Raw genomic sequence first — 114,598 nt, 5'->3', positions numbered from 1 at the left:
CCGCCCCCTCGCTATCCAGACGCGGCACCGCATTAAGCAGGCCTATCGAATACGGATGGACGGGCTGATAAAAAACATCGCGCGCCTTACCGTATTCCATGGTACGCCCGGCATACATTACCAGGACCTTATCGCAAATACCCGCGACCACGCCCAGATCGTGGGTAATCATGATAATGGCGGTATTAAATTCGCGCTTTAGCTCATTAAGCAAGGTCATAATCTGCGCCTGCACGGTAACATCAAGCGCGGTGGTAGGCTCATCGGCAATAAGCAGTTTCGGCCTGCACAACAGCGCCATCGCAATCATCACACGTTGACGCATTCCGCCGGAAAATTCGTGCGGGTACATTTTCATCCGTTTGCGCGCTTCCGGCATTTTTACGGCATCCAGCATTCTGACGGACTCTTCAAAAGCTTCCGCTTTGCTCATTCCTTTATGCAGCATCAGGACTTCCATTAACTGCTCCCCAACGCGCATATAAGGATTTAGCGAGGTCATCGGGTCCTGAAAAATCATCGAAATCTGTTCTGCGCGCAGCGTATTCAGTTCGCGCTCAGGTAGATTAAGAATTTCACGTCCGTTGAAGGTCGCAGAACCGCCGATTCGACCATTCGTCGCCAGCAATCCCATTAATGCGAACGCCGTTTGCGATTTCCCCGATCCAGACTCGCCAACAATACCTAACGTTTCTCCAGCGCGAAGCGTAAAGTTCAGATCGTTGACCGCCGTCACATCGCCATCAGGCGTAGCGAACGTAACACGAAGATCGTTTACCTCCAGCAGTACATTCGCCGGTTGCGGCGCCTGAGTTGCGGTTTCTGATAAGCTCATGGCTGTACTCCTTAACGATCTTTCGGGTCGAGGGCATCACGCAGGCCATCGCCAATAAAGTTAAAACAGAATAACGTCACCACGAGAAAGCCAGCCGGAAACAGCAGCAGCCACGGTGAGACTTCCATTGAATTTGCGCCATCGCTCAACAACGCTCCCCAACTGCTTAACGGTTCCTGCGTCCCAAGCCCCAGGAAACTGAGGAAAGACTCAAACAGAATCATGCTGGGCACCAGCAACGATGCATACACTACCACTACGCCCAGGACGTTAGGCACAATATGGCGGATCACAATGCTGGCGGTCGACACACCTCCCACCTGCGCAGCTTCGATGAACTCTTTACGTTTAAGACTTAGGGTTTGGCCACGCACGATACGCGCCATATCAAGCCAGGAGACCATGCCGATAGCGACGAAAATCAACAGAATGTTCTGCCCAAAAAACGTCACCAGCAAAATCACAAAGAACATAAACGGGAACGAGTTGAGGATCTCCAACAAACGCATCATCACAGAATCAATTTTGCCGCCCAGATAGCCGGACAGCGAGCCATACAGCGTTCCGACAATGACCGCCACCAGCGCGGCGGCAATCCCGACCATTAATGAGATACGCCCGCCGATGGCAACGCGCACCAACAGATCGCGCCCAGAAGAGTCAGTGCCGAAATAGTGACCGGACGCCATATCCGGCGCGCTGGACATCATGCCCCAGTCGGTATCGAAATAGGTAAATTGCGACAGCATAGGCGCCACTGTCACGAACAGGGCTATCAGAAACAGGACAATAAGACTGGCCACCGCCGCACGGTTATGCATAAAGCGCCGACGGGCATCTTGCCAAAGGCTGCGACCTTCCACCTCCAGCTTTTCACTGAAATTTTCCAGCGTCTCGCTGTTTTTCTTACTTAACATCATCGCGAGCTCCAGTATCAATAGCGAATTTTCGGGTCGATAACGGCATAGAGCACATCGACAATGGCGTTAAATAATATGGTCAGCGCCCCGACCAGAATGGTCAAACTTAACACCAGCGAGTAATCGCGGTTGAGCGCGCCATTAACGAAAAGCTGCCCAATGCCCGGTAAGCCATAAATAGTTTCAATCACCATTGAGCCGGTAATAATGCCGACAAAGGCTGGCCCCATATAGGATAAAACCGGCAGCAGCGCAGGTTTTAACGCATGGCGGAAGATGATTCTGCGCATCGGTAATCCTTTTGCCCGCGCGGTACGAATAAAGTTCGAATGCAGAACTTCAATCATTGAGCCGCGCGTAATACGAGCGATGCTGGCAATATAGGCCAGTGAAAGCGCGACCATCGGCAGGATCATAAATTTTAACGCCCCGCCGTTCCAGCCGCCGCCAGGCAGCCATTGCAAGGTTATTGCAAAGACCATCACCAGTAGCGGCGCTACCACAAAACTGGGGATAACGACGCCGGTCATGGCAAATCCCATCACCGTATAATCCCATCGCGTATTTTGCTTTAGCGCGGCAATCACGCCAGCACTGACACCAATAATGACCGCCAGCAAAAAAGCGGCAGCGCCAAGTTTCGCCGAAACGGGGAAGCTGGCGGCAACCAGATCGTTGACCGTGTAATCTTTGTATTTAAACGATGGTCCAAAATCGCCATGCGCCAGCTGCTTCAGGTAGCTGAAGTACTGCGTCATGATGGGATCGTTCAGATGATATTTTGCTTCAATATTGGCCAGCACTTCCGGCGGCAATGCGCGCTCGCCAGTAAAAGGACTCCCCGGCGCGAGGCGCATCATAAAGAAAGAGATGGTAATAAGAATAAACAGCGTCGGAATCGCTTCCAGACAGCGGCGTAGAATAAATTTCAACATTGCCCGTACCTTCTGGCCTGTGCCTTTACTTCCCGGACGTGACAAACAGATCCGCCAGGGAAAGTTATAGTGCGATGAAAAAAGACACCATGGGACAACCGCAGTTGTCCCATGTCTTGCCATTAATGTTTGATAATATATAAGTTTTTCACATAAATATTATCCAGCGGGTCTTTACCGGTATACCCGCCCACCCAGGGTTTCACCAGGCGCGCGTTAACGTAGTAATACACCGGCACAATAGCCGAGTCTTTATCTAACTGCTGCTCCGCTTTAGCGTAGAGTTCGCTGCGCTGCGTATCGTCCGCCACTTTCAGCGTGTCGGCAATCAGCTTATCAAACGCCGGGCTCTTATAATGCGCGGTGTTATTTGAACTGTCGGACAACATGGTATTCAGGAACGAGGTCGGTTCATTATAATCTGCGCACCACCCGGCTCTGGCAACATCAAAGGTGCCCTGATGACGGGTATCCAGGAAGGTTTTCCATTCCTGATTCTCCAGATTCACATTGACGCCCAGATTTTTCTTCCAGATAGACGCCACGGCAATGGCCAGTTTTTTATGCAGATCGGAGGTGTTATACAGCAGGTCGAATGTTAAGGGCTTATCCGCCGTAAAGCCGGCTTCAGCCAACAATTTCTTCGCTTCTTCATTACGCTTTTGCTGGGACCATTTGAACCACTCAGGCTCTACCAGTTTTGCGCCATCGGTATACGGCGGCGTGTAGCTATAAGCGGGTAAATCGCCCTGATTTTTAACCTTATTAACAATAATGTCGCGATCTAACGCCAGTTTCAGCGCGGTACGCACGCGGACATCGTTAAACGGCGCTTTTTGATTATTAATTTCGTAATAATAGGTACACAAATAAGGGTCTACGCGGACTTCATTCGGGATCTCTTTTTTCAGTTTCTGGAATAATTCGATCGGCATATTGTTATAAGTCATATCGATCTCGCCGCTGCGGTAGCGGTTGACATCCGTCACCTCCGAAGAGATAGGCAAATAAGTTACCTGATTGATGACGGTTTTGTCGTTATCCCAGTATTGCGGGTTACGCTCCAGCACGATACGTTCGTTCACCACCCAGTTTTTTAACTTATAAGCGCCGTTAGTGACAATATTGGCCGGTTGTGTCCACTTATCGCCAAATTTTTCGACCGCTGATTTCGGTACAGGAGACACTGAAGGGTGGACCAACAATTTGTAGAAATAAGGCACCGGCTCACTTAAGGTCACTTCAAAGGTGTGATCATCAAGCGCTTTTACCCCCAGATCGGTGGCGGGTTTTTTACCGGCGATAATGTCATCGATATTAGCGATATGACCGTATTGCAGATAGCTGGCGTACGGCGATGCCGTATTAGGATCGGCCAGGCGTTGCCAGCTATAAACGAAATCATGGGCGGTGACGGGCGTACCATCTGACCATTTCGCATTTTCACGTAGATGGAATGTCCAGACTTTAAAATCTTTATTTTCCCATTTTTCCGCGACGCCCGGTGAAGGATGCCCCTCGACATCACTAATTAATAAGCCTTCGAAGAGGTCACGGCTGACGTTCGATTCCGGCACGCCTTCAATTTTATGCGGGTCGAGAGACTGCACTTCTGATCCGTTATTACGTACCAACGTTTGCTTGTCGGCTAACTGAACGCCGGCGGGCACGTCTGCCGCAGTCGCGGCGCTGGCGGCGATGAGCGCAGTGAGTATTCCCGCTGCAATCAAACTTTTTTTCGTGATGTTAGACATTGTGTTTGTACTCCACTCATTATAATTACTGGTTTTTACCAGCCTGTTTAATCCCGTCAGGGTTCCTGTGCAGCACTGGTGGTGTACTGCCAGGTCTGTCACTGCTTTTGCTATCACCGACTTTATTTATTCTGACGATTCGTTCGATCGCCTTTCGTCGATTCGGTATACGACGTACCTGCCCACGTCGCACGTTATTTCTGACAACCATCTAAATGAAAATAGTTATCAACAATGTGAAATCTTCTGCAAAATGTTTGGCCGAAAAGTATCAAATGCGTTTCTGAACCGCCAATTCATTTTACAATTTTGTTAACCAATTCTCTTTTATGGAAAATTTCCTGCCCAGAAAAACAGTTAAAAAATGTTAAAAAGCTTTAATTTATTCCTTACAATCAATAAGTTGAAAGAAAAATATCTCTCTGTCGCATCGTAGGTTATGCCTGCGCCAGAAAACACACACAAATTTAACAAATGCTCATTATTTAGCACATTCATCTACGATGGAGCTGAAACAACTAATAACATTTCAATAATCCTTCATCAAGCCCCAGAGTATGGTGTGAATAAAATAACAGACCTACCGCTTCTCACGGTCTCAGTAATGTTCATAATAGATTGATTAATAAAAATAAATAGCGTTAAATTATATTAGTATTTTTTATCATTTAAACGCTGAATGCTTATCAAAGTAAGAAGTGTTACGTGGGAATGTCACTGGGAATGTCACAAGGCGGCCCCCTTAGGGCGCCGCCTGTAAATCAACAGGTGGGAGTTTAGTTGAGCAAGCCGGGGAAAATGCCTTTTATTCCTGTGACAATAAATTCGATGCCGAGCGCCATTAACAACAACCCCATGATTCGGGTAATAACGTTGATACCGGTTTGCCCCAGCAAACGAACCAGCCACGGCGCCATACGGAACACGCCCCAGCAGCAAAGCGCAAAAAGCGCAATGGCAACTGAAAAGCCAAGCAAATGCGCGATGCTGTGATAACGCGTCCCCCAGACGATAGTGGAGCTAATCGCCCCTGGCCCCGCCATTAACGGCAGCGCTAACGGCACAACGCCAATGCTCTCGCGTATGGCCGTCTCTGACTTTTCTTGCTTGTTTTGTTTATCTTCCCCCAGCTTCCCGCTGATCATCGACATTGCAATGGTGACAACCAGGATACCGCCCGCAATTCTGAACGAATCAATAGAAATACCAAACAGCTGCAGGATGCCATCGCCGAGGAATAAGGAACTCCACAAGATAATCGCAACCGACAGATTCGCGGTGAGGTTAGTTTTATTACGCGCCGTGGCCGTCTGGTAGCTGGTCATGCTGATGAAAACAGGGATAATCCCCACCGGGTTAACCAGCGCAAAGAGCCCGATAAAGAACTTAAAGTAAACAGGAAAATCAAAAAGCGGTTGAATCACGGTTAGCTCCGAAGCGTTAGCCGGATGAAGTCAATGTTCGTTAATGATCAAAACGCGCAGAAGATACGCCTTTTATTCGCATAGTTCACCTCTTATCTACACCTAATTTCATCCATTCATCGCTGTTATTTATATGTACTCGTTATGCTAATCCACTCACTCTTCATGACAACGATTTCTTAACAATTTACATAAAAGGCTAAAATGGCCTGCTGAAAGGTGTCAGCTTTGCGTAATCTTGATTTAGATCACACAATCGCTACTCAGAAGTGAGTAATCTTGCTTACGCCACCTGGACGTAACGCGTTAGAGTTAAATGATACTAACGCAGAAGCTCTTTTAGTAAATCAGAGCGAAACGGACGTTAAGTAACCACCTGAATTTCAGGCATTTATACAAAGTATCGTCGATCTGTCTATACTCACGTATCGCGCAGATGATTTACTAAAAAAGTTTAACATTATCAGGAGAGCATTATGGCTGTTACTAATGTCGCTGAACTTAACGCACTCGTAGAGCGTGTAAAAAAAGCCCAGCGTGAATATGCCAGTTTCACTCAAGAACAGGTCGACAAAATCTTCCGCGCCGCCGCTCTGGCAGCCGCTGATGCCCGCATTCCGCTGGCCAAAATGGCCGTCGCCGAATCCGGTATGGGTATCGTGGAAGACAAAGTGATTAAAAACCACTTCGCTTCTGAATATATTTACAATGCCTATAAAGATGAAAAAACCTGCGGCGTGCTGTCTGAAGACGACACCTTCGGAACCATCACCATTGCTGAACCTATCGGCATTATTTGCGGTATCGTTCCAACCACTAACCCGACCTCTACCGCGATCTTCAAATCGCTGATTAGCCTGAAGACCCGTAACGCCATCATCTTTTCTCCGCATCCGCGCGCTAAAGAAGCAACCAACAAAGCGGCAGACATCGTTCTGCAAGCGGCTATCGCTGCCGGCGCGCCGAAAGATCTGATTGGCTGGATCGATCAACCTTCCGTAGAACTGTCTAATGCGCTGATGCACCACCCGGATATCAACCTGATCCTCGCCACTGGCGGTCCAGGCATGGTTAAAGCAGCATACAGCTCCGGTAAACCTGCTATCGGCGTAGGCGCAGGCAACACCCCGGTTGTCATTGATGAAACCGCGGATATCAAACGCGCTGTGGCGTCTGTTCTGATGTCTAAAACCTTCGATAACGGCGTAATCTGTGCTTCTGAACAGTCTGTTGTCGTTGTTGATTCCGTCTATGATGCCGTTCGCGAACGTTTCGCCAGCCACGGCGGCTACATGCTGCAGGGCCAGGAGCTGAAAGCGGTTCAAAACGTTATCCTGAAAAATGGCGCTCTGAACGCCGCTATCGTCGGCCAGCCAGCCTACAAAATCGCTGAACTGGCAGGCTTCTCCGTACCAGAAACCACCAAGATTCTGATCGGTGAAGTTACGGTCGTTGACGAAAGCGAACCGTTCGCACACGAAAAACTGTCTCCGACTCTGGCGATGTATCGTGCGAAAGATTTCGAAGAAGCGGTAGAAAAAGCAGAAAAACTGGTCGCTATGGGCGGTATCGGTCACACCTCCTGCCTGTACACTGACCAGGATAACCAGCCAGAACGCGTTGCTTACTTCGGTCAGATGATGAAAACCGCGCGTATCCTGATCAACACCCCGGCCTCTCAGGGTGGTATCGGTGACCTGTACAACTTCAAACTCGCACCTTCCCTGACGTTGGGTTGTGGTTCCTGGGGTGGTAACTCCATCTCTGAAAACGTTGGTCCGAAACACCTGATCAACAAGAAAACCGTTGCTAAGCGAGCTGAAAACATGTTGTGGCACAAACTTCCGAAATCTATCTACTTCCGCCGTGGCTCTCTGCCCATCGCGCTGGATGAAGTGATTACTGATGGTCACAAACGTGCGCTCATCGTGACTGACCGCTTCCTGTTCAACAACGGCTACGCAGACCAGATCACCTCTGTGCTGAAAGCGGCTGGCGTTGAAACCGAAGTCTTCTTCGAAGTTGAAGCCGACCCGACGCTTTCCGTTGTTCGCAAAGGCGCTGAGCTGGCTAACTCCTTCAAACCAGACGTGATCATCGCGCTGGGCGGTGGTTCCCCGATGGACGCCGCGAAAATCATGTGGGTCATGTACGAACATCCGGAAACTCACTTCGAAGAGCTGGCGCTGCGCTTTATGGACATCCGTAAACGTATCTACAAGTTCCCGAAAATGGGCGTGAAAGCGAAAATGATCGCCGTCACCACCACTTCCGGTACCGGTTCTGAAGTCACACCGTTTGCGGTTGTGACCGACGATGCAACCGGTCAGAAATATCCGCTGGCTGACTACGCCCTGACCCCGGATATGGCGATTGTCGACGCCAACCTGGTGATGGATATGCCGAAGTCCCTGTGTGCGTTCGGTGGTCTGGATGCGGTAACTCACGCCCTGGAAGCTTACGTTTCCGTACTGGCTTCTGAGTTCTCTGACGGTCAGGCTCTGCAGGCTCTGAAACTGCTGAAAGAAAACCTGCCGGCGTCTTACCACGAAGGGTCTAAAAACCCGGTTGCGCGTGAACGTGTTCACAGTGCAGCGACTATCGCCGGTATCGCGTTTGCCAACGCCTTCCTCGGTGTATGTCACTCCATGGCGCACAAACTGGGCTCTCAGTTCCACATTCCGCACGGTCTGGCGAACGCCCTGCTGATTTGTAACGTTATCCGCTACAACGCGAATGACAACCCGACCAAGCAGACCGCTTTCAGCCAGTACGATCGTCCGCAGGCACGCCGTCGTTACGCTGAAATTGCTGACCACCTGGGCCTGAGCGCGCCGGGCGACCGTACCGCCGCTAAGATTGAAAAACTGCTGGCATGGCTGGAAAGCATTAAAGCTGAGCTGGGTATTCCTAAGTCTATCCGTGAAGCAGGCGTACAGGAAGCTGACTTCCTGGCACACGTTGACAAACTGTCTGAAGATGCCTTCGATGACCAGTGCACCGGCGCTAACCCACGTTATCCACTGATCTCCGAACTGAAACAGATTCTGCTGGATACCTACTACGGTCGTGATTTCACCGAAGGTGAAGTTGCAGCGAAGAAAGACGTCGTTGCCGCACCGAAAGCAGAGAAAAAAGCGAAAAAATCCGCTTAATTCGTTATCTGTTTTAGCATGACAATAACGGCCTCAATTGAGGCCGTTTTTTTGTTTTACCTGTTTATCTGATGCCTGAAGGCGCTATGCTGATCATCTGGCCTACGTGCTCACGGCACGCCCTTCGTCAGGAGGCCTGAATAATGACCTCCAAAGCGCTACAGGGCGTTTTATAAGCCGATCTTTACCTCAGGTATCATATGTGCCGATGACGCTCCTGAATCGCCGTCAGTGAGCCCTCCTCCAGCGCGTCCTTATAATGCTTACGGCAAACTGAAACGTAGCGTTCATTCCCGCCAATAACCACCTGTTCGCCTTCGTTATAAGGCCTGCCGTCCTGATCAAGGCGCAGAACCATACTGGCTTTACGACCGCAGAAACAGATAGTTTTTAATTCCACCAGCTTATCTGACCATGCCAGCAAGTATTGGCTGCCGACAAAGAGCTCCCCACGAAAGTCTGTTCGTAGCCCATAGCAAAGTACTGGAATATCTAATTTGTCGACAACCTCGGATAATTGATAAACCTGCTGGCGAGTCAAAAACTGGCTTTCGTCGACTAACACGCAATGTATTGTCTGCCGCGCGCTCTCGGCACGAATCTCTTCAAACAAGGATGTATTTTGGTTAAACAATTTTGCCGGCGACGACAAACCGATACGAGAGCTGACTTTGCCTGCGCCGAAACGATCATCGATTTCCGCCGTATATACGACGGTACGCATCCCGCGTTCCTGATAATTGTATGAAGATTGCAGCAGTGCAGTCGACTTACCCGCATTCATTGCCGAATAGTAGAAATATAGCTGTGCCATTGGTCGCAGGACCTCACCTGAGTGAAATAAAGATTGGCGGGATTGTACCATAATTTACCGACGCGACGGCGCGGCTCGCGCTCCGGTGAGTATTAAGAATTGTACAAACATCGCTCACTATACCCAAAATAATTCGCGTTGCTTAAAGGCGGCAAGGGAGTGAGTCCCCAGGAGCATAGATAACTATGTGACTGGAGTGAGCGAGCGTAGCCAACGCATAAGCAACTTGAAGTATGAAGGGTATATACACATTCCTTCACAAATTATGCCGTTAAAATTCATCAACAATGCTTATCATCACCCGCCAATATGAAAACCTTGTACTTATTGTTACCGTTACTCATACCCGGTGCAAAGTAATAGGGTTTTCTTGTAAGGAAATCTAATACAAGAGATTGATATCTCAGCAATGAGATCGTATTTCATCATGATAAAATGTGACCTGACTCCTAAATTTTTAGCGACAGACGGTGAGTATCCCCCCTGCCAATAAGCTCTTTTTTGTGCGGCGCCTCAAGGAAAATTTAAGTTGAGATAATTAAAACGTGTGCTTAATAAAGCGTAATTTTGAATTCCTTACATTCCTGGCTATTGCACAACTGAATTTATCGCTCTATTATTAGCTCAACAAACCACCCCAATATAAGTTTGAGATTACTACAATGAGCGAAGCACTTAAAATTCTGAACAACATCCGTACTCTTCGTGCGCAGGCAAGAGAATGTACTCTGGAAACGCTTGAAGAAATGCTGGAAAAATTAGAAGTTGTCGTTAATGAGCGTCGTGAAGAAGAAAGCGCTGCTGCTGCTGAAGTGGAAGAACGCACTCGTAAACTGCAACAGTATCGTGAAATGTTAATTGCCGACGGCATTGACCCGAATGAACTGCTGAATAGCATGGCTGCCGCTAAATCCGGCACCAAAGCTAAACGCGCAGCTCGTCCGGCTAAATATAGCTACGTTGACGAAAACGGTGAAACTAAAACCTGGACTGGCCAGGGTCGTACACCGGCTGTAATCAAAAAAGCAATGGAAGAACAAGGTAAGCAACTGGAAGATTTCCTGATCAAGGAATAATTTACTTCCTGGATGCTTAAAATCCCGCCGCTGGCGGGATTTTTTTTGCCTGAGTTCTCCGCTGACGACCCCAGGCATAAAAAAAGCGCCGGATTTACCAGCGCTTCTGTTAAAAAATTTATAACGTATCGTTACTTCTTAATACCCATTTCTTCTTCAAGCCAGGCTTTAAATTCAGCACCCAGCGAATTATGACGGATGCCATATTCAACGAATGCCTGCATATATCCTAACTTATTACCACAGTCATGGCTTTTACCCTTCATGTGGTAGGCTTCAACCGTTTCTTTTTCGATCAGCATATCGATAGCATCGGTCAACTGAATTTCATCCCCGGCGCCCGGAGGGGTTTTCGCCAGCAACGCCCAGATATCCGCGCTCAACACATAACGCCCGACAATCGCAAGGTTAGACGGCGCGACATCCGCTTTTGGTTTTTCAACCACGCCAACCATCGGCACACTTTCGCCCGGCGCCAGCTCAACGCCTTTGCAATCTACCACGCCGTATGCAGTCACATCTTCTACCGGCTCAACCATAATCTGGCTATTGCCGGTTTCGTCGAAACGGCGGATCATTTCAGCCAGGTTATCCTGAGACAGGTCGGACTCATATTCGTCAAGAATAACGTCTGGCAGAATAACAGCGACAGGTTCGTTTCCGACAACGGGATGCGCGCACAATACGGCATGGCCCAGGCCTTTTGCCAGCCCTTGACGTACCTGCATAATAGTGACATGCGGAGGGCAAATAGACTGAACCTCCTCCAGAAGCTGACGCTTAACGCGTTTTTCCAGCATCGCTTCCAGCTCAAAACTGGTATCAAAGTGGTTTTCAATAGAGTTTTTAGACGAGTGCGTAACAAGCACGATTTCAGTAATGCCAGCAGCGATACATTCGTTCACGACGTACTGAATTAATGGCTTATCAACCAGCGGCAGCATCTCTTTCGGGATAGCTTTGGTCGCTGGCAGCATCCTGGTTCCCAATCCCGCGACCGGGATAACGGCTTTTTTGACTTTCGAATTAAGGGCAGCCATTTAAAATTCTCCTGGACTGTTCATGTATTGAACGTGTTCATTAATCTGTATCGTGTTCCAGTATATCAGTACCAGAACAAGCCTCAGGTCCAAAAAGGACTTATATTGGTATAATTAAGACAAATACTTATAAATCTGCCGCAGATAGTAACACTCGTCGGGAAAGGCCGGTAAAGCAATTTCCGCTCACTCTTCCGTTTGGTCATTCCGCAGACAACATCAATCGCAGACGCCCTCCTGCGCCCCATATTTGACACTGCCACGAGTCGCAACGCTGGCTTAATTGGTTAAGGTAGGCGTTACCCAATGTTCCTAGCGGCACGCCGCTGCTAATTTGAACCTGATGAGCGCCCGTATTTAAGGTGGCGTTCAATCCGGCGGAGACGAGAATCAAATTTTTGAGCTCACTGTGATAGTAGCCGACAAATAGTGGGAATTGCCCAGGTAAATTGGCTTGTCTGAGCAGATGATTTACCTGTTTTAATAGCGCGCCTAACTCCGGTAAACGGTGCTTTTGTTGGCCTAGCTGATCCTGCAATAAGCCGTTAAATAGCGCCCGCAGCAACAATGCGGCTAACACGCCGTTATCGCCCGCCCGGGTGACATCCAGGCAATAAAATGCCAGTTCGTTATCAGATAGCGGCGCAATATCCAGCACCAGTCCAGGCTGATCGGCGGAGACGAGCTGCCGGTAATTAATGCGGCAATGAGAAATCACCTGCTGTACCGGGGGCTGCAATTCCTGCAACAATTGCGCTGCGGCGGTCGGATTACTCACCATTGCATCCCAGTCACGAAACAGGCGTTCTTCTTCTTCAACCCGCGAGTTAAACATATTAGGGTATAAGCAAGCGAATACGGTTTCCCGCAAGCGGTTGAGATCTTTTACCGGCTTCAGCAAGACATCTTCAACCCCAAGGCGTAACGCTTTGGCGATATCCGCCATATTTTCTGTTGCGGAAATAACCAGAATAGGCGTCTGGTCTCCGCGATTACGTAAGTTTTCTACCAGTTTGAGACCGTTCATTCTCGGCATCGCGATATCACATATCATGAGATCAGGGGTAAAACGCCCCATCAACTCCAGGGCATCCACCCCGTCGCCTGCCAATGCCGTTGTCGCTCCCAAAGAGGAAAACCACGAATCCAGAAGCGAGCGAAATACAGGCTCGTCTTCAACAATAAGAATCTGTTTTCCGACCAATGGCTGCGTCATGTTCTCTCCCCTGACTGGCTTTAATCAATAGTGGCATGGTATTGCCGCTTGCGCCTGTCAGAATTTGCTTAAGTGATCGTAAAAGGTACATTAAACGTCGGTACGCACCAAGGGTATAAGTTCGTCCATCTTTTTCTCTACGGCTAACTGACCCGCCGCAATAGCGGCATGGGCGCGATGAAAATCCAGCGTAGAGATTTGCGGACAGAATGGTTGAATGAGAATATCAGGCGGATCGCCAGCCATACGGTTACGTTTAAGACGATTTTCCAACACCTGGATGGAGGTTGTCATGATTTCCATTGCCCCAGGCGAACTCACGCCACGGCGTGAAGTCAGGCTACTGAAACGTTCTTTTAAACGCTTATGCCAGGGCAGCGCATCATCGCTCTCTTCATTGATATTCCCGACATTTACAGAGAGCAAATCTTGCTGCATGAGGTGGGCATCATGTTGCAGGTCTACCGCAATAACGATATCAGCCCCCAGCGCCCTGGTTAACGAAACAGGTACCGGATTAACGACTGCGCCATCTACCAGCCAGTAACCGTTATGCTCAACCGGAGACATCAGCCCTGGCATACTGCACGACGCGCGTACGGCAAGGTGTAGATCGCCTTCAGTAAACCATAGCTCTCGTCCAGTGCTAAGATTCGTCGCGACTGCGCCAAAACGTCTTGAACAGTGGTCAAAATCCGTGACGGGCATAATATCCCGATAGTGATTAAATACGCGTTCGCCGCGAAGCAACCCTCCTCTGCCCCAGGATACATCCATCAGGCGTAAAACATCCCAGTAGCGGAATGAACATACCCACTGTTCAAGCGCCGATAATTTATTACAGGCATACGCGGCGCCGACCAGTGAACCTATTGAGCATCCTGCAACGATATCAATATCGATGCCTGCTTGCTTGAGGGCTTTGATGACCCCAATATGAGACCATCCTCTCGCTGCGCCAGATCCCAGCGCCAGCCCTATTTTCATTTTTCTCATCGTACTTAACGACTTCCCCTGGCTTCAAGACGTAGCAACATCGCCACTGCTCAGTTAACATAATGCCACCCTGGCGTTCAACGCCGTTTTTTATATTCAGGGAGATTATTGTGTCTCAGCCTTGTCCCTGTGGTAGCGCTGACGAGTATAGCCTATGTTGTGGTCGTATTGTGTCCGGAGAACGAGTAGCACCCGATCCGTCACATCTCATGCGCTCTCGTTACTGCGCTTTTGTGATGAAAGACGCAGATTACTTAATTAAGAGCTGGCATCCAACCTGCAATGCGGCCGCGTTTCGTGATGATATCATCGCCGGATTTGCCAATACCAGGTGGCTCGGCCTGACTATTTTTGAACATACCTGGTCAGAAGCAGAAAATACAGGGTATGTTAGTTTTATCGCGCGTTTTTCCGAACAAGGGAAAACCGGGGCGATTATCGAACGTTCTCGTTTTATCAAAGAAAACGGTCAGTGGTATTATATTGACGGTACCCGCCCGCAGTTGGGTCGAAATGATCCCTGCCCGTGCGGTTCAGGCAAAAAATTTAAAAAGTGCTGCGGCCAGTGACGCCTGACAGTATCGATACAGCAAACACTCTCAACAGGATTTTTCCGGCAATGCAATCACTACAACGTAAAGTTCTGCGTACTATTTGTCCCGATCAAAAAGGCCTTATCGCGCGGATTACCAACATTTGCTATAAGCATGAGCTTAATATTGTGCAAAACAATGAATTTGTTGACCATCGCACCGGACGCTTTTTTATGCGGACCGAGCTGGAAGGCATCTTCAATGATTCCACTCTTCTGGCCGATCTGGACAGCGCCTTACCGGAAGGCTCTGTTCGTGAACTCAATCCCGCCGGACGCCGTCGGGTAGTGATTCTGGTTACTAAAGAGGCGCATTGTCTGGGCGACCTGCTGATGAAAGCCAACTATGGCGGGCTGGATGTTGAAATCGCCGCGGTCATTGGCAACCATGAAACATTACGCTCGCTGGTTGAACGTTTTGAGATCCCTTTCGAACTGGTCAGCCATGAGGGATTAACGCGTGAAGAGCATGACACGAAGATGGCGGACGCCATTGATGCCCATCAACCGGACTATGTGGTGCTGGCCAAGTATATGCGTGTTTTGACGCCAGGTTTTGTGGCGCGCTTCCCGAACAAAATTATCAATATCCACCACTCATTCCTGCCGGCGTTTATCGGCGCGCGTCCTTATCATCAGGCCTATGAGCGCGGCGTGAAAATCATCGGCGCTACCGCGCACTATGTGAATGATAATCTGGATGAAGGTCCAATCATCATGCAGGACGTGATTCACGTCGATCACACCTACACCGCAGAAGATATGATGCGTGCCGGGCGCGACGTCGAGAAAAACGTATTAAGCCGCGCGCTGTATCAGGTTCTGGCGCAGCGGGTCTTTGTTTACGGCAATCGGACGATTATTCTTTAATCGTCAGTAATATGAATTGATTAGCTTTAATCCGTTACGGATGAAAAGTACGCAAACAGTTCATTTCAGGCAAAGGAATGCTTTACAGCGGCGTGTCATTTGATATGATGCGCCCCGCTTCCAGAAAGGAAGCGGGCCAGTATTAAGCATTACCCCGTGGTGGGGTTCCCGAGCGGCCAAAGGGAGCAGACTGTAAATCTGCCGTCATCGACTTCGAAGGTTCGAATCCTTCCCCCACCACCATTATTCACTACAGCGATGTAGTTAACTCGATGAGCAATGCAGAAGTTTGCACTTATCGGGGAAGGGTGAGAACCTTCGATTAAGGTTCGACTCGAGCGAAAGCGAGAGAACGTTGCCAACGGCAACGGCCCGTAGGGTGAGGAGCGAAGTGACAAATAATCCTTCCCCCACCACCATCTTCAAGCTTTACCTACAATTTGAATTACCCCTGGTGGGGTTCCCGAGCGGCCAAAGGGAGCAGACTGTAAATCTGCCGTCATCGACTTCGAAGGTTCGAATCCTTCCCCCACCACCATCACTTCCGTCGCGTATCTTATCCCCGCTAAGCACAGTGTCTCATATCTCTCCGTACGGGAAGGATGAGAAGCTTCGACCAAGGTTCGATTCGAGCGCAGCGAGAAAGCGTTGCCGCAGGCAACGACCCGAAGGGCGAAGCGCGCAGCGCTGAGTCATCCTTCCCCCACCACCATCACTTCCGTCGCGTATCTTATCCCCGCTAAGCACAGTGTCTCATATCTCTCCGTACGGGAAGGATGAGAAGCTTCGACTAAGGTTCGATTCGAGCGCAGCGAGAAAGCGTTGCCGCAGGCAACGACCCGAAGGGCGAAGCGCGCAGCGCTGAGTCATCCTTCCCCCACCACCATCACTTCCGTCGCGTATCTTATCCCCGTTAAGCACACTGTCTCATATCTCTCCGTACGGGGAAGGATGAGAAGCTTCGACTAAGGTTCGATTCGAGCGAAAGCGAGAAAGCGTTGCCGCAGGCAACGACCCGAAGGGCGAAACGCGCAGCGCTGAGTCATCCTTCCCCCACCACCATGACTTCATAAGGCACCAATTTCAAATCAATCAGCACTGCCCCGTATCCTTACCCCACAGGCAGACTTCACACCATGGCGCCATGGCTTATTGGTTATCTTATCAATACTTCTTCCTGGCAATCTTTTTCGCCTCCTTTGACTGGTTGATTTTTCGCCTGATGAGATCAAAGGCGGCATATGTCTCGCTAAGTTGATCTGGGGTAAGCGTTCCCTTGAGTCGGTTTCTTTCGGCAATGAGCGCTGAACAATCATCCTTAGATTTTTCCGTATATATACTTGCCATGTAATACCAAATATAGGCCTGCTTATTATCTTTAGGCACCCCCTGGCGCCCATGAGCATAAATTTCCCCAAGCGCTGATTGTGCCGGAGTAAACCCCTGCTCTGCCGCTTTAAGGTACCACTTCAGCGCATTCCGACTATTTTCAGGCACGCCTCTTCCCGTGCTATATGCTACGCCAAGCTGATATTGCGCTTTCGCAAAATCCTGTTTTGCTGCTTTTCGATACCATGCGATAGCCTGTCTGTCGCTTTGCGCGACGCCGCGACCAAATGCAGACATGATGCCCAGATGCGTTTGCGCAGCAGGCAGCCCCTGGCGAGCGGCTTTGCGATACCACGCCAGCGCCTGTTGGTAGTCCTGAGAAACGCCCTCACCCTGCATAAACATCACGCCGATCGCATCCTGCGCCTCGGCCAATCCTTGCGCTGCGGCTCTGCGATACCACTCCAGCGCCAGGTTGTGATCTTTCAATAAGTGATAACCGTTGTAATACCATACGCCAAAATTGTACTGTACCTTTGCCATCACGCGTTGCGCTGTTTTTCGATACCACGTCTGAGAGTGAACCCGGTCAGCGGGATGCGCTTTATCATAGAGCGCATTCAGCGGAATGTGGCCTGGCGTATAGCTGCCTGGTATACCTTCATTAAGCCAGTAAACTGCCTGACGATAATCCTGAGGCACGCCTTCACCATAAAAATAGGCAACGCCGAGATAAAGTTGCGCGGGGTAGTACATATTTTCCGCCGCTTTACGCATCAAGATCGCCGTTTGCTGATAATCCTGAGGAACGCCCTGACCGTGGGCGTACATTACTCCAAGCTTAAATTGTGCTGACGAAGCTGAACCCTGTCCGCGGACAACGCCCGCATCATTGGTTGGAGAGGCGGCTTTTCGATACCACTCCAGCGCTAGCTGGGTATTTTGGGGAAACCCATCGCCATACATATAGGCGTCACCGAGGATTTCTTGCGTACTACTATCCCCTAGCTCTGCCGCCTTGCGATACCACTCCAGCGCTTTTTGTCGACTAAGTGGAAAATTTTCACCATAGTTGTAATGATAGCCAAGGATGAAATAGGAAAAATCAGAACCTTGTTTACCCGCTTTCTCCAGCCATTTAATGGCTAGCTTATAATCAGGCTTAACATATCGCCCCTCCGCATACCAGCTTCCAAGCGAGAACTGCGCGCTTTCATCTCCTTGTTCCGCTTTTTGCTCTAATTCCTGAACGTACTGGCATTCTTCCGAGTCGGGGGGATAGCGCTCCTCGCAGACAGCAGCGTGAGCCATTTTTGAAATAAATATATTTAATATTAATATTTTGAAAATTGATGAAAAACGCATACAACTATCCTTATTGTCGTTTATGGCGTGATTATATGCTGCATCATCCTTTTTCTGCTTACAAAAAACTCGCACAGATGCTGAATAAACCCAGAAACAAAGAGTACGGATTCAGATGCCAGACATGGCAGATCCGCTGTAAACGAAACAAGGCGGCGGTCGATAAGGCATTGATGCCGCATTCCGGCTAACAGCCATAAAAAAAAACCCGCCGAAGCGGGGTTTAGGGCATTGAGAGAAAATCAGTGACGTGCACGAACAATCTGGTATTTGCGGGTCAGGTACTCGACCGGCACGCTCCAGATATGCACCAGGCGCGAGAATGGGAATAACAGGAACAGCGTCATCCCCAGTACCAGGTGCATACGGAAGATAAAGGCCACACCGTCCAGATGTGCGGATGCGCCACCGTGGAAGGTCACAACTGACTGCGCCCACCCGACCAGCTTCATCATTTCACTCCCGTCCATATGCTGGGCGGAAAACGGAATGGTCAGCAGGCCCAGCGCGCACTGAATCACCAGCAGCGAGAGAATCAAAATATCTGCGCCGGTAGTGGTGGCGCGGACACGTGGGCTAAACAGACGACGCTTGAGCAGTAAAATACCGCCAACCAGTGTCAGCACGCCGCAGGCGCCGCCGGCAATCATCGCCATCTTCTGCTTCACGTCGACCGGCAGAAAAGCTTCATACATCCAGTGCGGCGTTAACATGCCCAGGAAGTGACCGGCGAAAATACCCAGAATCCCAATGTGGAACAGGTTTGACGCCAGGTTCATTCCTTTGCGATCCAGCATCTGACTGGAAGCCGCCCGCCAGGTGTACTGGCCGTAGTCGTAACGTAACCAGCTACCGATCAGAAATACCGATCCGGCAATGTACGGGTAGATATCAAAGAAGAACATATTCAGGAAGTGCATTAGTGCTGTCCTCCGGTGGTGATATTCAGATATTGCGGCGCCACGGCCCCGGCAAAACGACGCTGGTGAGCGGAGATTTCCGACTCGCCACACCCTTGATCGGCGAAGAATTTCACCTGCTCTTCTTCCCAGACCGCATCCAACGCCTGCGGGGTATCATCACGTGCTTCATTCGCAATTTTTTCAGCCACTTTATCGCTGTCGATAACGGTATTCGCCAGTTTTAACAGCAGATCGAACAGCACCGCATAACGGCTGTCACGCTGTTGCAAACGTGCGCTGAGCAGCGCCAGAATCGGCGCGATATCCTGTAAACCCCCTAACGCTTCACTTTTCGGCAATTGCGCAAGGTATTCCAGATACAGCGGCAGATGATCGGGAAGTTCGCGGCTGTCGAGCTGCAAACCGTGCTGCTCATACTGTGCCATCAGGTCAACCATCGCCTGACCGCGATCGCGGGATTCCCCGTGTACATGTTCAAACAGCAGCAGCGATGTGGCGCGACCACGGTCAAACAGTTCACTGTAGGCGGCCTGTACATCCAGCATGTCCTGCGCGGTTAAATCGCGCAGGAAAACGCCCAGAGTCTGGGCATCCTCTTTATCCAGGTTCTCAGATGACGCGAGCGCATCGAACAACTCCTGCTGATGCTGCCACAGGGCAGCATCCGGGTACTCGAGCAGACGCGAAACAATGACGAGTTCAATCATGCGTGCGGCTCCGTTTTGCTGGTCACATCAACAGCGTCGATGCGGCGGCTGTTGAACAGATTGAATTTGGTATCAGACCCGTGGCAACCATCGCCGAAGGTAAAGCCACAACCGCTTTTCTCCGGGAATGCGTCACGCGCCAGTTCACGATGGCTGCTCGGCACCACAAAGCGATCTTCATAATTAGCAATTGCCAGGTAACGATACATTTCCTGCGCCTGGGCTTCGCTTAAACCCACCTCTTCCAGCGCGCGGGTATCCACTTTACCGTCTACGGTTTCCGCACGTTTGTAGTGACGCATCGCCAGCATCCGTTTCAACGCCAACAGTACCGGCTGGGTGTCGCCAGCGGTCAACAGGTTCGCCAGGTACTGCACCGGGATACGCAGACTGTCTACATCCGGCAGAATACCGTTGCTGCCCAGTTCACCCGCGTCGGCTGCAGACTGAATCGGTGACAAAGGCGGCACGTACCAGACCATCGGCAGCGTGCGGTATTCCGGATGCAGCGGCAGTGCCAGCTTCCAGTCCATCGCCATTTTGTATACTGGCGATTGCTGCGCCGCATCGATCACGCTCTGCGGCACGCCGTCCTTCAGCGCCTGCTCAATGACAGCCGGATCGTTTGGATCGAGGAACACGTCCAGTTGACGCTGGTACAGATCTTTTTCGTTTTCCGTACTGGCGGCGCTTTCAATGGCATCTGCGTCATACAGCAGTACGCCAAGATAACGGATACGGCCCACGCAGGTTTCCGAGCAAACGGTCGGCTGACCGGCTTCGATACGCGGGTAGCAGAAGATGCACTTCTCAGACTTGCCGCTCTTCCAGTTGAAGTAAATCTTCTTGTACGGGCAGCCGGTGATGCACATCCGCCAGCCGCGGCACTTGTCCTGGTCGATCAGCACGATGCCATCTTCTTCACGCTTGTAGATAGCACCGCTCGGGCAGGTCGCCACGCACGCCGGGTTGAGACAGTGCTCGCACAGGCGCGGCAGGTACATCATGAAGGTGTTTTCGAACTGGCCGTACATCGCCTTCTGCATGTTTTCGAAGTTCTGGTCTTTAGCGCGTTTTTCGAACTCGCCGCCCAGAATCTCTTCCCAGTTTGGCCCGCTGGTAATTTTGTCCATCCGCTGGCCGGTAATCAGCGAGCGCGGACGCGCGATCGGCTGATGTTTGCTGCCTTCCGGCGCGGTATGCAGGTTCTGGTAGTCGTAATCAAACGGCTCGTAGTAGTCGTCGATGCCCGGCAGATGCGGGTTAGCGAAGATTTTACCCAGCAGCAGCGCCCGGTTGCCCATGCGCGGCTGTAGTTTGCCGTTGATTTTGCGGATCCAGCCGCCTTTCCATTTTTCCTGATTTTCCCAGTCATTCGGAAAACCAACGCCAGGCTTACTTTCTACGTTGTTGAACCACGCGTATTCCATACCTTCGCGACTGGTCCAGACGTTTTTACAGGTGACTGAACAGGTATGACAGCCGATGCACTTATCGAGATTCAGCACCATGCCGACTTGTGAACGAATTTTCATTTTACGCTCTCCTGTACCTGGTCATTGCCTTCGCCATCCAACCAGTTAATGTTCTTCATCTTACGTACCACCACAAACTCATCGCGGTTGGAGCCGACGGTACCGTAGTAGTTAAAGCCGTAGGCTAACTGCGCATAGCCGCCGATCATATGGGTCGGTTTCGGCGTAATGCGCGTCACCGAGTTATGAATACCGCCGCGCTGCTGGGTAATTTCCGACCCCGGCAGGTTTACGATACGTTCCTGCGCGTGGTACATCATGGTCATGCCCGCCGGTACACGCTGGCTGACCACTGCGCGTGCGGTCAATGCGCCGTTGCTGTTGAAGACTTCGATCCAGTCGTTATCTTCAATGCCCAGATCTTTGGCGTCGGTTTCGCTCATCCATACAATCGGGCCGCCACGCGACAAGGTCAGCATCAACAGGTTATCGCTGTAGGTCGAGTGGATACCCCATTTCTGGTGCGGCGTCAGGAAGTTGAGCGCCTTCTCCGGATTACCGTTGGATTTACGCCCCATCACCGCTTTCACCGAGCGGGTGTCGATCGGTGGGCGATACACCAGCAAACTTTCGCCGAAGTCGCGCATCCACTGGTGATCCTGATACAACTGTTGGCGACCAGACAGCGTACGCCATGGGATCAGCTCGTGAACGTTGGTATAACCGGCGTTATAAGAAACGTGCTCATCTTCCAGACCAGACCAGGTCGGGCTGGAGATAATTTTGCGCGGCTGGGCCTGAATATCGCGGAAGCGGATTTTCTCTTCTTCTTTATTGGTCGCCAGATGCGTATGGTCGCGACCGGTAAACTCGCTCAGCGCCGCCCAGGCTTTCACCGCCACCTGACCGTTGGTTTCCGGCGCTAACGTCAGGATCATCTCTGCCGCGTCAATCGCCGTGTTGAGCATCGGCTGGCCTTTCGCCGGACCGTCCGCTTTGGTGTAATTAAGCTTACGCAGCAAGTCCATTTCGCTTTGCGTGTTCCAGGCAATCCCTTTCCCGCCGTTGCCGATTTTCTCCATCAGCGGGCCGATAGAGGTAAAGCGTTCGTAAGTCGCCGGGTAATCGCGCTCAACGGTCATGATGTGCGGCGCGGTTTTCCCTGGAATCAGATCGCATTCGCCTTTTTTCCAGTCTTTCACGTCCAGCGGCTGCGCCAGTTCAGCGGCAGAATCGTGCTGGATCGGCAACGTCACGACGTCAGTCTCTTTACCCAGGTGGCCTACACAGACTTCGGAGAATTTCTTCGCAATGCCTTTGTAGATTTCCCAGTCACTTTTCGATTCCCAGGCCGGATCTACGGCGGCAGACAGCGGATGAATAAACGGATGCATATCCGAGGTATTCATATCGTCTTTTTCATACCAGGTGGCGGTCGGCAGTACGATATCGGAGTACAGGCAGGTGCTCGACAGGCGGAAGTCCAGCGTCACCACCAGATCCAGTTTGCCGTCCAGGCCATTGTCACGCCATTCCACTTCTTCCGGCTTCACACCGCCCTGTTTACCCAGATCCAGCCCCTGAATACCATGCTCAGTACCCAGCAGATATTTCAGCATGTACTCATGGCCCTTACCGGAAGACCCAAGCAGGTTAGAACGCCAGATGAACAGGTTACGCGGGTGGTTTTTACCGTTTTCCGGCTGCTCGGCGGCAAAGCGAATCGAACCCTCTTTCAGGGATTTGACGGTATAATCTACCGATGTCATACCGGCTTTTTCCGCTTCACGCGCAATATACAGCGGGTTAGTGCCTAACTGCGGCGCCGACGGCAACCAGCCCATACGCTCGGCGCGCACATTGAAGTCAATCAGATGACCGCTATAGCGGGATTTGTCCGCCATCGGCGACAGTAATTCCTCGGCGGTCACCGTCTCGTAGCGCCACTGGCTGGAGTGGTTATAGAAGTAAGAGGTGCTATTCATGTGACGCGCCGGACGCTGCCAGTCAAGGGCAAACGCCAGCGGCTGCCAGCCGGTCTGCGGACGCAGTTTTTCCTGGCCGACGTAGTGCGCCCAGCCGCCGCCGCTCTGACCAACGCAACCACAGAACACCAACATATTGATCAGCCCGCGATAGTTCATATCGAGGTGATACCAGTGGTTCAGACCGGCGCCAACGATAATCATTGAACGCCCGTGCGTTTTGTCCGCGTTATCGGCGAATTCCCGGGCGATACGGATGATCTGCGCCCGCGGCACGCCGGTGATCTGCTCGGCCCATGCTGGCGTATATGCTTTGGTATCGTCATAACTGGCGGCACAATTTTCATCGTTCAGGCCGCGTTCCAGACCATAGTTAGCCATGGTCAGATCGTAAACGGTAGTGACTAACGCTGAAGAACCATCGGCCAGTTGCAGACGTTTTGCCGGCAGTTTATGCAGCAGGACGTTATCCAGCGCCACATGATTAAAGTACTCTGAACCTTCGCCGCCGAAATACGGGAAGCCCACGTCAGCAATCTCATCCTGGCTGCCCAGCAAGCTGAGCTGCAATTCAGTTTCTGCACCGGTAGTCCCGTCGCGCTGTTCGAGGTTCCATTTGCCTTTTTCACCCCAACGGAAACCAATTGAACCGTTTGGCGCCACCATTTCACCGTTGCTGTTGATAGCGACGGTTTTCCATTCCGGGTTATTTTCCTGCCCCAGCGAATCAACGAGATCGGCAGCGCGCAGCATACGACCTGCGGCATAATAACCATCACGCTCTTCAAGCATCACCAGCATTGGCATGTCGGTATAGCGGCGGACATAATCGGTGAAGTACTGGCGCGGGTTGTCGAGGTGGAATTCGCGCAGCATGACGTGGCCCATCGCCAGCGCCATCGCCGCATCGGTCCCCTGCTTCGGCGCCAGCCACAGATCGCACAGTTTGGCGATTTCAGCATAGTCCGGCGTCACCGCGACGGTTTTGGTGCCTTTGTAACGTACTTCGGTAAAGAAGTGGGCATCCGGCGTACGGGTTTGCGGCACGTTAGAGCCCCAGGCGATAATATAGCTGGAGTTGTACCAGTCAGCGGATTCCGGCACGTCGGTCTGCTCGCCCCAGGTTTGCGGGGAGGCTGGCGGCAGGTCGCAGTACCAGTCGTAGAAGCTCAGGCAGGTACCGCCAATCAGTGAAAGATAACGTGCGCCGGAAGCGTAGGAAACCATCGACATCGCCGGGATGGGTGAGAAGCCCGCGACGCGGTCAGGGCCATAGGTTTTCACGGTGTACACGTTGGAGGCGGCGATCAGCTCGTTCACTTCCTGCCATGAGGAGCGAACAAAGCCGCCACGACCACGCGCCTGTTTGAAGCTTTTGGCTTTATCGGCATCTTCAATGATGGAGGCCCATGCCTCTACCGGATCGCGATGCAGTTTTTTCGCCTCGCGCCACATCTTCATCAGACGTTTGCGCATCAGCGGATATTTCAGTCGGTTAGCGCTGTAGAGATACCAGGAGTAGCTTGCGCCGCGCGGGCAGCCGCGAGGTTCATGGTTTGGCATATCAGGACGGGTGCGCGGGTAATCGGTTTGCTGTGTTTCCCAGGTCACCAGACCATTTTTGACATAAATTTTCCAGCTACAAGAACCGGTGCAGTTCACCCCATGGGTTGAGCGCACAATTTTGTCATGCTGCCAACGTTGGCGGTATCCGTCCTCCCAGTCCCGGTTTGTTTCGAGAAGCTGGCCGTGCCCATCGGCAAAGGTTTCGCCCTTCTGCTTGAAGTAGCGAAACCGGTCCAGGAATTTACTCATCGGGTTTCTCCTGTGTGGAACCTTACGGCTCTCTGATAAATCGACATTGCTTAACTAAGGGCGAAGGTAACGCGCTGAATGGGCGTGAGAATTGATAACGATCAAGGCGGGCAGGGATGCAAATGGCGCGCAAACCTCCTGCATACTCCTTTTGGAGGAGGAGTTTTATTTATATATATTACTGATTTAATTACATAAAATTAAATTTACGCACGACATGAATGTTAAATTTTCAACAAGTGGGTATTAAGGGGTATCCCCCTGGATGACCGATAAAGATGTGCGTGGTTAGCCCTGCCGCGTCTCTCTTCTTGATTATAAGTATGTTGTAACTAAATACAGATAAAAAAAAGCGCGGTCTAACGCCGCGCAAAGGATAATCAAAAGTTACTTTTTATTTTTAGAATGACGTCCATATACCGCCCAAGTAATAACGACGCAGGCGATATAGAAAATAAGAAAGACTTTCATCGCGCCGACTGGAGAACCGGTTAATGCTAAAGATGAACCAAACGCTTTCGGAATAAAAAAGCCGCCAATCGCGCCAATCGCGGAAATAAAGCCCAGCGCCGCCGCCGTATCAGTTGCCGCTTCACGCATGGCTCTTTCTTCCGACCCGCCTTCCGCTTTTACCCGGTCCATTGTCAGTTTACGGAAGATAACGGAGATCATCTGGAAGGTAGAACCACTCCCCAACCCAGCCGTCAGGAACAGCGCCAGAAATACCCCGTAGAACGCGATAAAGCTACCGCCAACGCCGCCAGTAGGTAATGTCAGGAACAGCAGACCGCTGAAAATCGCCATCAGGACAAAGTTGATAAGCGTGACGCGAGTCCCCCCCAGACGGTCAGAAATTGCGCCGCCTGCCGAACGCGCCAGCGCGCCGATAAACGGACCGAAAAACGCATAATGCAGGATCTGCACATCCGGGAATTGTGTTTTAGACAGCATAGCGAACCCCGCGGAGAAACCGATAAACGATCCGAAGGTCGCCAGATACAGCAGACTCATGATCCACAGATGACCACGTTTGAGCACCGGCAGTTGCTCTTTTAGCGAGGCCTTAGACGTCGCCAATTCGTTCATGCCGAACCACGCTGCCAGCGTAAAAATGGCCAGGAAAGGCACCCAAATCCAGGCCGCGTTCGCCAGATAGAGCTGAGAACCGTCCGGCTGCTCTACACCGTGGCTACCAAAGGCGGCAAAGATAGAGAGCGAAACCACCAGCGGCGCAACCAGCTGCATCACGCTCACGCCCATATTGCCCAGACCGCCGTTCAAACCCAGCGCGCCGCCCTGCTTTTGTTTAGGAAAGAAAAAGCTGATGTTCGCCATACTGGAGGCAAAGTTCGCGCCGGCAAAACCACACAGCAAGGAAATAATAATGAAAGTGCTAAATGGCGTACTGGTATCCTGAACGGCAAAGCCTAACCATACGCAAGGCACGATGAGGATACCGGTACTGAACGCTGTCCAGCGACGTCCGCCAAATAGCGGCACCATAAAGGAGTAAGGCACCCGTAGCAGCGCGCCGGAAACAGATGGCAGCGCAGTCAACATAAAGAGCTGATCGGTCGTAAAATTAAATCCCACTTTCGGCAGGTTTACCGCCACTGCGCTAAATAGCATCCAGACGCAAAACGCCAGCAGTAAACACGGGACAGAAATCCACAAATTACGGCTGGCGACACGATGGCCGCGCTGCTGCCAGAACGCCGGATCTTCCGGACGCCATTCCGTGATAACAGCGCCAGTTGCCCTTTCCGGGGCGGATGAGTGACTCATAGACACCTCTGATTCTTGATTTGATGTCTGCCACATTAGGGTTTACTGCCGAAGGTAAGTTGATATAAATCAAAGGAAAAGTCGTCATCACCGGCGACTAAAAAGCGTTATTACCCTTAATGAGTAGGCTATTTTGGTAAAAAAGCTGTGGTTTTTCACCATGCTGTGTCTGTCTACTCCTTCCCGTCGCAGATACCTCTCTACGGCGGCAATTAAGGAGTAACTCGTTATAGGTATGGGTATACTCCGCTGTATCGTTGAGAATAGCGGCACAGCCGATTGACGCCCCTCTTTTTTGCTACGTTTTTTCGGCGACATTACCCCGAAGAAAGAAGGTAACATGTTTAAACGGTGTTTCTCTCCTCTTACGCTGGTTAACCAACTGGCGCTGATTGTCATGCTCTCTACCGCTATCGGCGTGGCGGGGATGGCGGTTTCCGGCTGGCTGGTTCAGGGCGTGCAGGGTAGCGCTCATGCGATTAATAAAGCGGGCTCATTGCGTATGCAAAGCTATCGACTACTGGCAGCTGTCCCGCTGGATGCTAAAGATCAAAAGCTGCTGGATGAGATGGAGCAAACGGCATTCAGCCCGGAACTGACCCGCGCCGCTGAGCGAGACGGGCAGCAAAAGCAGCTTAAAGCGTTGCAGGATTACTGGCATAACGAACTCTCGCCAGGGCTACAGCACGCGCAAAACGCGCACGCGGTCGCAGAAGATGTCACGCGCTTTGTGGCGGGCCTGGATCGCCTGGTGACGTCGTTCGACCATACGACTGAATTGCGTATCGAACGCGTGGTATTAGTTCACCGGGTAATGGCGATCTTTATGGCGCTATTGCTGGTATTTACGATTATCTGGCTACGTGTTCGCCTTTTGCAGCCCTGGAAACAGTTGTTATCAATGGCGCGCGCCGTCAGTCAGCGCGACTTTACCCAACGTGCCAATATCAGTGGACGCAATGAGATGGCCGCGTTGGGTTCTGCGCTCAATAATATGTCTGAAGAACTGGCCGAAAGTTATGCGGTACTGGAACAGCGCGTACAGGAAAAAACAGCCGGTCTGGAACATAAAAACCAGATTCTCTCGTTTTTGTGGCAAGCCAACCGCCGACTGCATTCACAGGCTCCGCTATGTGAACGTCTTTCACCGGTACTGAATGGCCTGCAAAATTTAACCCAGTTGCATGATATTGAGCTGCGAGTCTATGACCTGGAAGATGAAGATAATCATCAGGAATTTACCTGTCAGTCGGACATCAGTTGCGATGATAAAGGCTGCCACCTTTGCCCACGTAGCGCCCTGCCGATGATTAACGGCGGCACCACCTTAAAATGGCGGCTCACCGATTCTCACACCCAATACGGTATTTTGCTGGCGACGCTGCCCTATGGACGCCATCTCAGCCACGATCAGCAACAGTTGGTGGACACGCTGGTTGAACAGCTTACCGCGACTCTGGCGCTCGACAGGCATCAGGAGCGCCAGCAGCAGTTGATTGTCATGGAAGAGCGTGCCACCATTGCCCGCGAACTGCATGATTCTATTGCCCAGTCGCTCTCTTGTATGAAGATGCAGGTGAGCTGCCTGCAAATGCAGGGCGACGTGTTACCGGAAAGCAGCCGTGAGTTACTCAGCCAAATTCGCAATGAGCTAAACTGCTCTTGGGCGCAACTGCGCGAACTGTTAACCACTTTCCGGTTACAGTTGACGGAACCCGGGCTACGTCCGGCGCTGGAGGCAAGCTGCCAGGAGTTCAGCGCCCGGTTTGGCTTTACGGTAAAACTGGATTATCAGCTTCCCCCCCGCCTGGTGCCTTCACACCAGGCGATACACCTGTTGCAAATTGCCAGGGAAGCCCTCAGCAACGCCCTTAAACACTCTCATGCCGACGATGTGGTGGTGACAGTGACGCAATGTGGCAAACAGGTCAAACTAAAAGTGCAGGATAATGGCTGCGGCGTCCCGGAAAACGCCGAACGCAGTAATCACTACGGCATGATCATCATGCGCGATCGGGCGCAAAGTTTGCGCGGCGATTGCCAGGTACGCCGACGCGAGACTGGCGGAACAGAGGTCACTGTTACTTTTATTCCAGAAACAAACTTCACAGAAACCCAGGGAGATACCCATGAATAATCAGGAACCGGCAACCATCCTGTTAATCGACGACCATCCGATGCTACGCACGGGTGTAAAGCAGCTTGTGAGTATGGCGCCCGATATCAGCGTGGTCGGAGAAGCCAGCAACGGTGAGCAGGGTATTGACCTGGCGGAATCGCTCGATCCCGATCTGATCCTCCTTGATTTGAATATGCCGGGAATGAATGGTCTCGAAACGCTGGATAAATTACGCGAAAAAGCGCTGTCAGGACGTATTGTCGTTTTCAGCGTATCCAACCATGAAGAAGATGTCGTCACGGCGCTAAAGCGCGGCGCGGACGGTTATCTGTTGAAAGACATGGAGCCGGAGGACTTGCTCAAAGCGTTACAACAGGCCGCCGCCGGCGAAATGGTATTAAGTGAAGCGTTAACGCCGGTACTGGCGGCCAGCCTGCGGGCCAACCGCGCCACCACCGATCGCGATGTAACGCAACTCACCCCGCGTGAGCGCGATATTCTGAAGCTCATTGCGCAGGGATTGCCAAATAAGATGATTGCCCGACGTCTGGATATCACCGAAAGTACGGTCAAAGTGCACGTGAAACATATGCTCAAGAAAATGAAGCTGAAATCGCGCGTGGAGGCCGCCGTCTGGGTACATCAGGAACGTATCTTTTAATTATTGCTCCTGGAACGGTTGCCAATGCGGATTATCGTCCGGCATCGTGATAAACGGCTCAGTCAGCGCGAGCGTGATCTCATTGGAAGAGACACGCTGACCTTTTTCATCCTCAACCACCACCGATAAACGCCAGCGATTTGCCGCGCCTTCGCGGTGATCCCAGGCCGGCATAATGATTGTCCAGCCCTCGGTACTGCGGGTGTCCGTTCCTGCCGTCAAACTTAATGCCTGTGTATCGCCCTGCCAGCTCAAATGACGAATACCGTGCACGCTGCGCACCTGCAATTTTAACGCAACCGTCTCACCAGGCGTAAGATCCCAGGGCGGCGTCGCCAGAAAAACCGTTAACGTTTTACGCTGCCGATACTCCATTGTCGGCAGCGAGTTACGTTGCGGCGTATCATAGCGGCTACCGCGTAATGACTGGCTTTGCGCCACTTCACTGGCGGCAAGCTGCTTTTTGAGCGGCACGCCGAAGCGGTAGTTAAGCGTCAGCCCCAGGTTATTTTGACTGACCCCGCTCTCGCCCTGTTTGTGCTGGGCGGTCATGGTAAGCAAAGGTACTGGCGTATAGTTGAGACCCAGTTTTAACGCGACAGGATTGTGATACCCCGTTCCGGAGTCAAACAGATCCACGCTATCGCCAAAGTACTGCTCCAGACTAACGCTGGTATTGATATGCTGGTAAAACGGCAGGCGCATTTGCGCGTTGATATCATATCCGCGCGCCATTCGCTGTTCTAAGGTCGCCGTATGCGTCTGCCAGTCGGCAAAAGGCTGATAATAGTTGGCGGATAAACGCAAATATTCTCCCCACGCCTCCGCGCCAAAGCCGGCGCGCTGTAGATTTTCATCCAGCAGATTATCGTAAAAGGTATTATAGCCAAGAAGCCAGCCATCCTGCGCCCAGCGCTGTCCTACGCCAATGTTGCTTACCAGTCCGTCAGTCTGTTGCGTAAGACCAAGCTGGCTCCAGGTCAGATAGCGCTGTTTATCCTGTAAAGGGATAAACCAGCTTCCGCGACTGCCGTTAAAATGACCTTCGTTATCGACGTTAATATCCACGCTGGCGCTGCCCCAGGCTGATAGCCAGCTTTCAAGCTGCTGGTTAACCTGCTCGCTGACCACATCGCGTACCTGTCCGAAAGCGAATTGCCGCGCCTGTTCACCAGTATCCAGATCGTTATTTTTCATGCTGGCTTCGCCAAACGCTTTGGCCATCTCGGCAAAATGCTTTTCCCCTTCGTGGGATTCCGGCATCATGCCTAAATCCGGCAGACGGTTTTGCGTGAAAGGATCTTGCGCCTGCGCACGGATCGTACCGCTGGCAGCCAGCAAGAGAAGCGAGAGTGAGAATGAACGAAAAACAATACGGCTCAACGTGTCGGCAACTTCTACAACAAAAGATAAGAGGAATGGCATCAGAGTAAACCATAACGTGTCCGGACAGGTTTTGCAGCCTTTTCTCGTGCTTCCAGGAATATCCTTATTTTTTCCGCAGAGCGTCCCGGGATTTTATCCACGCATTTGGCGGTACCCGGTTCCCGAGGTAACATAACGCCATTGCCGACAAAATTTCTCAAGGAGAAGGGTTATCCATGCAAAATATCGTCATTATCGCTAACGGCGCCGCCTACGGCAGCGAATCATTATTTAATAGCCTGCGTCTGGCCATTGCGCTGCGCGAGCAGGAAAGCCATCTCGATTTACGCCTGTTTTTGATGTCAGATGCCGTAACCGCAGGGTTACGCGGTCAAAAACCAGCCGAAGGCTACAATATTCAGCAAATGCTGGAAATTCTAACCGCGCAAAACGTACCGGTAAAATTATGCAAAACCTGTGCGGACGGACGTGGTATCACTCCCCTGCCGCTGATTGACGGTGTGGAAATCGGAACGCTGGTCGAGCTGGCGCAATGGACGCTGGCGGCGGACAAAGTGCTGACATTTTAAATCTGTACGCGGGAAAAGCTCCCGCGTCAGGATAGACTTCCGGCAAGAAAATCAGGCTAACACGCGAGTAATACCGCGTTTATTTTTTCTTATGCCATTTATCATCCTCGCCTTTTTCATAATCGTTTTTAACCGCCGCCCAGGCGACTTTGTGTGCGGTTTCCTCGCGGCTGGCGTCATCACGACGATCGGCTTTATCTTTATATTGCTCCCAGGCGCTATTAAAGGCTTCTTTGTAAATGTCCTGGGCATGGGTTGGAAGAACATTCCGCACATTATCGGGTAAATCACTTTTGGCTTTATACGGCATCAGCGCCTCCGTCTTCAGGAAAAACATTAAGTGTGGTAAACAATGCGTTATTACGCCAGTCGAGGAGGATTTTTGCTTTTTACGGAAATTAACTTTTTGTTATTTAAACACTGTTAAAACAAGATCGTTGTTTTACTGACCTTGAAAGAAAAAAATCGTCTACGCCGTAAAACTACGTAAAAAACCACTAAAAAAATACAAATTTCTGCTATTTTTACCTTCTCTACTCTTTCCAAAATATTAACACCTGCACAAGGGAGACCCTCATGACGCATGCCTGTGAGGCGGTGAAAACCCGCCATAAGGAGACTTCGCTTATTTTCCCGGTTCTTGCGCTGGTAGTGCTGTTCCTTTGGGGAAGCAGCCAGTCACTACCAGTGGTTATTGGCATCAATATCCTTGCACTTATTGGTATTTTAAGCAGCGCATTTAGCGTGGTCCGTCATGCCGATGTATTAGCGCACCGACTCGGCGAACCCTACGGATCGCTTATTTTAAGCCTGTCCGTCGTTATTCTTGAGGTGAGTTTAATTTCAGCGCTGATGGCCACCGGCGATGCTGCGCCAACGCTTATGCGCGATACGCTCTACTCTATTATTATGATTGTCACCGGGGGACTGGTCGGTTTCTCGTTGTTGTTGGGCGGGCGTAAATTCGCAACGCAATATATGAATTTATTTGGGATTAAGCAGTATCTTATCGCGCTGTTTCCGCTGGCGATTATTGTGCTGGTTTTTCCAATGGCATTGCCGCAAGCCAATTTCTCTACCGGTCAGGCATTATTGGTCGCGTTAATTTCCGCCGCGATGTACGGCGTATTTTTGTTGATTCAAACCAAAACGCACCAGAGCTTATTTATCTATGAACATGAAGATGAAGGCGATGATGACAATCCACACCACGGTAAACCCTCCGCGCACAGTAGCGGCTGGCATACGGTCTGGTTACTCATTCATTTAATTGCGGTCATTGCCGTTACCAAAATGAATGCCAGCCCGCTGGAGGCGTTGCTGACCAGCATGAACGCCCCGGTCGCCTTTACCGGTTTCCTGGTCGCGCTGTTAATTCTCTCGCCGGAAGGACTGGGCGCGCTGAAGGCGGTACTGAATAATCAGGTTCAGCGGGCAATGAATCTGTTCTTCGGATCGGTGTTGGCGACGATTTCATTAACCGTGCCGGTCGTCACGCTCATCGCCTGGGCGACAGGTAATGATCTGGTATTTGGTTTAGGCGCGCCGGAAATGGTAGTGATGGTGGCCTCGTTAGTGCTGTGCCATATTTCGTTCTCTACCGGACGCACCAACGTGCTAAACGGCGCGGCGCATCTGGCTTTATTTGCCGCCTATCTGATGACGATTTTTGCCTGATATAAAAAAGCCGGATAGTATCTTATCCGGCCTACACAAGCTAAAAACCGCAATCAGTTCTCGGTATCCAGCTCGTCGAAGCTTTTCACCAAATCATCAATCGCTTTTATCTGGGTCAGGAACTGCTCCAGTTTCGCCAGCGGCAGCGCGGAAGGACCGTCGCACTTCGCGTTAGCCGGGTCCGGATGCGACTCCAGGAACAGGCCCGCCAGACCGACAGCCATACCGGCGCGCGCCAGCTCGGTCACCTGACCACGACGACCGCCAGAGGCGGCGCCAAATGGGTCGCGGCATTGCAGCGCGTGGGTGACGTCGAAAATCACTGGCGAGTTGCCGGAGACCTTTTTCATCACGCTAAAGCCCAGCATATCCACCACCAGGTTGTCATAGCCGAAGTTCGCGCCGCGGTCGCACAGAATCACCTTATCGTTACCGCCCTCATGGAACTTATCCACAATATTGCCCATCTGACCCGGGCTTACGAACTGCGGCTTTTTCACGTTAATCACAGCGCCGGTTTTCGCCATCGCTTCCACCAGGTCGGTCTGGCGCGCCAGAAACGCCGGGAGCTGAATCACGTCAACCACATCAGCAACAGGCTGCGCCTGGCTGGCTTCATGGACGTCAGTGATTACTTTTACGCCAAATGTCTGCTTGAGTTCCTGGAAGATTTTCATCCCTTCTTCCAGACCCGGCCCACGGTAAGAGTGAATAGAGGAACGGTTGGCTTTATCAAAAGAGGCCTTGAACACGTAAGGAATACCCAGCTTCTGGGTAACGGTTACGTAGTGCTCACAAATGCGCATTGCCAGATCGCGTGACTCCAGCACGTTCATACCGCCAAACAGCACAAACGGCAGGTCATTTGCCACCTTAATGTCGCCAATGTTAACCACTTTTTGTTTCATAGGATCGCCTTACACTTATAGGTAAAATGTCGGTTAATTAATGTAGAACAATTTGCTTGTGCGCAATGGTGTTGATCTGCGCACGAATCATTTCGCTGATCGGGTCTTCCGGACACTGTTCAACGAAGTAGCTTAAATCAGTCAGCGCAACGTGTTCACACTCAAGCTGCGCGTAGATCAACCCGCGGTCACGGATTTCGTAAGGATCTTCCGGGTTAAATTGCAACAATGCTTCGCTAACGCGTAGCGCCAGCTCCATTTGCCGTTCCTCCATCAGCGAGGATTTCAGCGTATCCAGTAGCTTACGAATCACTTCGGCGTTATCCGCCTCGTCCAAATCTTCGTTAAACAACTCGGCGACCGGACTAATATTGCCTTTTAACCAGACTTCGAGGGTATGTTCATCAAGCGTTTCACCGTTGAACGGGTTAATCAGCCACATTTCCCCTTCCAGCGATTCAATACGCAAAATCAGTTGCGTTGGGAAGATAACGGGCACCAACGGCAAATCAAGACGGTTTGCTATCCATAATAAAATAGCGCCCAACGATACCGCGCTCCCCTGGCGTTTTTTCAGGACTTTATCGAGCCATAAAGCATCAGAAAGACGGTAGACGCCGCGGGAATCCGTGAACCCCCACTCGCCGTAAAAAAGTGCCAGCAATTTTTCCAGTTGCTCATCCTGAGACAGGAGCTGGCTAATTTCTTCCTGCGCCAGACTGACCAGACGTTCCAGTTCGTCGTAGACAAACTGCGTGGGAAAATCCAGGCGAATCATCTCTGATGCCAGGATCATGCCATCACACAGCGGCGCATTGTTAAATTCGAAATCAGCTAACGACCTCATGACTTACCCCAGTAACGGTATTTTTGTGGTGGCGAGTTTAATGATGATGTACAGCACCACCAGCGCCAGCGGGAAAGCGATAAAACGCGCCTGCTGGCTGCGCGCCTGACGATAATCAAGCGCAATAAAACCCAAAACGATGTAGATGATAACGCCAAACAGTTTTTCAGTCAGCCATGAGCCCGACTCCGTGAATGGCAGGATGTGCGTTTTAACGATTAACCCAATACCGCTAAGCAGTAACAGGGTATCTATGACGGGAGGCACGATTCGTGTCCAGCGCGCGGCGGCCAACGCATGGCCGCAATAGCGCCACCAGTAACGAGCGACAAACAAACTGACGGAGAGCGCAACACAGATAAGATGAAGCGTGAGCAACATTGCAATTGTCATGGCGTAAAACGTCCGCAGGTCACGCGTTCATTACCGCCATAATCACGACACGTTTCTACATCCGAGTAACCAGACCGCCTGAAAACCGCTCTTACCGCTTCGCCTTGCCGCCAACCGTGCTCCAGCAGCAGGAAGCCGCCGGGCGTTAACATCTGGCGGGCATTATCGATAATATGCGTAAGATCCGCCATACCGTTTTCGTCCGCCACCAACGCTGAGCGCGGTTCAAAGCGTACATCGCCTTCGCTAAGGTGCGGGTCCTGCGCGTCAATGTAGGGCGGATTGCTGACAATCATGTCGAACTGCTGCCCCGATAGCGCGCTGAACCAACAACTTTGCAGTATACGCACATTCCGGATAGCCAAATGTTCCGCGTTGCGTATCGCCAGCGCAACCGCATCAGGCATACGATCGACCGCAGTCACCTCGCAATCCGGTCGCTCGCAGGCCAGCGCCAGCGCAATCGCGCCGGTTCCGGTGCCTAAATCCAGAATACGACAGGTTTTTACCGGCAATCGCGCCAACGCCTGTTCAACCAGACATTCGGTATCCGGGCGCGGGATTAGCGTGGCGGGAGAAACGAAGAGCGGCAGCGACCAGAATTCGCGTAAGCCCGTCAGGTACGCAATAGGTTCGCCCTGTTTACGCCGCTGCAGCAGGTCCGCGAGCTGTTGTTGCTGGACGTCGGTAAGCGGCGTTTCGCCAAAGGCCATGATATACGTCCGCCCCTTGCCCGTAACGTACTCTAGCAGGATCTCGGCGTCGCGCCGGGGGCTGTCGCTGTCCCGGAGCTGGTTTACCGCCTCATGCAGCCAGTGCTGAAAATCCATTATTCCTGCTCGGATAAGGCGGCTAACAGGTCAGCCTGGTGTTCCTGAACAATCGGCTCAATCAGCATATCCAGCTTACCTTCCATCGTTTCATCAAGGCGATATAACGTCAGATTAATACGATGATCGGTCACGCGCCCCTGCGGGAAATTATAGGTCCGGTTACGATCGCTGCGATCGCCGCTGCCAAGCAGATTGCGTCGCGTTGACGCCTCGGCCTGCTGGCGTTTTGCCGTTTCGGCGGCGTGAATGCGCGCCCCGAGCACCGAGAGCGCTTTCGCTTTGTTTTTATGCTGCGAACGCTCGTCCTGGCATTCCACCACGATGCCGGTCGGCAAGTGGGTAATTCGGATAGCGGAGTCGGTGGTGTTAACGTGCTGACCGCCCGCGCCGGAAGAACGAAACGTATCAATGCGCAGATCCGCCGGGTTAATATCCGGCAGCTCGGCTTCCGGCAGCTCCGGCATCACGGCGACGGTACAGGCGGAGGTATGGATACGCCCCTGCGACTCGGTCGCCGGAACACGCTGTACGCGGTGTCCGCCGGACTCAAATTTCAGTCGGCCATACACGCCGTCGCCGCTGATTTTGGCGATGATCTCTTTATAACCGCCATGCTCGCCTTCGCTCATGCTCATGATCTCCACGCGCCAGCGGCGCGCTTCGGCATAACGGCTGTACATGCGGAACAGATCGCCGGCAAACAGCGCGGCTTCGTCGCCGCCGGTGCCGGCGCGAACCTCAAGGAACGCGTTTCGTTCATCGTCCGGATCTTTCGGCAGCAGCAGTACCTGTAACTGTTGCTCCAGTTGTTCGCTTTTTTCTTTCGCTTCGCGCAGTTCTTCCTGCGCCATTTCTCGCATTTCAGGATCGTCGAGCATCATCTGAGCCGTCTCGATATCGTCCTGAACCTGTTGCCAGTCCGTAAAACAGCGAGAAACGTCGCTTAATTGCGCATATTCGCGCGACAATGCGCGAAAGCGGTCCTGGTCGGCGATAATTCCCGCATCGCCCAGCAACGCCTGAACTTCCTCATGGCGTTCGTGCAGGGCTTCCAGTTTGGCAACGATAGAAGGCTTCATAGGCGTAAATTCACCCTGTAAAAAAGTGTGGTGTGTGCTGCTACTCCAGCCCGAGGCTGTCGCGCAGAATATTCAGGCGTTCGTCATCCCCGTCACGGGCAGCCTGTTGAAGTGATTTCGTTGGCGCATGAATCAGGCGGTTGGTCAGTTTCCATGCCAGATCCTGCAAGATGGCTTGCGCATCACCGCCCTGTTGAAGGGCCGACAGCGCTTTGGTAGTCAGTTCGTCACGAATCTGCTCCGACTGACTACGGTATTCCCGAATGGTCTCGCTGGCCCCCTGGGCGCGTAGCCAGGCCATAAACTCGCTGGCTTCCTGCTCAACAATCGTTTCCGCTTCTACTGCCGCAGCCTGACGCTGCGCCAGATTATGCGAAATGATGCTCTGTAAATCATCGACGCTATAAAGATAAGCGTTCGCCAGTTTGCCGACTTCCGGTTCAACGTCGCGCGGTACGGCAATATCCACCAGCAGCATCGGCTGGTTGCGACGGCTTTTTAATGCGCGCTCCACCATGCCTTTACCGATAATCGGCAGCGGGCTGGCGGTCGAACTGATAATAATATCGGCATCCTGCAAACGGGCGTCGATATCGCTGAGCGAGATAACCTCAGCACCTACCTCATCCGCCAGGGCTTGCGCGCGCTCGCGGGTTCGGTTGGCGATAATCATCTTTTGTACTTTATGCTCGCGCAGGTGACGCGCCACCAGTTCAATGGTTTCGCCCGCGCCAACTAACAGTACGGTGACCGTCGACAGCGATTCAAAGATTTGGCGGGCGAGCGTACAGGCGGCAAACGCGACGGAGACGGCGCTGGCGCCGATATCGGTTTCAGTCCGCACTCGCTTAGCGACGGAAAAAGACTTCTGAAACATTCGCTCCAGCGCGCTGGCGTTAAGGTGGCCTTTTTGCGAATCCGCAAACGCTTTTTTCACCTGACCGAGGATTTGCGGTTCGCCCAGCACCAGTGAATCCAGACCGCTGGCGACGCGCATCAGGTGGCTGACGGCGTCATTATCCTGATGCCAGTACAGACTGTTGCGCAGATCGTCCTCGTTCAGGTTATGGTAATCGCATAACCAGCGGATCAGCGCTTCTTGCAGGTTATCCTGCTCTTCCACGCTCAGATACAGCTCTGTACGGTTACAGGTTGACAGCACGACCCCGCCCTGCACCATTGGCTGCGCAAGCAGGCTGTCCAGCGCCTGATCAAGCGTGTCCGGCGAAAACGTTACGCGTTCTCGCAGCGATACAGGTGCCGTTTTATGGTTAATACCGAGCGCTAAAAGGGTCATGTCTGCGGGAGTAGTACCAGCGTTGATATGGTTAGTCTGCTTGCATCATACAGGATGCGCGTGGTCAATAAAAGAGAGAGCCCCCTTTTGGAGTAATTGGCAGCGCTCGCTAATTTGATGATTTAAGACAACTTGAAAGTAGACGATGTCACCAGGCGGCGCTAGCATTAAAGGCTATAACTGTAACCGATAGCAAAAATTTGCCGAATCGCGGCGCGAACGTTTTTACAGCCTGCAGGTTCAGTTTTCAGGCCTGATAAGCGTAACGCCATCAGGCAATTATTGCACCGTATCACAAGGATTCGTCATCACTATGACCCTGCCCGATTTTCGCCTGATTCGTCTACTGCCGTTAGCAAGCCTGGTTCTCACCGCCTGTACGCTTCCTGGGCATAAAGGCCCGGGCAAGAGCCCGGATTCCCCTCAGTGGCGCCAGCATCAGCAAGAGGTGCGTCATCTGAATCAATACCAGACGCGCGGCGCCTTTGCTTACATCTCAGATGATCAGAAAGTCTATGCGCGCTTCTTCTGGCAACAGACCGGACAGGATCGCTACCGCCTGCTGCTTACCAACCCGCTGGGCAGCACCGAGCTGGAGCTTAACGCCCAGCCGGGCAACGTCCAGTTGGTGGATAACAAAGGCCAGCGTTATACCGCCGATGACGCCGAAGAGATGATCGGCAAACTCACCGGGATGCCGATTCCGTTAAACAGCCTGCGGCAGTGGATCCTCGGTCTGCCTGGCGATGCCACTGACTACAAACTGGACGACCAGTACCGCCTGAGCGAAGTGAACTATCGCCAGGATGGTAAAAACTGGAAAGTGGTTTACGGTGGCTATGACAGCAAAACGCAGCCTGCCATGCCTGCCAATATGGAGCTTTCCGACGGCAGTCAGCGCATTAAGCTGAAAATGGATAACTGGATTGTGAAATGATGACCCATTGGCCTTCTCCGGCAAAATTAAACCTGTTTTTATATATCACCGGACAGCGTGCAGACGGCTACCACACGCTGCAGACGCTGTTTCAGTTTCTGGATTATGGCGACACACTCCACATCGAACCGCGTCACGATGGCGAAATCCATTTATTAACGCCGGTTACCGGCGTTGAAAATGAAGACAATCTGATCGTCCGCGCCGCGCGGCTGTTGATGAAAGTCGCCTCGGAGAGTGGACGCCTGCCCGCCGGAAGCGGTGCGGATATCAGCATTGAGAAGCGCCTTCCCATGGGCGGCGGCCTCGGTGGCGGTTCGTCAAACGCGGCCACCGTGCTGGTCGCGCTGAATCATCTCTGGCAGTGTGGGCTCCCGGAAGATGAGCTGGCGACGCTCGGACTGACGCTGGGCGCCGACGTGCCGGTGTTTGTTCGCGGCCACGCGGCGTTTGCCGAAGGCGTTGGCGAAGTGCTCACGCCGGTCGACGTGGCGGAAAAATGGTACCTGGTGGCCCATCCGGGCGTCAGCATCCCGACGCCGATCATTTTTCGCGATCCGGAGCTGCCACGAAATACCCCGGTCAGGTCAATAGAAACGTTATTAAATTGTGAATTCGGCAATGATTGCGAGGTTATCGCAAGAAAACGTTTTCGCGAGGTTGATGATGTGCTTTCCTGGCTGTTAGAATACGCGCCGTCGCGCCTGACTGGAACAGGAGCCTGTGTCTTTGCTGAATTCGACACGGAACTCGCTGCCCGCCAGGTGCTTGAGCAAGCCCCGGAATGGTTGCAAGGCTTTGTGGCGAAAGGTGTCAATCTCTCACCATTGAAGCAAGCCCTGCTCTGAATCATTCGGTTTCCGTCAGTTCTGCTGACGAAAGAAGAATGGTGATGAGTAACCCTGCCGGGCAAACTGAGCTCCGGTGACAACGTCACCCTGTTCCAGACGTTGCATCGCGCTCTTTAATACACCGCCTGGATGAAATCGGCCTGGCCCGCACAGTTTTTGGCCCGATTCATCCACCACTGGACGCATGCCTGAGGTTCTTCTCGTGCCTGATATGAAGCTTTTTGCTGGTAACGCCACCCCGGAACTAGCACAACGTATTGCCAACCGCCTGTACACTTCTCTCGGCGACGCCGCTGTAGGTCGCTTTAGCGACGGCGAAGTCAGCGTACAAATCAACGAAAACGTACGCGGTGGTGATATTTTCATCATCCAGTCCACTTGTGCCCCTACTAACGACAACCTGATGGAATTGGTCGTTATGGTTGATGCCCTGCGCCGTGCTTCCGCAGGCCGTATCACCGCCGTTATCCCTTACTTCGGTTATGCTCGCCAGGACCGTCGCGTACGTTCCGCCCGTGTGCCGATTACCGCAAAAGTTGTCGCTGACTTCCTGTCCAGCGTCGGCGTTGACCGCGTTCTCACCGTAGATCTGCATGCTGAACAGATCCAGGGCTTCTTTGACGTTCCGGTTGATAACGTGTTCGGTAGCCCAATCCTGCTCGAAGATATGCTGCAACTGAATCTGGATAACCCGATCGTGGTTTCTCCGGATATTGGCGGCGTGGTTCGTGCCCGCGCTATCGCTAAGCTGCTGAACGATACCGATATGGCTATCATTGATAAACGTCGTCCGCGCGCGAACGTTTCTCAGGTGATGCACATCATCGGTGACGTCGCTGGCCGTGACTGCGTGCTGGTTGATGATATGATCGATACCGGCGGTACTCTGTGCAAAGCAGCAGAAGCATTGAAAGAACGTGGCGCTAAACGCGTGTTTGCCTACGCGACGCACCCGATCTTCTCAGGCAATGCGGCAAACAACCTGCGCAACTCCGTCATTGATGAAGTCGTTGTCTGCGACACCATTCCGCTGACCGACGAAATCAAAGCGCTGCCGAACGTGCGTACTTTGACCCTGTCAGGTATGCTGGCCGAAGCGATTCGCCGTATCAGCAACGAAGAATCGATTTCCGCCATGTTCGAGCATTGATCGAACCCGGATCTGAAACCCGCTGCGGCGGGTTTTTTTGTCTGTAACACCCTTTTGTATGACTTATGCCTCCTTCACCTGCCATTTAGTTGACAGATGATGCGCTCATGGATGAAACATTATTGTGAACAAATTATTTTCCTCACATGTGATGCCTTTCCGCGCTCTCATCGATGCTTGCTGGAAAGAAAAATATACCGCCTCCCGGTTCACCCGTGATGTGATAGCCGGGATCACCGTCGGGATTATTGCTATCCCGCTGGCGATGGCGCTGGCAATTGGCAGTGGCGTTGCGCCGCAGTATGGCCTCTATACCTCCGCTGTCGCCGGGATCGTGATCGCGCTAACCGGCGGCTCGCGCTTTAGCGTTTCCGGCCCTACCGCCGCGTTTGTGGTGATTTTGTATCCGGTATCGCAACAGTTTGGTCTGGCGGGCCTACTGGTCGCCACGCTGATGTCGGGCTTCTTCCTGATCCTTTTCGGCCTGGCGAGACTGGGGCGATTGATTGAATATATCCCGGTGTCGGTCACGTTGGGTTTTACCTCAGGGATTGGTATTACCATCGGTACCATGCAGATTAAAGATTTTCTTGGTCTGCAGATGGCCCATGTGCCAGAGCACTATTTGCAGAAAGTCGGCGCGCTGTTTATGGCGTTGCCCACCGTCAATATTGGCGATGCCGCCATTGGCGTGGTAACGCTGGGAACGTTGATTTTCTGGCCGCGTCTCGGTATTCGTCTGCCAGGACATCTTCCCGCGCTGCTGGCCGGTTGCGCCGTGATGGGGATCGTTAATCTGCTGGGCGGCAATGTGGCGACTATCGGCTCACAGTTCCATTACGTTCTGGCTGACGGCACTCAGGGCAACGGCATCCCGCAGCTCCTGCCGCAACTGATGCTGCCGTGGAGTCTTCCTGGCTCCGATTTCACGCTAAGCTGGGATTCACTGCGCGCGCTGCTGCCAGCGGCCTTCTCGATGGCAATGCTGGGGGCAATCGAATCATTGCTCTGCGCCGTCGTGCTGGACGGCATGACCGGCACCAAACATAAAGCTAACAGCGAACTTATCGGCCAGGGGCTGGGGAATATGGTCGCGCCGTTCTTTGGCGGCATCACCGCCACCGCCGCGATTGCCCGCTCTGCCGCCAACGTCCGCGCTGGCGCGACCTCTCCCGTCTCAGCGGTAATTCACGCTATCCTGGTTATTCTGGCGCTACTGGTCTTAGCCCCGCTACTCTCCTGGCTGCCGCTTTCCGCGATGGCGGCGCTACTGCTGATGGTGGCATGGAATATGAGTGAAGCCCATAAAGTGGTGGATCTGTTACGCCATGCGCCGAAAGACGACATTATCGTTATGCTGCTGTGCATGTCATTAACGGTTCTGTTTGATATGGTCATCGCCATCAGCGTGGGGATTGTCCTTGCTTCCCTGCTGTTTATGCGCCGTATTGCGCGAATGACTCGACTTGCGCCGGTCAATGTCGATGTGCCTGAAGATGTGCTGGTGCTGCGTGTGATCGGTCCGCTCTTTTTCGCCGCGGCGGAAGGGCTGTTTACTGACCTTGAGTCACGTATTAAGGGCAAACGTATCGTCGTTTTGAAATGGGACGCAGTACCAGTGCTGGATGCAGGCGGGCTTGATGCTTTTCAGCGTTTTGTGAAGCGTCTGCCGGAGGGTTGCGAATTGCGTATCAGTAACCTGGAGTTCCAACCGCTGCGCACAATGGCGCGTGCCGGTATCAAACCTATTCCTGGGCGTCTGACCTTCTTCCCGAACAGGACGGAGGCGTTAGCGGATTTACTCAGTTAATGGACAATGCCCGGTGGCGATAACGCTTACCGGGCCTGAACCGGTTAGCTATGACGACGATTGTCGTTACGGCGGCAACGTTTGTCATAGTGACGTACCCACCAATATTTGTCGCTCACCTGCTCATGCCCCCCTACACGAGCCCCCGCCAGCCAAAGAACTGCACCGACAAAAATGCTCAGTATTGCGCCATGCGCAAAAAATTGCGGCAAATTAAACTGCGGCAGTTGGTTTAAAATAGAGTAACCCACGCCGACAACCATCACGACCAGCCCCAACCCCATCAGCACGTTACCGAATAACGAAGCGTTTTTGCGTTTCATATGTCACCTCCGGAACTTTTGGGTTGTTTTTAGGAAATCCCCCTAAACTTTATGTGTAAAGTATAGACAACACTTTCGTTTGTAAGTGCGGGTGCGATCACAAATGTAAAGTTTCATTTAACAAAACTTTACAAATAACACACTGAACAGTTTACATTTTTAATAATCAATGCTGGCAATTATTTAATTTACTTCAGAGTGTCGCTGTGTTTTGTCAAGCGGGCAGACAGACAGTAAACTACGCGCCAGTTATGGATCTACTCAGGACAAAAAACGTGGCAATTAAATTGATTGTTGGTCTGGCGAATCCCGGTGCGGAATATGCCGCGACGCGACACAATGCAGGCGCATGGTACGTCGATTTACTGGCGGAGCGCCTGCGCGCGCCGTTGCGTGAAGAGCCTAAATTCTTTGGCTATACCTCACGCATCACGCTGGAAGGGGAAGATGTTCGCCTGCTGGTACCCACCACGTTCATGAACCTCAGTGGTAAAGCAGTTGGCGCAATGGCCAGTTTTTACCGTATTCAGCCGGACGAAATTTTGGTCGCTCACGACGAGCTGGATCTCCCTCCGGGCGTCGCGAAATTTAAACTTGGCGGCGGCCACGGCGGCCACAATGGTCTGAAAGACATCATCAGCAAGCTGGGCAATAATCCCAACTTTCACCGATTACGCGTTGGAATTGGTCATCCAGGCGATAAAAATAAAGTTGTTGGTTTCGTGCTGGGTAAACCCCCTGTTTCTGAACAAAAATTAATTGATGAGGCCATTGACGAAGCGGCACGCTGTACGGAATTGTGGTTCAAAGAGGGTCTGGCCAAAGCAACAAGCCGTTTGCATACCTTTAAGGCGCAATAACCAGTGATGTGCGGCATTTTTGCCGCACGCCGTGTATAATAGGCGAAGTTATTTCCATTTCTGCAATCTGTTTTCTATAACAGGTTGATTATTAAGATATTAAGGTGAGTTAAATCATGGGATTCAAATGCGGTATCGTCGGTCTGCCCAACGTCGGGAAATCCACCCTGTTCAACGCGCTGACAAAAGCCGGTATTGAAGCGGCAAACTTTCCGTTCTGCACTATCGAACCGAATACCGGTGTCGTGCCGATGCCCGATCCGCGTCTGGACCAGTTGGCTGAGATTGTTAAACCGCAACGCATTCTACCAACCACGATGGAGTTCGTGGATATCGCCGGTCTGGTAAAAGGCGCGTCCAAAGGCGAAGGGTTGGGTAACCAGTTCCTGACCAATATCCGTGAAACTGAAGCTATCGGTCACGTGGTTCGCTGCTTTGAGAACGACAATATCATCCATGTGGCGGGTAAAGTAAACCCGGCAGAAGATATTGATGTTATCAATACCGAACTGGCGCTGGCTGACCTCGATACCTGCGAGCGCGCTATCCATCGCGTACAGAAGAAAGCCAAAGGCGGCGATAAAGACGCCAAAGCGGAACTGGCCGCGCTGGAAAAATGCCTGCCGCACCTGGCCGAAGCGGGGATGCTGCGTTCGCTGGACCTGACGGACGAAGATAAAGCGGCTATCCGTTATTTAAGCTTCCTGACGCTGAAGCCGACAATGTATATCGCTAACGTCAATGAAGACGGTTTTGAAAATAACCCGTATCTGGACCAGGTTCGCGAAATCGCCGCCAAAGAAGGTTCGGTCGTGGTTCCGGTGTGTGCCGCCGTCGAAGCTGATATTGCTGAGCTGGATGATGACGAGCGCGACGAATTTATGGCTGAACTGGGTCTGGAAGAGCCGGGGCTGAACCGCGTTATTCGCGCTGGTTATCGCCTGCTGAACCTCCAGACCTACTTCACCGCCGGGGTGAAAGAGGTTCGCGCATGGACTATTCCGGTTGGCGCAACCGCGCCGCAGGCAGCAGGTAAAATCCATACCGACTTCGAAAAAGGCTTTATCCGCGCCCAAACTATCGCTTTTGACGACTTTATTACCTATAAAGGTGAACAAGGCGCGAAAGAAGCCGGTAAGATGCGAGCGGAAGGCAAAGATTATATCGTTAAAGATGGCGATATAATGAACTTCCTGTTCAACGTCTAAATAAAATTTGTTGTCTCGTGAGGTTTTGCTGAATCTCATAAGAGGCAAAGAAAGTCATAAAATCCACGCAGCCGCGTGGATTTTTTATTTCATAATATCTCAACTCATACTGACAGGCTCAATTAACGCAGAGCTAACAGGGTAAGTTCTTTTCTTAATTACCAGTCGACATTCACTGTATGGTTATAAAAAGGATGCTGATCCTTTAGCGGCGTCTCATAACTTGGGATCGCATCATAATCATCTTTTCCCCGAACGGAATACCTTCCCGCTTCGATATCAAAACGATGTTTGAGCCATCCCGCAACATGACTTGCGAAAGCCTCTTTTCTTCTTAATGGCCAATCGACAGAAGCCAAATTAACATCTAATAAGTACCGCCCTTCTTTATTAACCTTGATCATTCCAGCCTGCAGTAACGCCCGTACCACCTGGGATTGGTTATCATGAATCCAGACCCAGGCATTTCCAAATTCCATTGCATAACTATCATTTAAAAAATCTTTTTTTGAATATAATTCACTTACATAATCATTGATAGAGTCAGCATAATTTTTTACTTTAGATGCAGATAAATCAAAAAAAGATTCAAATTCGAAAGTATTGTCATTAATACAGGACAGTAACGCACCCGGTTCCGAGAGCTGGGTCCATGATTGTAAACTCTCTACAGCTATAATGAATTTGAAAGTATTTCTTCCAATGACACCCCGGTCAATTAAAGTTAAAATATCGTGAGCTACGGTAGGGATATCTTCTGCAAACGGGACGATTATCCCCGCACCACTTATTTCGCTTGATCTAAAATCAAATCCTGGGGTACTTTCAATGTTTTCCGGAATACCATACTCTTTAATATGATTAAGGAAATTATTAATATCGCCACGATATGGCCATCGCCATTCACGTTCATGTGTCCAGTCAATCTTACCTGGAACATAAGTAACATATCTATATTGTTCAATCAAAGGAAGAGCCGTTTCATCAAGAATACGTTCCCCGTTTCTGCCTTGCGAGCATCGAGCATTGTTATGCTGATCCAACCCATATATGACTGGCCTTGCCCCATAATTAAACATTTGCTCTTTAGGTAAAACGATTGCATATAAACCGATTTTTTCATTTCGTTCTAATCGGCGAACACCAGTCTCTAAATAAGCTGCAATCGGCATATCTGTAAAGCATACCACCGGGGAGTCACCATATACGGTTCGTTGCCCATTTCGGTATGACCAGGACGAGAAAATTTTATGACTGCGTAAAGATAATCGAAGTAAATATTTAGCATCAATGAAACATGCGTGGTGCTGATTATTAAAACCACAGTGCTCAGGCAAATAAATATGGCTACCGGTCTCTAAATTAACGTCCCGAAAAAAATGAATCAAATAATCGGATAAGTCAAATCTGATGTTATTTTTCATGGGACGCCCTCTTTCAAACAGTCTCTTTTTTGCATTCCTTTAAAACCAGCACCACTATTTTATATAAAAATCATCACGAAGTATGCTTCTTTTAACGATGACCTCAAACCCTCCCTCCCTTTGCATCAACTTACGTATCCCTGAAATAGCGAGACCAGGCTAAATCTACCCGAGGTGGCTCGCTAAAAACCTCATCCTGGAACAAGCTCAACCGCCCTTCCCCGCCACGGCCCTTTCGCCGAAAAACCGATAATGGGTATAAATATACCGCTATAAGCTATACCCACACACTTCACATTGTTTCTTATCGTTAATCCGATACGCTTTTTTCACATTATTTCTGGCGGTATACGCCGGTGCAAAGTGAATCGGGCTCGTTTCCGCGCTCGCGCGTAACACAATGATTTACCTTGCTGGCGGAACGTCAACGGACCCGCAAAAGCGCCTTATGCCCCTGGCGGAGCGTGGTGCAAAAAGGAGAAAAAATACGCGTTATGAATAACGAGGAGACCTTTTATCAAGCCATGCGTCGTAAGGGAGTGACCCGACGCAGCTTTCTCAAATTCTGTAGCCTTGCCGCCACATCGCTGGGACTGGGCGCCGGAATGACGCCAAAGATCGCCTGGGCGCTGGAGAATAAACCGCGGATTCCGGTGGTCTGGATTCATGGACTGGAATGCACCTGCTGTACCGAATCCTTTATCCGTTCCTCGCACCCGCTAGCCAAAGATGTGATCCTCTCGCTGATTTCCCTTGATTATGACGACACCCTGATGGCCGCCGCCGGCGCACAGGCCGAAGAAGTCTTTGACGATATTACCACTCGCTACGCCGGGAAATACATTCTGGCGGTGGAAGGCAATCCGCCGTTAGGAGAGCAAGGAATGTTCTGTATCAGCGGCGGCCGCCCGTTTATTGAAAAACTGAAGAAAGCCGCCGCAGGCGCCAGCGCTATTATCGCCTGGGGAAACTGCGCCTCCTGGGGTTGCGTCCAGGCCGCCCGCCCCAATCCAACCCAGGCAACGCCTATCGATAAAGTGATCACCGACAAGCCGATCGTGAAAGTCCCTGGATGTCCGCCAATCCCGGATGTCATGAGCGCCATTATCACCTATATGGTGACGTTTGATCGTCTGCCGGAACTCGATCGCATGGGCCGTCCACTGATGTTCTATGGTCAGCGTATCCACGATAAATGCTACCGCCGCGCCCATTTTGACGCCGGTGAATTTGTCGAGAGCTGGGATGATGATGCCGCCCGCAAGGGATACTGTCTGTACAAGATGGGCTGTAAAGGGCCAACCACCTATAACGCCTGCTCCTCCACTCGCTGGAATGACGGCGTCTCCTTTCCTATCCAGTCCGGTCACGGATGTCTGGGATGTTCAGAAAATGGTTTCTGGGATCGCGGCTCGTTTTATAGCCGCGTGGTGGATATTCCCCAGATGGGTACCCATTCAACCGCCGATACGGTGGGGCTGACCGCGCTGGGCGTGGTCGCGGCGGGCGTTGGCGGTCACGCTATCGCCAGCGCGCTCAACCAACGTAAACGCCACAAACAGCAGTTAGCGCAAGCCGAACCACAGCCGGACAATGAGGATAAACAGGCATGAGTAACCAGTATCAAACCCAGGGTTATACCGTTAACGACGCCGGCCGTCGTCTGATCGTGGACCCGATTACCCGCATCGAAGGGCATATGCGCTGCGAAGTGAACATTGATGAGCAAAACGTCATTACCAATGCCGTTTCCTGCGGCACAATGTTCCGCGGGCTGGAGATCATTCTGCAAGGCCGTGACCCGCGTGACGCCTGGGCGTTTGTTGAACGTATTTGTGGTGTCTGTACCGGGGTACATGCTCTGGCATCGGTGTACGCTATCGAAGATGCGATTGGTATCCAGGTGCCGGATAACGCCAATATTATACGTAACATCATGCTGGCTACGTTGTGGTGTCACGATCATCTGGTCCATTTTTATCAGTTAGCCGGTATGGACTGGATTGATGTTCTGAATGCGCTGAAAGCCGATCCGCGCGCCACCTCGCAGTTGGCGCAAAGCCTTTCCGCCTGGCCGATGTCATCGCCGGGCTACTTCTTTGACGTACAAAATCGATTAAAGAAATTTGTCGATGGCGGCCAGCTTGGGATATTCCGTAACGGCTATTGGGGACATCCACAGTACAAACTGTCGCCAGAGGCTAATCTGATGGGGTTTGCCCACTATCTTGAAGCCCTCGACTTCCAGCGCGAGATCGTCAAAATCCATACCATATTTGGCGGTAAGAACCCCCATCCTAACTGGATCGTCGGCGGAATGCCGTGCGCGATCAATCTCGATCAAAGCGGCGCGGTTGGGGCTATCAATATGGAGCGCCTCAACCTGGTGCAGTCGATCATCACCCGCACCGCCGACTTCATTAACAACGTGATGGTTCCGGACGCGCTGGCTATCGGCCAGTTCAATAAAGCATGGAGTCAAATTGGCACCGGTCTGTCGGATAAATGCGTGCTGAGCTACGGCGCATTTCCGGACATTGCCAACGACTTCAGCCAGCAAAGCCTGTTAATGCCGGGCGGCGCGGTGGTCAATGGCGACTTTAAAAATGTCATGCCGGTAGATTTGGCCGATCCGCAGCAGATACAGGAGTTTGTGGATCACGCCTGGTACCGCTATCCGGACGATCGGCTGGGGCGTCATCCTTTTGATGGCATTACCGATCCCTGGTACAACCCGGGTGATGTCAAAGGCAGCGATACGCATATCCAGCAGCTCAACGAGCAGGAACGTTACTCCTGGATTAAAGCGCCGCGCTGGCGGGGTCATGCCATGGAAGTCGGCCCGCTTGCCCGAACGCTTATCGCGTACCACAAAGGGGACGCCGCCACCATAGAGTCAGTAGATCGCATGATGTCCGCCCTTAAACTGCCGCTCTCCGGTATCCAGTCTACGCTTGGCCGTATTTTATGCCGCGCGCACGAAGCGCAATGGGCCGTCGGTAAGCTGCAGTATTTTTTCGACAGGCTTATGACCAACCTGAAAAACGGCGACCTGGCCACCGCCAATACCGAGAAATGGGAACCGGCCAGTTGGCCGCAGCACTGCCGCGGCATCGGTTTTACCGAAGCGCCTCGCGGAGCGTTGGGACACTGGGCGTCAATACGCGATCAGAAGATTGAACTCTATCAGTGCGTGGTTCCCACCACCTGGAACGCCAGCCCGCGCGATCCTAAAAAACAGATCGGCGCCTATGAAGCGGCATTGATGGGAACGCAAATGGCGATTCCCGACCAACCGTTAGAAATCCTGAGGACGCTGCACAGCTTCGACCCCTGCCTCGCCTGTTCAACCCACGTGCTCGGCGACGACGGCAGCGAACTGATTGCCGTCCAGGTACGCTAAGCGTTAAGGAAAAGAACGATGACTGGAAAGCTATCTCCACGCGTCGGGGAGGCGCGTGATACTGCCGTCAGCCACTATGTGTTTGAAGCGCCGGTACGCCTGTGGCACTGGCTAACGGTGGCCTGCATGTTGGTACTGATGGTAACAGGCTACTTCATTGGCCGGCCCTTGCCGTCTGTGAGTGGCGAGGCGACCTATCTGTTTTACATGGGCTATATCCGGCTGATCCACTTTGCCGCCGCGATGATCTTTACCGTGTTACTGCTGGGGCGGATTTATTGGGCCTGTGTCGGCAACCGCTATTCGCGAGAGCTGTTTATCGTCCCGGTCTGGCGTCGCAGTTGGTGGCAAGGCGCTTTTTCCGTGGTCCGCTGGTATCTGTTTCTGGAGAAAAAACCGGGGAGCGACATCGGACATAACCCTGTCGCGCAGGCCGCGATGTTCGGCTATTTCCTGTTATCGGTATTTATGATCCTCACCGGTTTCGCTCTGTTTGGCGAGCATAGCCAGTACGCTATCTTTGCGCCGTTCCGCTATGTGGTTGAATTTTTCTACTGGACCGGCGGCAACTCCATCGATATTCACAGTTGGCACCGACTGGGCATGTGGCTGATCGCCGCCTTCATCGTCGGGCACGTTTACCTCGCTATCCGGGAAGACATTATGTCCGACGATACGGTGATCTCCACCATGATCAATGGCTATCGCAGCCACAAATTCCCCAAACCGCACGACAAGGAGCCCTCATGAATGCGCAACGCGTAGTGGTGATGGGATTAGGAAACCTGTTGTGGGCCGATGAAGGATTCGGTATCCGGGTCGCGGAGCGTTTGTATGCCCGATATCACTGGCCTGAAGAGGTAGAAATTGTGGACGGCGGTACGCAAGGGCTAAACCTGTTAGGTTATGTTGAGCAAGCCAGCCATCTCCTGCTCCTTGACGCGATCGATTACGGCCTAGCGCCGGGCAGCCTGCGAACCTATGCCGGCGAGAAAATCCCCGCGTATCTCAGCGCCAAAAAAATGAGCCTGCATCAAAACAGTTTTTCCGAAGTTCTGGCGCTGGCCGACATCCGCGGGCATCTGCCCTGTCACATAGCGCTGGTCGGCCTGCAACCGGCGCTACTGGACGACTACGGCGGTAGCCTGAGCGAAATAGCTCGCGGCCAGCTACCGGCGGCGGAACTGGCCGCCCTGGCGCAACTGGCCGCCTGGGGGATCGTACCGCAGGCAAACGAGGTCGCACGCTGCCTGAACTATAAATGCCTGTCGATGGAAAATTATGAGGGAGTGCGCATACGTCAGTATCAGACACGTCTGGAGGGCAAAAGAAGTGGCGAATGACACCCCGTTCTCTGCGCTATGGCAACGCCTGTTAACCCGTGGATGGCAACCGGTAGAGGCTTCCACGGTAGACGACTGGATCAAACGGGTTGGAGATGGCGTCATCCTGTTAAGTAGCGATCCGCGGCGTACGCCGGAAGTCAGCGATAACCCGGTGATGATTGCCGAACTCCTGCGTGAGTTCCCGCAGTTTGACTGGCAGGTGGCGGTGGCCGACCTTGAACAAAGCGAAGCTATCGGCGATCGCTTTAATGTTCGTCGATTTCCGGCGACGTTGGTTTTTACAGACGGCGAGCTACGCGGCGCGCTCAGCGGCATTCATCCCTGGGCTGAACTGCTCACGCTGATGCGTTCGATGGTTGACACTCCCGCAGCGCAGGAGACAGTACAATGAGCAACGCCTTTTTTCATCTGCTGGGGCCAGGTACGCAGCCTGATGACGCTAGTTTCTCGATGAATCCCTTACCGCTCACCTGTCAGGTCAATGGCGACCCAAGTATGGCGGCGCTGGAGCGCTGCGCTCACAGCCCGGCGGTGATGGCATTGTTGACCGATCTGCGAGGTCAGCTTGCCCGGCGCATCCCGGAAGTCGGCGACGTGCTGGGATGGGAGTTATCTCCCCTGAATGCCGATGATCTCTCATTCCTCAATACGCTATTGGGCGAAGGCGAGGTCTCGGTACGCATTCAGCATCCGGACGGGAGTGAAAGCGAGATCCAGGAGACCATCTTCTGCGGCCTGTGGCGGGTACGCCATCTGCATAACCGACGTCTGCTGACGGATCGTCTGGAAGCAGGTAGCGCGCCCCTGACATTATGGCAAGCGGCTACCGCCGATACGCTGCCTGACGACTCTCTACTGCCTCCGCCTGTCGCTGGCCTGATGAATGGACTGCCGCTGGCCCATGAATTATTGGCGCACGTACGCGATCCGGCGTTGCAACCTCACAGCATCAATTTGACCCAACTGCCGCTCAGCGAGGCCGATCGTCTTTTTCTGGCACGTTTATGCGGACACGGGAACATCCAGATTCGCATCTCCGGGTATGGCGAAAGCCAAATCAACGCCACAGCATTGCGCCATCTCTGGCATGTGCGCTGTCTGGACGCCCTTAAAGGGCCGTTGCTCGATAGCTATGAGATTTGTCCTTTGCCGGAGCTGGTACTGGCGGCCCCGGAAGATCTGGCCGATTCGCGCCAGCGCCTGGATGAAGTCTGCCGATGGCTGGAGACGCGCTAGCGCTCTCAACAGGAACGTCACCGGTGTCCGGTACTGATTAGCTTTTTACTCTCTTTCTGCCTACAGGAGTTAGCATGTGGGATGTCATTGACTTATCGCGCTGGCAGTTTGCGCTGACCGCGCTGTATCACTTTTTATTTGTTCCTCTTACGCTTGGGCTGATTTTTTTGCTGGCCGTCATGGAGACGATCTATGTGGTGACGGGGAAAACCGTCTACCGCGATATGACGCGTTTCTGGGGCAAGCTCTTCGGGATCAATTTTGCTCTCGGTGTGGCTACCGGCCTGACTATGGAGTTTCAGTTCGGGACTAACTGGTCGCTCTATTCCAACTATGTGGGCGATATTTTCGGCGCGCCGCTGGCGATGGAAGCGTTACTGGCCTTCTTTCTCGAATCCACTTTTGTCGGCCTGTTCTTTTTCGGCTGGCAGCGGCTGAATAAATACCAACACCTGCTGGTCACCTGGCTGGTGGCCTTCGGCTCCAATATTTCAGCATTATGGATTCTGAATGCCAATGGCTGGATGCAGTATCCTACCGGCGCTCATTTCAACATCGATACGTTACGGATGGAAATGAGCAGCTTCAGCGATCTGGTCTTTAACCCGGTGAGCCAGGTGAAATTCGTCCATACCGTCATGTCCGGTTATGTCACCGGCGCCATGTTTATTATGTCTATCAGCGCCTGGTATCTGCTACGTGGCCGCGAGCGTGAGGTGGCCTTGCGCTCGTTTGCTATCGGCTCAGTATTCGGCACCCTGGCCATTCTGGGAACCCTGCAACTGGGCGACAGTTCGGCCTACGAGGTCGCCCAAATTCAGCCGGTGAAACTGGCGGCGATGGAAGGCGAATGGCAAACCGAACCCGCGCCCGCGCCGTTTCATCTGATTGCCTGGCCGCAGCAGGAACAGGAGCGTAATGCGTTTGCCGTGAAGATCCCTGCTCTGCTGGGTATTCTGGCCACCCATTCGCTGGATACGCCGGTTCCGGGGTTAAAAAACCTGATGGACGACGCTCTGCCGCGCCTGAAGCGTGGCCGGGAGGCCTGGCTACTCATGCAGGAGATAGCGCAAGGCAATCGCTCGCCGCAGGTACTGAATGCGTTTCACGCCGTTGAGGGCGATCTGGGGTACGGCATTCTGCTGGCGAAATATGCCCCGGATATGAACCATGTGACGCCGGAGCAGTATCGTGCGGCCCAGCGTGGCGCTATTCCTCAGGTGGCGCCGGTGTTCTGGAGTTTCCGTATTATGGTCGGCTGCGGTTCGCTGCTGTTAGTGGTGATGTTGATTGCGTTGATACAGACGCTGCGAATGCGTATCGACCAGCATCGCTGGGTATTGCGTATGACGCTCTGGAGCCTGCCGTTACCGTGGATTGCCATTGAAGCCGGTTGGTTTATGACGGAGTTTGGCCGTCAGCCCTGGGCGATTCAGGACATTCTGCCGACCTGGTACGCTCACTCCGCGCTGACGCCGGGCCAGTTGGCCTTCTCAATGGGGCTTATCCTCGGACTTTACACCCTGTTTTTAATCGCGGAAGTCTATCTGATGCAGAAGTACGCGCGTCTTGGGCCGAGCGCCATGCAACATCAACAACAAGCGCAACAACAGGGATAAAGGAGACAATCATGTTGGATTATGAAACGTTGCGGTTCATTTGGTGGCTGCTGATCGGCGTCATCCTGGTGGCATTTATGGTAACTGACGGGTTTGATATGGGGGTCGGTTGCCTGCTCCCGCTGATAGCGCGTAACGATGACGAACGCCGGGTGTTGATCAATAGCGTCGGCGCCCACTGGGAAGGAAACCAGGTATGGTTGATCCTCGCGGGCGGGGCATTATTCGCCGCCTGGCCACGGGTCTATGCCGCCGCGTTTTCCGGTTTTTATGTGGCGATGATCCTGGTGCTGTGTGCCCTCTTCTTTCGCCCGCTGGCCTTTGATTATCGGGGAAAAATCGCCAATGCCCGCTGGCGCGCGCTGTGGGATACCGGTCTGGTTATCGGCAGCCTGGTTCCCCCAGTCGTATTCGGCATCGCGTTCGGCAACCTGTTTTTAGGCGTGCCGTTTGCCTTCACGCCGCAGCTTCATGTTAACTATTTTGGCACCTTCTGGCAGTTACTCTCGCCCTTTGCCCTACTGTGTGGATTATTGAGTCTGTCGTTGGTGATTATGCAAGGAGGCGTCTGGTTACAGTTGAAAACGGAGGGCGTTATTCGTCAACGGGCTCTGTCGGCCACCCGCCACAGCGCGCTGCTGATCGTGATCTGCTTCCTGCTGGCCGGTTACTGGCTGTGGGCCGGCGTTGATGGCTTTGTCTTACTCACGCAGGATGCCAACGGCCCTTCCAATCCGCTCTTAAAAGGCGTGGCGATACTCCCTGGCGCATGGATGAACCACTTTATACGCTCGCCGCTACTGCTCATCATCCCGTTGCTCGGTATGATCCTGCCGATTCTGGCTTTCTATGCCTGCCTTCGCGGTCAGACTATTCGTGGATTTCTGTTCGCTTCCCTGACCCAGGCCTGCGTCATCTTTACCGCCGGAATAACGCTATTTCCTTTTGTGATGCCGTCGAATGTTAGTCCTCTCTCCAGCCTGACGGTGTGGGACAGCACCTCCAGCCAGATGACGCTCGAAATCATGCTGGTGATTGTGCTGATTTTTCTGCCGATCGTACTGCTCTATACGCTGTGGAGCTATTACAAAATGTTGGGGCGTATCAACCTGGAGACCCTCCGCCGCAACGATCATGAACTTTATTAGGGAGCGGGAGCGATGTGGTATTTACTGTGGTTTGTCGGCATTCTGCTGATGTGCTCACTATCGACGCTGGCGCTGGTGTGGCTTGAGTCGCGTCAACAATAAAGAGGTAAACCGGGGTCAGCGCCGTCTGACTCCGGTTATTTTTATCTTTTTACGCGCCTGGCGAAGACGTTTCCCCGCCGACAGGACGACATAACATTGATACATGTCGTTATCATAATCTTTACTTTTAGAGGTGCGTCATAATTATGACAAATAGCCGCCTTGCACATATCACGCATATTTAAGCAATTAATTGCATAATTAGCGATATATCACCTCTTATAGCGGATAGTTAACCACTTCTCATCCAAAATCATAACGAAAATCCAACTGCCTGCCATTTTTGATCTGAGTTAATTGTTTAAAAAAGTGTTAAATTTATCGCTACATGGTGTGATCTACTATGTACCACGGTCAATTAAAGAACATATTACTTTTATCACTAAGGTTTATCATGGATAAGTTATCTTACGCTTCAGATAGCAGCACATCTGCCTGGAATACCTACCTGCAACAAATCGAGCGTGTGGCCCCTTATCTGGGCGAGTTATCCCCCTGGGTGGATACTCTGCGCCACCCAAAACGCGCTCTGATCGTCGATATTCCGGTACAAATGGATGATGGCACTATTCGTCATTTCGAAGGATATCGCGTGCAGCACAACCTCTCCCGAGGTCCGGGTAAAGGCGGTGTTCGCTACCATCCTGACGTTGATCTCAATGAAGTGATGGCCCTGTCAGCATGGATGACCATCAAATGTGCCGCGCTGAATCTGCCGTACGGCGGCGCCAAAGGCGGCATCCGCGTCGATCCGTTCTCGCTGTCGGAAGGTGAACTGGAGCGTTTGACCCGCCGCTATACCAGCGAGATCGGCATTATCATCGGGCCGCAGAAAGATATTCCTGCGCCGGATGTCGGCACCAACGGTAAAGTGATGGCCTGGATGATGGATACGTATTCCATGAATCATGGCACGACGGTCACTGGCGTCGTCACCGGTAAGCCTATCCATCTTGGCGGTTCGCTGGGTCGTGAAAAGGCGACGGGGCGCGGCGTTTTCGTCAGCGGGCTGGAAGCCGCGCGTCGGGCGAATATCGCCGTTGAAGGCGCTCGCGTTGCGGTTCAGGGTTTTGGTAACGTCGGCAGCGAAGCCGCGCGTCTGTTTGCAGGCGCTGGCGCCCGTGTCGTGGCGATTCAGGATCATACCGCGACCCTGTTTAACGCCACCGGTATTGACATGAAGGCGCTCACGGCATGGCAGACAGAACACAAACAGATAGCCGGTTTCCCGGGCGCGGAAACTATCGCCAGCGATGCGTTCTGGCGTCTGGAGATGGATATTCTGATCCCGGCGGCGCTTGAAGGTCAGATAACTCGTCAGCGCGCGGAAGCCCTGACGTGTAAGCTGGTGCTGGAAGGGGCTAACGGCCCGACCTATCCGGATGCTGATGATGTTCTGGCCAGCCGTGGTATCCTTGTGGTGCCTGACGTGGTCTGTAACGCAGGCGGCGTAACCGTCAGCTACTTCGAATGGGTACAAGATATGGCCAGCTTCTTCTGGAGCGAAGAAGAGATCAACGCGCGCATGGACAAAATCATGACCGACGCGATTGTCCATGTCTGGGAGAAAGCGGCTGAGAAATCCTGTTCTCTGCGCACCGCAGCCTATATTGTCGCCTGTGAGCGCATTCTGTTGGCCCGTAAAGATCGCGGTATCTATCCGGGTTAAGGCTACAAGTTATTGCGCTAAAATCCACGTCCCGGCGTGGATTTTTTGTCTGTATCCCCCGTTTTCCACGCGCGCGCCGATAAATTCTGTCTCAATAAAATGTCTGTTTGTTCGCAAAATAGCGGTTCAATCACGCGTATCTGGTCATCGTAGACTAAGGTTTTGTCATGGTAAATGCCGTTGGCTTTGGCTCACCGCTAAGGAGATAACTTGATGATACCCCCAGAGATTCGCCGTTCTGTTCTACTGCAGAAAGCCATAAAACTGGCGCTGGCAGGGACACTGCTGACGTTTGCATCGTTTTCGGCGACTGCCGCAGACCCGTCTTCCGACACTGAAACTCCGCAGCCGCCGGATATTTTGCTTGGCCCGCTCTTTAATGATGTCCAGAATGCAAAACTCTTCCCCGATCAGAAAACCTTTGCTGACGCCATACCTAATAGCGATCCGCTCATGATTCTTGCGGATTATCGTATGCAGCGGAACCAGTCCGGCTTCGATTTACGTCATTTTGTTGATGTTAACTTCACCCTGCCGAAAGCGGGTGAAAAATATGTCCCGCCTGCCGGGCAGTCATTGCGTGAACATATTGATGGCCTGTGGCCGGTGCTGACACGTTCAACTAAAAACGTCGAAAAGTGGGACTCGCTCTTGCCGTTGCCTGAATCCTATGTCGTACCGGGTGGGCGATTCAGAGAGATTTACTACTGGGACAGCTATTTTACGATGCTGGGGCTGGCGGAAAGCGGGCACTGGGATAAGGTGGCGGATATGGTGGCGAACTTTGGTTACGAAATTGACGCCTGGGGGCATATTCCTAACGGCAACCGTACCTACTACCTGAGTCGTTCGCAGCCGCCTTTCTTTGCGTTTATGGTTGAGTTACTGGCGCAACATGAAGGTGACGATGCGCTGAAAGAATACCTGCCGCAACTGCAAAAAGAGTACGCCTATTGGATGGAGGGCGTTGAGACATTGCAGCCAGGGCAACAAAACCAACGCGTCGTCAAACTGGAGGACGGCAGCGTTCTCAACCGCTACTGGGACGATCGGGATACGCCCCGCCCTGAATCCTGGGTTGAAGATATCGCTACCGCCAAAAGCAACCCCAACCGCCCGGCAACGGAGATCTATCGGGACCTCCGCTCTGCCGCCGCCTCTGGCTGGGATTTCAGCTCCCGCTGGATGGATAATCCGCAGCAGCTCAGTACCATTCGCACCACCACTATTGTCCCTGTCGATCTTAACGCTCTGCTGTATCAGCTGGAGAAGACCCTCGCCCGCGCCAGCGCTGCGGCGGGCGATCGGGCCAAAGCCTCGCACTATGACGCGCTGGCCAACGCGCGGCAAAAAGCCATTGAAATGCATCTGTGGAATAACAAAGAGGGTTGGTATGCCGACTACGATCTGAAGAACAATAAAATCCGTGACCAACTCACCGCTGCCGCGCTGTTCCCGCTCTATGTAAACGCCGCCGCGAAAGATCGCGCTGCGAAAGTGGCGGCGGCGGCCCAGGCGCATCTGCTACAGCCTGGCGGGCTGGCTACCACCTCGGTTAAAAGCGGACAGCAATGGGATGCGCCAAACGGCTGGGCGCCGTTACAATGGGTCGCTGCCGAAGGATTGCAAAATTATGGGCAGGATGACGTGGCAATGGAAGTCACCTGGCGCTTTTTAACCAATGTGCAGCACACCTACGATCGCGAGAAAAAACTGGTCGAAAAATATGATGTCAGCAGCACCGGAACCGGCGGTGGCGGCGGCGAATATCCCCTTCAGGACGGCTTTGGCTGGACCAACGGCGTGACGCTGAAAATGCTCGATCTGATTTGTCCGCAGGAAAAACCGTGCGATAGCGTACCGTCTACTCGTCCGGCATCGTTAAGCGCAACGCCGACAAAAACGCCGTCTGCAGCGACGCAGTAACGCGTGTTTATAGTAGGTTGACCCGGTGCTGACCGGGTCAACGCTTACACGTTCTGCAGCGGTTAGCCGCGTCGCAGAAGGCGGAAAATCACCAGCACCACGATCGCGCCCACCACGGCGACCAGGAAACTGTGCAGATTAAAGCCGCTGATACTGCCGCCAATACCAAACATCGTCGCCAGCCATCCGCCAACGACCGCCCCGACGATACCGAGAATACAGGTCAGGATAAATCCCCCGCCATCGCGCCCCGGCATAAGCAATTTGGCGATAACGCCGGCAATCAAACCAAAAACAATCCAGGCGATAATTCCCATTTGCGAACCCTCTTTCCAGTAAAAACGTTTTAAGTATAGGCAAAGTCGAGCGTCGCATTTCTGAACACTGATTTATCTCGCGGACATAAAAATTTATTTATCGCTATTAAGTTCTTTCTACCGATGCCGATAACCCAACGATAGTCTGCGTATCAGGGGTTATTTCGTGTGAGTGGTTACAATGAGCAGTTCCTGAAAAAAAATCCATTAGCGATATTAGGCGTGCTACGGGATTTAAATAAAAATCAGGTTCCACTGCGTATTTCATGGGCGCATGGTCAATTCATCAGTAAAATTTTGGCGGTAGACCCGGAAAAACTCATCGTGGATTACGGCAGCCAGGAATACGAAAATAGCGCCGTATTACGTGCCGGGCAGGTAGCCATTATCGCAGAAACGCAGGGCGCAAAAGTCGAGTTCACGTTGCCGCAACTCGTTACAGGCGAATATCAGCGGCTGCCGGCCTTTATCACGCCCCTGCCGTCATCACTGTGGTTTGTCCAGCGCCGGGAGTATTTTCGCATTGGCGCGCCGCTGTATCCGCCTTATTACGGCGTCACCACGCTACCGGACACCCGTACGTTACGTTTTCGCCTGTTTGATCTTTCCCTGGGCGGCATGGGCGCGCTACTGGAATCCGCCATCCCCGACGGACTAATCGAAGGCGCACGCTTTTCGCAGGTTGAACTGAACATGGGGCCATGGGGGATTTTTCACGTTGACGCCCAGCTTATCGCCATCAGCGAGCGTAAGGTAATTGATGGGAAAAATGAAACGATCACCACTCCCCGCCTGAGCTTTCGTTTCCTTAACGTTAGCCCGGCGGTGGAGCGGGAGTTGCAGCGGATTATTTTTTCGCTTGAGCGCGAGGCCCGAGAAAGAGCGAATAAAGTGCGAGAATAATCTTCACGCTAAACTACATGGCGTCCAGCGCCTGCTGAAGCTTCCAGATATAGCGCGGCGCCTGCGGCGCGGGATGATTATCAACAACATGTTCAAAAAACTCGTCCGCATCCAGATCGTTAATTTTTTCTATCGCCTTCTTCCTGTCGGATGAAAAAGTACGCAATAACGCGCCTGCGCCGTTAGCATAAGAGACGACCAGCGCATATTGCATCACCTGCGGATCTTTGATGCCGGCCAGCGGCCCATTTTCCAGAATGCTCAGATACGCCGCGCCCATTGAGATGTTACGCTCAGGGTTTTTCAGCTCGCTGGTGGTCGGTTCGCCACGCCAGCCCATGCGACGGTAAACGTCGCGCCCGGAGGTCGACGCCTTTAGCTGCATCAGGCCAATCGCATTGGACTTACTGACCGCGTTAGGGTTGCCGCCGGATTCAATGGCGATAATCGCGGTGATTAAATGCGGATCAACTCCCCATGCCGCCCCGGCTTTTTCACTGATGGGCATCCACTGCATCGCACGCTTTACAGGCACTTCGGCATTCCACGGCGGATTCCTGTAATCCTGTTTTGAGCTACAGCCAGCCAGCATTACTACCAAAAAAGCAAACCATCTTAATTTCACGTCATCTATCCTTATAGCCGTAACTTATCTGTCGAAGAGGTCATACCGCCCCGGCCAGGCACTTAGGTTGCCTCCCTGGTGTGCATCCAGAAACGTCGCACAACGAGGGACATCGCCTAATATATGCGGCATGATATACATTTGCATTCTATTGTCAGCAAGGAATTACCATGTCTCTGTTTCATTTAATCGCCCCCTCGGGCTACTGTATTAACCAACAGGCCGCGTTACGCGGCGTTCAGCGCCTGACTGACGCGGGTCATCAGGTGGAGAATGACGAGGTGATTCGTCGCCGCTATCAGCGTTTTGCCGGTACGGACGCGGAACGGCTGGCCGATGTTAATTCGCTGGCCTCGCTAACTTCGCCGGATACGATTGTCATGCCGGTTCGCGGCGGCTATGGTGCCAGCCGCTTGTTGGATCGTATCGACTGGCAGGCGCTCGCCACCCGGCAACAGCGCGATCCCTTACTGATTTGCGGTCATAGCGATTTTACGGCGATTCAGGCTGGACTCCTGGCGCAGGTCAATATCATCACCTTTAGCGGTCCTATGCTGGCGGCAAATTTTGGCGCCGAAACGCTGAATACGTTCACCGAGCAACATTTCTGGCTGGCGCTACGCAAGGCGCAATTTACCGTAGAGTGGCAAGGCGACGGCCCTCAGTGCGACGTACAAGGCACCTTATGGGGCGGAAATCTGGCGATGTTGATTTCCCTTATCGGTACGCCCTGGATGCCGACTATCGATAAAGGAATTTTAGTGCTGGAAGATGTCAATGAGCACCCTTTCCGGGTGGAGCGTATGCTTTTGCAACTGGAGTACGCCGGAATTTTAAACCGCCAGAGCGCCATCGTTCTCGGCAGCTTTAGCGGCGCGGCGCCCAACGAGTATGACGCCGGTTATTCTCTGGAGAGCGTCTACGCGTTTTTACGTTCCCGTCTGTCCGTTCCGCTGATTACCGGTCTCGACTTCGGGCATGAACAGCGTACGGTGACGCTCCCTATCGGGGCAAACGCGACGCTTAAAAATACGCGCCAGGGGACTCAACTCACTTTATCTGGTCATCCTACGCTGCAATTGTAAAAAAAGTCCCCGACAGGCTAAGTAAAACGCTGCCCTGGCCGTTATTATGTTAATGTTAAATAATACGAAGTCGTGTGAGTCAGGAGATATAAAACGTTGGATGCTGCAACAATTATTAGTCTATTTATTTTAGGTTCCATCCTTGTAACCAGCAGTATCCTGTTAAGTTCATTCTCATCGCGACTGGGTATCCCGATTCTGGTCATTTTCCTCGCCATTGGGATGTTAGCGGGTGTGGATGGCATTGGCGGTATTCCTTTCGATAATTATCCTTTCGCTTATATGGTCAGTAACCTGGCGCTGGCGATTATTTTACTCGATGGCGGCATGCGCACCCAGGCCAGCTCTTTCCGGGTAGCGCTGGGCCCCGCGCTGTCGCTGGCAACGCTCGGCGTGCTGATCACGTCGGGGTTAACAGGTATGATGGCCGCCTGGCTGTTTCATCTGGATCTTATTGAAGGTCTGCTCATTGGCGCGATAGTCGGTTCCACTGACGCCGCAGCGGTCTTTTCTCTGCTTGGCGGCAAAGGGCTAAACGAACGTGTAGGCTCCACGCTGGAGATCGAATCGGGAAGTAACGACCCGATGGCCGTTTTTCTGACCATTACATTAATTGAGATGATCCAGAAACATGAAACCGGCCTGGACTGGATGTTTGCCGTCCATATTATCCAGCAGTTCGGTCTTGGTATTGTTTTTGGCCTGGGCGGCGGTTACCTGCTACAGCAGATGATCAACCGTATTTCTCTGCCCAGCGGCCTGTATCCGATGCTGGCGCTCAGCGGCGGTATTCTGATTTTTGCTTTGACGACCGCGCTTGAAGGCAGCGGCATTCTCGCGGTCTATTTGTGCGGATTCCTGTTAGGAAACCGCCCGATTCGCAACCGTTACGGCATCCTGCAAAACTTTGACGGACTAGCCTGGCTGGCGCAGATCGCGATGTTCCTGGTTCTGGGGCTGCTGGTGACGCCTTCCGATCTGTGGCCGATTGCCGTCCCTGCGCTTATTCTCTCCATCTGGATGATTTTCTTCGCCCGCCCACTGTCGGTGTTTACCGGCCTGCTGCCATTTCGCGGCTTCAATCTTCGGGAGCGCATTTTCATCAGTTGGGTCGGACTGCGCGGCGCGGTGCCGATTATTCTCGCCGTTTTCCCGATGATGGCCGGGCTTGAAAACGCTCGCCTGTTCTTTAATGTCGCTTTCTTTGTGGTACTGGTGTCGCTGCTTCTGCAGGGAACATCGCTGTCATGGGCGGCGAAAAGAGCCAAAGTGGTCGTGCCTCCGGTTGGCTGGCCAGTATCGCGCGTGGGGCTTGACATCCATCCTGATAATCCGTGGGAGCAATTCATCTATCAGTTGAGCGCCGACAAATGGTGCGTCGGCGCGGCGTTGCGCGACCTGCATATGCCGAACGAAACCCGCATTGCCGCGCTATTTCGCAATAATGAACTGTTTCACCCCACGGGTAGCACTCGCCTGCAGGAAGGCGACGTACTCTGCGTGATTGGCCGGGAGCGCGATCTGCCAGCGCTGGGCAAATTGTTTAGCCAGTCGCCGCCGGTTTCGTTAGATCAGCGTTTCTTTGGCGATTTTATCCTCGAAGCGAATGCGAAATTCGCCGACGTGGCGCTTATCTACGGGCTGGAAGAAGGAACGGAATACCGGGATAAACAACAAACCCTCGGTGAAATCATACAGCAACTGCTGGGCGCTGCGCCGGTCGTCGGCGATCAGGTGGAGTTTGGCGGCATGATTTGGACGGTAGCTGAAAAAGAAGATAACGTGGTACGCAAGATTGGGGTACGCGTCGCCGAAGACGAAGCAGAATAAGGTCGCCGGACAACGTCGACCCGCCCCCGGTGGACCGGTCGACGCCTTAGCCTGAGTTAGGTTACGTTGTCACAAACGGCACGCGCGGCGCTACGGCGCACAGTAGCTCATAGCCCAGCGTGCCTGCCGCAGAGGCGACATCATCGACCTTAATTTCTTTGCCCCATAATTCAACCGGCGTGCCGATTCCCGCCTGCGGACACGGCGTCAAATCTACCGCCAGCATATCCATTGAAACGGTGCCTACTGTTCTGGTACGGATACCGTCCACCAGCACAGGCGTCCCGGTCGGCGCATGGCGTGGATAGCCATCGGCATAACCCGCCGCGACGATGCCAATGCGTTGTTCCTGAGTCACAGAATACCCTCCGCCATAGCCTACCCTTTCACCCGCGCTCAGCGTCTGCACGCCAATAATTTCGCTACTCAGCGTCATCACGGGTTTTAGTCCGGTATCGGCAATATCCCGCCACTGTCCTGACGGCGACGCGCCGTACAAAATAATGCCCGGCCTGACCCAGTCATAATGCGCCTGGGGATGCCACAGCGTCGCTGCCGAATTTGATAACGAGTGCGCACACTGCAGGCCTTCCGTCGCCAGCGCAATACGCCTCATCGCCTCCCCGATACCTTCCGGATGATCGGCCTGAGCAAAATGTGACATCAGGGTCATTTCACCGACATTGCGCATTGCCCGCAATTGCTGCCAGACGGTCTGCGCCCGCTCAGGCTGAAAACCGAGTCGGTTCATGCCGCTGTTGACTTTGACATAGATATCCAGCGGCGCGTTAAGCCGCGCATTTTGCAGCGCTTTCAATTGCCAGTTACTGTGGATGCAGGTGGTCAGCCGATAAGTGTCATACGCCTCCAGGTCTTGCGCATGGAAAAACCCCTCCAGCATCAATATCGGCCCTTTCCACCCGCGCTCACGCAGGGTAATCGCCTCTTCGAGGTTGAGCATAGCGAAACCATCTGTGGCGCCCAGCGCGCTCCAGACGCGTTCAATACCGTGGCCGTAGGCGTTGGCTTTCACTACCGACCAGACGCGCGCCTCTGGGGCCGCCCGGCGCACAATAGCCAAATTTTGTTTCATTACCTGTAAATCAAGGCTGGCCTGTATAGGGCGGGTCATTTCACTTCCTTTATCAGTTATGCGCGCTATGCAAACGTTGCGGGCGGGTGGGCGTAAAATCGGAACGGTATCGCGCCACGCTCAGATCGTCGTAGGGTATCGCTGGCGTGCGACCCGACAAGATATCGCTTAACAACTGGCCTGAACCGCAGGCCATCGTCCAGCCTAACGTGCCGTGTCCAGTATTAAGCCACAGATTTTTATAACGGGTGCGTCCTACTACCGGCGTGCCGTCCGGCGTCATGGGGCGCAGGCCGGTCCAGAATGTGGCCTGCTCAATATGACCGCCGCGCGGAAAGAGATCGCGCACAACCATCTCCAGCGTCTCGCGGCGCGGTTGCAGTAAGTCGGTATTAAAGCCCACGATTTCCGCCATTCCCCCCACGCGAATACGCTTATCAAAACGCGTAATAGCGATTTTGTAGGTTTCATCAAGAATCGTCGATACCGGCGCGCCGTCTGGCTCGACGATTGGGATGGTTAATGAATAGCCTTTCAGCGGATACACCGGGATATCAACAATGCCTTTAAGCATCGCCGTCGAATACGATCCAAACGCCATAACATACGCATCGGCTTTAATGATCTCATCGGCGCATTTCACGCCGTAAATCTGATCATTTTCGTACAGTAATTTTTCCACGGGAGTATTAAAGCGAAAGGTTACGCCCGCCTGCTCCGCCATGCGCGCCAGACGCTGGGTAAAGAGCTGACAGTCCCCGGTTTCATCATTCGGTAAGCGCAGTCCGCCGGTTAATTTATGCGCAACCTCAGCCAGAGCGGGTTCAACTTCCGCCAGTCGGCTGGATTCCAGGAGCTGATACGGCACCCCGGCATCTTCCAGCACGGCGATATCACGGGTGGCGTTCTCATACTGTTGCGCGGTGCGGAAGAGTTGTAGCGTTCCCCCCTGGCGGCCTTCATATTCGATACCGGTCGCGGCGCGTAGCGTTTTCAGACAGTCGCGACTATATTCCGCCAGGCGCACCATGCGGCCTTTATTTTCCATATAATGCCGGGTATCGCAGTTACGCAGCATTTGCCACATCCACTTCAGTTGAAACGGAGTGCCATCCAGACGCACCGCCAGCGGCGCATGGCGCTGGAACATCCATTTTATCGCCTTCAGCGGTACGCCAGGGGCCGCCCAGGGCGCCGCATATCCCGGTGAAATTTGTCCGGCATTCGCCGCGCTGGTTTCTTGCGCCGGGCCGGATTCGCGATCGATGACGGTGACATCATGCCCCGCCTGACTTAAGTACCAGGCGCTGGTCACGCCAACTACGCCACTCCCCAGGATGACAACTCGCATAGCCACTCCGTTAATAGTAAAAGAACAATCTTCTGATTACATCTTGATAACCCAGATGAAAATATTATTCAACATATGACTTTTTTATGGTGACGTGCTTCACATATACCCTAAAGACAAGCGATCCCACTGGTTTGGGATCTCCTGCTACGCGGCATGGCTATACAGCATAAAATGATGCCAATACCCGATTTTTTGCCGTTCAATGTGGAGGAAACCGCAAAGAAAAGTTTTCACGATCAAGTCGTTTTTTAACATGGTGTTCTATGCTTGAAAGGAGGCGCTCCATACAGAGAGCGTCGCCAACAATGAGGGTGCGCGAATGGCAATGATTGATTCCATGAACAAGGACACCACACGTTTGAGCGATGGACCCGACTGGACATTTGATCTGCTGGATGTCTATCTGGCAGAGATAGACCGCGTGGCGAAGCTCTACCAACTGGATACTTACCCGCACCAAATTGAAGTCATCACTTCCGAACAGATGATGGACGCCTACTCCAGCGTCGGGATGCCGATCAACTATCCGCACTGGTCGTTTGGCAAAAAGTTCATTGAGACGGAACGTCTGTATAAGCATGGTCAACAAGGACTGGCTTATGAAATTGTGATCAACTCTAATCCCTGCATTGCCTACCTGATGGAAGAGAACACCATCACCATGCAAGCGCTGGTCATGGCGCACGCCTGTTACGGCCACAACTCCTTTTTTAAAAATAATTATCTCTTCCGGAGCTGGACGGATGCCAGCTCTATCGTCGACTACCTGATTTTCGCCCGAAATTACATTACCCGCTGTGAAGAACGCTACGGAGTGGATGAAGTAGAAAAACTGCTCGACTCCTGCCACGCGCTGATGAATTACGGCGTCGATCGCTATAAGCGCCCGCAGAAAATCTCGTTGCAGGAAGAGAAAGCGCGACAAAAAAGCCGGGAAGAGTATCTACAAAGCCAGGTGAATATGCTGTGGCGCACGCTGCCAAAACGCGAGGAAGAAAAAACGGTCGCCGAAGCACGCCGCTTTCCCGCTGAACCGCAGGAAAACCTGCTCTATTTTATGGAGAAAAACGCCCCGTTGCTCGAGCCGTGGCAGCGCGAAATTCTGCGCATCGTGCGTAAAGTCAGCCAGTATTTTTATCCGCAGAAACAGACGCAGGTCATGAACGAGGGCTGGGCGACCTTCTGGCACTACACCATCCTGAACCATCTGTATGATGAAGGCAAAGTGACGGAACGCTTTATGCTGGAGTTTTTACACAGCCATACCAATGTCGTATTTCAGCCGCCCTATAATAGCCCCTGGTATAGCGGAATTAACCCCTATGCGCTCGGCTTTGCCATGTTCCAGGATATCAAACGTATTTGTCAGTCCCCCACGGATGAAGATAAATACTGGTTTCCGGATATTGCCGGTTCCGACTGGCTGGAAACGCTGCACTTCGCCATGCGCGATTTTAAAGATGAAAGCTTTATCAGCCAGTTCCTGTCGCCAAAAGTGATGCGTGATTTCCGTTTCTTCACGGTACTTGATGATGACAGGCATAATTATCTGGAGATCTCCGCCATTCATAACGAAGAAGGTTATCGGGAGATTCGATCAAAACTGTCGTCACAGTATAACCTGAGCAATCTGGAGCCGAATATTCAGGTCTGGAATGTGGATTTACGCGGCGACAGATCGCTGACGTTGCGTTATATCCCGCATAACCGCGCACCGCTGGATAAAGGCCGCAAAGAGGTGCTGAAACATGTGCATCGGTTATGGGGCTTTGATGTGATGCTGGAGCAACAAAATGAGGATGGCAGCGTAGAACTGCTGGAGCGTTGTCCGCCGCGCATGAACATGCTGTAATCGAGATGCTGCCCGGTAGTGTTTGCGCTTACCGGGCATCGCGGGATTATCGTCCCTGAATCGCTAAATCGCCGGGCAGATTTTTCTGCATCCGATGCCAAATCTCGCCGCTGTCATGCCCGTAACGTCGCACCGTTTCATACACCTGGTCGTGCGCGCCCTGCTCGCATAACGACGATAATTTATGATAGAAACCCAGTGCCAGACTGCGCGCTTCCGGATTGGCGAAATAGTGGCGACCAATGCGGGTGTATAACCCTTTCATGCCGTTCAGGATCAAGCCGTAAATAGGATTGCCGGAGGCGAATGCCAGACCACGAAAGATGTTATAGTCCAGATCGGCGAATGCATCGGCATGGTCGGCCACTTCGTGGGCAGTGGCCAGCACTTCCTGCGCCTTATCCGGGTGTTGACGCAACGCGGTACGAATAAAGATAGTAGAAATATTGGTACGCACCGACAACAAATTGTCGATCAGTTGCGGAACGCTTTCATGATCAAGGCGGGCCAGCGTTTCAAGGATATTCAGCCCTGACGTTTCCCAAAAATTATTAACCTTTGTCGGTTTGCCATGCTGAATGGTCAGCCAGCCATCTCGCGCCAGCCGCTGTAACACCTCGCGTAATGTCGTGCGCGTCACGCCGATCAGTTCGGAGAGTTCTCGTTCTGCCGGTAAGATCGTGCCAGGAGGAAAGCGGTTATTCCAGATACTTTCAATAATATACTCTTCCGCGAAACCCGCCGGGCTCTGCGCCTTAATGACCATAGTGAGATTTCCATTACACAGCAAAACATAGTTGCACTCATCATACCAGACGGGCGTAACACCTGATAGCGGACGCAATGAAGAAAAAGGGGATCAAGGCACCATTTCTGATATCGCCTGCCAATATCGTTAAGGACTTGCTTGCATTCGTCGCGCTCGCTACTCTCTGTGTTTAAACATAAAAACGCTATTTCATTTTTCTAGGTAAGGAAAAATTTCATGGAGATCTCATGGGGTCGCGCCATGTGGCGCAACTTTTTAGGCCAGTCGCCCGACTGGTACAAACTGGCACTACTTGTCTTTTTAATTATTAACCCATTCATTTTCTTAGCTAATCCCTTTATTGCCGGTTGGCTGCTGGTGGCAGAGTTTATCTTCACCCTGGCGATGGCGTTAAAGTGTTACCCCCTGCTGCCCGGCGGGTTACTGGCCATTGAAGCCGTCATCATCGGCATGACCAGCGCCGCCCATGTACGTGAAGAGGTTGCCGCCAACCTGGAAGTCTTGCTGCTGCTGATGTTTATGGTGGCAGGCATCTACTTTATGAAGCAGTTATTGCTGTTTATTTTTACCCGTCTGTTACTCAGTATCCGCTCGAAGATGGTTCTGTCGCTGGCCTTTTGCGTCGCCGCCGCATTCTTGTCGGCTTTCCTTGACGCGCTTACCGTCGTTGCGGTGGTGATCAGCGTCGCCGCCGGTTTTTACGGGATTTACCATCGTGTGGCCTCATCGCGCGGCGAAGAGAACGATATGCTGGACGACAGCCATATCGATCCGCATTACAAAACGGTACTGGAGCAATTCCGCGGATTCTTACGTAGCCTGATGATGCATGCGGGCGTGGGGACGGCGCTGGGCGGCGTCATGACCATGGTCGGGGAGCCGCAAAACCTGATCATCGCTAAAGCGGCTGGCTGGCATTTCGGCGACTTCTTTTTGCGGATGTCGCCTGTCACCGTCCCGGTACTGGTATGTGGACTGTTAACCTGTATGCTGGTCGAGAAAATGCGCTGGTTTGGCTATGGCGAAACGTTGCCCGAAAAAGTCCGCGACGTTTTACAGCAATTCGACGATCAAAGCCGTAAGAAGCGCACCCGCCAGGATAAAATTAAACTAATAGTCCAGGCGATTATTGGCGTCTGGCTGGTTACCGCCCTCGCCCTCCATCTCGCGGAGGTGGGACTGATTGGTCTGTCGGTCATTATTCTGGCCACCGCGTTAACGGGTGTCACCGATGAACACGCCATCGGCAAAGCGTTTACCGAGTCGCTGCCGTTTACTGCGCTGTTAACCGTTTTCTTCTCCATTGTGGCGGTTATTATCGATCAACATCTTTTCGCGCCGATTATTCAGTTCGTCTTGCAAGCCTCTGAACACGCGCAGCTAACGCTGTTCTATCTCTTTAACGGCCTGTTGTCTTCCATCTCGGATAACGTCTTTGTCGGCACCATTTATATCAACGAAGCGAAGGCGGCAATGGAAAACGGCGCTATCAGCTTAAAACAGTTTGAGCTTTTAGCCGTGGCCATCAATACCGGTACTAACCTGCCATCGGTAGCGACGCCAAATGGTCAGGCGGCATTCTTATTCCTGCTGACCTCCGCGCTGGCGCCGTTAATCCGTCTCTCCTATGGCCGTATGGTCTGGATGGCGTTACCGTACACTATCGTACTGACCCTGATAGGGCTACTGTGCGTCGAATTCACTCTTGCGCCGGCCACCGAATGGATGACTCAGGCAGGATGGTTAGCAACGCTTTCGTAACGTTTGGCCGGGCAATACACCGCCCGGCTCCGATTTTTGCCTGATAATTATCCAATTACACATTATTTCATTTCCCGCTAGTGGCGCACGAATTGAATTGGTTTACACTGCGGTCTCTACGCATGTTGCAGGGAAATTATTATGTTGCGATTTTTAAACCAGTGCTCACGGGGTCGGGGCGCATGGTTACTGATGGCGTTTACCGCCCTGGCGCTGGAAATGGTGGCGCTGTGGTTCCAGCACGTCATGTTACTTAAACCTTGCGTGCTATGTATTTATGAACGTTGCGCCCTGTTTGGCGTGATGGGCGCGGGTCTGGTCGGCGCAATAGCGCCGAAAACGCCGCTGCGATACGTGGCAATGGTTATCTGGATTTACAGCGCCTGGCGGGGTCTACAACTGGCGTATGAACATACGATGATTCAGTTGCATCCCTCGCCGTTCATGACCTGTGACTTTATGGCGCGCTTTCCAGACTGGTTGCCGTTGGGTAAATGGCTGCCACAGGTGTTTGTGGCATCCGGTGATTGCGCCGAACGCCAGTGGTCGTTTTTAACGCTGGAGATGCCGCAATGGCTGTTGGGGATCTTTGCCGCTTACCTTGTGGTGGCGATAGCCGTCGTCATAGCCCAGGCATTTAAGCCTAAAAAACGCGACCTGTTCGGTCGTTGATACACACGCTCCTTCGGGAGCGTTTTTTTTGCCCGAAGCGTTGTTTGCCTGTGATTAAAAGGTGTATATTAAATACATCTTTTAATCACCACATCAGGGAGATGTCTTATGTCCCACTTACGCATCCCGGCAAACTGGAAAGTTAAACGCTCTACCCCCTTTTTCACCAAAGAGAATGTTCCGGCGGCACTGCTCTCTCATCACAACACAGCGGCAGGCGTTTTCGGACAACTCTGCGTGATGGAAGGCACCGTGACCTACTATGGCTTTGCGAATGAAACCGCGACAGAACCCGAAGTGAAAGTGGTGATTAATGCCGGGCAATTCGCCACCAGTCCGCCGCAATACTGGCATCGGGTAGAGCTGAGCGATGATGCGCGGTTCAACATTCATTTTTGGGTAGAGGAAGACCATCAGGGCGAGGAAATGTATCAACAGAAAAAAGCCTGACATCGGTAAACCAGTCACCACTGGGCGGCGTCCCGCCCAGTAGCCAGGTGATTAATGGCGCTAATTAAACGCTAGAGTAGTTTAATTTTAACGTGGTATCCCTCAAGCCCTTTCATCGTTTCTCGCGGCGCGAACTCTATTTCGGAAACCTCTTGCCCGGTTTTCTTCCGTAGTTCGGCGACCTTTTTGCTAATGAGTGCCGCGATTTCCTCTTCTGCTTTATGTGTCAACTCTTCGCTGTTCATTGATTTCCTCCTTTGAACTCGCAAACGGCTAAGCGCAATAAGACAGTGTCGTCATGGACGCGCTACTATTTTAACGTACAAAAAATTATAGGCTATCTTTCTGAGGATTATCAGGATGTTTCACTTTGAAAGATGTAAAAAACCGCCTGGCACAGACGGTGCATCAGGCGGTTGGTTAATAGCACAAGACGCTATCTACGAGGATCTTCAACCTCATTCTGGGTATCCGGGTCGAGAGGATCGTCTCCCTCTGGCGTATCCGGAATATTTTCACCAGGAAGCGGCTCATCCTCTGGTAATGGATCGACTAAATCAGGACGTTCAGACATAAAGCCTCCAACGAACCATAGTTATTAAAGATACCCTACAGCACTACTTTTGGTTTTTCTTTGGATTTTTTCCTTCGTCTTCGGGTGTCTTATCAGGCTTCCTGGGCTGATCCTTTGAAACGCGCAACGGTTGGTTATTCATGGGGTAACTCCTCAGGATAGGCAGCGATATACTGCTTTGAAAGTATAGAGTCGCCACCATACGTGCGCGAGCGCAGCGACAAGGCGCGTCAGGGAGGAGTAGAAGGCAGTGATAACGCCAGGTGACGGAATTTGCACGCAATTCCTGATTTCAGGGGTCGCCCGGCGTAAATTAAAGAATTGTAAACAATCAGCCGTTTTGCCGAAGACTTATTCTGCCCACGACGGTTTATTTAAAATATGATCCTGCCAGTCCCGTACTTCAGATTCTTTAACCGCGATATGACGGACAGAAATTCGCTCGCCATGCATAGCGGCTTTCGATCCAGTCAGCAGCGGATGCCACGTCGGCAAGGGCTTACCTTCCGCTAACAAACGGTAGGCGCAGGTCATCGGCAACCATTCAAAGTCTGGCAAGTTTTCGCGAGTGAGTTTGATACAGTCGGGTTCAAATTCAAAACGGCGTTCATAATGACGGCACTGGCACGTTTTGATATTTAATTGCCTGCACGCCACGTTGGTGAAGTAGATTTCATCTGTATCTTCATCCATCAGCTTATGCAAGCAGCATTGACCGCAGCCATCGCACAGCGACTCCCACTCGGCATCGGTCATTTCATCCAGGGTTTTACGTTGCCAGAAAGGTGTATCGCTCATTAAAGTATCCGCCATTGCACTAAAGCTGCACCTTATAACCAGTCTGGCCTGCAGATGCAAGTTTTACCACCGCTGAAGGCGGCAAGCAGATTTTACAGAACGCGGGTAGACAACGTTTCGCCATTAAAACGAATGTCCAGCTCATCGCCGCTTAATAATGGCCCCACGCCTGCCGGCGTGCCGGTTAGCACCACGTCCCCGGCTTTGAGCGTAAAATAGCGGCTCATATAGGCGATAAGGGGCACAATAGGATGAATCATATCCGCGGTCGACCCTTGCTGGCGAACCTCGCCATTAACGTTAAGTCCGATAACCGTATTTTGCGGATCGCCGCAGAAGGCCGCAACAGGGATGAAGCCTGAAATCGGACATGCGTTATCAAAACCTTTGGCTTTTTCCCAGGGCTGTCCGGCCTTTTTCATTTTCCCTTGAATATCGCGCAGGGTTAAATCAAGCGCCACGCCATAACCGGCTATCGCTTTACATACATGATCTTCGGTCGCCTGGCGGAGCGTTGCGCCAATCAGCACGGCAAGCTCAACTTCATGATGAACAGCGCCCATATCCGCCGGAATCGCCAGCGGCTGGCGAATATCACACAATGCGGTTTCCGGCTTGATAAAAAGCACGGGTTCTTCCGGCGTCGCGCTGCCCATCTCCTTGATGTGATTTGCGTAATTACTGCCCACGCAGACCACTTTACTTACCGGGTAATCAAGCAAGGCACCTTGCCAGTTACGATGTTGATACATATTTTCCCCTAAGATCATGATGGAATTCAGGCGCGGCGCCGAATACCGTTTAACGGTCAGCGTGCGACGTATTTTGTCCCACCGAAGAAAGATGTTGTTTCAGCAAATCTTCCGGCGGCGGCGGCAATTGTAAATAATAGCCCTGCTCGCTTAACGCCTGTTTTACTTTTTCGAGCTCGGCATTGACTAATTTTTTACGTCCATCAAGCGGCAGCATCATCGCTAACTGCGGCTGACCGAATCCTTTCATCAACGCTTCAGGCACCCGTGAAAAATCGTCTTTTTTTTCGACATACAAATAGGTTTGATCGCGCTTGCTACTTCTATAGATCACACAAAACATACTTTTACTCTGAATTAACGGGATGGTGACTTGCCTCAATATAATACTGACTATAACATGCCTTCTGGACTTCGGAATATCACTCCGTATCGGAGATGATAAATAGCAAATTGAGTAAGGCCAGGATGTCAAACACGCCAATCGAGCTTAAAGGCAGTAGCTTCACCTTATCAGTGGTTCATTTGCATGAAGCGGAACCAGAGGTTATTCGTCAGGCGTTAGAAGACAAAATAGCGCAGGCTCCTGCGTTTTTAAAACACGCCCCTGTCGTTATTAACGTTAGCGGTCTTGAAAGCCCGGTAAACTGGCCGGAACTGCATAAGATCGTGACCTCAACCGGCTTACGCATTATCGGCGTGAGCGGCTGTAAAGACGCCAGCCTGAAAGTAGAAATCGATCGGATGGGTCTTCCTTTACTGACTGAAGGTAAAGAGAAAGCGGTTCGGCCTGCGCCCGTTGAGCCGGCAACGCCCAGCGAACCGCCGCAAAACGCTAATCCCATCACAAAAACGCGATTAATTGATGTTCCGGTTCGTTCCGGTCAGCGCATTTATGCTCCACAATGTGATCTGATTGTTACAAGTCACGTCAGCGCTGGCGCAGAGCTTATCGCTGACGGCAATATCCATGTCTATGGCATGATGAGAGGTCGCGCGCTGGCAGGAGCGAGCGGCGATCGGGAAGCGCAAATTTTTTGTACCCATCTGACGGCAGAACTGGTCTCTATCGCAGGTGTTTACTGGCTGAGTGATAAAATCCCGGCAGAATTTTATGGCAAAGCGGCGCGCCTGCGTTTAGCAGACAACGCTTTGACAGTTCAACCGTTGAATTGATCCCTTTTTAACAAGGAATTTTTATGGCACGCATTATTGTTGTTACTTCGGGTAAAGGGGGCGTTGGCAAGACCACCTCCAGCGCGGCCATCGCTACAGGTTTGGCCCAGAAGGGAAAGAAAACTGTCGTCATTGATTTTGATATCGGACTGCGTAACCTCGATCTGATTATGGGTTGCGAACGTCGTGTCGTTTACGATTTTGTAAACGTCATTCAGGGCGATGCGACACTGAATCAGGCGCTGATCAAAGATAAGCGTACTGAAAATCTCTTCATTCTTCCGGCGTCGCAGACCCGGGATAAAGACGCGCTGACGCGTGAAGGCGTCGCTAAGGTACTGGACTCACTGAAAGCGATGGACTTTGAGTTCATTGTTTGCGACTCGCCGGCGGGTATCGAAACCGGGGCGCTGATGGCGCTCTATTTTGCCGATGAAGCGATCATCACGACTAACCCTGAAGTCTCTTCTGTCCGTGACTCGGACCGTATTCTGGGTATTCTGGCATCGAAATCTCGTCGCGCAGAAAATGGCGAAGAACCGATTAAAGAACATCTCCTGTTGACGCGCTACAATCCAGGCCGCGTCAATAAAGGCGACATGCTCAGCATGGAAGATGTACTGGAGATTCTGCGTATTAAACTCGTCGGTGTGATCCCGGAAGATCAATCCGTACTGCGCGCATCGAACCAGGGCGAACCGGTGATTCTTGACGCCACTGCGGATGCGGGTAAAGCCTATGCAGATACCGTAGATCGTCTGTTGGGAGAAGAACGTCCTTTCCGCTTCATTGAAGAAGAGAAGAAAGGTTTCCTCAAACGCCTGTTCGGAGGATAAATTATGGCATTACTGGATTTTTTTCTCTCGCGGAAAAAGAGTACCGCTAATATTGCAAAAGAGCGGTTGCAAATCATTGTCGCGGAACGTCGCCGTAGCGATGCCGAACCGCATTATTTACCGCAGTTACGTAAAGATATTCTTGAGGTCATTTGTAAATACGTACAAATCGATCCGGAAATGGTTACCGTCCAGCTTGAGCAAAAAGATGGTGATATCTCCATCCTTGAACTTAACGTAACGCTGCCGGAAGCCGAAGAGTCAAAATAAGCTCTTTTATGGGAAAATTCCTGGATTAAAAAAGGCAGAAGAATCTGCCTTTTTTATTTTTTTACATTATTCCGAATACGGACATTTATTTCACTGGCCGTTTTCCCGGCAATTACCGTCGTTAACGCGGATACTCCTGCAACAGAAGAGTTAACTTCTCCGCCATCAGTTCGGCGCGCCAGCCGGAAATCAATTCCGGTTGCCCATTTTGCGGTTTTAATTTCCAGTGCCAGTTAAGCAACTGATTAATCTGCCGACGCGATGCCAGTAGCTCGCCGCTGACGTGATGCGACGCGCTCACCTCCGCCACCAGCGCTTTGATGGCCTTAAACGCTTTGCGATAGCCCGGCATGTCCATCAGATTCAACAGGGGTTCCGGCAATGCCTCTTCCGGTAGCGCCTGTGCTTTCGCCACCAGCGATATCAACGTCTTGCCGTGAAAACGAATCTCGCTGCCGGAAAGCCCCAGGCTATCCAGCTCACCGAGACTGCCCGGCATATAACGCGCGACCGCCCACAGGTTTTCTTCACGCACAACAAAGTTCACCGCCATATCGCGCTCACGCGCCTTACGTAGCCGCCAGTCAGCTAAAAGTTGCAGACAGGCTAACTGGCGAGTACGCAGTTGCCAGGCATTGGTGATATCCCGCCATGCTTCTTCCGGCGCCTGAATCTCCTGACGACGCTGCTGCATCAATCGGCATTCATCAAGCGCGGCAGGCAGCCATCCTGCGGCTTCAGTTTCAATCATCAGCTTTTTGGCGATCGGTAACAGATACCAGACATCCGCCGCCGCGTATTCACACTGACGTTCGCTTAAAGGCCGGGCTAACCAGTCGGTACGAGACTCGCTTTTGTCCAGCGCCACGCCCGTATACTCTTCTACCATCGACGCAAAACCCCACGACAGCGGACGCCCGCAAAACGCCGCCAGAATTTGCGTATCAATCAGAGGTTCCGGCAGTTCGCCAAACGCATTCAGAAATACTTCCAGATCTTCGCTACCCGCGTGCAGAAATTTGGTGATTCCCGTATCGCGCAACACCGCTTTTAACGGCGACCAGTCGCTGATGCCGAGCGGATCGATCAGGGCGACATTTGCCCCGTCAAATAACTGGATCAATCCTAACTGCGGGTAATAGGTGCGGGTACGGACAAATTCCGTATCTAAAGCAATAGCCGGACATGCGCGGACAGCCTCACACAGGCTCGCCAGCGCATCGTCCGTTTCAATCATTTGGTAATTCAAATCGTGTTCTCTTTGGTTCGCGCCAAAAAAAACGCCGGCTTAACCGGCGTCTCTCGTTAGCTGACTTAACGCTCAGGCTTTATTGTCTACTTTGCCACGGGCTTCGTCACGCAGTTCTCGTCGTAAAATTTTCCCAACGTTAGATTTTGGTAATTCCTCGCGAAACTCGACCTGTTTGGGCACCTTATATCCGGTCAGATGGCGACGGCAGAAGGTGATCAACGCATCGTCAGTCAATGCCGGATCTTTCTTAACCACAAAAAGCTTCACCGCTTCGCCGCTACTACCGGAAGGCACGCCAACCGCCGCGACTTCCTGCACGCCAGAATGCTGCATCACCACATCTTCAATTTCGTTTGGATAAACGTTGAAACCAGAAACCAGAATCATATCTTTCTTACGATCGACAATCCGCAGAAAGCCGTCTTCATCCATAACCGCAATATCGCCCGTATGCAGCCAACCATCTTTAATGATTTCATCCGTCGCGTCAGGACGCTGCCAGTATCCCAGCATAACCTGAGGGCCTTTCACGCAAAGCTCTCCGGCCTCACCCGGCGCGACTTCGTTATCATCGTCATCCACCAGTTTGGCTTCTGTTGACGGTACAGGCAGGCCGATACTGCCGCTGTGATAATCAATATCATGCGGGTTGACGCTCACCAGCGGGGCGCACTCGGTCAGCCCGTAGCCTTCCAGCAGGTATTGCCCGGTCAGCTTTACCCAACGTTCCGCAACGACGTTTTGCACCGGCATCCCGCCGCCGGCTGACAGATGCAGCGAAGAAAAATCCAGCTGTTGAAACTCTTTATTATTGAGCAGGGCGTTGAATAGCGTATTAACGCCAGTCATCGCCGTAAATGGATATTTCGCCAGCTCCTTGACCAGGCCGGGGATATCACGCGGATTGGTAATCAGCAGGTTTTGCCCACCCAGCTCGATAAAAAGCAGACAGTTCATGGTTAAGGCAAAAATGTGATACAGCGGCAGCGCGGTCACTACCAGCTCTTTCCCCGGGTGCAGCAGCGGCCCATAGGTCGCTTTCACCTGCTCCAGATTCGCCAGCATATTGCGGTGGGTCAACATCGCGCCTTTCGCCACGCCCGTCGTACCGCCAGTATATTGCAGGAAAGCCAGATCTTCAGCGACAACCTCGGGTTTGACATACTGCATACGGTAGCCATGCTGTAGCGCGCTGCGAAACGAGATCGCATCTGGCAAGTGGTATTTTGGCACCAGACGCTTGATGTATTTCACGACAAAGTTAACAACCGTACCTTTGGCGGTAGAAAGCTGGTCGCCCATGCGCGTCAGAATAACGTGCTGTACCGACGTTTTCTCGACTACTTTTTCCAGCGTATGGGCAAAGTTAGAAACAATAATGATTGCCGCCGCGCCGCTATCGTTAAGCTGATGCTCAAGTTCGCGCGGCGTGTAAAGCGGGTTAACGTTCACCACAATCATGCCGGCGCGTAAAATACCAAATAGCGCGACGGGATACTGCAACAGGTTTGGCATCATCAGCGCCACACGGTCGCCTTTTTTGAGTCCCAGCCCTTGTTGTAAATAAGCCGCAAATGCCCGACTACGTTCTTCTAATTTACGGAAGGTCATTACCTCCCCCATATTAACGAACGCAGGCTGATCGGCATAGCGCGTCGCCGCATGTTCAAACAGTTCAACCAGGGATTGATAACGGTCAGGGTTGATCTCCGCCGGAACATCAGCAGGATAACGGTTAAGCCAAACCTTCTTCAATGCATCACCTCTAAAATGAGTGTTCGTCGTCATCACAACCCCAGTTAATAAACAAGTCGTTAACATTATATTAACTCAGTGTACCAGTTTATTAATTACGCAACTGAAAGGTTGCGAAGCGCGTCACTATTTATTTTTATTATGTCTCTATGAATGCAGAAACAGCGGACCAGCCGCTGTTTCTTTTATTGATAAAACAAAGAGTTACTCTGTTACTATCGTCTGAACCTCTGCGGGTCCAGGGTTATACCACCCCCAACCGCCATAGCCATAAGGCCAGGCGCGTCCGCCGTAAAACCACGGATCGATCGGCTGTGGAGGCATGACGACCTGCTGAACAAGATGCCAGCGTTTATAGCCGGTAGCCTGCATCAGCATAAATTTATACGGCGTATTGCCGATTTTACCATCAACCGTGCCGGTTATCGGGCCGACAACGGTAACTAACTGGCCACGGAAGTCCACCGGGTCCAGAAAACCGTTCACATCGGCAAAAATTCTGCCGCGCGAGGCTTCGCCCAGAACAGGACGCGCGCCGCTGTCGAGCGGTACGGTCGCGATTTCAAGCCGGGTTTTTCCCTGCTGATTTTGTACCGCCACAACTTTGCCGCCAAAACGCGCCTCTTGCCCGATATAGAGCTGCGGCGCATTCATCACCCGCACCAAATCCTGCTGCGGCGTCGGACTCGAACCTTTAATGGCATCCGGGATAGTCACGCAACCGCTCAGCATAAGCGCAAAAGCGCACGCCAGCGCCCCTTTTATTAACCGTTTTTGAACCGCCATGATGCGACTCCTTTTTCTCGACCTCTATTCCACCCCACAGCATAAAGTATGGGGGGTAATAGTAGTGAGAGTCATTCTTTGCCGGGAAGTTTCTTCCACGCCACTTCGTTACGCAAATAAACCGGCTCGGCATGTTCCACGGCAACGGTCTCTCCTGCCGCCAGCTTTTGACTGGCGATGGGCAGCATATCTTCCGCTGCCGGGAGCGACACCTCCCCATCATGAAGCGTCAGGCCGCACTCCTTCGCCAGATCGGGCCACGCGGACCAACCCGTTCCTACCGTCGCCCACTCGCCGGAAAGCTGTTTCAACCGCTCGCCGACTCGTTCCGGTTTCAGCACCGCTTCCGTCTCTTCGCCCTGCCAGACGCCCTGCGCATCACGCTGGTATTCCGCCCAGTACACTTCGCCCATCCGCGCATCAATCGCGGCGAGTACGCGGGTCGCGCCAGTTTTACGCCATGCGCCCTGCGCCATCGTGGCAAGCGTCGAAACACCGATCATCGGCAGATTTGCCCCTAACGCCAGCCCTTGCGCAATACCAATGCCGATACGCACGCCGGTAAAGCTGCCCGGACCGCGCCCAAACGCCAGCGCATCTATCTCATTGAGCGAGACGCCGCTGGCGGCCAGAATCTCCTGCACCATGGGCAGGATACGTTGAGTGTGTTCTCGTGGACAAAGCTCAAAGTGAGCATTGATAGTACCGTTGTTCCACAGGGCGACAGAACAGGCCTCTGTGGCGGTATCGATAGCCAGAATTCGCATGAGGTTTCGTGCTTAGATCAATAAAATAGCGCGCATCTTACCATACTCCGTAACAAATTACTCGGCGGATGGAATCGCAAGAAAGCGAACGGCACGGGCGATATCACGCGTGCGCGGCGCAGGAGGCAGGCTGGCGAGAAACGTGGCGCCATAGGGCCGCATCACCAGCCGGTTATCACAAATCACTAACACCCCGCGATCGTCCGCATCGCGAATTAGCCGCCCCACCCCCTGCTTCAGCGTAATCACCGCATCGGGCAGTTGAACCTCATCAAACGGATCGCCACCGCGCAAACGACAGTCTTCCATTCGCGCTTTTAACAACGGGTCGTCCGGGGAGGTAAACGGCAATTTGTCGATAATCACCAACGATAACGTATCGCCGCGCACGTCCACCCCTTCCCAGAAGCTGCTGGTGGCGACGAGCAGCGCGTTGCCGGCGCTAACAAATTGCTGTAACAGTTGGCCTTTACTGGTTTCCCCTTGCAATAACACTGGCAGCGTCATGGTGGCGCGAAACTGCTCCGCCAGATCGCGCATCATGGCGTGCGAGGTGCACAGCATAAAACATCGCCCGTTATTGGCTTCGATAATCGGCCTGAGCATAGCCGCCAACTGTCGCGCCGCGCCGGGCTGGTTGGTTTGCGGTAGGTTACGCGGTACGCAGAGTAACGCCTGGCGCGTATAGTCGAATGGGCTGGGCAGCAGCATGGATTCTGCCTGTTCAATTCCCAGACGGGCGGTAAAGTGGTGAAGATCATCATTTACCGATAACGTGGCCGAGGTAAAAATCCAGCTACCGGGTTTCTGTTCCATCACCTCTTTGAATTTGTCCGCCACGGTGAGCGGCGTCAGCGCCAGGGTGAAATGGCGCGAAGTGCACTCATACCAGTAGCTGTATCCCGGCTGATTGATCTCTTTTAAGCGTTTCAGCCGTGAACGGTATAGCGTGGCGCGTTCAAAAGCCGCATCCAGCAGCGCCGAACGGCCCAGCAACAGCTTCGCCACGTCGTAACAAAGCTCCAGCGTATCATCCAGCAGTAAAAATGCCCGTTGGATACGTGGGTCGGCTAACAGTTCACGCAAATTTCCCCGGTAGCCGGGCTCCCCCAGTTGCAGACGAAAATCCTGGGCGCTCTGGGCAAGGCGATCGGCGCATTTTTGCAACTGTTGAGTGTCTTTCAGTTCCGTCCGGTAGGCGATGGTGATGTCTTTTGCTAAATCCAGTAACTGACGGCTGGAGAGCGATTGTCCGAAATACTGGCTGGCGATGTCAGGCAGTTGGTGGGCTTCATCGAAGATCATTACTTCAGCCTGAGGGATAAGTTCGCCAAACCCGCTCTCTTTAACCACCATATCCGCAAGAAAAAGGTGGTGGTTTACAATCACCACATCCGCGTCCATCGCCTTTTTACGCGCTTTCACCACAAAGCACTCTTTGTAGAGCGGGCAATCGCTGCCAAGGCAGTTGTCGTTGGTACTGGTGACCAGCGGCCAGGCCTGGGAATCTTCCGCCACGCTGACGCAGGTGCTGATATCGCCATCCCGCGTCTGATTTGACCAAGAGCGCAGCAATATCACGTCGCTTAACGTTTGTACCGGTAAATCGCCGCCCGCCAGCGCTTGTTGTTCCAGACGCTCCAGGCAGAGGTAGTTTGAACGTCCTTTCAACAGGGCCGTCTTACCGGTAAACGCCAACGCTTTTGCTACCGTCGGCAGATCGCGGCTGTAGAGTTGATCCTGCAACGCTTTCGACCCGGTCGAAATAATGACTTTTTTCCCGGCGCGCAACGCCGGAGCGAGGTAAGCATAGGTCTTCCCGGTTCCGGTGCCGGCTTCAACAACCAGAGGCTGCGCATTTTCAATCGCTTGTGTTACGGCAACCGCCATTTGTCGCTGTGGTTCGCGCGGTTTAAAGCCAGTTATCGCTTTGGCCAGTTGGCCATCTGCTGCAAAATCGTCCGTCACACTGCCCCCTGTTAATTTGCACAGGGGATTATGTCAGGGTAGAAAGGCTTACGCCAGTTACAGAGGTGACGGCGGCGCCACATTGTGGCAGTCTTGAGCCATTCAAATGGAAAGCAAATGAGGAATAAGTGATGTCTATCGTGCGTATTGATGCCGAAGATCGTTGGTCAGACGTGGTGATCTACAATAATACGCTGTGGTATACCGGCGTGCCGGAAAACCTCGACGCCGACGCTTTTGAGCAAACGGCGAATACTCTGGCGCAAATTGATGCGGTGCTGGAAAAACAGGGCTCCAGTAAGTCACGTATTCTGGATGCCACTATTTTCCTGAGCGATAAAGCGGATTTTGCCGCCATGAATAAGGCGTGGGATGCGTGGGTCGTCGCAGGCCATGCGCCGGTACGCTGTACCGTACAGGCCGGGTTGATGAACCCGAAATATAAAGTTGAGATTAAGATTGTCGCGGCGGTATAAGCCGCTTATTCGTCTTCATCCTCAAAACGCGCCACTATCCGTTCGCCGGTATGGTTGGCGCGAAGTTCGCCCGCTACCTGGGCAATCGCTTCTCCGCTGCTCATACCTTGCGACATCAATTCCTGGATACGTTCTACGGCTTTTTGCTGTTGTTCATGACTGAGTGAAGGTAAACCTGCAAACATGATTAACTCCTGCTAAATTGTTAGCGCTAATTATTTCACGCTACCCGGCGGTAAGCCAGTAGTGTTGTAACGAGTCAGGAATGATGAAGACGTTATCTCCCACTGTTATCACCTTACCCTGGCGTCCGGACGCCGCTGAACACTATTTTGCGCCCGTAAACCATTTGCCCTGGGCGATGCTGCTGCATTCAGGTGATGCTATTCATCCCTATAACCGCTTTGATATTCTGGTCGCCGATCCTGTCACCACGCTGACCACGCGCGCGCAGGAAACCACGGTATGTACTGCGCGCACGACTACCGTCACTCTCGACGATCCGTTACACGTTTTGCAGACTCAACTGGAGGCGCTGCCTTTTCATCCTCAGCCTGACCCTGACTTACCCTTTCAGGGCGGCGCGCTGGGTCTGTTTGGTTATGATTTAGGGCGGCGTTTCGAAATTCTGCCCGATACTGCCGCGCGCGATATCGCTTTACCCGATATGGCGATTGGCCTTTACGACTGGGCGCTGATTGTCGATCACCATAAACAGGTAGTGTCGCTGATAAGCTATCACGATGCAGACGCCCGATATCGCTGGCTCACCAGCCAGCGCGCGCCAACCCGAACGCCCTTCAGGCTTACCTCGGCCTGGCAATCCAATATGACGCGTTGCGAGTATGGCGAGAAGTTTCGTCAGGTGCAGGCCTGGCTGCACAGCGGGGACTGCTATCAGGTCAATCTTTCCCAGCGTTTTCAGGCGAGCTACGAGGGTGATGAGTGGCAGGCTTTCGAACGCCTTAACCGCGCAAATCGCGCCCCGTTCAGCGCCTTTCTTCGTTTACATGACGGCGCCATATTGAGCCTTTCTCCCGAGCGTTTTATCCAACTGGAGAACGGTCATATTCAGACGCGCCCGATCAAAGGTACGCTTCCACGGCTTAACGATCCGCAGGCGGATCGTCAGCAGGCGCAGAAACTGGCTAATTCAATGAAAGATCGCGCTGAAAATTTGATGATTGTCGATTTGATGCGTAACGATATTGGCCGGGTCGCCGTGCCGGGTTCGGTGAAAGTGCCGGAACTGTTCGTCGTCGAACCATTTCCTGCCGTTCACCATCTGGTTAGCACCATTACCGCCCGTTTACCGGACTCGCTTCATGCTACCGACCTGCTGCGCGCGGCTTTCCCCGGCGGCTCCATTACCGGCGCGCCTAAAGTGCGGGCAATGGAAATTATCGACGAACTGGAGCCGCAGCGACGCAACGCCTGGTGCGGTAGCATCGGTTATCTGAGTTTCTGCGGCAAGATGGATACCAGTATTACTATCCGCACCGTCACGGCAACGCAGGGCCAACTCTATTGCTCAGCCGGCGGCGGTATCGTGGCCGATAGCAACGAAGATGCGGAATATCAGGAAACTTTTGATAAAGTTAATCGTATCCTGCACCCACTGGAGAACTAATACGTGGATACCAGCCGTCTGACGCTCGATCATTTCTTATCGCGCTTTCAGCTTTTGCGCCCGCAGATGACTCATGAAACGTTAAATCAACGTCAGGCCGCCGTACTGATCCCTGTGGTTCGCCGCCCCCAGCCGGGGCTGCTGTTGACCCAGCGGGCTATTCATTTGCGCAAACACGCCGGACAGGTCGCCTTTCCCGGCGGGGCCGTGGACAGTACCGATGCTTCGCTTATCGCCGCAGCGCTTCGCGAAGCGCAGGAGGAAGTCGCCATCCCGCCGCAAGCCGTGGAAGTGATTGGCGTTTTACCGCCGGTAGACAGCGTGACCGGTTTTCAGGTCACCCCGGTGGTCGGCATTATTCCGCCAAATCTCCCCTGGCGCGCCAGTGAAGATGAAGTGTCTGCGGTGTTTGAAATGCCGCTGGCGCAAGCGTTGCAACTGGGGCGATATCATCCGCTTGATGTTTACCGTCGCGGCAATTCGCACCGCGTATGGCTCTCCTGGTATGAGCATTATTTCGTCTGGGGCATGACCGCAAACATTCTTCGTGAGCTGGCGCTGCAAATTGGCGTAAAGCCCTGACTGTACACAACGCCATTCACATTGCCTCAAGGCGGTAACAATCGCCTCCCCCAAAGAGGCAGCCTGAAGGGCAACGTGTATATACTTAACTTTACGCGCGCAAGACACGACTTGAGATTACTGTCGCAATATTAGTAAAAACGCGGTTATTCATTAGTTTAATTCATGTGAATAGTTAAGCTGATGCCAGCGTTCCCTCTTACACTATGCGCAGTTATAACATCGTAACCGGAAGCCCCGGTTGCCCTGTCAGGAGTATTATCGTGATTAGCCTATTCGACATGTTTAAGGTAGGGATTGGTCCCTCCTCTTCCCACACTGTTGGCCCGATGAAGGCCGGTAAACAGTTCGTCGATGACCTGGTCGAAAAAGGATTACTGGATAACGTTACCCGCGTCGCTGTCGATGTCTACGGCTCGCTGTCGCTGACGGGGAAAGGTCACCATACCGATATCGCCATTATTATGGGTCTGGCGAGTAATGAACCCGCTACCGTGGATATTGATAGTATCCCCGGTTTTATTCGCGACGTCGAAACGCGCGAGCGTCTGTTACTGGCCCAGGGACGTCACGAAGTCGACTTCCCGAAAGATGACGGAATGCGTTTTCACAACGGCAATTTGCCGCTGCATGAAAACGGGATGCAGATCCACGCCTGGCATGACGACACGGTCATTTATAGCAAGACGTACTATTCCATCGGCGGCGGCTTTATCGTTGATGAAGAGCATTTCGGCCAGGAAGCGACGAATGAGGTTACTGTACCTTATCCGTTTAAATCGGCGAAAGAAATGCTGGAGTATTGCAACAGTACCGGCCTTTCACTCTCCGGCATGGTGATGCAAAACGAACTGGCGCTGCATAGCAAGAAAGAGATTGAAGAGTATTTCGGTCACGTCTGGCAGACCATGCAGGCCTGTATTGATCGTGGTATGAATACCGAAGGCGTGCTGCCGGGGCCGCTGCGCGTACCGCGTCGCGCCTCTGCGCTGCGTCGTATGCTGGTTTCCAGCGATAAGCTTTCCAGCGATCCGATGAACGTCATTGACTGGGTGAACATGTTTGCTCTGGCGGTGAACGAAGAGAACGCCGCAGGTGGTCGCGTCGTGACGGCGCCAACCAACGGCGCGTGCGGCATCGTGCCTGCGGTACTGGCTTACTACGACCATTTTATTGAGTCTGTCAGCCCGGATATTTACACCCGCTACTTCCTGGCGGCAGGCGCTATTGGCGCGCTGTATAAGATGAACGCGTCTATTTCCGGCGCGGAAGTCGGCTGTCAGGGCGAAGTCGGGGTCGCCTGTTCGATGGCGGCGGCAGGCCTTGCTGAACTGCTGGGCGCCAGTCCGGAACAGGTTTGCGTTGCCGCTGAAATCGGCATGGAGCATAACCTGGGGCTGACCTGCGACCCGGTTGCCGGTCAGGTGCAGGTGCCGTGTATCGAACGTAACGCCATTGCTTCGGTTAAAGCGATCAACGCTGCGCGTATGGCCATGCGTCGAACCAGCGCGCCGCGCGTCTCGTTGGATAAAGTCATCGAAACGATGTACGAGACCGGAAAAGACATGAACGCAAAATACCGCGAAACGTCGCGCGGCGGGTTGGCTATTAAAGTCCAGTGTGATTAAACGCCGTTTCCCCTCCCTTCGCCCATCTGCTACGGATGGGCGAAATTTTTATCTCTTCCTCGTCGACTCCACGTTTCCCCACTACACTTGCTGTGTCGCGGTTGGCTTTTGTCGCCAACGCTTATTGGGCGGCCCGCATGCAAACAGCACAACGGATCATCAATCATTATCGCCGTAATCGTTTCATTGTTTGCACGATTTGTGCACTGGTCACGCTCATTCTTACGTTGAGCATCCGATTTATTTCGGAGCGGAACTTAAATCACCATCGCACGGTTGCATTCGCGAATCATGCCGTTGATGCGCTGGATAATGTGCTGCATCCTCTCCTGGTCGGACGAAACATACTGCTACCCTTACTTGAGCTTCCGTGCGCGACCGCGCATTTGCCGTTGCGTAAGCAAGCCGCCCGCCTGCAAACCATTCGTTCTATCGGGCTGGTAAAAGAGGGAATTCTCTACTGCTCAAGCATTTTTGGCGCCCGTAACACTCCCATACGCCAGCTTCAGCCCGATCTTCCCGCAGTTGGCGATCTGCTGCTACTTTCCACGGACCAATCGTTACTCAAGGGAAGCCCGATCCTCATTCAGTGGTATCCCGCCTCTGCCGATGGCCAGGATGGCGTGATGGAAATTGTGAATATTGACTTGCTGGCGACTATGCTACTTGAGCCTCAGCAGCCGCAAATTACCAGCGCCAGCCTGACGGTCGGCAAACGGCACCTGTTATATGGTCGGGGCGTGGTCGATACTCTTCCGGAATTAAAAAAAGATGAAGAGCGTTACCAGCTTTCATCGCGGCATTTCCCTTTTACTATCAGCGTCAGCGGGCCGTCGGCAGGCGTACTGGCGTTCAAACATCTCCCGACGCAGTTACCGCTGGCCGTATTGCTTAGCCTGTTGATCGGTTATATCGCCTGGCTGGCAACGGCCAGCAGAATGAGCTTTTCCTGGGAAATTAATCTGGCCCTTGCCGAACGGGAGTTTGAGCTATTTTGTCAGCCGTTGCTTAATGCCCGCACGCAGCAATGTACCGGCGTTGAGATCCTGTTACGCTGGAACAACCCGCGCCAGGGCTGGATCTCACCGGATGTTTTTATTCCTATCGCCGAGGAACATAACCTGATAGCGCCGCTGACCCGCTATGTGATTGCGGAAACCATTCGGCAGCGGCACTACTTCCCCATCAACCATCAGTTTCATATCGGCATCAATGTAGCGGCAAGCCATTTCCGACACGGCGTGCTTCTCAAAGATCTTAATCAGTACTGGTTTAGTGCGGAACCTGTTCAGCAACTGGTGCTGGAGCTCACGGAACGCGACGCGTTGCTTGACGTTGATTACCGCCTGATGCGCGAGCTGCATCGTAAAGGCGTGAAGTTAGCCATCGATGATTTTGGCACAGGAAACAGCTCGCTCTCCTGGCTGGAAAAACTGCGGCCGGATATTTTGAAAATCGATAAATCCTTCACCGCCGCCATCGGTACCGATGCGGTCAATTCAACGGTGACCGATATTATTATCGCGCTGGGGCAAAGACTGAATATTGAACTGGTGGCGGAAGGGGTCGAAAACCAGACGCAGGCACAGCATTTGCGCCAGCATGGCGTGCAAATGTTACAGGGCTATCTCTATGCGAAGCCGATGCCCATTAGCGAATTTCCACAGTGGCTGGCGGGCAGCGCGCCGCCGCCCGCCCGGCATAACGGACAGATTATGTCCGCGATGCCGCATCTATAGACTTGATTCCTGCGTGTGACGTTATTCCTCTTCGTCGTGGGCAGGCTGTTCTTTAACAATCCGAACCAGATCGACACGGTAGTCGTTGGCCTCGACAATGGTGATCCGCAGTGGCGGAACATCAATGACATCGCCTACACGAGGAATATGGCCATTAGCGGCGATCACTAACCCCGCGACCGTCGCAATATCGCCCTCTTCGTTCACCAGATGGTCAACTTCCAGCGCCTGCTGTAACGCATGAAGATCGGTGCCGCCCTTCACTATCCAGCCCTCGGCATCGGCAACGATTTCCGGCGTTTCATCGGCATCCGGGAACTCACCGGCAATCGCTTCCAGCACATCCAGCGGCGTAACCAGCCCCTGCACCACGCCGAACTCGTTAGTGACGATAACGAAACTGCCGCGCGCGCGACGCAAAACGCCTAACAGATTGATAGGATCAAGCGTTTCCGGCACCACTATCGCCGGAGAAGACGCGGCGATAGCCGCAACGTCCGCGCCCTCTTCCAGCGCCACCAGCAACTCTTTCGCCCGAACGATACCGATAATTTCATCCAGCTCGCCCCGACATACCGGGAACAGGCTATGCGGAGAAGAGAGTAACTGCTGACGGATTTCAGCTACGCTGAGATTCGCATCCACCCAACTAATTTCGCCTCGCGGCGTCATAATGCCGCGCAGGGAGCGCGACGCCAGAGTCAGTACGCCGTTAATCATGTAGCGTTCTTCTTCGGCGAAGGCGCCTTCCGACACCGATATCGCGGCCGGGCTATCCGTCTCATGTTGCGTACTTGCCTGACGTTTACCGCCCATCAGACGCAGGATAGCGTCCGCAGTACGCGCGCGCAGCGGCAACGTGGACTGATGACGAATAAAGTTGCGGCGCGCAATCTGGTTAAACACCTCGATAACGATCGAGAAACCAATTGCCGCGTACAGGTACCCTTTCGGAATATGGAAACCAAACCCTTCCGCCACCAGGCTCAAGCCGATCATCAGCAGGAAACTCAGACAGAGCACCACCACCGTCGGATGCTGGTTGACAAAACGGGTCAGCGGTTTTGACGCCAGTAGCATCACCGCCATCGCAATCACCACCGCCGCCATCATAACCGGCAGATGGTTTACCATACCTACCGCCGTAATCACGGCGTCCAGCGAGAAGACCGCATCCAGGATGACAATCTGCGTGACTACCACCCAGAAGCTCGCATAGCCTTTACCGTGTCCGGTGTCATGCTCGCGGTTTTCCAGACGTTCATGCAGCTCGGTGGTCGCTTTAAACAGCAGGAATATACCGCCCAGCAGCATAATTAAATCGCGGCCGGAGAAGGTAAAATCCCAGACGGTAAAGAGCGGCTTTGTTAAGGTCACCAGCCACGAAATAATGGACAGCAGCGCCAGACGCATAATCAGCGCCAGCGAGAGCCCGATAAGACGCGCTTTGTCACGCTGCTTTGGCGGCAATTTATCGGCGAGGATCGCGATAAAGACCAGGTTATCGATACCCAGGACAATTTCCAGGACGACGAGCGTGAGTAAACCCACCCAAATTGAGGGATCCATTAATAATTCCATGACAAGCTCCTGCTTAAGGAATGACTAAACGGCGCCCACAACATCTCAAAGGATGCAGGCGGTAACGCAATAAACAAAGTAAGGCTATGGCAAGATATGCCAGATTGACAGGCGCAAAACGGCCAAAGAGTGAAATGACGTCGGTGACGATCCATACAACGGGCTGCTGCCCTATACCCCATTCTAATTAAACGGAATCTAAACATAACAGAGACAACTGGTTTTTGGCAAAGATTTACCTTCCTTTGCAAAGAGATGTAACCGGGATATTTTACACTTCGAAATTTCTCATTATCGAAAACAAAATTACGGATCTCCATCACACAAAATATTTTTTTCGATATCTAAAATAATTCACGAAAATCATGCGTTTTTCGTTGTAACCCTCATCTGAATCGATTCGCTTGCGGACGGCGATTCAAAAAATACATCTGTCAAGTTGATGTGTTGACAATAATAAAGGAGGTAGCAAGTGACCATTGCTATTGTTATAGGCACACATGGTTGGGCTGCAGAGCAGTTACTTAAAACAGCCGAAATGCTGTTAGGCGAGCAGGAAAACGTCGGCTGGATCGATTTCGTTCCAGGCGAAAATGCCGAAACGCTGATCGAAAAGTACAACGCTCAGTTGGCTAAACTCGATACCAGTAAAGGCGTGCTATTTCTCGTTGATACATGGGGAGGCAGTCCGTTTAATGCTGCCAGCCGCATTGTCGTCGATAAAGAGCGCTATGAAGTTATTGCCGGCGTCAACATCCCGATGCTGGTCGAAACGTTTATGGCTCGTGACGACGATCCAAGCTTTGACGAGCTGGTCGCACTGGCGGTAGAAACCGGTCGTGAAGGCGTAAAAGCGCTGAAAGCGAAACCGGTAGAAAAAGCCGCGCCAGCGCCAGTCGCCGCCGCGCCAAAAGCGGCCACGCCGGCAAAACCGATGGGCCCGAATGATTATATGGTTATCGGGCTTGCCCGTATTGATGACCGCCTCATTCACGGTCAGGTCGCTACCCGCTGGACCAAAGAGACCAATGTCAGCCGTATTATTGTTGTGAGCGATGAAGTCGCGGCGGATACCGTACGTAAAACGCTGCTGACGCAAGTTGCGCCGCCGGGCGTTACGGCGCATGTGGTTGACGTCGCGAAGATGATTCGCGTCTACAATAACCCGAAATACGCCGGCGAACGCGTGATGCTTCTGTTTACCAATCCTACCGACGTCGAGCGCATCGTTGAGGGCGGCGTGAAAGTCACCTCCGTGAACATTGGCGGTATGGCCTACCGTCAAGGTAAAACGCAGGTGAACAACGCCGTTTCCGTCGATGAAAAGGATATCGAAGCCTTTAAAAAGCTCAACGAGCGCGGCATCGAGCTTGAGGTGCGTAAAGTTTCCACCGATCCGAAACTGAAAATGATGGATTTAATTGCCAAAGTGGCGAAATAACCGCCGGCATTTAATTAGCTTTCACACTTAAGATAGCAATAGGAGAAGTACAATGGAGATTACCACTCTTCAGATTGTGCTGGTGTTCATCGTCGCATGTATCGCAGGTATGGAGTCGGTACTTGATGAATTTCAGTTCCACCGTCCGCTGATCGCCTGTACCTTAATCGGCGCCGTTTTGGGGGACATGAAAACCGGTATTATCATCGGCGGTACTCTGGAAATGATCGCTCTGGGCTGGATGAACATCGGTGCTGCCGTTGCGCCTGATGCCGCACTGGCGTCCATCATCTCTACCGTTCTGGTCATCGCCGGGCATCAAAGCATTGGCGCCGGTATCGCGCTGGCGATTCCGCTGGCGGCGGCAGGCCAGGTACTGACCATTATCGTTCGTACCATCACCGTGGCATTCCAGCACGCGGCGGACAAGGCGGCTGAAAACGGCAACCTGACGGCGCTCTCCTGGCTGCACGTTTCTTCTCTGTTCCTGCAGGCAATGCGTATCGCTATCCCGGCGGTTATCGTTGCCATCTCCGTAGGCACCAGCGAAGTACAGGGGATGCTGAATGCGATTCCTGAAGTCGTCACGGGCGGTCTGAACATCGCCGGCGGCATGATCGTCGTGGTTGGTTATGCGATGGTTATCAACATGATGCGCGCAGGCTACCTGATGCCGTTCTTCTACCTCGGTTTCGTCACCGCGGCTTTCACAAACTTCAACCTGGTCGCACTGGGTGTCATCGGCGCAGTGATGGCTATTCTTTACATCCAGCTGAGCCCGAAATACAACCGTGTAGCGGGCGCGCCTGCAGCGGCGGCTGGCAATAACGATCTCGATAACGAACTGGACTAACAGGTGAGCGAAATGGTTGATATGACTAAAACTACCACCGAGAAAAAACTCACTCCGAGCGATATTCGCGGCGTATTTCTTCGTTCTAACCTGTTCCAGGGGTCATGGAACTTCGAACGTATGCAAGCGCTGGGCTTCTGCTTCTCTATGGTGCCGGCGATTCGTCGCCTGTATCCGGAGAATAATGACGCGCGTAAACAGGCGATTAAACGTCACCTGGAGTTCTTTAACACCCATCCTTACGTTGCGGCGCCGGTACTGGGCGTGACCCTGGCAATGGAAGAAAAGCGTGCGAACGGCGCAGAGATTGACGATGGTGCTATCAACGGCATCAAAGTCGGTCTGATGGGACCGCTGGCAGGCGTCGGCGACCCTATCTTCTGGGGTACCGTCCGTCCGGTATTCGCGGCGCTGGGCGCAGGTATTGCAATGAGCGGCAGCCTGCTTGGTCCGCTGCTGTTTTTCATCCTGTTTAACCTGGTGCGTCTGGCGACCCGCTATTATGGCGTAGCTTATGGCTACCGCAAAGGCGTCGATATCGTTAAAGATATGGGCGGCGGCTTCCTGCAAAAACTGACTGAGGGGGCGTCAATCCTCGGCCTGTTTGTCATGGGGGCATTGGTTAACAAGTGGACGCACGTGAATATCCCGCTGGTGGTCTCCACCATCACCGGTCAGGATGGTCAGACCCGCGTTACCACCGTGCAAACCATTCTCGACCAGCTGATGCCGGGTCTGGTTCCGCTACTGTTGACCTTTGCCTGTATGTGGCTGCTGCGTAAGAAAGTTAACCCGCTGTGGATTATCGTGGGCTTCTTCGTCATCGGTATCGCCGGCTACTCCGTAGGACTGCTGGGTCAGTAAGGCTGTTGTACACTACCGGGGCCAAACGGCCCCGTTTTTTTATTTCTCTGGAGGATAAATGACTATCACGGACCTGGTGCTGATTCTCTTTATTGCCGCATTATTGGCTTACGCTCTCTACGATCAGTTCATCATGCCCCGTCGCAATGGCCCCACTCTGCTTTCTATAGCCCTGCTCCGCCGCGGTCGCGTAGACAGCGTTATCTTCGTTGGGCTGGTCGCCATCCTTATTTATAACAACGTAACCGGCCACGGAGCGCAGATGACCACATGGTTATTAAGCGCGCTGGCGTTAATGGGGTTTTATATATTCTGGATCCGCACGCCACGGATCATCTTTAAACAACGTGGCTTTTTCTTCGCCAATGTCTGGATAGAATATAACCGTATTAAAGAGATGAATTTATCGGAAGACGGCGTACTGGTGATGCAATTAGAACAACGACGCTTGCTTATCCGTGTACGCAATATCGACGATCTGGAAAAAATATATAAACTTCTTATTGAAAATCAATAATCTAAGATATAGCCTCAACTATGTTTTTCGAATTTTATTTCGAATCATAATATAGCTAAGGCTATATTTTCTATTGACCAATTGTTATTTAATTTAACGTTTTATTGATGAATAAATCTAAATGAAAATCGTTTTCAATTAGAAGGCAAATAATATTTTATCGCTGTTGTTTTATATTCTAAAAATATGTTAATGTTGCGCCGTCAATTGGGGAGTAGCCGATTTCCAGACTCCGGAAATGTACGCGTCAACATACTCGTTGCAAAACGTGGCGCGTACGGACCAGCCGCCGCTGGTCAGGCGAGACCATAGGCGCATCAACTGCTGTGTATTTCGTCACAGAATGGCGACATGCATGTTTGCTGGGGGCAGTGATGTGTTTAATGGATACCCCGGTCAGGACGTTGTCATGCACTTTACTGCTACTGTTCTTCTCGCTTTCGGCATGTCGATGGATGCTTTCGCGGCATCAATTGGCAAAGGCGCCACCCTACATAAACCCAAATTCTCAGAAGCGTTGCGTACCGGCCTTATCTTTGGCGCGGTTGAAACGCTGACCCCGTTAATCGGCTGGGGGCTGGGGATATTGGCGAGTAAATTCGTTCTGGAATGGAACCACTGGATAGCCTTTGTTCTGCTGATCTTTCTGGGCGGACGCATGATCATCGAAGGTATCCGCGGCGGTAGTGATGAAGATGAAACACCGTTACGCCGCCACAGCTTTTGGCTATTAGTCACGACGGCTATCGCGACCAGCCTCGATGCGATGGCGGTTGGCGTCGGTCTGGCGTTTTTGCAGGTAAACATCATCGCTACCGCATTAGCTATCGGTTGCGCCACGCTTATCATGTCCACCCTCGGAATGATGATCGGTCGCTTTATCGGCCCAATGCTGGGTAAGCGTGCTGAAATTCTCGGCGGGGTCGTACTGATAGGAATTGGCGCCCAGATCCTCTGGACGCATTTTCACGGTTAACGGTTACGCTGCCAGAGATGAAGGTTGAAATCCGTCTGGCAGCTAAGTCCGGCGCTGGCAGCCAGTTGTTCCCACACTTCTGGTCTGGCGCGCCAGGCAAATGGCGTCATTTGCAACAGTGCTACAGCCGCTTCGGCGGTGAGCTGCATGTGATAAGCAAGGCGGGTACTCTGCTGCAATGTGAATCCGTCGAGCTGCTCGGTATACGGCGCATGTAAACGCACCTCATCATAAATGAGCCCTTTTAGTTCCATCAGATGATGCGGTCCAGGCGTGGCGGTAACGACCCAACCACCTGGTTTCACCACGCGCGCCAATTCCTGCGCCTTACACGGGGCGTAGATTCTGATCACCGCATCCATTGACGCATCGGCAAAGGGCAGTCGATGGCTTGACGCCACACAAAACTTCACCTGCGAATAGCGCTTCGCTGCCGCTTTGATCGCCGTTTTAGCAACGTCCAGTCCAAACGTGGTGACTCCCGGCAACGCCTCGGCAAAAGCATGAGTGTAATACCCCTCGCCGCAGCCGATATCCAGAATCGCCGTGGCCGACTGATCCAGCCGCTCGCGCAACAGGTTAATCACGGCATCGCGCAGCGGCTGATAATGGCCTGCATCAAGAAACGCTCTCCTTGCCTGCATCATTTCGGCGCTGTCGCCCGGATCGCGCGAACGTTTATGCTGTACCGGCAGCAGATTGATGTAGCCCTCTTTCGCCACATCAAACTGATGGCGCTGTGGACATATAACGCTGTTATTAATCTGCGTAAGCGGCTGATGGCAAAGCGGACAGGTAAACGACATGACAACTCCGGACTGGGGCGCTAAAGGGCGCAAGTGTAACGCGAATTGCGCCCCGGGAAAATCCTTTACGAGCCCGGAACCGCAACGTGGCTGCCATGCATCACCAGAAGGTGATCTGAATCGGCTGGCATACCGTCTGGCTCAACATTTTCCAGCCGCAGCACATCGCCCATGATCTGGCTGAATACGGGCGCAGATACCGCGCCGCCATAATAAGCCCCGTTTTGCGGATTATTAATCACCACCACCAGCGCAAATCTGGGGTTACTTGCCGGCGCGACGCCTGCGGTATATGCCACATACTTATCGACGTATTTACCATCATCGCCAATTTTTTTCGCCGTCCCGGTTTTGACCGCAATACGGTAGTCTCTTACTGCGGCTTTTGTTCCGCCGCCGCCAGGCAACGCGACGCTCTCCATCATATGTTCCACCTCGTGCACCAGTTCTTCCGGCATTACCCGCGTGCCGATCACGGGCGGATCAACTTTGGTGATCGATAACGGACGGTAGATACCAAAGCTGCCAATCGTGGCATAAACATGCGCCAGTTGCAGCGGCGTCACCATTAATCCATAGCCAAAAGCGAAGGTAGCGCGATCTAAATCACTCCAGTAACGGCGTTTCGGTAATAACCCGCTGCTCTCTCCGGTGAGACCCAGTCCGGTAGGCACGCCGAAACCAAAGCTTTTATAAGTATCCATTAATTTCTGCACCGGCATCGCCAGAGAAAGGTGAGAAACGCCGGTATCGCTGGATTTTTGCAAAATGCCGGTTAATGTCAGTTCCGGATAGTAACCGACGTCGCGGATACGGTGTCCATCGAGAGTAAAAGGATGGGTATCGATAACACTGTCCGGCTGCACGATGCCCTGCTGTAACGCAGTCATAATGACCAATGGCTTCACAGTAGAACCGGGTTCGAAAGTGTCGCTAATCGCGCGGTTACGAAAATCGTCCAACTGCGCGCCTTCACGGTTGTTCGGATTGAAATCCGGATAGCTCGCCATCGAGAGAATTTCACCCGTTGGGATGTTAATCAATACGGCAGCGCCGGATTCCGCTTTGTTCCAGATGACGGCGTTATCCAGCGCATCTTCGGTAACCGTTTGCAGACGTTCATCAATGCTAAGCTGAAGTTCATGAGCAGGAACCGGATTCACTTCCGTAATGTTCTCAATAACGTGACCAAATTTATCTTTACGCACCAGTCGGGAGCCCGGTTTTCCCGTCAGTTGCGCGTTAAAGCTTTTTTCAATACCTTCTATTCCCTGCCCGTCGATATTGGTAAAGCCGATCAAATTGGCCGCTACGTGTCCGGCAGGGTAAAAACGGCGCGACTCTTCCCGCAGGTTAATACCCGGTAGATTCAGTTTATCTATCCATTCGGCTTGCTGGGGTGAAACCTGGCGCGCAAGGTAGATAAAACGGCCTGCCGGGTTACTGTTTACCCGTTCCGCAAGCGTACTGAGAGACAGATGTAAGGCGCTGGCCAGCGCCTGCCAGCGCTCATTGTAGCCAACGCCGCCTTTGCTTATGATAGTCTTCGGATCGGCCCAGACAGCATTAACCGGAACGCTCACCGCTAAGGGCCGCCCTTCTCTGTCGGTGATCATGCCGCGTGGAGAGGCCGTGGTCACTTCACGAAGCGAGCGCATATCTTCTTGTTTCACCAGTTTCGACGGCGTAACAATTTGCAGCCATGCCACCCGCCCTAACAACAATGCCATACTGAGCAGAATGGCAGTGCAAAGTAGTGCAAAACGTATGGGCGTAAAATTACGGGTATCGCCGTCGCTTTTCTTTTTCACCTGATCTCCAGCCGAATCATTTTTCAGGTGATTGATTTAACGGGAAACGGCCGGAAAAACCAGAAAAAACAATGCTAATAACCTCGAGCCTTTGCAACAAATCGCTAACGAGAGCGCATCCAGACACATTTTGAAGGATATTGAATTAAAAAGCCCCGCTTTTAGCGAGGCTTTATATCTGAGGCTGACGCGACAAACGCATCAAATCAGTGGTGTCGATCAGATAGCTGTTACGTTAACAGCAGCCGGACCTTTCTGGCCGTCCTGAATTTCGAACTCAACGTTCTGGCCTTCAGCCAGAGTTTTGAAACCATTGCCCTGGATAGCGGAGAAGTGTACGAACACATCTTTGCTGCCGTCAGCCGGAGTAATGAAGCCAAAACCTTTGGATTCGTTGAACCACTTAACTTGACCTTTAATCTTTGCCATTTGCAAAATTCCTTAGAGTGTTTTCTTTGCCCGTAGGCATAACATAGATAAAACTGAGACATTACTGCTTGAGGCACTAATATAAGGTTCGGCAGAGAAGCGGTATTCAACGTCAACGTGTTTACTCAGGACTTCTTTACTGAAAATGCCACACATAAACAGAACTGTACCTCGTTTAACCCAAAGCCTGTTATCACATACAACGTTAATTATGGCAAGCCATTTTTAAACGTGTCTCGATCCGTCGCACAAATTACGAGAACCTTCACAAATTGACAGCACGTTTATGCAACAAAATTGCGAAAGATATATCCTTACGCGCTGACGGACTTCTGACAACGTCACTGCTGAAAAGCCATTTTTCTACCATAGCTCAATAACTTCGCTTCTTCCAGTGCATCAAATCACATTTAAAAGCTGTATTTTTCATATCACTTTTTATGCTGAGTTATGCATAAATTGTCACAATGATAAAAAACACCTTTTAATCAAAATAATAGAAAAGAAAAGCGATTCTCGACACCGCTTTTTGTGATGTTCTGCGTCTTTACAGAATGCCTTAAAATAATGAACAAACAATGACAATCCATAAAGAGATAGAAACGTTTCGCTTTTAAGAGAGAATGAGCAGTATCACAAAAATGCCATATGTCCATTTGTTATACATATAAAACTATGTTGCATATAAAGCCATATATTATGTAAGGTGTTGATGCTGTAGTATCAGTTGCAAACGGCAACGCGGAGAGATCCGACGGGGAAATGGGGCGTATGGCACTGGCGCCATTTGCGCCCCGGTAAGCATTATCGTTCTGCAACCAGACGAATGATGTCCTCATCCTCTTTTGGTTCGCTTGCCGCTGTTGCGGGTTCCGCTTCTTTTTCTGGTTCGTTTGCTTCGCAAAGGCGACGTAACAACGCGTTTTGCCGCTTCTGTTGATCCAATAACGCTTCGAGCAGTTCTATCTGCTCGTTGGCACGGGAACTTGCCCGGTTGACAAAGAACCAGAGCGCCAGCCCCACCACCAGAACCACCATTGATACTATTAAAGATGCAAGAGAAAACGCACCAGAGTTTAAAACGTCGTTCATTTCACCACCTCAATGTAGAGACGTCATTCTACCACTGCTACACGGGAAGGAAATCTCTGGTGTAAAACGTTTACCAGGGAATAAATTTATTGATGGCGCAAATACCGCTGAAAAATTGTACATCCTGATCGCACATGATATTAAACACCTGCGCCCACAGCAACAGGCATACTACCACCACGATGCCGAGAACGACCCATCGAAATTTTTTCACTCCACTCTCCGATCTTACATCTTATGTCGCTAAATTATCATGAGTTACTTAAACCAGGAGTAACTGTAGCGGCATTATATGTTTTTAGGAATGATTCACTTGTTTCAATCAATGTACACGCTACTCTTATTCTAACTAAAAAAGAAAAGAGGTAGTAATGCGTTTGATCATTCGCGCAATTGTATTGTTTGCCCTGGTGTGGATAGGCCTGCTGATGAGCGGCTATGGCATCCTGGTGGGAAGTAAAGTGAACGCTGCGGGGCTGGGTTTACAGTGCCATTACCTGACCGCACGCGGCACCAGCACGGCGCAATATCTCCATACCAACAGCGGCATTATTGGCTTTTCCGACTGTCCCATTTTCAGAAAAATCGCCACCGTGGTGGATAATGGCTAAGCGGTAATAAATAATTTCACAGTGAAACTACAACCAATAATTCCCCTATATTGGCTGTTGTTCATAAGTACTGTTAAATAATATTTTAATAACCGTTAAATAAGCCGACAGATATTATCTACTTTTACGATTTCATCCCACCCGATGTTATAAAAAAAGCAGCTACATTTTTCGTAGCTGCTTTTTTTTAACGTCATGCTAATAACGTTGCTTAGAAGGGATAATCGTTGTAACCCATTTGTTCAGAAATTTTACGCGCGGCGGCGTGTAACATAGCCACATATTCCTGTAGGCGTTCTTCTGAAAAACGCAGCGTCGGGAACGAAATGCTTAACCCTGCGATGACTACGCCAAAACGGTCAAATACCGGTACGCCGATACAACGTAACCCTTCTTCCTGTTCTTCGTTATCTTCACCGTATCCTTGCGCACGCACTTCATCCAACAGCGGCAGCAACGCTTCAGTGCTGGTAATCGTGCGTCCCGTGCTTTGCTTATACTCTACGCCGTCGAGAATCTGCTTAACCTCATCACGGTCGCGCCAGGCCAGAAGCACTTTACCGATGGCCGTACTGTACAGCGGATTACGACGCCCAATACGTGAGTACATCCGCAGATTGTACATAGAGTCAATTTTATGGATATAGACAATGCTGTCTTCATCCAGCGCGCCAAGATGGATAGTTTCTTTTGTCAGACGAGACAGTTCGCGCATCTGAATGTCCGCACTGCGGATGAGATCAACATTTTGCAAAGCTCGCGCGCCCAGCTCAAACAGCTTTAGCGTCAGAGAGTATTTTTCAGACTCCCCCTCCTGAGCCACGTAGCCCAGCGTTTTCATGGTTTGCAAAAAGCGATAAACGGTGCTTTTCGACATCATGACGCGCTGCGATAGCTCGGTAATCCCTATTTCACGCTCTTCACCCAGCGCCTGCAGAATGCCGAAAACTTTCAGCACAGAAGATACAGAATCAGGCTGCTTATCCAGATCTGCGTTTGCCATTTATCACCTCATTACGAGCGTTTTATAAAATTCAGAACGAGTTTTTATTATAATTTCACGCCAGGTCGCCCGCAATCCATCTTTGCTTACTTCGTTACAAATCTGCGACATAACAACTCAGTATTAATGCTAACATTATTATTCAGCTCATAATTCCCCTTATTACAAAATACTTATGGAAAAAACACGGGCCGATGGCCTGCCCCTCCCGCAGAGATACGGCGCTATCCTGACGATTATTATCGGTATTTCGATGGCGGTTCTGGATGGCGCAATCGCTAATGTCGCGCTGCCAACCATTGCGACTGATTTACATGCCTCCCCTGCCAGCTCTATCTGGATTGTCAATGCATACCAAATCGCCATTGTCGTCTCACTGCTTTCCCTGTCTTTTTTAGGCGACATGTTTGGTTATCGCCGGATCTACAAATGTGGTTTAGTGGTATTTCTGCTTTCATCATTGTTTTGCGCGCTTTCAGACTCGCTGCAGATGCTGACGCTGGCGCGCATCGCGCAGGGATTTGGCGGCGCGGCGCTAATGAGCGTAAACACGGCGCTGATTCGTCTTATCTACCCCCAGCGTCATCTGGGACGAGGCATGGGAATTAACTCTTTTATCGTCGCAGTCTCTTCCGCCGCGGGTCCGACGATCGCCGCAGCGATTTTATCCATCTCATCATGGAAATGGCTGTTTCTGATTAATGTCCCGTTAGGTATCATCGCGTTAATTCTGGCCATCCGCTTTTTACCAGCAAACATCGCCCATGACACTAAGCCGCGCTTTGACTTACCGAGCGCGGTAATGAATGCGCTCACATTTGGCCTGCTGATTACCGCATTGAGCGGCTTTGCCCAGGGACAGTCGCTAACGTTGATTGGCGCAGAGCTGCTCGTTCTGGTCGTGGTCGGGTTTTTCTTCGTGCGCCGCCAGCTTTCTTTGCCCGTCCCTTTGTTACCCATCGACTTGTTACGCATTCCGCTTTTTTCACTCTCGATCGGCACGTCAATTTGCTCGTTCTGCGCGCAAATGTTAGCCATGGTCTCGCTACCTTTTTATCTGCAAACCGTGCTGGGCCGTAGCGAAGTAGAAACCGGCCTGTTATTGACGCCCTGGCCGCTGGCAACGATGGTAATGGCGCCGCTGGCGGGATACCTGATAGAACGTCTTCATGCCGGTTTGCTGGGGGCGCTGGGAATGGTGATAATGGCAGCCGGGTTGTTTGCGCTGGTCATGTTGCCAGCCTCCCCCTCCGATCTGAATATTATCTGGCCGATGATCCTTTGTGGCGCAGGGTTTGGCCTGTTCCAGTCGCCGAATAATCACACCATTATCACTTCCGCGCCGCGTGAGCGCAGCGGTGGCGCCAGCGGGATGCTGGGCACGGCGCGACTGTTAGGCCAAAGTACTGGCGCCGCGCTGGTAGCGCTGATGTTGAACCAGTTTGGCGATAGCGGTACGCATCTTTCGCTGCTCGCGGCGGCGATCCTGGCGACTCTCGCGGCGGTGGTGAGCGGTTTACGTATTACGCAACCACGCGTTCAGGCGTAAAAAAAGCGCGTCATTCGACGCGCTTTTCATACTTGTCAGTGGGCTTATTATTTCAGGTACTCACCGCTACGCAGCGCTTCAATGCGTTTATCCAGCGGTGGGTGCGTCATAAACAGCTCGCTTAACGATTTCGATTTACCGTTAATACAAAACGCCATCATGCTGGTCGCTTCTTGCGGCTCGTAGCTGGTTTTCAGGCGCTGCAACGCGGCAATCATTTTTTCACGGCCAACCAGCTTCGCCGATCCCGCATCGGCATGAAACTCACGGTAACGGGAGAACCACATGGTGATGATGCTCGCCAGAATACCGAAGACCAGTTCCAGCACCGTCGCAACGGCGAAATAGATTAGCGGATTACCGTTACTTCCTTCGCCTTCATCGCGGTTGCCGCCCAGAAAACCAGCAGCAATTTGCGCGATAATGCGCGAAATAAAGATAACGAAGGTGTTAACCACCCCCTGAATCAACGTCATCGTCACCATATCGCCATTGGCAATATGGCTGATTTCATGCGCAATGACGGCTTCCGCTTCGTCAGGGCTCATGTTTTGCAACAAACCGGTGCTCACAGCGACCAATGAGGCGTCACGGCGTGCGCCCGTCGCAAACGCGTTAATGTCCGGCGCATGGTAGATAGCAACCTGCGGCATGGCGATACCGGCCTGGCGCGCTTGCGTTGCTACGGTGTTCATCAACCAGCGTTCTCTTTCATTGCGAGGCTGTTCAATAACTTCCCCTCCTACGGATTTTAACGCCATCCATTTGGACATCAGCAATGAAATAAAAGAACCGCCAAAACCAAACAGCAGCGCCATGATCAGCAAGCCTTGCACGCTGCTCGACTGTATCCCTGTCAGGCTCAGAACCAGCCCGAAAACGACCATCACGGCCAGGTTCGTCAGCAGGAAGAGCGCGATTCGCATCATAATTTTCTTTTAACCTCAATTTAACAAAGCGCACTATGCGATTACCCACATCGTATGGGTCTTATGGCTATTTTCAAGCATCACCAGGCGGTAAGTCACGAGAAAAACACAACTTTACATTTTGTAGCATTATCCTGACGACTTCTGCGCTTGTTAAAAAAAACAGGCACAATTTTTTGTGCCTGTTTAGCGTTACTTATTGGCTGCCGCCTGCTCCGCTGGTTTTTCTTTTTCAAGATGCGCCAGGTCCAGAGCAATCTTCACCGTTTCATCAAGGTACGGGTCCGGCTCCTGGTAATCCTTTGGCAGATCGTCCAGTTTCTTCAGCAACGGTTTACCCTCACGTTTAAACCGATCGTTAATACGCGCCAGACGCAGAGCGTCTTCTTCATTGTTCTCTTTCTCACGCTGCGCATAATTCAGAGAGACGATGTTGCGCTTATCCTTCATGGCATTGAAACGTGCAATATCCTTCATGATGTACTGAAACTCAGGATCTTTGGCGATACGCGCGTTGTGTTCTTTCAATAATTCCGGGCCAAACGGGGCCAAATCGTCCGATTTCACGTATTTCGCCGCATCAATGCTATCCCACGGCAAGGCGTTATCTTCAAATTTTTCTCCGGTTTCCGTCTCTTCATTGCCAGTCGGCATGATGATATCCGGCGTGACCCCTTTACGCTGCGTACTACCGCCGTTGACACGGTAAAACTTCTGAATGGTGTACTGCACCGAACCCAGCGCAGGCCATTCCGGGCGAAGCATCTGATCGTAAATTCGGTTTAGCGAACGATATTGCTGTACCGTCCCTTTACCGAAGGTCGGCTCACCGACAATCAGCGCGCGACCATAATCCTGCATCGCGGCAGCGAAGATTTCCGATGCCGAGGCACTGAAACGATCGACCAGCACCACCAGCGGGCCTTTGTAGTAGACCACGCCGTCGGTGTCGCTATCCTCACGCACTTTGCCGTTATTGTCGCGCACCTGAACTATCGGACCAGAAGGGATAAACAGACCGGAAAGCGAAACGGCTTCCGTCAGCGCCCCACCGCCGTTTGAACGCAGATCGATAACGATGCTGTTAACGTTCTGTTTTTCCAGCTTCTGAAGCTGAACTTTGACATCATCGGTCAAGCCAACATAGAAGCCTGGAATATCCAGTACGCCAACTTTTTCCTTGCCGACGGTTTTCACCGACATTTTAACCGCGCGATCTTCAAGACGAATCCGTTCACGCGTCAGCGTGATGATACGCGTTTTCGTCCCTTTACCAGCCGGCAGTATTTCCAGTCGGACCTTGCTGCCTTTTGGCCCTTTGATCAGCGCCACCACATCGTCAAGACGCCAGCCAATGACGTCGACCATCGGTTTTCCGGCCTGCCCTACGCCGACGATACGATCGCCGACGCTAATCGACTTGCTCTTCGCTGCTGGGCCGCCGGCGACCAATGAGTTAATGACAGTGTAATCGTCATCCATTTGCAGCACCGCGCCGATACCTTCCAGAGACAGGCTCATTTCGGTATTAAACTGCTCGGTATTGCGGGGAGAAAGATAATTCGTATGTGGGTCGATTTCACGCGCAAAAGCGGTCATCGCCAGCGAGAACACATCTTCACTGTTGGTCTGCGCCAGGCGACGAATAGCGAATTTGTAGCGACGCGTCAGCGTTTCGCGAATTTCTTTGTCGCTCTTGCCGGTGAGTTTCAGACTGAGCTCATCGAATTTCACTTTACCATCCCACAGCGCATTTAGCTCAGCCTCATCTTTCGGCCAGGGCGCTTTACTGCGGTCCAGGTTAAACGTATCGTTTCCGGTGAAATCCATTGGCCGTTCCAGCACTTTTAGCGCGTACTGGTAACGTTCAAACCGGCGCTTTTGCGCCAGGTTATAAAGATCGTAAAAAACATCCAGCTTACCCGTGCGCAGCTCATCGCCCAACACGGTTTTCTTTTTCGCAAACTGCTCGACATCGCTCGCCAACAAAACGTTGTGGCTATAGTCGAGAAGATTCAGATAGCGATCAAAAATCTTTGCCGAAAATGCCTCATCCAGATCGAACTGGCGATAGTGGGAGCGGGTAAAACGCGACGTTACGCGCTCGCTCACCGTCGCATGTTGCGTCTCTTCCTTTAGTACGGGAATTTGATCGGCACGCGTAATATCTTCCACGGCGAAGGACTGGCCTGCTAATGCAAGCAGGCCAGCTAACGCGGTAAGCCTAAAAAAAGTGTTCATGCCAGGCCTGGCCTCCGTTTCAGAACACCAGGTGTTCTGCGCGTACAATCAAAGACATACCCGAATTCAGCTGTACACGGACACCATCTTTGGTGATTTCTAATACGGTGGCATCCATCGCATTATTACCCGCTTTCACCTTGAGGGACTGCCCTACGGTCAATACTGAAATATCAGAAACCGGCGTGTGCTTCTCTTCGCGAGGCGCACGCGGCGCTTTCGTCGTCGGTTTATCAGCGCGAGGTTTACGTTCAGCGCCTTCTTTACGACGCGCTACCGGGCGAGGTTTACGCTCGCGTCGCGGCGCGTCTTCTTTTTCGCCAGCCGCCGCGGCAGCTTCGCGTTTTTTCGCTTGCTGCTCTGCGCGCTGCGCCTGAACACGGGCTTTGGCTTCTTCAAGCTGCTTACGCGCATGTTCGACATGCTGTTCTTCCAGCTCGCCGCACGGATTGCCATCAAGGTCGACGCGCGTTGCGCCCGGCTTAACGCCGTACAGGTAACGCCAGCTTGAAGTATAAAGACGTAAAGCGGAACGAAGTTGCGTTTTGCTGAGGTTCATTTCGCCCCCAACTCGCTCTACCAGATCCTGAAAAATACCAATTTTCAGCGGGCGAGCTTCGCCTTCCGCACTAAAACAGTGAGGAAAACGCTCGGCCAGAAACGCGATAACTTCTTTACTGCTATTCAACTTAGGTTGATTTTCCATGAAATTTCCTGATTACAACGGACGTAGCCAACAAGCAGCAGGCATGAACAGGCGTCATTATAATGACGCCATCAGTAATTGCTACGTTATCCGTTGATTATCCTGCGACGCTCGCAAAGAATTTTTTGTAATCCGTCGTTCCAAGCACGGTTTCAAGCTGTGCGACCAGCGTACGCAGGCCGTGTTCATCTTCTTCGGTAAAACGGCCAAACGCCGTGCTATCTATATCCAGCACGCCGATAATCCGTTCGCCAACCGTGACAGGCAGCACAATTTCGGCGTTGCTGGCGGCATCACAGGCAATATGGCCGTCAAACGCATGAACATCATCAATACGTTGAACCTTATTCTGCGCTACCGCTGCGCCGCACACGCCGCGACCAACCGGAATCCGCACACAGGCGATTCGCCCCTGAAACGGCCCCAACACCAGCGTATCGCCTTCGAGGAGATAAAATCCCGCCCAGTTCACCTCGGTAAGACGTTCGAACAGTAGCGCGCTGGTATTCGCCAGCGTGGCCAGAAAGCTGGTTTCACCTGCCATTAACGACTGAAAATCGCGGTTTAACGCCGCGTATAGTTCTGTTTTGCTCATTATATAATCACTTCGTGGTCTTACTCCTAAACACAGGCTATTAAAATAAGCATTAAATGCGTTCTTGCTCAAGATTATTCCTGTCATGAGTTAAGATTACATTATTCTAACACTTTGATTCACGATACATGGCTCTGAACACCTCACACGTCACGCCAACAAAAAAGCTAACGATCAGGTCAATTAGCGAAGCGCTGCCGCGCAGCCACTACCAGCGCTGCCCTGAATGCGACATGCTGTTCAGCTTGCCGGAGATGAGCGCTCATCAAAGCGCTTATTGTCCTCGTTGCCAGGCCAAAATTCGCGATGGGCGCGACTGGTCGCTGACGCGGCTGACCGCGATGGCGGTAACCATGCTGCTATTGATGCCGTTTGCCTGGAGCGAACCGTTACTCCATATCTACCTGTTGGGCGTACGCATTGATGCCAATGTGATGCACGGCATCTGGCAAATGACGCAGCAGGGCGATCCGTTAACCGCCGCAATGGTGCTCTTTTGCGTGGTGGGCGCGCCGCTTATTCTGGTTTTTTCAATTGCTTACCTGTGGTTTGGCAGCCTCCTCGGCATGAATCTGCGTCCAGTCCTGCTGATGCTGGAAAAACTGAAAGAGTGGGTGATGCTGGACATCTATCTGGTCGGTATTGGCGTTGCCTCTATCAAAGTGCAGGACTATGCCTTTCTGCAGCCGGGCATCGGGCTTTTAGCGTTCGTCTCGTTGGTGGTTCTTAGCATTCTGACTATGATTCATCTGAATGTGGAGCAACTATGGGAACGATTTTATCCGCAGCGCCCTGCTCAACGTGCGGACGAAAGATTGCGCGTCTGTCTTGGCTGCCACTTTAGCGGCTATCCGGATGCGAAAGGACGCTGCCCGCGTTGTCATATTCCGCTACGGTTACGCAGAAAACAGAGCATACAGAAGTGTTGGGCGGCCTTGCTGGCGTCTATTGTCTTTTTGCTGCCGGCAAACCTGCTGCCTATCTCGGTAATCTACATTAATGGCGGGCGTCAGGAAGATACTATCCTGTCGGGCATTATGTCGCTTGCCAGCAGCAATATCGCCGTCGCCGCCGTCGTTTTTATCGCCAGTATTTTGGTGCCGTTTACCAAAGTCATCGTGATGTTTACGCTACTGTTGAGTATCCATTTTAAATGCCAACAGGGACTGCGGACGCGAATTCTGTTGCTGCGTCTGGTGACATGGATAGGCCGTTGGTCGATGCTGGATCTTTTCGTTATCTCGTTAACCATGTCTCTGATTAATCGCGATCAGATTCTGGCTTTTACTATGGGACCGGCTGCGTTTTATTTCGGCGCAGCGGTAATTTTGACTATTCTTGCAGTGGAATGGCTGGATAGCCGCTTACTTTGGGATGCACATGAGTCAGGAAACGCCCGCTTCGAAGACTGAAGCGCAAATTAAAACCAAACGCCGTATTTCACCTTTCTGGCTGCTACCGCTTATCGCGCTAATGATCGCGGGGTGGCTGGTATGGGATAGCTACCAGGATCGCGGCAATAGCGTGACTATCGATTTTATGTCGGCGGACGGTATCGTACCGGGCCGTACTCCCGTGCGTTATCAGGGAGTAGAAGTCGGCACCGTGGAAGATGTCAGTCTGAGCAAAGATCTGCGCAAAATTGAAGTTCGCGTCAGTATCAAATCAGATATGGAAGATGCGTTGCGCGAAGAGACGCAATTCTGGCTGGTGACGCCCAAAGCCTCGCTGGCGGGCGTTTCCGGCCTGGATGCGTTGGTCGGCGGGAATTACATCGGTATGATGCCAGGTAAAGGCAAGCCCAGAGATCATTTCGTCGCCCTGGATACACAGCCTAAATACCGGCTTAGCAACGGCGATCTGATGATTCATCTCCATGCGCCGGATCTCGGTTCGCTTAATAGCGGTTCACTGGTCTATTTCCGTAAAATCCCTGTCGGACGGGTGTATGACTATTCGATTAACCCTAACAAACAGGGCGTGACGATTGACGTTCTGATTGAGCGACGGTTTACCGATCTGGTGAAAAAAGGCAGCCGTTTCTGGAATGTCTCCGGCATTGACGCCGATCTAAGCCTGAGCGGCGCGAAGGTGAAACTGGAGAGCCTCGCAGCCCTGGTCAATGGCGCGATTGCGTTTGATTCGCCGGACAATTCCAAACCCGCCGCCCAGGATGACACGTTCGGCTTATATAAAGATTTAGCCCACAGCCAACGAGGGGTAATCGTTAAACTTGAGCTGCCCAGCGGAGACGGTCTGAAGGCGGAATCTACGCCGCTCATGTACCAGGGACTGGAGGTGGGTGAGCTTTCTAAACTGACGCTCAACCCTGGCGGTAAAGTCACCGGAGAGATGACCGTCGATCCCAGCGTTGTTCCGCTGATGCGGGAAAATACGCGTATTGAGTTACGCAATCCCAAACTGTCGCTGAGCGACGCGAATATCAGTTCGTTGTTAACCGGAAAAACCTTCGAGCTGGTGCCGGGCGACGGCGAACCGCGCAGTGAATTTGTGGTGGTGCCGGGTGAAAAGGCCCTGCTGCATGAGGCGAATGCCTTAACCCTGACGCTGACGGCCCCGGAAAGTTACGGTATCGAACCGGGCCAGCCGTTAATTTTACATGGCGTAAAAATTGGCCAGGTCATTGAGCGCAACTTATCCAGTAAAGGCGTGTCATTCATCGTCGCGATTGAACCGCAGCACCGGGATTTGGTACAGGGCGACAGTAAATTCGTGGTCAACAGCCGGGTGGATGTCAAAGTCGGCCTTGACGGCGTAGAGTTCCTCGGCGCCAGCGCCAGCGAGTGGATTGACGGCGGAATTCGTATTTTACCCGGTACGAGCGGGAAGATGAAATCCACCTACCCGCTCTATGCTAACCTGGAAAAAGCGCTGGAAAATAGCCTCAGTGACTTACCGACTACCACCTTAACGCTGACGGCCGAAACGTTGCCGGATGTCCAGGCAGGTTCCGTCGTGCTGTATCGAAAATTTGAAGTAGGCGAAGTCATCACCGTTCGCCCACGCGCCAATACCTTTGACATCGACCTGCATATTAAGCCGGAATATCGCCACCTGTTAACCAGCAATAGCGTGTTCTGGGCGGAAGGCGGCGCGAAGGTGCAACTTAACGGCAGCGGCCTAACGGTACAGGCCTCGCCACTCTCCCGCGCGCTGAAAGGGGCCATTAGTTTTGATAACCTGAGCGGCGCCAGCGCCAGTCGGCGCAAAGGCGATAAACGCATTCTTTATGCTTCAGAAACTTCCGCCCGCGCGGTAGGCGGACAAATTACGCTGCACGCGTTCGACGCTGGAAAATTGGCGGAAGGGATGCCCATTCGTTACCTCGGTATTGATATCGGCCAGATCCAGACGCTGGAATTGATCACCGCACGTAATGAAGTGCAGGCAAAAGCCGTACTTTATCCGGAGTATGTACAGACATTTGCCCGCGCCGGGACACGTTTTTCCGTTATCACGCCACAAATTTCCGCGGCGGGCGTCGAGCATCTGGATACGATTCTCCAGCCCTATATTAACGTTGAGCCAGGACGCGGCGCGGCACGGCGCGACTTTGAACTGCAGGAAGCCACGATTACCGACTCACGCTATCTGGATGGGTTAAGCATCGTCGTGGAGGCGCCAGAAGCAGGCTCGCTTAATATTGGTACCCCCGTCCTGTTTCGCGGTATCGAAGTGGGAACCGTCACCGGAATGTCCCTGGGGTCGCTCTCCGATCGCGTGATGATCACCTTGCGCATCAGTAAGCGTTACCAATATCTGGTGCGTAATAACTCCGTATTCTGGCTTGCCTCCGGCTATAGTCTCGACTTTGGTCTGACAGGCGGCGTGGTGAAAACGGGGACATTTAATCAGTTCATCCGTGGCGGTATCGCCTTCGCTACTCCACCAGGTACGCCGCTGGCGCCAAAAGCGCAAGCCGGTAAGCATTTCCTGTTACAAGAGAGCGAACCGAAAGAGTGGCGTGAATGGGGTACCGCTCTGCCACGTTAAACACCCGGCTCCGGCGTACTCGCGCCGGAGCGTTTTATGCTACACTGCGCGCCTGTTTTTTTGCCGGCGATACACCTGTGGCTCAACACGCTGTCTATTTTCCTGACGCTTTTCTGACGCAAATGCGTGAAGCAATGCCTTCCACGCTCTCTTTTGATGAATTTATTTCGGCCTGCCAACGCCCGTTGCGCCGCAGTATACGCATCAATACGCTTAAAATCTCCGTGGCTGATTTCCTTGCCCTAATCGCGCCCTACGGCTGGTCGCTCACGCCAATTCCGTGGTGTCATGAAGGATTCTGGATCGAGCGCGATGATGAAGAGGCATTGCCGCTTGGCAGTACCGCTGAGCATTTAAGCGGCCTATTTTACATTCAGGAGGCCAGTTCGATGCTGCCGGTCGCGGCCCTGTTCGCCGATGATAATCATCCGCAGCGGGTCATGGATATGGCAGCGGCGCCTGGCTCCAAAACCACGCAGATCGCTGCCCGCATGGGGAACCGCGGCGCCATTCTGGCCAACGAATTTTCGGCCAGCCGCGTCAAAGTTCTGCACGCTAATATCAGCCGATGTGGAATCGCCAATACCGCACTGACGCATTTCGATGGCCGCGTATTTGGCGCTGCGTTACCGGAGATGTTTGACGCTATCCTGCTGGATGCGCCCTGCTCTGGCGAAGGCGTAGTACGTAAAGATCCTGATGCGCTAAAAAACTGGTCGCCAGAAAGCAATCTGGATATCGCGGCGACACAGCGGGAACTGCTCGACAGCGCTTTTCATGCTTTACGACCCGGCGGCACGCTGGTCTACTCCACCTGCACGTTAAATCGCCAGGAAAACGAAGCGGTCTGCCTCTGGCTGAAAGAGACCTACGCCGACGCCGTTGAATTTTTGCCGCTGGGTGATCTGTTTCCTGACGCTGACCGCGCCCTCACCCCGGAAGGCTTCCTGCACGTCTTCCCGCAAATTTACGACTGCGAAGGATTCTTCGTCGCACGTCTGCGTAAAATGTCATCCCTTCCAGCCATGCCCGCGCCGGGGTATAAAGTGGGGGCGTTTCCTTTTACCCCCCTCAAAGGCCGCGAAGCATTACACGTTACCCAGGCGGCCAACGCCGTCGGACTGTTATGGGATGAAAATCTCCATCTTTGGCAGCGTGAAAAAGAGGTCTGGCTGTTCCCGGCAGAAATTGAATCACTGATCGGAAAAGTCCGTTTTTCCCGGCTCGGCATTAAGCTGGCCGAAAGTCATAATAAAGGCTATCGCTGGCAACATGAGGCGACGATAGCCCTTGCCTGCCCGACTCATGCTCACGCGTTCGAACTTTCTGTGCAAGAGGCGGAGGAGTGGTATCGCGGTCGGGATATTTATCCGCAAACACCCCCTGCCGCTGATGATGTCCTGGTGACGTTCCAGCATCAGCCGCTTGGTCTGGCAAAACGTATCGGCTCAAGAATAAAGAACAGTTACCCGCGTGAACTGGTACGTGATGGCAAACTCTTTACTGGTAATAGTTAAAAGGCGCACAAAAAAACCGCACTTTTTGACTGGCGCTTTTGCGTACGTTGACTACGCTGAAAAATGGACGGCTAAACTGGTCGTACCACAATTAGCGTATTAACGGAGAGCACGATGATGAAAACCAGTGTGCGCATTGGCGCTTTTGAAATCGACGATGCCGAATTACATGGCGAATCGCCGGGGGAGCGAACGTTAACAATCCCCTGTAAATCCGATCCGGATTTATGTATGCAACTGGACGCCTGGGATGCCGAAACCAGCGTTCCCGCCATTCTCAACGGGGAACATTCCGTTTTGTTCCGTAATCATTACGATCCTAAATCTGATGCCTGGGTCATGCGTCTTGCCTGACTCAAAAAGAACCCGTCGCCAGGCGGGTTATTTATTCTTCCTTTTCTCATTTCCCCCCTGCGCTAACCTCTCCTACACTATCGTGTAAAGTAGTTAACATTGAGGATGTAATGTTCGCGCTGGTACTTTTTGTATGTTACCTGGATGGAGGATGCGAGGATATTGTCGTGGACATCTACGATACCGAGCAGCAGTGTCTTTATTCGATGGACGATCAACGGATTCGCCATGGCGGCTGTTTTCCGGTAGAGGATTTTATCGACGGCTTCTGGCGACCTGCGCAGCAATATAGCGATTTTTAACCCTGGTCGCTGATACCGCTATTGTATCCGCGCTAACGTCAATTGCCCGCCAAATACCGCGCCCGTATCAATATAGTGTACGTTGGCGAAATCCATGCGCCGGCGCAACGGCGTATGGCCAAACCAAAAATGATCGGCTCCGCTAATCCCACCGCGCTTATTTATGAGCCGTTCGCGGCTCCAGAGAACCTGATGTAAGTCGACCTTTTTTTGCCATTGATAGGTTGACGCTGGATAATCAGCATGAGCGATCACATGCGTGCTATGGCGGCAGCGAACTTCCAGTATCCAGGGCAGTCGCTGACAAAGGATAAAAAGCGCTTCAGCTTGCGCAGCGTGTTCAGCGGTCAGGCGGGTAAACCAGTCGCCACCATTCATCAACCACAGCGTCGACTGCGATGAGGCCCGCGCATCCAGCGCCATTTGTTCATGATTGCCGCGAACCGCCGTCATCCAGGACTCACGCAGTAAAGCCAGGCAACCCAGGCTGTCCGGGCCTCTATCAATGAGATCGCCCACAGAAACTAACAAGTCTTGTTGCGGATCAAATCGACACTCACGTAACCTTTTCATTAACATTGAAAAACAGCCGTGAATATCGCCAACCACCCAGACATGCCGCCAATTCTTTGCCTCTATTCGCTGATAAATCTCTTCAGGCCGCATCATGTTTTTCCTGTCGTTCATTATCCAGGACAGATATAAAAAGATAGCGTGTGCAGATTTTTTTGCTTAGTAAGCGTGCGCTGTTGTAAATAGCGAATTTCACCATTAGCGAGTAAATGCTTTGTTATCATCGCAATAAAATATAACTGGCTGCGCCAGGGGAGGGTTATCCCCTGGCGCAGCGAGCTACTCACTATCGCCTGTTCACCTTCAATACTCTTCCTCCTTAAAAACATATCGGAAACATAA

109 protein-coding genes, 2 tRNA genes, 4 other RNA genes and 1 riboswitch (2 of these 116 running past the window's edge) are annotated in these 114,598 nt (G+C 52.3%); of the genes, 58 read left to right on the top strand and 57 right to left on the bottom strand.

The annotated features are described in order from the left end of the window. From ACH0VJ_RS00900 to ACH0VJ_RS00880, 5 genes are all read right to left on the bottom strand, one after another. Positions 1-835 carry the 5' portion of an ABC transporter ATP-binding protein gene (locus tag ACH0VJ_RS00900; protein ID WP_000058857.1) on the bottom strand. The gene continues 173 nt to the left of window position 1, outside the view, so only the first 835 of its 1,008 coding nucleotides appear in the window; the start codon lies at positions 833-835; its stop codon lies off the left edge, out of view. A gap of 11 nt (positions 836-846) precedes the next feature. Beyond that, complete coding sequence (gene oppC / locus ACH0VJ_RS00895) at positions 847-1,755, bottom strand: oligopeptide ABC transporter permease OppC (protein ID WP_000979653.1); 909 nt, start codon at positions 1,753-1,755, stop codon at positions 847-849. Between the two features lie 14 nt (positions 1,756-1,769). Further along, a complete protein-coding gene (gene oppB, locus ACH0VJ_RS00890) occupies positions 1,770-2,690 on the bottom strand; it encodes an oligopeptide ABC transporter permease OppB (protein WP_000911097.1) in 921 nt (306 codons plus the stop codon). Between the two features lie 122 nt (positions 2,691-2,812). After that, complete coding sequence (oppA, locus tag ACH0VJ_RS00885) at positions 2,813-4,444, bottom strand: oligopeptide ABC transporter substrate-binding protein OppA (RefSeq protein ID WP_001527794.1); 1,632 nt, start codon at positions 4,442-4,444, stop codon at positions 2,813-2,815. A gap of 776 nt (positions 4,445-5,220) precedes the next feature. Further along, positions 5,221-5,868, bottom strand: coding sequence for a YchE family NAAT transporter (locus ACH0VJ_RS00880; protein ID WP_000615840.1), 648 nt, complete (start codon positions 5,866-5,868; stop codon positions 5,221-5,223). A gap of 476 nt (positions 5,869-6,344) precedes the next feature. On the opposite strand from ACH0VJ_RS00880, the gene adhE reads away from it, so the two are divergent. Further along, positions 6,345-9,023, top strand: coding sequence for a bifunctional acetaldehyde-CoA/alcohol dehydrogenase (gene adhE, locus ACH0VJ_RS00875; protein ID WP_000301678.1), 2,679 nt, complete (start codon positions 6,345-6,347; stop codon positions 9,021-9,023). A 196-nt stretch (positions 9,024-9,219) separates the two neighbouring features. Here the strand turns inward: adhE and tdk are convergent, their stop codons facing one another. Then, complete coding sequence (tdk, locus tag ACH0VJ_RS00870) at positions 9,220-9,837, bottom strand: thymidine kinase (RefSeq protein ID WP_000068097.1); 618 nt, start codon at positions 9,835-9,837, stop codon at positions 9,220-9,222. Between the two features lie 662 nt (positions 9,838-10,499). Between tdk and hns the strand changes: the two genes are divergently transcribed. Beyond that, positions 10,500-10,913 carry a histone-like nucleoid-structuring protein H-NS gene (gene hns, locus ACH0VJ_RS00865; RefSeq protein ID WP_001287383.1) on the top strand — a complete coding sequence of 138 codons (414 nt, stop codon included), beginning with the start codon at positions 10,500-10,502 and terminating at the stop codon, positions 10,911-10,913. Between the two features lie 131 nt (positions 10,914-11,044). Here hns and galU read toward each other — a convergent pair whose 3' ends face one another. From galU to rssA, 3 genes are all read right to left on the bottom strand, one after another. Beyond that, complete coding sequence (gene galU / locus ACH0VJ_RS00860; RefSeq protein ID WP_000729450.1) at positions 11,045-11,953, bottom strand: UTP--glucose-1-phosphate uridylyltransferase GalU; 909 nt, start codon at positions 11,951-11,953, stop codon at positions 11,045-11,047. Between the two features lie 202 nt (positions 11,954-12,155). Continuing rightward, positions 12,156-13,169 (bottom strand): two-component system response regulator RssB, encoded by a 1,014-nt coding sequence (gene rssB, locus ACH0VJ_RS00855; RefSeq protein WP_000193432.1) that lies wholly within the window; start codon positions 13,167-13,169, stop codon positions 12,156-12,158. Positions 13,170-13,259: 90 nt separating this feature from the next. Then, complete coding sequence (gene rssA / locus ACH0VJ_RS00850) at positions 13,260-14,165, bottom strand: patatin-like phospholipase RssA (RefSeq protein ID WP_001230572.1); 906 nt, start codon at positions 14,163-14,165, stop codon at positions 13,260-13,262. Positions 14,166-14,275: 110 nt separating this feature from the next. Between rssA and ACH0VJ_RS00845 the strand changes: the two genes are divergently transcribed. The 8 genes from ACH0VJ_RS00845 (at position 14,276) to ACH0VJ_RS00810 (ending at position 16,689) form a co-directional block, all read left to right on the top strand. Further along, positions 14,276-14,734, top strand: a complete 459-nt coding sequence (locus ACH0VJ_RS00845) for a YchJ family protein (protein WP_001540172.1) — start codon at positions 14,276-14,278, stop codon at positions 14,732-14,734. Between the two features lie 50 nt (positions 14,735-14,784). Continuing rightward, on the top strand, positions 14,785-15,627 hold the full coding sequence (gene purU / locus ACH0VJ_RS00840; RefSeq protein ID WP_001191156.1) for a formyltetrahydrofolate deformylase: 843 nt from the start codon (positions 14,785-14,787) through the stop codon (positions 15,625-15,627). Between the two features lie 158 nt (positions 15,628-15,785). Next, positions 15,786-15,870 (top strand) — tRNA-Tyr (locus tag ACH0VJ_RS00835). A 44-nt stretch (positions 15,871-15,914) separates the two neighbouring features. After that, positions 15,915-16,046, top strand: a non-coding RNA gene (locus tag ACH0VJ_RS00830) — RtT sRNA. A 34-nt stretch (positions 16,047-16,080) separates the two neighbouring features. Continuing rightward, a tRNA-Tyr gene (locus tag ACH0VJ_RS00825) sits at positions 16,081-16,165 on the top strand. A gap of 43 nt (positions 16,166-16,208) precedes the next feature. Next, positions 16,209-16,339, top strand: a non-coding RNA gene (locus tag ACH0VJ_RS00820) — RtT sRNA. Between the two features lie 43 nt (positions 16,340-16,382). Next, a non-coding RNA gene (locus ACH0VJ_RS00815) (RtT sRNA) lies at positions 16,383-16,513 on the top strand. 44 nt (positions 16,514-16,557) lie between these two features. Further along, positions 16,558-16,689: non-coding RNA, RtT sRNA (locus ACH0VJ_RS00810), on the top strand. Positions 16,690-16,791: 102 nt separating this feature from the next. On the opposite strand, the gene ACH0VJ_RS00805 is transcribed toward ACH0VJ_RS00810, so the two are convergent. From ACH0VJ_RS00805 to narK, 6 genes are all read right to left on the bottom strand, one after another. After that, positions 16,792-18,321 carry a tetratricopeptide repeat protein gene (locus ACH0VJ_RS00805; RefSeq protein ID WP_001212722.1) on the bottom strand — a complete coding sequence of 510 codons (1,530 nt, stop codon included), beginning with the start codon at positions 18,319-18,321 and terminating at the stop codon, positions 16,792-16,794. 242 nt (positions 18,322-18,563) lie between these two features. Then, positions 18,564-19,241, bottom strand: coding sequence for a respiratory nitrate reductase subunit gamma (gene narI, locus ACH0VJ_RS00800; RefSeq protein WP_000545594.1), 678 nt, complete (start codon positions 19,239-19,241; stop codon positions 18,564-18,566). Then, positions 19,241-19,951 carry a nitrate reductase molybdenum cofactor assembly chaperone gene (gene narJ / locus ACH0VJ_RS00795; RefSeq protein WP_000571668.1) on the bottom strand — a complete coding sequence of 237 codons (711 nt, stop codon included), beginning with the start codon at positions 19,949-19,951 and terminating at the stop codon, positions 19,241-19,243. Before narJ ends, narI begins: the two co-directional genes overlap by 1 nt. Continuing rightward, the gene (gene narH, locus ACH0VJ_RS00790; protein WP_000702615.1) at positions 19,948-21,486 is read right to left on the bottom strand and encodes a nitrate reductase subunit beta; all 1,539 of its coding nucleotides are present in this window, start codon (positions 21,484-21,486) and stop codon (positions 19,948-19,950) included. The genes narJ and narH overlap by 4 nt, the downstream gene beginning before the upstream one ends. Next, complete coding sequence (locus ACH0VJ_RS00785; RefSeq protein WP_079833553.1) at positions 21,483-25,226, bottom strand: nitrate reductase subunit alpha; 3,744 nt, start codon at positions 25,224-25,226, stop codon at positions 21,483-21,485. The genes narH and ACH0VJ_RS00785 overlap by 4 nt, the downstream gene beginning before the upstream one ends. A gap of 387 nt (positions 25,227-25,613) precedes the next feature. Then, a complete protein-coding gene (gene narK / locus ACH0VJ_RS00780) occupies positions 25,614-27,011 on the bottom strand; it encodes a nitrate transporter NarK (RefSeq protein ID WP_000019850.1) in 1,398 nt (465 codons plus the stop codon). 340 nt (positions 27,012-27,351) lie between these two features. On the opposite strand from narK, the gene narX reads away from it, so the two are divergent. Together narX and narL are read left to right on the top strand one after the other, a co-directional pair. Then, complete coding sequence (gene narX, locus ACH0VJ_RS00775; RefSeq protein ID WP_000476244.1) at positions 27,352-29,148, top strand: nitrate/nitrite two-component system sensor histidine kinase NarX; 1,797 nt, start codon at positions 27,352-27,354, stop codon at positions 29,146-29,148. Further along, positions 29,141-29,791 (top strand): two-component system response regulator NarL, encoded by a 651-nt coding sequence (gene narL / locus ACH0VJ_RS00770; RefSeq protein ID WP_001064598.1) that lies wholly within the window; start codon positions 29,141-29,143, stop codon positions 29,789-29,791. The genes narX and narL overlap by 8 nt, the downstream gene beginning before the upstream one ends. Here narL and ACH0VJ_RS00765 read toward each other — a convergent pair whose 3' ends face one another. Further along, complete coding sequence (locus ACH0VJ_RS00765; RefSeq protein WP_001116350.1) at positions 29,792-31,216, bottom strand: YchO/YchP family invasin; 1,425 nt, start codon at positions 31,214-31,216, stop codon at positions 29,792-29,794. It lies immediately after the preceding gene. A 176-nt stretch (positions 31,217-31,392) separates the two neighbouring features. Between ACH0VJ_RS00765 and ACH0VJ_RS00760 the strand changes: the two genes are divergently transcribed. Then, complete coding sequence (locus ACH0VJ_RS00760) at positions 31,393-31,746, top strand: DsrE/DsrF/TusD sulfur relay family protein (protein ID WP_001179794.1); 354 nt, start codon at positions 31,393-31,395, stop codon at positions 31,744-31,746. 79 nt (positions 31,747-31,825) lie between these two features. On the opposite strand, the gene chaB is transcribed toward ACH0VJ_RS00760, so the two are convergent. Beyond that, on the bottom strand, positions 31,826-32,056 hold the full coding sequence (gene chaB / locus ACH0VJ_RS00755; RefSeq protein WP_001519701.1) for a putative cation transport regulator ChaB: 231 nt from the start codon (positions 32,054-32,056) through the stop codon (positions 31,826-31,828). Positions 32,057-32,322: 266 nt separating this feature from the next. Between chaB and chaA the strand changes: the two genes are divergently transcribed. Further along, on the top strand, positions 32,323-33,423 hold the full coding sequence (chaA, locus tag ACH0VJ_RS00750; protein ID WP_000148418.1) for a sodium-potassium/proton antiporter ChaA: 1,101 nt from the start codon (positions 32,323-32,325) through the stop codon (positions 33,421-33,423). Positions 33,424-33,476: 53 nt separating this feature from the next. Here chaA and kdsA read toward each other — a convergent pair whose 3' ends face one another. Genes kdsA through hemA form a run of 6 tightly spaced genes read right to left on the bottom strand, consistent with a single transcriptional unit; the run spans position 33,477 to position 38,780 of the window. After that, the gene (kdsA, locus tag ACH0VJ_RS00745; RefSeq protein ID WP_000811046.1) at positions 33,477-34,331 is read right to left on the bottom strand and encodes a 3-deoxy-8-phosphooctulonate synthase; all 855 of its coding nucleotides are present in this window, start codon (positions 34,329-34,331) and stop codon (positions 33,477-33,479) included. 37 nt (positions 34,332-34,368) lie between these two features. Then, positions 34,369-35,178, bottom strand: coding sequence for an invasion regulator SirB1 (sirB1, locus tag ACH0VJ_RS00740; protein ID WP_001257065.1), 810 nt, complete (start codon positions 35,176-35,178; stop codon positions 34,369-34,371). Positions 35,179-35,181: 3 nt separating this feature from the next. Further along, positions 35,182-35,571: an invasion regulator SirB2 gene (gene sirB2, locus ACH0VJ_RS00735; RefSeq protein ID WP_000150667.1), complete on the bottom strand. Its 390-nt coding sequence runs from the start codon at positions 35,569-35,571 to the stop codon at positions 35,182-35,184. Next, positions 35,568-36,401 carry a peptide chain release factor N(5)-glutamine methyltransferase gene (gene prmC / locus ACH0VJ_RS00730; RefSeq protein WP_000347314.1) on the bottom strand — a complete coding sequence of 278 codons (834 nt, stop codon included), beginning with the start codon at positions 36,399-36,401 and terminating at the stop codon, positions 35,568-35,570. Before prmC ends, sirB2 begins: the two co-directional genes overlap by 4 nt. Continuing rightward, entirely contained in the window at positions 36,401-37,483 is a 1,083-nt protein-coding gene (gene prfA / locus ACH0VJ_RS00725) for a peptide chain release factor 1 (protein WP_000804703.1), read from the bottom strand. Before prfA ends, prmC begins: the two co-directional genes overlap by 1 nt. Positions 37,484-37,523: 40 nt before the next feature. Next, complete coding sequence (gene hemA / locus ACH0VJ_RS00720; protein WP_000173208.1) at positions 37,524-38,780, bottom strand: glutamyl-tRNA reductase; 1,257 nt, start codon at positions 38,778-38,780, stop codon at positions 37,524-37,526. Positions 38,781-39,093: 313 nt separating this feature from the next. On the opposite strand from hemA, the gene lolB reads away from it, so the two are divergent. The 4 genes from lolB to dauA all read left to right on the top strand — a co-directional run bounded on the left by lolB (position 39,094) and on the right by dauA (position 43,528). Further along, positions 39,094-39,717, top strand: a complete 624-nt coding sequence (lolB, locus tag ACH0VJ_RS00715; RefSeq protein ID WP_000174484.1) for a lipoprotein insertase outer membrane protein LolB — start codon at positions 39,094-39,096, stop codon at positions 39,715-39,717. Then, entirely contained in the window at positions 39,714-40,565 is an 852-nt protein-coding gene (gene ispE / locus ACH0VJ_RS00710; RefSeq protein ID WP_000988252.1) for a 4-(cytidine 5'-diphospho)-2-C-methyl-D-erythritol kinase, read from the top strand. The genes lolB and ispE overlap by 4 nt, the downstream gene beginning before the upstream one ends. Positions 40,566-40,770: 205 nt before the next feature. Further along, the gene (gene prs, locus ACH0VJ_RS00705; RefSeq protein ID WP_001518537.1) at positions 40,771-41,718 is read left to right on the top strand and encodes a ribose-phosphate diphosphokinase; all 948 of its coding nucleotides are present in this window, start codon (positions 40,771-40,773) and stop codon (positions 41,716-41,718) included. Positions 41,719-41,842: 124 nt separating this feature from the next. Then, complete coding sequence (gene dauA, locus ACH0VJ_RS00700; protein WP_001037188.1) at positions 41,843-43,528, top strand: C4-dicarboxylic acid transporter DauA; 1,686 nt, start codon at positions 41,843-41,845, stop codon at positions 43,526-43,528. Between the two features lie 44 nt (positions 43,529-43,572). Here dauA and ychH read toward each other — a convergent pair whose 3' ends face one another. Beyond that, a complete protein-coding gene (ychH, locus tag ACH0VJ_RS00695; RefSeq protein ID WP_000823878.1) occupies positions 43,573-43,851 on the bottom strand; it encodes a stress-induced protein YchH in 279 nt (92 codons plus the stop codon). Between the two features lie 275 nt (positions 43,852-44,126). On the opposite strand from ychH, the gene pth reads away from it, so the two are divergent. Beyond that, positions 44,127-44,711: an aminoacyl-tRNA hydrolase gene (gene pth / locus ACH0VJ_RS00690; RefSeq protein ID WP_000985595.1), complete on the top strand. Its 585-nt coding sequence runs from the start codon at positions 44,127-44,129 to the stop codon at positions 44,709-44,711. Positions 44,712-44,827: 116 nt separating this feature from the next. After that, entirely contained in the window at positions 44,828-45,919 is a 1,092-nt protein-coding gene (gene ychF, locus ACH0VJ_RS00685; RefSeq protein ID WP_000505850.1) for a redox-regulated ATPase YchF, read from the top strand. 158 nt (positions 45,920-46,077) lie between these two features. Here ychF and ACH0VJ_RS00680 read toward each other — a convergent pair whose 3' ends face one another. Continuing rightward, positions 46,078-47,343: a DUF4427 domain-containing protein gene (locus tag ACH0VJ_RS00680; protein ID WP_000794388.1), complete on the bottom strand. Its 1,266-nt coding sequence runs from the start codon at positions 47,341-47,343 to the stop codon at positions 46,078-46,080. Between the two features lie 494 nt (positions 47,344-47,837). On the opposite strand from ACH0VJ_RS00680, the gene hyaA reads away from it, so the two are divergent. From hyaA to ACH0VJ_RS00625, 11 genes are all read left to right on the top strand, one after another. After that, a complete protein-coding gene (gene hyaA / locus ACH0VJ_RS00675; protein WP_001058310.1) occupies positions 47,838-48,956 on the top strand; it encodes a hydrogenase 1 small subunit in 1,119 nt (372 codons plus the stop codon). Continuing rightward, complete coding sequence (gene hyaB, locus ACH0VJ_RS00670) at positions 48,953-50,746, top strand: Ni/Fe-hydrogenase large subunit (protein ID WP_000070982.1); 1,794 nt, start codon at positions 48,953-48,955, stop codon at positions 50,744-50,746. The genes hyaA and hyaB overlap by 4 nt, the downstream gene beginning before the upstream one ends. Before the next feature lie 18 nt (positions 50,747-50,764). Further along, a complete protein-coding gene (gene hyaC / locus ACH0VJ_RS00665; RefSeq protein WP_000147031.1) occupies positions 50,765-51,496 on the top strand; it encodes a Ni/Fe-hydrogenase b-type cytochrome subunit in 732 nt (243 codons plus the stop codon). Continuing rightward, positions 51,493-52,089 carry a hydrogenase 1 maturation protease gene (gene hyaD / locus ACH0VJ_RS00660; protein WP_000993800.1) on the top strand — a complete coding sequence of 199 codons (597 nt, stop codon included), beginning with the start codon at positions 51,493-51,495 and terminating at the stop codon, positions 52,087-52,089. Before hyaC ends, hyaD begins: the two co-directional genes overlap by 4 nt. Beyond that, complete coding sequence (gene hyaE, locus ACH0VJ_RS00655) at positions 52,079-52,483, top strand: hydrogenase-1 operon protein HyaE (RefSeq protein WP_001262580.1); 405 nt, start codon at positions 52,079-52,081, stop codon at positions 52,481-52,483. Before hyaD ends, hyaE begins: the two co-directional genes overlap by 11 nt. Further along, entirely contained in the window at positions 52,480-53,328 is an 849-nt protein-coding gene (locus ACH0VJ_RS00650) for a hydrogenase expression/formation protein (protein ID WP_000063377.1), read from the top strand. Before hyaE ends, ACH0VJ_RS00650 begins: the two co-directional genes overlap by 4 nt. A gap of 74 nt (positions 53,329-53,402) precedes the next feature. Next, entirely contained in the window at positions 53,403-54,947 is a 1,545-nt protein-coding gene (appC, locus tag ACH0VJ_RS00645) for a cytochrome bd-II oxidase subunit 1 (protein ID WP_000263613.1), read from the top strand. Between the two features lie 11 nt (positions 54,948-54,958). After that, positions 54,959-56,095, top strand: coding sequence for a cytochrome d ubiquinol oxidase subunit II (appB, locus tag ACH0VJ_RS00640; RefSeq protein WP_000888117.1), 1,137 nt, complete (start codon positions 54,959-54,961; stop codon positions 56,093-56,095). A 12-nt stretch (positions 56,096-56,107) separates the two neighbouring features. Beyond that, positions 56,108-56,197: a cytochrome bd-II oxidase subunit CbdX gene (gene cbdX / locus ACH0VJ_RS00635; RefSeq protein ID WP_000270301.1), complete on the top strand. Its 90-nt coding sequence runs from the start codon at positions 56,108-56,110 to the stop codon at positions 56,195-56,197. Positions 56,198-56,591: 394 nt separating this feature from the next. Further along, entirely contained in the window at positions 56,592-57,866 is a 1,275-nt protein-coding gene (locus ACH0VJ_RS00630) for a Glu/Leu/Phe/Val dehydrogenase (RefSeq protein WP_001526439.1), read from the top strand. 213 nt (positions 57,867-58,079) lie between these two features. Next, positions 58,080-59,792 carry an alpha,alpha-trehalase gene (locus ACH0VJ_RS00625; RefSeq protein ID WP_000612824.1) on the top strand — a complete coding sequence of 571 codons (1,713 nt, stop codon included), beginning with the start codon at positions 58,080-58,082 and terminating at the stop codon, positions 59,790-59,792. A gap of 62 nt (positions 59,793-59,854) precedes the next feature. Here the strand turns inward: ACH0VJ_RS00625 and ACH0VJ_RS00620 are convergent, their stop codons facing one another. Further along, a complete protein-coding gene (locus tag ACH0VJ_RS00620) occupies positions 59,855-60,109 on the bottom strand; it encodes a GlsB/YeaQ/YmgE family stress response membrane protein (protein WP_000511323.1) in 255 nt (84 codons plus the stop codon). A 168-nt stretch (positions 60,110-60,277) separates the two neighbouring features. Here ACH0VJ_RS00620 and ycgR point away from each other — a divergent pair, with 168 nt between their 5' ends. Then, positions 60,278-61,012, top strand: a complete 735-nt coding sequence (gene ycgR / locus ACH0VJ_RS00615) for a flagellar brake protein YcgR (protein ID WP_000017414.1) — start codon at positions 60,278-60,280, stop codon at positions 61,010-61,012. A gap of 13 nt (positions 61,013-61,025) precedes the next feature. On the opposite strand, the gene emtA is transcribed toward ycgR, so the two are convergent. Next, positions 61,026-61,637 carry a membrane-bound lytic murein transglycosylase EmtA gene (gene emtA / locus ACH0VJ_RS00610; RefSeq protein WP_000776975.1) on the bottom strand — a complete coding sequence of 204 codons (612 nt, stop codon included), beginning with the start codon at positions 61,635-61,637 and terminating at the stop codon, positions 61,026-61,028. A gap of 170 nt (positions 61,638-61,807) precedes the next feature. Here emtA and ldcA point away from each other — a divergent pair, with 170 nt between their 5' ends. Further along, positions 61,808-62,722, top strand: a complete 915-nt coding sequence (gene ldcA / locus ACH0VJ_RS00605) for a muramoyltetrapeptide carboxypeptidase (protein WP_000051615.1) — start codon at positions 61,808-61,810, stop codon at positions 62,720-62,722. Positions 62,723-62,818: 96 nt separating this feature from the next. Next, positions 62,819-64,552, top strand: coding sequence for a potassium/proton antiporter (locus ACH0VJ_RS00600; RefSeq protein WP_000338376.1), 1,734 nt, complete (start codon positions 62,819-62,821; stop codon positions 64,550-64,552). Positions 64,553-64,613: 61 nt separating this feature from the next. On the opposite strand, the gene dadX is transcribed toward ACH0VJ_RS00600, so the two are convergent. Continuing rightward, complete coding sequence (gene dadX, locus ACH0VJ_RS00595) at positions 64,614-65,684, bottom strand: catabolic alanine racemase DadX (RefSeq protein WP_000197902.1); 1,071 nt, start codon at positions 65,682-65,684, stop codon at positions 64,614-64,616. A 13-nt stretch (positions 65,685-65,697) separates the two neighbouring features. Continuing rightward, the gene (locus ACH0VJ_RS00590; RefSeq protein ID WP_001266938.1) at positions 65,698-66,996 is read right to left on the bottom strand and encodes a D-amino acid dehydrogenase; all 1,299 of its coding nucleotides are present in this window, start codon (positions 66,994-66,996) and stop codon (positions 65,698-65,700) included. Between the two features lie 322 nt (positions 66,997-67,318). Here ACH0VJ_RS00590 and ACH0VJ_RS00585 point away from each other — a divergent pair, with 322 nt between their 5' ends. Next, on the top strand, positions 67,319-68,851 hold the full coding sequence (locus ACH0VJ_RS00585; RefSeq protein WP_001240762.1) for a SpoVR family protein: 1,533 nt from the start codon (positions 67,319-67,321) through the stop codon (positions 68,849-68,851). Between the two features lie 46 nt (positions 68,852-68,897). Here the strand turns inward: ACH0VJ_RS00585 and fadR are convergent, their stop codons facing one another. After that, entirely contained in the window at positions 68,898-69,617 is a 720-nt protein-coding gene (fadR, locus tag ACH0VJ_RS00580; RefSeq protein WP_000234826.1) for a fatty acid metabolism transcriptional regulator FadR, read from the bottom strand. A gap of 219 nt (positions 69,618-69,836) precedes the next feature. On the opposite strand from fadR, the gene nhaB reads away from it, so the two are divergent. From nhaB to ACH0VJ_RS00565, 3 genes are all read left to right on the top strand, one after another. Then, positions 69,837-71,381, top strand: coding sequence for a Na(+)/H(+) antiporter NhaB (gene nhaB, locus ACH0VJ_RS00575; protein WP_000406423.1), 1,545 nt, complete (start codon positions 69,837-69,839; stop codon positions 71,379-71,381). A gap of 141 nt (positions 71,382-71,522) precedes the next feature. Then, positions 71,523-72,053, top strand: coding sequence for a disulfide bond formation protein DsbB (dsbB, locus tag ACH0VJ_RS00570; protein ID WP_000943475.1), 531 nt, complete (start codon positions 71,523-71,525; stop codon positions 72,051-72,053). A gap of 108 nt (positions 72,054-72,161) precedes the next feature. Further along, positions 72,162-72,503, top strand: coding sequence for a DUF1971 domain-containing protein (locus ACH0VJ_RS00565; RefSeq protein ID WP_000018967.1), 342 nt, complete (start codon positions 72,162-72,164; stop codon positions 72,501-72,503). Positions 72,504-72,574: 71 nt separating this feature from the next. Here the strand turns inward: ACH0VJ_RS00565 and ACH0VJ_RS00560 are convergent, their stop codons facing one another. The 5 genes from ACH0VJ_RS00560 to ACH0VJ_RS00540 form a co-directional block, all read right to left on the bottom strand. After that, the gene (locus tag ACH0VJ_RS00560) at positions 72,575-72,748 is read right to left on the bottom strand and encodes a GnsA/GnsB family addiction module toxin (protein ID WP_001083582.1); all 174 of its coding nucleotides are present in this window, start codon (positions 72,746-72,748) and stop codon (positions 72,575-72,577) included. A gap of 191 nt (positions 72,749-72,939) precedes the next feature. After that, complete coding sequence (locus ACH0VJ_RS00555; protein WP_001519337.1) at positions 72,940-73,077, bottom strand: hypothetical protein; 138 nt, start codon at positions 73,075-73,077, stop codon at positions 72,940-72,942. A 351-nt stretch (positions 73,078-73,428) separates the two neighbouring features. Next, on the bottom strand, positions 73,429-73,875 hold the full coding sequence (locus tag ACH0VJ_RS00550) for a YcgN family cysteine cluster protein (RefSeq protein WP_001285703.1): 447 nt from the start codon (positions 73,873-73,875) through the stop codon (positions 73,429-73,431). Positions 73,876-73,967: 92 nt separating this feature from the next. After that, positions 73,968-74,627, bottom strand: a complete 660-nt coding sequence (locus ACH0VJ_RS00545) for a fumarylacetoacetate hydrolase family protein (protein ID WP_001537367.1) — start codon at positions 74,625-74,627, stop codon at positions 73,968-73,970. Between the two features lie 49 nt (positions 74,628-74,676). Further along, positions 74,677-74,970, bottom strand: a complete 294-nt coding sequence (locus ACH0VJ_RS00540) for a YcgL domain-containing protein (protein WP_001537109.1) — start codon at positions 74,968-74,970, stop codon at positions 74,677-74,679. 125 nt (positions 74,971-75,095) lie between these two features. On the opposite strand from ACH0VJ_RS00540, the gene minC reads away from it, so the two are divergent. The 3 genes from minC to minE are packed head-to-tail and all read left to right on the top strand — an operon-like array spanning position 75,096 to position 76,909. After that, positions 75,096-75,803 (top strand): septum site-determining protein MinC, encoded by a 708-nt coding sequence (minC, locus tag ACH0VJ_RS00535; protein WP_000072527.1) that lies wholly within the window; start codon positions 75,096-75,098, stop codon positions 75,801-75,803. 23 nt (positions 75,804-75,826) lie between these two features. After that, a complete protein-coding gene (minD, locus tag ACH0VJ_RS00530; protein ID WP_000101047.1) occupies positions 75,827-76,639 on the top strand; it encodes a septum site-determining protein MinD in 813 nt (270 codons plus the stop codon). A gap of 3 nt (positions 76,640-76,642) precedes the next feature. Then, positions 76,643-76,909, top strand: a complete 267-nt coding sequence (minE, locus tag ACH0VJ_RS00525; protein WP_001185666.1) for a cell division topological specificity factor MinE — start codon at positions 76,643-76,645, stop codon at positions 76,907-76,909. Positions 76,910-77,030: 121 nt separating this feature from the next. Here minE and rnd read toward each other — a convergent pair whose 3' ends face one another. The 5 genes from rnd to ACH0VJ_RS00500 all read right to left on the bottom strand — a co-directional run bounded on the left by rnd (position 77,031) and on the right by ACH0VJ_RS00500 (position 83,437). Further along, positions 77,031-78,158, bottom strand: coding sequence for a ribonuclease D (gene rnd, locus ACH0VJ_RS00520; protein ID WP_001109128.1), 1,128 nt, complete (start codon positions 78,156-78,158; stop codon positions 77,031-77,033). A 72-nt stretch (positions 78,159-78,230) separates the two neighbouring features. Then, a complete protein-coding gene (gene fadD, locus ACH0VJ_RS00515) occupies positions 78,231-79,916 on the bottom strand; it encodes a long-chain-fatty-acid--CoA ligase FadD (RefSeq protein ID WP_000758418.1) in 1,686 nt (561 codons plus the stop codon). Positions 79,917-80,120: 204 nt separating this feature from the next. Continuing rightward, complete coding sequence (locus ACH0VJ_RS00510; RefSeq protein ID WP_000290594.1) at positions 80,121-80,702, bottom strand: Slp family lipoprotein; 582 nt, start codon at positions 80,700-80,702, stop codon at positions 80,121-80,123. Positions 80,703-80,773: 71 nt separating this feature from the next. Beyond that, complete coding sequence (gene tsaB / locus ACH0VJ_RS00505) at positions 80,774-81,469, bottom strand: tRNA (adenosine(37)-N6)-threonylcarbamoyltransferase complex dimerization subunit type 1 TsaB (protein WP_001221017.1); 696 nt, start codon at positions 81,467-81,469, stop codon at positions 80,774-80,776. A gap of 57 nt (positions 81,470-81,526) precedes the next feature. After that, positions 81,527-83,437, bottom strand: coding sequence for an ATP-dependent DNA helicase (locus ACH0VJ_RS00500; protein WP_000128800.1), 1,911 nt, complete (start codon positions 83,435-83,437; stop codon positions 81,527-81,529). Between the two features lie 131 nt (positions 83,438-83,568). Between ACH0VJ_RS00500 and ACH0VJ_RS00495 the strand changes: the two genes are divergently transcribed. After that, positions 83,569-83,913, top strand: a complete 345-nt coding sequence (locus ACH0VJ_RS00495; RefSeq protein WP_000029550.1) for a RidA family protein — start codon at positions 83,569-83,571, stop codon at positions 83,911-83,913. 5 nt (positions 83,914-83,918) lie between these two features. On the opposite strand, the gene ACH0VJ_RS00490 is transcribed toward ACH0VJ_RS00495, so the two are convergent. After that, positions 83,919-84,098, bottom strand: a complete 180-nt coding sequence (locus ACH0VJ_RS00490; RefSeq protein WP_000457328.1) for a YoaH family protein — start codon at positions 84,096-84,098, stop codon at positions 83,919-83,921. Between the two features lie 80 nt (positions 84,099-84,178). On the opposite strand from ACH0VJ_RS00490, the gene pabB reads away from it, so the two are divergent. The 4 genes from pabB (at position 84,179) to ACH0VJ_RS00470 (ending at position 89,492) form a co-directional block, all read left to right on the top strand. Next, positions 84,179-85,543: an aminodeoxychorismate synthase component 1 gene (gene pabB, locus ACH0VJ_RS00485; RefSeq protein ID WP_000978461.1), complete on the top strand. Its 1,365-nt coding sequence runs from the start codon at positions 84,179-84,181 to the stop codon at positions 85,541-85,543. 3 nt (positions 85,544-85,546) lie between these two features. Continuing rightward, positions 85,547-86,125: a CoA pyrophosphatase gene (locus ACH0VJ_RS00480; protein WP_000381544.1), complete on the top strand. Its 579-nt coding sequence runs from the start codon at positions 85,547-85,549 to the stop codon at positions 86,123-86,125. Positions 86,126-86,388: 263 nt separating this feature from the next. Beyond that, a complete protein-coding gene (sdaA, locus tag ACH0VJ_RS00475; RefSeq protein ID WP_079833554.1) occupies positions 86,389-87,753 on the top strand; it encodes an L-serine ammonia-lyase in 1,365 nt (454 codons plus the stop codon). A gap of 137 nt (positions 87,754-87,890) precedes the next feature. Next, a complete protein-coding gene (locus ACH0VJ_RS00470) occupies positions 87,891-89,492 on the top strand; it encodes an EAL domain-containing protein (protein ID WP_001192523.1) in 1,602 nt (533 codons plus the stop codon). A 21-nt stretch (positions 89,493-89,513) separates the two neighbouring features. On the opposite strand, the gene yoaE is transcribed toward ACH0VJ_RS00470, so the two are convergent. Then, positions 89,514-91,073: a CNNM family cation transport protein YoaE gene (gene yoaE, locus ACH0VJ_RS00465; RefSeq protein ID WP_000421815.1), complete on the bottom strand. Its 1,560-nt coding sequence runs from the start codon at positions 91,071-91,073 to the stop codon at positions 89,514-89,516. Then, positions 91,061-91,228: a protein YoaL gene (locus ACH0VJ_RS00460; protein WP_370739650.1), complete on the bottom strand. Its 168-nt coding sequence runs from the start codon at positions 91,226-91,228 to the stop codon at positions 91,061-91,063. Before ACH0VJ_RS00460 ends, yoaE begins: the two co-directional genes overlap by 13 nt. Before the next feature lie 317 nt (positions 91,229-91,545). On the opposite strand from ACH0VJ_RS00460, the gene manX reads away from it, so the two are divergent. The 5 genes from manX (at position 91,546) to mntP (ending at position 95,724) form a co-directional block, all read left to right on the top strand. Then, positions 91,546-92,514: a PTS mannose transporter subunit IIAB gene (gene manX, locus ACH0VJ_RS00455; RefSeq protein ID WP_000150523.1), complete on the top strand. Its 969-nt coding sequence runs from the start codon at positions 91,546-91,548 to the stop codon at positions 92,512-92,514. Positions 92,515-92,566: 52 nt separating this feature from the next. Continuing rightward, a complete protein-coding gene (gene manY, locus ACH0VJ_RS00450; RefSeq protein ID WP_000406918.1) occupies positions 92,567-93,367 on the top strand; it encodes a PTS mannose transporter subunit IIC in 801 nt (266 codons plus the stop codon). 12 nt (positions 93,368-93,379) lie between these two features. Then, entirely contained in the window at positions 93,380-94,231 is an 852-nt protein-coding gene (locus ACH0VJ_RS00445) for a PTS mannose transporter subunit IID (RefSeq protein WP_001518647.1), read from the top strand. A gap of 58 nt (positions 94,232-94,289) precedes the next feature. Further along, positions 94,290-94,748, top strand: a complete 459-nt coding sequence (locus ACH0VJ_RS00440) for a DUF986 family protein (protein ID WP_000156274.1) — start codon at positions 94,290-94,292, stop codon at positions 94,746-94,748. 196 nt (positions 94,749-94,944) lie between these two features. Continuing rightward, a riboswitch (yybP-ykoY riboswitch) is annotated at positions 94,945-95,046 on the top strand. A gap of 111 nt (positions 95,047-95,157) precedes the next feature. Next, a complete protein-coding gene (mntP, locus tag ACH0VJ_RS00435) occupies positions 95,158-95,724 on the top strand; it encodes a manganese efflux pump MntP (RefSeq protein WP_139386116.1) in 567 nt (188 codons plus the stop codon). Here the strand turns inward: mntP and rlmA are convergent. The 6 genes from rlmA to mgrB all read right to left on the bottom strand — a co-directional run bounded on the left by rlmA (position 95,721) and on the right by mgrB (position 100,076). After that, entirely contained in the window at positions 95,721-96,530 is an 810-nt protein-coding gene (gene rlmA / locus ACH0VJ_RS00430; RefSeq protein ID WP_000010924.1) for a 23S rRNA (guanine(745)-N(1))-methyltransferase, read from the bottom strand. The two genes, mntP and rlmA, sit on opposite strands and share 4 nt — an antisense overlap. A 65-nt stretch (positions 96,531-96,595) precedes the next feature. Beyond that, complete coding sequence (ftsI, locus tag ACH0VJ_RS00425) at positions 96,596-98,341, bottom strand: peptidoglycan glycosyltransferase FtsI (RefSeq protein WP_000730322.1); 1,746 nt, start codon at positions 98,339-98,341, stop codon at positions 96,596-96,598. Positions 98,342-98,560: 219 nt separating this feature from the next. Beyond that, on the bottom strand, positions 98,561-98,770 hold the full coding sequence (gene cspE, locus ACH0VJ_RS00420) for a transcription antiterminator/RNA stability regulator CspE (RefSeq protein WP_001062678.1): 210 nt from the start codon (positions 98,768-98,770) through the stop codon (positions 98,561-98,563). A 12-nt stretch (positions 98,771-98,782) separates the two neighbouring features. After that, positions 98,783-98,926 (bottom strand): DUF2627 domain-containing protein, encoded by a 144-nt coding sequence (locus ACH0VJ_RS00415; protein WP_001537930.1) that lies wholly within the window; start codon positions 98,924-98,926, stop codon positions 98,783-98,785. 648 nt (positions 98,927-99,574) lie between these two features. After that, positions 99,575-99,862, bottom strand: a complete 288-nt coding sequence (locus ACH0VJ_RS00410; protein WP_001000660.1) for a YebO family protein — start codon at positions 99,860-99,862, stop codon at positions 99,575-99,577. A 70-nt stretch (positions 99,863-99,932) separates the two neighbouring features. Next, positions 99,933-100,076 carry a PhoP/PhoQ regulator MgrB gene (gene mgrB / locus ACH0VJ_RS00405; protein ID WP_000714547.1) on the bottom strand — a complete coding sequence of 48 codons (144 nt, stop codon included), beginning with the start codon at positions 100,074-100,076 and terminating at the stop codon, positions 99,933-99,935. A gap of 157 nt (positions 100,077-100,233) precedes the next feature. Here mgrB and yobH point away from each other — a divergent pair, with 157 nt between their 5' ends. Continuing rightward, a complete protein-coding gene (yobH, locus tag ACH0VJ_RS00400; protein ID WP_001236777.1) occupies positions 100,234-100,473 on the top strand; it encodes an invasion protein YobH in 240 nt (79 codons plus the stop codon). Positions 100,474-100,684: 211 nt separating this feature from the next. Here the strand turns inward: yobH and kdgR are convergent, their stop codons facing one another. Next, positions 100,685-101,476 carry a DNA-binding transcriptional regulator KdgR gene (gene kdgR, locus ACH0VJ_RS00395; RefSeq protein ID WP_001262195.1) on the bottom strand — a complete coding sequence of 264 codons (792 nt, stop codon included), beginning with the start codon at positions 101,474-101,476 and terminating at the stop codon, positions 100,685-100,687. A 175-nt stretch (positions 101,477-101,651) separates the two neighbouring features. Here kdgR and ACH0VJ_RS00390 point away from each other — a divergent pair, with 175 nt between their 5' ends. Next, entirely contained in the window at positions 101,652-103,025 is a 1,374-nt protein-coding gene (locus ACH0VJ_RS00390; protein WP_000416139.1) for an MFS transporter, read from the top strand. A gap of 47 nt (positions 103,026-103,072) precedes the next feature. Here ACH0VJ_RS00390 and htpX read toward each other — a convergent pair whose 3' ends face one another. The 4 genes from htpX to ACH0VJ_RS00370 form a co-directional block, all read right to left on the bottom strand. Then, positions 103,073-103,954: a protease HtpX gene (gene htpX / locus ACH0VJ_RS00385; protein ID WP_000984498.1), complete on the bottom strand. Its 882-nt coding sequence runs from the start codon at positions 103,952-103,954 to the stop codon at positions 103,073-103,075. A 192-nt stretch (positions 103,955-104,146) separates the two neighbouring features. Continuing rightward, positions 104,147-106,195 (bottom strand): carboxy terminal-processing peptidase, encoded by a 2,049-nt coding sequence (gene prc, locus ACH0VJ_RS00380; protein WP_001091237.1) that lies wholly within the window; start codon positions 106,193-106,195, stop codon positions 104,147-104,149. Between the two features lie 19 nt (positions 106,196-106,214). Next, a complete protein-coding gene (gene proQ / locus ACH0VJ_RS00375) occupies positions 106,215-106,901 on the bottom strand; it encodes an RNA chaperone ProQ (protein WP_000431401.1) in 687 nt (228 codons plus the stop codon). Positions 106,902-106,998: 97 nt separating this feature from the next. Next, entirely contained in the window at positions 106,999-107,496 is a 498-nt protein-coding gene (locus ACH0VJ_RS00370; RefSeq protein WP_001537418.1) for a GAF domain-containing protein, read from the bottom strand. 128 nt (positions 107,497-107,624) lie between these two features. Here ACH0VJ_RS00370 and yebS point away from each other — a divergent pair, with 128 nt between their 5' ends. The 5 genes from yebS (at position 107,625) to ACH0VJ_RS00345 (ending at position 113,683) form a co-directional block, all read left to right on the top strand. Continuing rightward, positions 107,625-108,908, top strand: coding sequence for a membrane integrity lipid transport subunit YebS (gene yebS, locus ACH0VJ_RS00365; protein WP_001207294.1), 1,284 nt, complete (start codon positions 107,625-107,627; stop codon positions 108,906-108,908). Next, entirely contained in the window at positions 108,877-111,510 is a 2,634-nt protein-coding gene (locus ACH0VJ_RS00360; protein ID WP_001535256.1) for a PqiB family protein, read from the top strand. Before yebS ends, ACH0VJ_RS00360 begins: the two co-directional genes overlap by 32 nt. Before the next feature lie 77 nt (positions 111,511-111,587). After that, positions 111,588-113,027: a 16S rRNA (cytosine(1407)-C(5))-methyltransferase RsmF gene (rsmF, locus tag ACH0VJ_RS00355; RefSeq protein WP_001670762.1), complete on the top strand. Its 1,440-nt coding sequence runs from the start codon at positions 111,588-111,590 to the stop codon at positions 113,025-113,027. A gap of 117 nt (positions 113,028-113,144) precedes the next feature. Further along, entirely contained in the window at positions 113,145-113,381 is a 237-nt protein-coding gene (locus ACH0VJ_RS00350; protein WP_024131167.1) for a YebV family protein, read from the top strand. Between the two features lie 110 nt (positions 113,382-113,491). After that, positions 113,492-113,683: a YebW family protein gene (locus tag ACH0VJ_RS00345; protein WP_000457838.1), complete on the top strand. Its 192-nt coding sequence runs from the start codon at positions 113,492-113,494 to the stop codon at positions 113,681-113,683. 18 nt (positions 113,684-113,701) lie between these two features. Here the strand turns inward: ACH0VJ_RS00345 and pphA are convergent, their stop codons facing one another. The 3 genes in view from pphA to ACH0VJ_RS00330 are tightly spaced (at most 17 nt apart) and all read right to left on the bottom strand, a layout consistent with a single transcriptional unit that may run on beyond the window. Then, positions 113,702-114,352: a protein-serine/threonine phosphatase gene (gene pphA, locus ACH0VJ_RS00340; RefSeq protein WP_000986176.1), complete on the bottom strand. Its 651-nt coding sequence runs from the start codon at positions 114,350-114,352 to the stop codon at positions 113,702-113,704. Positions 114,353-114,369: 17 nt separating this feature from the next. Then, complete coding sequence (locus ACH0VJ_RS00335) at positions 114,370-114,585, bottom strand: hypothetical protein (RefSeq protein WP_001574231.1); 216 nt, start codon at positions 114,583-114,585, stop codon at positions 114,370-114,372. Then, positions 114,576-114,598: the 3' end of a membrane protein gene (locus ACH0VJ_RS00330; RefSeq protein WP_001134856.1), read on the bottom strand. The gene runs 142 nt beyond the window's last position; 23 of the gene's 165 nt are visible here — the last part of the coding sequence; its start codon lies off the right edge, out of view — the gene reads right to left on this strand; its stop codon occupies positions 114,576-114,578. Before ACH0VJ_RS00330 ends, ACH0VJ_RS00335 begins: the two co-directional genes overlap by 10 nt.

This window comes from Salmonella sp. 2020_1459, from assembly GCF_043847915.1.
Classification (GTDB): Bacteria; Pseudomonadota; Gammaproteobacteria; order Enterobacterales; family Enterobacteriaceae; genus Salmonella; species Salmonella enterica.
Note: the sequence above shows the minus strand (reverse complement) of the source record. Positions and strands in the feature narration are given on the sequence as shown.

Excerpts from the sequence above, each read along its gene's own strand:
- oppC (WP_000979653.1), bottom strand. The coding sequence starts at position 1,755 with ATGATGTTAAGTAAGAAAAACAGCGAGACGCTGGAAAATTTCAGTGAA.
- oppB (WP_000911097.1), bottom strand. The coding sequence starts at position 2,690 with ATGTTGAAATTTATTCTACGCCGCTGTCTGGAAGCGATTCCGACGCTG.
- oppA (WP_001527794.1), bottom strand. The coding sequence starts at position 4,444 with ATGTCTAACATCACGAAAAAAAGTTTGATTGCAGCGGGAATACTCACT.
- adhE (WP_000301678.1), top strand. The coding sequence starts at position 6,345 with ATGGCTGTTACTAATGTCGCTGAACTTAACGCACTCGTAGAGCGTGTA.
- tdk (WP_000068097.1), bottom strand. The coding sequence starts at position 9,837 with ATGGCACAGCTATATTTCTACTATTCGGCAATGAATGCGGGTAAGTCG.
- hns (WP_001287383.1), top strand. The coding sequence starts at position 10,500 with ATGAGCGAAGCACTTAAAATTCTGAACAACATCCGTACTCTTCGTGCG.
- galU (WP_000729450.1), bottom strand. The coding sequence starts at position 11,953 with ATGGCTGCCCTTAATTCGAAAGTCAAAAAAGCCGTTATCCCGGTCGCG.
- rssB (WP_000193432.1), bottom strand. The coding sequence starts at position 13,169 with ATGACGCAGCCATTGGTCGGAAAACAGATTCTTATTGTTGAAGACGAG.
- rssA (WP_001230572.1), bottom strand. The coding sequence starts at position 14,165 with ATGAGAAAAATGAAAATAGGGCTGGCGCTGGGATCTGGCGCAGCGAGA.
- purU (WP_001191156.1), top strand. The coding sequence starts at position 14,785 with ATGCAATCACTACAACGTAAAGTTCTGCGTACTATTTGTCCCGATCAA.
- ACH0VJ_RS00805 (WP_001212722.1), bottom strand. The coding sequence starts at position 18,321 with ATGCGTTTTTCATCAATTTTCAAAATATTAATATTAAATATATTTATT.
- narI (WP_000545594.1), bottom strand. The coding sequence starts at position 19,241 with ATGCACTTCCTGAATATGTTCTTCTTTGATATCTACCCGTACATTGCC.
- narJ (WP_000571668.1), bottom strand. The coding sequence starts at position 19,951 with ATGATTGAACTCGTCATTGTTTCGCGTCTGCTCGAGTACCCGGATGCT.
- narH (WP_000702615.1), bottom strand. The coding sequence starts at position 21,486 with ATGAAAATTCGTTCACAAGTCGGCATGGTGCTGAATCTCGATAAGTGC.
- ACH0VJ_RS00785 (WP_079833553.1), bottom strand. The coding sequence starts at position 25,226 with ATGAGTAAATTCCTGGACCGGTTTCGCTACTTCAAGCAGAAGGGCGAA.
- narK (WP_000019850.1), bottom strand. The coding sequence starts at position 27,011 with ATGAGTCACTCATCCGCCCCGGAAAGGGCAACTGGCGCTGTTATCACG.
- narX (WP_000476244.1), top strand. The coding sequence starts at position 27,352 with ATGTTTAAACGGTGTTTCTCTCCTCTTACGCTGGTTAACCAACTGGCG.
- narL (WP_001064598.1), top strand. The coding sequence starts at position 29,141 with ATGAATAATCAGGAACCGGCAACCATCCTGTTAATCGACGACCATCCG.
- ACH0VJ_RS00765 (WP_001116350.1), bottom strand. The coding sequence starts at position 31,216 with ATGCCATTCCTCTTATCTTTTGTTGTAGAAGTTGCCGACACGTTGAGC.
- ACH0VJ_RS00760 (WP_001179794.1), top strand. The coding sequence starts at position 31,393 with ATGCAAAATATCGTCATTATCGCTAACGGCGCCGCCTACGGCAGCGAA.
- chaB (WP_001519701.1), bottom strand. The coding sequence starts at position 32,056 with ATGCCGTATAAAGCCAAAAGTGATTTACCCGATAATGTGCGGAATGTT.
- chaA (WP_000148418.1), top strand. The coding sequence starts at position 32,323 with ATGACGCATGCCTGTGAGGCGGTGAAAACCCGCCATAAGGAGACTTCG.
- kdsA (WP_000811046.1), bottom strand. The coding sequence starts at position 34,331 with ATGAAACAAAAAGTGGTTAACATTGGCGACATTAAGGTGGCAAATGAC.
- sirB1 (WP_001257065.1), bottom strand. The coding sequence starts at position 35,178 with ATGAGGTCGTTAGCTGATTTCGAATTTAACAATGCGCCGCTGTGTGAT.
- sirB2 (WP_000150667.1), bottom strand. The coding sequence starts at position 35,571 with ATGACAATTGCAATGTTGCTCACGCTTCATCTTATCTGTGTTGCGCTC.
- prmC (WP_000347314.1), bottom strand. The coding sequence starts at position 36,401 with ATGGATTTTCAGCACTGGCTGCATGAGGCGGTAAACCAGCTCCGGGAC.
- prfA (WP_000804703.1), bottom strand. The coding sequence starts at position 37,483 with ATGAAGCCTTCTATCGTTGCCAAACTGGAAGCCCTGCACGAACGCCAT.
- hemA (WP_000173208.1), bottom strand. The coding sequence starts at position 38,780 with ATGACCCTTTTAGCGCTCGGTATTAACCATAAAACGGCACCTGTATCG.
- lolB (WP_000174484.1), top strand. The coding sequence starts at position 39,094 with ATGACCCTGCCCGATTTTCGCCTGATTCGTCTACTGCCGTTAGCAAGC.
- ispE (WP_000988252.1), top strand. The coding sequence starts at position 39,714 with ATGATGACCCATTGGCCTTCTCCGGCAAAATTAAACCTGTTTTTATAT.
- ychH (WP_000823878.1), bottom strand. The coding sequence starts at position 43,851 with ATGAAACGCAAAAACGCTTCGTTATTCGGTAACGTGCTGATGGGGTTG.
- ychF (WP_000505850.1), top strand. The coding sequence starts at position 44,828 with ATGGGATTCAAATGCGGTATCGTCGGTCTGCCCAACGTCGGGAAATCC.
- ACH0VJ_RS00680 (WP_000794388.1), bottom strand. The coding sequence starts at position 47,343 with ATGAAAAATAACATCAGATTTGACTTATCCGATTATTTGATTCATTTT.
- hyaA (WP_001058310.1), top strand. The coding sequence starts at position 47,838 with ATGAATAACGAGGAGACCTTTTATCAAGCCATGCGTCGTAAGGGAGTG.
- hyaB (WP_000070982.1), top strand. The coding sequence starts at position 48,953 with ATGAGTAACCAGTATCAAACCCAGGGTTATACCGTTAACGACGCCGGC.
- hyaC (WP_000147031.1), top strand. The coding sequence starts at position 50,765 with ATGACTGGAAAGCTATCTCCACGCGTCGGGGAGGCGCGTGATACTGCC.
- hyaD (WP_000993800.1), top strand. The coding sequence starts at position 51,493 with ATGAATGCGCAACGCGTAGTGGTGATGGGATTAGGAAACCTGTTGTGG.
- ACH0VJ_RS00650 (WP_000063377.1), top strand. The coding sequence starts at position 52,480 with ATGAGCAACGCCTTTTTTCATCTGCTGGGGCCAGGTACGCAGCCTGAT.
- appC (WP_000263613.1), top strand. The coding sequence starts at position 53,403 with ATGTGGGATGTCATTGACTTATCGCGCTGGCAGTTTGCGCTGACCGCG.
- appB (WP_000888117.1), top strand. The coding sequence starts at position 54,959 with ATGTTGGATTATGAAACGTTGCGGTTCATTTGGTGGCTGCTGATCGGC.
- cbdX (WP_000270301.1), top strand. The coding sequence starts at position 56,108 with ATGTGGTATTTACTGTGGTTTGTCGGCATTCTGCTGATGTGCTCACTA.
- ACH0VJ_RS00630 (WP_001526439.1), top strand. The coding sequence starts at position 56,592 with ATGGATAAGTTATCTTACGCTTCAGATAGCAGCACATCTGCCTGGAAT.
- ACH0VJ_RS00625 (WP_000612824.1), top strand. The coding sequence starts at position 58,080 with ATGATACCCCCAGAGATTCGCCGTTCTGTTCTACTGCAGAAAGCCATA.
- ACH0VJ_RS00620 (WP_000511323.1), bottom strand. The coding sequence starts at position 60,109 with ATGGGAATTATCGCCTGGATTGTTTTTGGTTTGATTGCCGGCGTTATC.
- ldcA (WP_000051615.1), top strand. The coding sequence starts at position 61,808 with ATGTCTCTGTTTCATTTAATCGCCCCCTCGGGCTACTGTATTAACCAA.
- dadX (WP_000197902.1), bottom strand. The coding sequence starts at position 65,684 with ATGACCCGCCCTATACAGGCCAGCCTTGATTTACAGGTAATGAAACAA.
- ACH0VJ_RS00590 (WP_001266938.1), bottom strand. The coding sequence starts at position 66,996 with ATGCGAGTTGTCATCCTGGGGAGTGGCGTAGTTGGCGTGACCAGCGCC.
- ACH0VJ_RS00585 (WP_001240762.1), top strand. The coding sequence starts at position 67,319 with ATGGCAATGATTGATTCCATGAACAAGGACACCACACGTTTGAGCGAT.
- fadR (WP_000234826.1), bottom strand. The coding sequence starts at position 69,617 with ATGGTCATTAAGGCGCAGAGCCCGGCGGGTTTCGCGGAAGAGTATATT.
- nhaB (WP_000406423.1), top strand. The coding sequence starts at position 69,837 with ATGGAGATCTCATGGGGTCGCGCCATGTGGCGCAACTTTTTAGGCCAG.
- dsbB (WP_000943475.1), top strand. The coding sequence starts at position 71,523 with ATGTTGCGATTTTTAAACCAGTGCTCACGGGGTCGGGGCGCATGGTTA.
- ACH0VJ_RS00565 (WP_000018967.1), top strand. The coding sequence starts at position 72,162 with ATGTCCCACTTACGCATCCCGGCAAACTGGAAAGTTAAACGCTCTACC.
- ACH0VJ_RS00560 (WP_001083582.1), bottom strand. The coding sequence starts at position 72,748 with ATGAACAGCGAAGAGTTGACACATAAAGCAGAAGAGGAAATCGCGGCA.
- ACH0VJ_RS00555 (WP_001519337.1), bottom strand. The coding sequence starts at position 73,077 with ATGTCTGAACGTCCTGATTTAGTCGATCCATTACCAGAGGATGAGCCG.
- ACH0VJ_RS00550 (WP_001285703.1), bottom strand. The coding sequence starts at position 73,875 with ATGAGCGATACACCTTTCTGGCAACGTAAAACCCTGGATGAAATGACC.
- ACH0VJ_RS00545 (WP_001537367.1), bottom strand. The coding sequence starts at position 74,627 with ATGTATCAACATCGTAACTGGCAAGGTGCCTTGCTTGATTACCCGGTA.
- ACH0VJ_RS00540 (WP_001537109.1), bottom strand. The coding sequence starts at position 74,970 with ATGTTTTGTGTGATCTATAGAAGTAGCAAGCGCGATCAAACCTATTTG.
- minC (WP_000072527.1), top strand. The coding sequence starts at position 75,096 with ATGTCAAACACGCCAATCGAGCTTAAAGGCAGTAGCTTCACCTTATCA.
- minD (WP_000101047.1), top strand. The coding sequence starts at position 75,827 with ATGGCACGCATTATTGTTGTTACTTCGGGTAAAGGGGGCGTTGGCAAG.
- minE (WP_001185666.1), top strand. The coding sequence starts at position 76,643 with ATGGCATTACTGGATTTTTTTCTCTCGCGGAAAAAGAGTACCGCTAAT.
- ACH0VJ_RS00510 (WP_000290594.1), bottom strand. The coding sequence starts at position 80,702 with ATGGCGGTTCAAAAACGGTTAATAAAAGGGGCGCTGGCGTGCGCTTTT.
- tsaB (WP_001221017.1), bottom strand. The coding sequence starts at position 81,469 with ATGCGAATTCTGGCTATCGATACCGCCACAGAGGCCTGTTCTGTCGCC.
- ACH0VJ_RS00495 (WP_000029550.1), top strand. The coding sequence starts at position 83,569 with ATGTCTATCGTGCGTATTGATGCCGAAGATCGTTGGTCAGACGTGGTG.
- ACH0VJ_RS00490 (WP_000457328.1), bottom strand. The coding sequence starts at position 84,098 with ATGTTTGCAGGTTTACCTTCACTCAGTCATGAACAACAGCAAAAAGCC.
- pabB (WP_000978461.1), top strand. The coding sequence starts at position 84,179 with ATGATGAAGACGTTATCTCCCACTGTTATCACCTTACCCTGGCGTCCG.
- ACH0VJ_RS00470 (WP_001192523.1), top strand. The coding sequence starts at position 87,891 with ATGCAAACAGCACAACGGATCATCAATCATTATCGCCGTAATCGTTTC.
- yoaE (WP_000421815.1), bottom strand. The coding sequence starts at position 91,073 with ATGGAATTATTAATGGATCCCTCAATTTGGGTGGGTTTACTCACGCTC.
- ACH0VJ_RS00460 (WP_370739650.1), bottom strand. The coding sequence starts at position 91,228 with ATGGATCGTCACCGACGTCATTTCACTCTTTGGCCGTTTTGCGCCTGT.
- manY (WP_000406918.1), top strand. The coding sequence starts at position 92,567 with ATGGAGATTACCACTCTTCAGATTGTGCTGGTGTTCATCGTCGCATGT.
- ACH0VJ_RS00445 (WP_001518647.1), top strand. The coding sequence starts at position 93,380 with ATGGTTGATATGACTAAAACTACCACCGAGAAAAAACTCACTCCGAGC.
- ACH0VJ_RS00440 (WP_000156274.1), top strand. The coding sequence starts at position 94,290 with ATGACTATCACGGACCTGGTGCTGATTCTCTTTATTGCCGCATTATTG.
- mntP (WP_139386116.1), top strand. The coding sequence starts at position 95,158 with ATGCACTTTACTGCTACTGTTCTTCTCGCTTTCGGCATGTCGATGGAT.
- rlmA (WP_000010924.1), bottom strand. The coding sequence starts at position 96,530 with ATGTCGTTTACCTGTCCGCTTTGCCATCAGCCGCTTACGCAGATTAAT.
- cspE (WP_001062678.1), bottom strand. The coding sequence starts at position 98,770 with ATGGCAAAGATTAAAGGTCAAGTTAAGTGGTTCAACGAATCCAAAGGT.
- ACH0VJ_RS00415 (WP_001537930.1), bottom strand. The coding sequence starts at position 98,926 with ATGTGTGGCATTTTCAGTAAAGAAGTCCTGAGTAAACACGTTGACGTT.
- ACH0VJ_RS00410 (WP_001000660.1), bottom strand. The coding sequence starts at position 99,862 with ATGAACGACGTTTTAAACTCTGGTGCGTTTTCTCTTGCATCTTTAATA.
- yobH (WP_001236777.1), top strand. The coding sequence starts at position 100,234 with ATGCGTTTGATCATTCGCGCAATTGTATTGTTTGCCCTGGTGTGGATA.
- kdgR (WP_001262195.1), bottom strand. The coding sequence starts at position 101,476 with ATGGCAAACGCAGATCTGGATAAGCAGCCTGATTCTGTATCTTCTGTG.
- ACH0VJ_RS00390 (WP_000416139.1), top strand. The coding sequence starts at position 101,652 with ATGGAAAAAACACGGGCCGATGGCCTGCCCCTCCCGCAGAGATACGGC.
- htpX (WP_000984498.1), bottom strand. The coding sequence starts at position 103,954 with ATGATGCGAATCGCGCTCTTCCTGCTGACGAACCTGGCCGTGATGGTC.
- prc (WP_001091237.1), bottom strand. The coding sequence starts at position 106,195 with ATGAACACTTTTTTTAGGCTTACCGCGTTAGCTGGCCTGCTTGCATTA.
- proQ (WP_000431401.1), bottom strand. The coding sequence starts at position 106,901 with ATGGAAAATCAACCTAAGTTGAATAGCAGTAAAGAAGTTATCGCGTTT.
- ACH0VJ_RS00370 (WP_001537418.1), bottom strand. The coding sequence starts at position 107,496 with ATGAGCAAAACAGAACTATACGCGGCGTTAAACCGCGATTTTCAGTCG.
- yebS (WP_001207294.1), top strand. The coding sequence starts at position 107,625 with ATGGCTCTGAACACCTCACACGTCACGCCAACAAAAAAGCTAACGATC.
- ACH0VJ_RS00360 (WP_001535256.1), top strand. The coding sequence starts at position 108,877 with ATGAGTCAGGAAACGCCCGCTTCGAAGACTGAAGCGCAAATTAAAACC.
- ACH0VJ_RS00350 (WP_024131167.1), top strand. The coding sequence starts at position 113,145 with ATGAAAACCAGTGTGCGCATTGGCGCTTTTGAAATCGACGATGCCGAA.
- ACH0VJ_RS00345 (WP_000457838.1), top strand. The coding sequence starts at position 113,492 with ATGTTCGCGCTGGTACTTTTTGTATGTTACCTGGATGGAGGATGCGAG.
- pphA (WP_000986176.1), bottom strand. The coding sequence starts at position 114,352 with ATGATGCGGCCTGAAGAGATTTATCAGCGAATAGAGGCAAAGAATTGG.
- ACH0VJ_RS00335 (WP_001574231.1), bottom strand. The coding sequence starts at position 114,585 with ATGTTTTTAAGGAGGAAGAGTATTGAAGGTGAACAGGCGATAGTGAGT.